Origin of the sequence: uncultured Tessaracoccus sp. (assembly GCF_947286155.1) — a bacterium.
Classification (GTDB): domain Bacteria; phylum Actinomycetota; class Actinomycetes; order Propionibacteriales; family Propionibacteriaceae; genus Arachnia.
Map to the genome: position 1 here is coordinate 1 of NZ_CAMYPD010000001.1, position 113,102 is coordinate 113,102.

General features: G+C 63.5%; 108 protein-coding genes and 2 pseudogenes (1 of these 110 running past the window's edge). 55 read left to right on the plus strand and 55 right to left on the minus strand.

Annotated elements, in window-relative coordinates; translation table 11 throughout:
* Positions 1-30 precede the first annotated feature (30 nt).
* Positions 31-762: an FGGY-family carbohydrate kinase gene (locus Q0X68_RS00005; protein ID WP_297745710.1), complete on the minus strand. Its 732-nt coding sequence runs from the start codon at positions 760-762 to the stop codon at positions 31-33.
* Positions 763-918: 156 nt separating this feature from the next.
* On the opposite strand from Q0X68_RS00005, the gene Q0X68_RS00010 reads away from it, so the two are divergent.
* The 8 genes from Q0X68_RS00010 (at position 919) to Q0X68_RS00045 (ending at position 8,950) form a co-directional block, all read left to right on the plus strand.
* Entirely contained in the window at positions 919-1,332 is a 414-nt protein-coding gene (locus tag Q0X68_RS00010; protein ID WP_297745712.1) for a hypothetical protein, read from the plus strand.
* A gap of 169 nt (positions 1,333-1,501) precedes the next feature.
* Positions 1,502-2,140 (plus strand): SAF domain-containing protein, encoded by a 639-nt coding sequence (locus Q0X68_RS00015; RefSeq protein WP_297745714.1) that lies wholly within the window; start codon positions 1,502-1,504, stop codon positions 2,138-2,140.
* A gap of 3 nt (positions 2,141-2,143) precedes the next feature.
* Positions 2,144-2,938, plus strand: coding sequence for a hypothetical protein (locus tag Q0X68_RS00020; protein ID WP_297745716.1), 795 nt, complete (start codon positions 2,144-2,146; stop codon positions 2,936-2,938).
* A gap of 40 nt (positions 2,939-2,978) precedes the next feature.
* On the plus strand, positions 2,979-4,343 hold the full coding sequence (locus tag Q0X68_RS00025; protein ID WP_297746024.1) for a CpaF family protein: 1,365 nt from the start codon (positions 2,979-2,981) through the stop codon (positions 4,341-4,343).
* Positions 4,340-5,185 (plus strand): type II secretion system F family protein, encoded by an 846-nt coding sequence (locus Q0X68_RS00030; protein ID WP_297745717.1) that lies wholly within the window; start codon positions 4,340-4,342, stop codon positions 5,183-5,185. Before Q0X68_RS00025 ends, Q0X68_RS00030 begins: the two co-directional genes overlap by 4 nt.
* Positions 5,186-5,250: 65 nt before the next feature.
* Positions 5,251-6,036: a type II secretion system F family protein gene (locus tag Q0X68_RS00035; RefSeq protein ID WP_297745720.1), complete on the plus strand. Its 786-nt coding sequence runs from the start codon at positions 5,251-5,253 to the stop codon at positions 6,034-6,036.
* Between the two features lie 98 nt (positions 6,037-6,134).
* Positions 6,135-6,308 (plus strand): hypothetical protein, encoded by a 174-nt coding sequence (locus Q0X68_RS00040; protein WP_297746046.1) that lies wholly within the window; start codon positions 6,135-6,137, stop codon positions 6,306-6,308.
* 11 nt (positions 6,309-6,319) lie between these two features.
* On the plus strand, positions 6,320-8,950 hold the full coding sequence (locus tag Q0X68_RS00045; protein WP_297745722.1) for a LysM peptidoglycan-binding domain-containing protein: 2,631 nt from the start codon (positions 6,320-6,322) through the stop codon (positions 8,948-8,950).
* Here the strand turns inward: Q0X68_RS00045 and Q0X68_RS00050 are convergent.
* The 6 genes from Q0X68_RS00050 to dnaA all read right to left on the minus strand — a co-directional run bounded on the left by Q0X68_RS00050 (position 8,947) and on the right by dnaA (position 17,068).
* Entirely contained in the window at positions 8,947-9,492 is a 546-nt protein-coding gene (locus Q0X68_RS00050; protein WP_297745724.1) for a DUF721 domain-containing protein, read from the minus strand. The genes Q0X68_RS00045 and Q0X68_RS00050 overlap by 4 nt on opposite strands.
* A complete protein-coding gene (gene recF / locus Q0X68_RS00055) occupies positions 9,489-10,640 on the minus strand; it encodes a DNA replication/repair protein RecF (RefSeq protein WP_297745726.1) in 1,152 nt (383 codons plus the stop codon). The genes Q0X68_RS00050 and recF overlap by 4 nt, the downstream gene beginning before the upstream one ends.
* Before the next feature lie 156 nt (positions 10,641-10,796).
* Positions 10,797-11,957, minus strand: a complete 1,161-nt coding sequence (dnaN, locus tag Q0X68_RS00060; protein ID WP_297745729.1) for a DNA polymerase III subunit beta — start codon at positions 11,955-11,957, stop codon at positions 10,797-10,799.
* Positions 11,958-12,048: 91 nt separating this feature from the next.
* Positions 12,049-14,601: an ABC transporter permease gene (locus Q0X68_RS00065; protein WP_297745732.1), complete on the minus strand. Its 2,553-nt coding sequence runs from the start codon at positions 14,599-14,601 to the stop codon at positions 12,049-12,051.
* Positions 14,602-14,607: 6 nt separating this feature from the next.
* Positions 14,608-15,396, minus strand: coding sequence for an ABC transporter ATP-binding protein (locus Q0X68_RS00070; RefSeq protein WP_297745735.1), 789 nt, complete (start codon positions 15,394-15,396; stop codon positions 14,608-14,610).
* A gap of 337 nt (positions 15,397-15,733) precedes the next feature.
* Positions 15,734-17,068, minus strand: a complete 1,335-nt coding sequence (gene dnaA, locus Q0X68_RS00075; RefSeq protein WP_297746027.1) for a chromosomal replication initiator protein DnaA — start codon at positions 17,066-17,068, stop codon at positions 15,734-15,736.
* Between the two features lie 319 nt (positions 17,069-17,387).
* Between dnaA and rpmH the strand changes: the two genes are divergently transcribed.
* The 10 genes and pseudogenes from rpmH to Q0X68_RS00125 all read left to right on the plus strand — a co-directional run bounded on the left by rpmH (position 17,388) and on the right by Q0X68_RS00125 (position 24,697).
* Positions 17,388-17,525 carry a 50S ribosomal protein L34 gene (gene rpmH, locus Q0X68_RS00080; RefSeq protein ID WP_108870930.1) on the plus strand — a complete coding sequence of 46 codons (138 nt, stop codon included), beginning with the start codon at positions 17,388-17,390 and terminating at the stop codon, positions 17,523-17,525.
* Positions 17,526-17,534: 9 nt separating this feature from the next.
* Positions 17,535-17,885 carry a ribonuclease P protein component gene (gene rnpA / locus Q0X68_RS00085; protein ID WP_297745738.1) on the plus strand — a complete coding sequence of 117 codons (351 nt, stop codon included), beginning with the start codon at positions 17,535-17,537 and terminating at the stop codon, positions 17,883-17,885.
* Positions 17,879-18,100 (plus strand): annotated as a pseudogene (gene yidD, locus Q0X68_RS00090) (membrane protein insertion efficiency factor YidD); the annotation flags it as partial. The gene rnpA and the pseudogene yidD, both read left to right, overlap by 7 nt.
* Positions 18,101-18,153: 53 nt before the next feature.
* Entirely contained in the window at positions 18,154-19,281 is a 1,128-nt protein-coding gene (gene yidC, locus Q0X68_RS00095; RefSeq protein ID WP_297746029.1) for a membrane protein insertase YidC, read from the plus strand.
* 10 nt (positions 19,282-19,291) lie between these two features.
* Positions 19,292-19,756 (plus strand): R3H domain-containing nucleic acid-binding protein, encoded by a 465-nt coding sequence (locus tag Q0X68_RS00100; RefSeq protein WP_297745741.1) that lies wholly within the window; start codon positions 19,292-19,294, stop codon positions 19,754-19,756.
* Between the two features lie 20 nt (positions 19,757-19,776).
* Positions 19,777-20,418 (plus strand): 16S rRNA (guanine(527)-N(7))-methyltransferase RsmG, encoded by a 642-nt coding sequence (rsmG, locus tag Q0X68_RS00105; protein WP_297746032.1) that lies wholly within the window; start codon positions 19,777-19,779, stop codon positions 20,416-20,418.
* A gap of 243 nt (positions 20,419-20,661) precedes the next feature.
* A complete protein-coding gene (locus Q0X68_RS00110) occupies positions 20,662-21,519 on the plus strand; it encodes a ParA family protein (RefSeq protein WP_297746035.1) in 858 nt (285 codons plus the stop codon).
* A 3-nt stretch (positions 21,520-21,522) separates the two neighbouring features.
* Positions 21,523-22,392 (plus strand): ParB/RepB/Spo0J family partition protein, encoded by an 870-nt coding sequence (locus tag Q0X68_RS00115; RefSeq protein ID WP_297745744.1) that lies wholly within the window; start codon positions 21,523-21,525, stop codon positions 22,390-22,392.
* Positions 22,393-22,438: 46 nt separating this feature from the next.
* Positions 22,439-22,837, plus strand: a complete 399-nt coding sequence (locus tag Q0X68_RS00120) for a DUF3817 domain-containing protein (protein ID WP_297745747.1) — start codon at positions 22,439-22,441, stop codon at positions 22,835-22,837.
* A gap of 87 nt (positions 22,838-22,924) precedes the next feature.
* Entirely contained in the window at positions 22,925-24,697 is a 1,773-nt protein-coding gene (locus Q0X68_RS00125) for a dihydroxyacetone kinase family protein (RefSeq protein ID WP_297745749.1), read from the plus strand.
* Between the two features lie 3 nt (positions 24,698-24,700).
* Here the strand turns inward: Q0X68_RS00125 and Q0X68_RS00130 are convergent, their stop codons facing one another.
* The 6 genes from Q0X68_RS00130 to trxB all read right to left on the minus strand — a co-directional run bounded on the left by Q0X68_RS00130 (position 24,701) and on the right by trxB (position 29,635).
* On the minus strand, positions 24,701-25,405 hold the full coding sequence (locus Q0X68_RS00130) for an SURF1 family protein (protein WP_297745752.1): 705 nt from the start codon (positions 25,403-25,405) through the stop codon (positions 24,701-24,703).
* Positions 25,402-26,331, minus strand: a complete 930-nt coding sequence (locus Q0X68_RS00135) for a D-alanine--D-alanine ligase (RefSeq protein ID WP_297745754.1) — start codon at positions 26,329-26,331, stop codon at positions 25,402-25,404. Before Q0X68_RS00135 ends, Q0X68_RS00130 begins: the two co-directional genes overlap by 4 nt.
* A 14-nt stretch (positions 26,332-26,345) precedes the next feature.
* Positions 26,346-27,647 carry a PLP-dependent aminotransferase family protein gene (locus Q0X68_RS00140; protein WP_297745756.1) on the minus strand — a complete coding sequence of 434 codons (1,302 nt, stop codon included), beginning with the start codon at positions 27,645-27,647 and terminating at the stop codon, positions 26,346-26,348.
* 64 nt (positions 27,648-27,711) lie between these two features.
* Positions 27,712-28,359 carry a hypothetical protein gene (locus Q0X68_RS00145; protein ID WP_297745759.1) on the minus strand — a complete coding sequence of 216 codons (648 nt, stop codon included), beginning with the start codon at positions 28,357-28,359 and terminating at the stop codon, positions 27,712-27,714.
* Between the two features lies 1 nt (position 28,360).
* Positions 28,361-28,678, minus strand: a complete 318-nt coding sequence (gene trxA, locus Q0X68_RS00150; protein WP_297745762.1) for a thioredoxin — start codon at positions 28,676-28,678, stop codon at positions 28,361-28,363.
* 21 nt (positions 28,679-28,699) lie between these two features.
* On the minus strand, positions 28,700-29,635 hold the full coding sequence (gene trxB, locus Q0X68_RS00155) for a thioredoxin-disulfide reductase (protein ID WP_297745765.1): 936 nt from the start codon (positions 29,633-29,635) through the stop codon (positions 28,700-28,702).
* A gap of 98 nt (positions 29,636-29,733) precedes the next feature.
* Between trxB and Q0X68_RS00160 the strand changes: the two genes are divergently transcribed.
* Complete coding sequence (locus Q0X68_RS00160; protein ID WP_297745768.1) at positions 29,734-30,072, plus strand: hypothetical protein; 339 nt, start codon at positions 29,734-29,736, stop codon at positions 30,070-30,072.
* Between the two features lie 36 nt (positions 30,073-30,108).
* Here Q0X68_RS00160 and Q0X68_RS00165 read toward each other — a convergent pair whose 3' ends face one another.
* From Q0X68_RS00165 to ptsP, 3 genes are all read right to left on the minus strand, one after another.
* Positions 30,109-30,825 (minus strand): trimeric intracellular cation channel family protein, encoded by a 717-nt coding sequence (locus Q0X68_RS00165; protein WP_297745771.1) that lies wholly within the window; start codon positions 30,823-30,825, stop codon positions 30,109-30,111.
* A gap of 71 nt (positions 30,826-30,896) precedes the next feature.
* Complete coding sequence (locus tag Q0X68_RS00170) at positions 30,897-31,817, minus strand: enoyl-CoA hydratase/isomerase family protein (protein WP_297745774.1); 921 nt, start codon at positions 31,815-31,817, stop codon at positions 30,897-30,899.
* 500 nt (positions 31,818-32,317) lie between these two features.
* The gene (ptsP, locus tag Q0X68_RS00175; protein WP_297745777.1) at positions 32,318-33,991 is read right to left on the minus strand and encodes a phosphoenolpyruvate--protein phosphotransferase; all 1,674 of its coding nucleotides are present in this window, start codon (positions 33,989-33,991) and stop codon (positions 32,318-32,320) included.
* A 206-nt stretch (positions 33,992-34,197) separates the two neighbouring features.
* Here ptsP and Q0X68_RS00180 point away from each other — a divergent pair, with 206 nt between their 5' ends.
* Positions 34,198-34,605, plus strand: a complete 408-nt coding sequence (locus Q0X68_RS00180; RefSeq protein WP_297745780.1) for a hypothetical protein — start codon at positions 34,198-34,200, stop codon at positions 34,603-34,605.
* Between the two features lie 42 nt (positions 34,606-34,647).
* Here the strand turns inward: Q0X68_RS00180 and yaaA are convergent, their stop codons facing one another.
* The 4 genes from yaaA to Q0X68_RS00200 all read right to left on the minus strand — a co-directional run bounded on the left by yaaA (position 34,648) and on the right by Q0X68_RS00200 (position 38,184).
* Complete coding sequence (gene yaaA / locus Q0X68_RS00185; RefSeq protein ID WP_297745783.1) at positions 34,648-35,418, minus strand: peroxide stress protein YaaA; 771 nt, start codon at positions 35,416-35,418, stop codon at positions 34,648-34,650.
* A gap of 9 nt (positions 35,419-35,427) precedes the next feature.
* Entirely contained in the window at positions 35,428-36,117 is a 690-nt protein-coding gene (locus Q0X68_RS00190; RefSeq protein WP_297745785.1) for a hypothetical protein, read from the minus strand.
* Positions 36,114-37,235, minus strand: coding sequence for a hypothetical protein (locus Q0X68_RS00195; protein ID WP_297745788.1), 1,122 nt, complete (start codon positions 37,233-37,235; stop codon positions 36,114-36,116). The genes Q0X68_RS00190 and Q0X68_RS00195 overlap by 4 nt, the downstream gene beginning before the upstream one ends.
* 196 nt (positions 37,236-37,431) lie before the next feature.
* Complete coding sequence (locus tag Q0X68_RS00200; protein ID WP_297745791.1) at positions 37,432-38,184, minus strand: ABC transporter ATP-binding protein; 753 nt, start codon at positions 38,182-38,184, stop codon at positions 37,432-37,434.
* A gap of 196 nt (positions 38,185-38,380) precedes the next feature.
* On the opposite strand from Q0X68_RS00200, the gene Q0X68_RS00205 reads away from it, so the two are divergent.
* Positions 38,381-38,704, plus strand: a complete 324-nt coding sequence (locus tag Q0X68_RS00205) for a hypothetical protein (protein WP_297745793.1) — start codon at positions 38,381-38,383, stop codon at positions 38,702-38,704.
* Between the two features lie 122 nt (positions 38,705-38,826).
* Here the strand turns inward: Q0X68_RS00205 and Q0X68_RS00210 are convergent, their stop codons facing one another.
* The 12 genes from Q0X68_RS00210 to Q0X68_RS00265 all read right to left on the minus strand — a co-directional run bounded on the left by Q0X68_RS00210 (position 38,827) and on the right by Q0X68_RS00265 (position 52,307).
* Positions 38,827-40,533, minus strand: coding sequence for an FAD-binding oxidoreductase (locus Q0X68_RS00210; protein ID WP_297745795.1), 1,707 nt, complete (start codon positions 40,531-40,533; stop codon positions 38,827-38,829).
* Positions 40,530-41,345 carry a lysophospholipid acyltransferase family protein gene (locus Q0X68_RS00215; protein WP_297745797.1) on the minus strand — a complete coding sequence of 272 codons (816 nt, stop codon included), beginning with the start codon at positions 41,343-41,345 and terminating at the stop codon, positions 40,530-40,532. The genes Q0X68_RS00210 and Q0X68_RS00215 overlap by 4 nt, the downstream gene beginning before the upstream one ends.
* A 3-nt stretch (positions 41,346-41,348) precedes the next feature.
* Positions 41,349-42,122 carry an SDR family oxidoreductase gene (locus tag Q0X68_RS00220; protein WP_297745800.1) on the minus strand — a complete coding sequence of 258 codons (774 nt, stop codon included), beginning with the start codon at positions 42,120-42,122 and terminating at the stop codon, positions 41,349-41,351.
* A gap of 92 nt (positions 42,123-42,214) precedes the next feature.
* Entirely contained in the window at positions 42,215-42,886 is a 672-nt protein-coding gene (locus tag Q0X68_RS00225; RefSeq protein WP_297745803.1) for a hypothetical protein, read from the minus strand.
* Between the two features lie 163 nt (positions 42,887-43,049).
* On the minus strand, positions 43,050-45,098 hold the full coding sequence (gene pta / locus Q0X68_RS00230) for a phosphate acetyltransferase (protein WP_297745806.1): 2,049 nt from the start codon (positions 45,096-45,098) through the stop codon (positions 43,050-43,052).
* A gap of 130 nt (positions 45,099-45,228) precedes the next feature.
* Positions 45,229-45,579: a monovalent cation/H(+) antiporter subunit G gene (mnhG, locus tag Q0X68_RS00235; RefSeq protein WP_108870953.1), complete on the minus strand. Its 351-nt coding sequence runs from the start codon at positions 45,577-45,579 to the stop codon at positions 45,229-45,231.
* On the minus strand, positions 45,576-45,884 hold the full coding sequence (locus Q0X68_RS00240; protein ID WP_297745811.1) for a monovalent cation/H+ antiporter complex subunit F: 309 nt from the start codon (positions 45,882-45,884) through the stop codon (positions 45,576-45,578). The genes mnhG and Q0X68_RS00240 overlap by 4 nt, the downstream gene beginning before the upstream one ends.
* Entirely contained in the window at positions 45,881-46,603 is a 723-nt protein-coding gene (locus tag Q0X68_RS00245; RefSeq protein WP_297745815.1) for a Na+/H+ antiporter subunit E, read from the minus strand. Before Q0X68_RS00245 ends, Q0X68_RS00240 begins: the two co-directional genes overlap by 4 nt.
* The gene (locus tag Q0X68_RS00250; protein WP_297745818.1) at positions 46,600-48,129 is read right to left on the minus strand and encodes a Na+/H+ antiporter subunit D; all 1,530 of its coding nucleotides are present in this window, start codon (positions 48,127-48,129) and stop codon (positions 46,600-46,602) included. Before Q0X68_RS00250 ends, Q0X68_RS00245 begins: the two co-directional genes overlap by 4 nt.
* Positions 48,126-48,554 carry a Na(+)/H(+) antiporter subunit C gene (locus Q0X68_RS00255; RefSeq protein ID WP_297745821.1) on the minus strand — a complete coding sequence of 143 codons (429 nt, stop codon included), beginning with the start codon at positions 48,552-48,554 and terminating at the stop codon, positions 48,126-48,128. The genes Q0X68_RS00250 and Q0X68_RS00255 overlap by 4 nt, the downstream gene beginning before the upstream one ends.
* Positions 48,551-51,484: a Na+/H+ antiporter subunit A gene (locus Q0X68_RS00260; protein ID WP_297745824.1), complete on the minus strand. Its 2,934-nt coding sequence runs from the start codon at positions 51,482-51,484 to the stop codon at positions 48,551-48,553. The genes Q0X68_RS00255 and Q0X68_RS00260 overlap by 4 nt, the downstream gene beginning before the upstream one ends.
* Before the next feature lie 241 nt (positions 51,485-51,725).
* Positions 51,726-52,307 carry a class I SAM-dependent methyltransferase gene (locus tag Q0X68_RS00265; RefSeq protein ID WP_297745827.1) on the minus strand — a complete coding sequence of 194 codons (582 nt, stop codon included), beginning with the start codon at positions 52,305-52,307 and terminating at the stop codon, positions 51,726-51,728.
* A gap of 63 nt (positions 52,308-52,370) precedes the next feature.
* Here Q0X68_RS00265 and Q0X68_RS00270 point away from each other — a divergent pair, with 63 nt between their 5' ends.
* The 5 genes from Q0X68_RS00270 to Q0X68_RS00290 all read left to right on the plus strand — a co-directional run bounded on the left by Q0X68_RS00270 (position 52,371) and on the right by Q0X68_RS00290 (position 56,609).
* A complete protein-coding gene (locus tag Q0X68_RS00270) occupies positions 52,371-53,153 on the plus strand; it encodes a deoxyribonuclease IV (RefSeq protein ID WP_297745830.1) in 783 nt (260 codons plus the stop codon).
* Positions 53,140-53,952: an HAD family hydrolase gene (locus Q0X68_RS00275; RefSeq protein WP_297745832.1), complete on the plus strand. Its 813-nt coding sequence runs from the start codon at positions 53,140-53,142 to the stop codon at positions 53,950-53,952. Before Q0X68_RS00270 ends, Q0X68_RS00275 begins: the two co-directional genes overlap by 14 nt.
* A gap of 79 nt (positions 53,953-54,031) precedes the next feature.
* Complete coding sequence (locus Q0X68_RS00280) at positions 54,032-55,867, plus strand: long-chain fatty acid--CoA ligase (RefSeq protein ID WP_297745835.1); 1,836 nt, start codon at positions 54,032-54,034, stop codon at positions 55,865-55,867.
* Complete coding sequence (locus Q0X68_RS00285; RefSeq protein ID WP_297745838.1) at positions 55,827-56,198, plus strand: hypothetical protein; 372 nt, start codon at positions 55,827-55,829, stop codon at positions 56,196-56,198. The genes Q0X68_RS00280 and Q0X68_RS00285 overlap by 41 nt, the downstream gene beginning before the upstream one ends.
* 30 nt (positions 56,199-56,228) lie before the next feature.
* The gene (locus tag Q0X68_RS00290) at positions 56,229-56,609 is read left to right on the plus strand and encodes a rhodanese-like domain-containing protein (protein ID WP_297745841.1); all 381 of its coding nucleotides are present in this window, start codon (positions 56,229-56,231) and stop codon (positions 56,607-56,609) included.
* A gap of 58 nt (positions 56,610-56,667) precedes the next feature.
* Here Q0X68_RS00290 and Q0X68_RS00295 read toward each other — a convergent pair whose 3' ends face one another.
* From Q0X68_RS00295 to Q0X68_RS00305, 3 genes are all read right to left on the minus strand, one after another.
* Entirely contained in the window at positions 56,668-56,988 is a 321-nt protein-coding gene (locus Q0X68_RS00295; RefSeq protein ID WP_297745844.1) for a type II toxin-antitoxin system RelE/ParE family toxin, read from the minus strand.
* Positions 56,985-57,218: an addiction module protein gene (locus Q0X68_RS00300; RefSeq protein WP_297745848.1), complete on the minus strand. Its 234-nt coding sequence runs from the start codon at positions 57,216-57,218 to the stop codon at positions 56,985-56,987. Before Q0X68_RS00300 ends, Q0X68_RS00295 begins: the two co-directional genes overlap by 4 nt.
* A 135-nt stretch (positions 57,219-57,353) precedes the next feature.
* A complete protein-coding gene (locus tag Q0X68_RS00305) occupies positions 57,354-58,616 on the minus strand; it encodes a GNAT family N-acetyltransferase (RefSeq protein ID WP_297745851.1) in 1,263 nt (420 codons plus the stop codon).
* Between the two features lie 141 nt (positions 58,617-58,757).
* Between Q0X68_RS00305 and rpsF the strand changes: the two genes are divergently transcribed.
* The 4 genes from rpsF to rplI all read left to right on the plus strand — a co-directional run bounded on the left by rpsF (position 58,758) and on the right by rplI (position 60,531).
* Positions 58,758-59,045, plus strand: coding sequence for a 30S ribosomal protein S6 (rpsF, locus tag Q0X68_RS00310; protein WP_108870967.1), 288 nt, complete (start codon positions 58,758-58,760; stop codon positions 59,043-59,045).
* 92 nt (positions 59,046-59,137) lie between these two features.
* Entirely contained in the window at positions 59,138-59,650 is a 513-nt protein-coding gene (locus Q0X68_RS00315) for a single-stranded DNA-binding protein (RefSeq protein WP_297745855.1), read from the plus strand.
* A gap of 180 nt (positions 59,651-59,830) precedes the next feature.
* Positions 59,831-60,070: a 30S ribosomal protein S18 gene (rpsR, locus tag Q0X68_RS00320; protein ID WP_108870969.1), complete on the plus strand. Its 240-nt coding sequence runs from the start codon at positions 59,831-59,833 to the stop codon at positions 60,068-60,070.
* 14 nt (positions 60,071-60,084) lie between these two features.
* A complete protein-coding gene (rplI, locus tag Q0X68_RS00325; RefSeq protein ID WP_108870970.1) occupies positions 60,085-60,531 on the plus strand; it encodes a 50S ribosomal protein L9 in 447 nt (148 codons plus the stop codon).
* Positions 60,532-60,601: 70 nt separating this feature from the next.
* On the opposite strand, the gene Q0X68_RS00330 is transcribed toward rplI, so the two are convergent.
* Positions 60,602-64,522 carry a phosphodiester glycosidase family protein gene (locus Q0X68_RS00330; protein ID WP_297745859.1) on the minus strand — a complete coding sequence of 1,307 codons (3,921 nt, stop codon included), beginning with the start codon at positions 64,520-64,522 and terminating at the stop codon, positions 60,602-60,604.
* Positions 64,523-64,799: 277 nt separating this feature from the next.
* Between Q0X68_RS00330 and Q0X68_RS00335 the strand changes: the two genes are divergently transcribed.
* Positions 64,800-65,636 carry an alpha/beta hydrolase gene (locus tag Q0X68_RS00335; RefSeq protein WP_297745862.1) on the plus strand — a complete coding sequence of 279 codons (837 nt, stop codon included), beginning with the start codon at positions 64,800-64,802 and terminating at the stop codon, positions 65,634-65,636.
* Positions 65,637-65,638: 2 nt separating this feature from the next.
* Here the strand turns inward: Q0X68_RS00335 and Q0X68_RS00340 are convergent, their stop codons facing one another.
* On the minus strand, positions 65,639-66,583 hold the full coding sequence (locus Q0X68_RS00340; RefSeq protein WP_297745865.1) for a DUF808 domain-containing protein: 945 nt from the start codon (positions 66,581-66,583) through the stop codon (positions 65,639-65,641).
* A gap of 123 nt (positions 66,584-66,706) precedes the next feature.
* Here Q0X68_RS00340 and Q0X68_RS00345 point away from each other — a divergent pair, with 123 nt between their 5' ends.
* The 6 genes from Q0X68_RS00345 to Q0X68_RS00370 all read left to right on the plus strand — a co-directional run bounded on the left by Q0X68_RS00345 (position 66,707) and on the right by Q0X68_RS00370 (position 77,269).
* Complete coding sequence (locus tag Q0X68_RS00345) at positions 66,707-67,075, plus strand: hypothetical protein (RefSeq protein ID WP_297745868.1); 369 nt, start codon at positions 66,707-66,709, stop codon at positions 67,073-67,075.
* A gap of 384 nt (positions 67,076-67,459) precedes the next feature.
* Positions 67,460-68,791 (plus strand): sugar ABC transporter substrate-binding protein, encoded by a 1,332-nt coding sequence (locus Q0X68_RS00350; protein ID WP_297745870.1) that lies wholly within the window; start codon positions 67,460-67,462, stop codon positions 68,789-68,791.
* Positions 68,792-68,800: 9 nt separating this feature from the next.
* Entirely contained in the window at positions 68,801-69,730 is a 930-nt protein-coding gene (locus tag Q0X68_RS00355) for a carbohydrate ABC transporter permease (protein WP_297745872.1), read from the plus strand.
* Positions 69,727-70,575 carry a carbohydrate ABC transporter permease gene (locus Q0X68_RS00360; RefSeq protein WP_297745875.1) on the plus strand — a complete coding sequence of 283 codons (849 nt, stop codon included), beginning with the start codon at positions 69,727-69,729 and terminating at the stop codon, positions 70,573-70,575. Before Q0X68_RS00355 ends, Q0X68_RS00360 begins: the two co-directional genes overlap by 4 nt.
* Positions 70,576-71,216: 641 nt before the next feature.
* Positions 71,217-73,712, plus strand: coding sequence for a GH116 family glycosyl-hydrolase (locus tag Q0X68_RS00365; RefSeq protein WP_297745878.1), 2,496 nt, complete (start codon positions 71,217-71,219; stop codon positions 73,710-73,712).
* Complete coding sequence (locus tag Q0X68_RS00370) at positions 73,709-77,269, plus strand: hypothetical protein (RefSeq protein ID WP_297745881.1); 3,561 nt, start codon at positions 73,709-73,711, stop codon at positions 77,267-77,269. The genes Q0X68_RS00365 and Q0X68_RS00370 overlap by 4 nt, the downstream gene beginning before the upstream one ends.
* Positions 77,270-77,635: 366 nt before the next feature.
* On the opposite strand, the gene Q0X68_RS00375 is transcribed toward Q0X68_RS00370, so the two are convergent.
* A complete protein-coding gene (locus tag Q0X68_RS00375) occupies positions 77,636-78,439 on the minus strand; it encodes a TIM barrel protein (RefSeq protein ID WP_297745883.1) in 804 nt (267 codons plus the stop codon).
* A 184-nt stretch (positions 78,440-78,623) separates the two neighbouring features.
* On the opposite strand from Q0X68_RS00375, the gene Q0X68_RS00380 reads away from it, so the two are divergent.
* The gene (locus Q0X68_RS00380) at positions 78,624-78,995 is read left to right on the plus strand and encodes a hypothetical protein (protein WP_297745887.1); all 372 of its coding nucleotides are present in this window, start codon (positions 78,624-78,626) and stop codon (positions 78,993-78,995) included.
* 543 nt (positions 78,996-79,538) lie between these two features.
* Here Q0X68_RS00380 and Q0X68_RS00385 read toward each other — a convergent pair.
* Both Q0X68_RS00385 and Q0X68_RS00390 read right to left on the minus strand, forming a co-directional pair.
* Positions 79,539-80,360, minus strand: a complete 822-nt coding sequence (locus tag Q0X68_RS00385) for a hypothetical protein (RefSeq protein WP_297745889.1) — start codon at positions 80,358-80,360, stop codon at positions 79,539-79,541.
* A complete protein-coding gene (locus tag Q0X68_RS00390; RefSeq protein WP_297745892.1) occupies positions 80,357-81,079 on the minus strand; it encodes an ABC transporter ATP-binding protein in 723 nt (240 codons plus the stop codon). The genes Q0X68_RS00385 and Q0X68_RS00390 overlap by 4 nt, the downstream gene beginning before the upstream one ends.
* A gap of 130 nt (positions 81,080-81,209) precedes the next feature.
* On the opposite strand from Q0X68_RS00390, the gene Q0X68_RS00395 reads away from it, so the two are divergent.
* The 6 genes from Q0X68_RS00395 (at position 81,210) to Q0X68_RS00420 (ending at position 88,763) form a co-directional block, all read left to right on the plus strand.
* Complete coding sequence (locus tag Q0X68_RS00395; RefSeq protein WP_297745895.1) at positions 81,210-82,370, plus strand: sensor histidine kinase; 1,161 nt, start codon at positions 81,210-81,212, stop codon at positions 82,368-82,370.
* Positions 82,364-83,026 carry a response regulator transcription factor gene (locus Q0X68_RS00400; RefSeq protein ID WP_297745898.1) on the plus strand — a complete coding sequence of 221 codons (663 nt, stop codon included), beginning with the start codon at positions 82,364-82,366 and terminating at the stop codon, positions 83,024-83,026. The genes Q0X68_RS00395 and Q0X68_RS00400 overlap by 7 nt, the downstream gene beginning before the upstream one ends.
* A gap of 277 nt (positions 83,027-83,303) precedes the next feature.
* On the plus strand, positions 83,304-84,596 hold the full coding sequence (locus Q0X68_RS00405) for an ABC transporter substrate-binding protein (RefSeq protein ID WP_297745901.1): 1,293 nt from the start codon (positions 83,304-83,306) through the stop codon (positions 84,594-84,596).
* On the plus strand, positions 84,586-85,509 hold the full coding sequence (locus Q0X68_RS00410; protein ID WP_108870990.1) for a carbohydrate ABC transporter permease: 924 nt from the start codon (positions 84,586-84,588) through the stop codon (positions 85,507-85,509). The genes Q0X68_RS00405 and Q0X68_RS00410 overlap by 11 nt, the downstream gene beginning before the upstream one ends.
* Before the next feature lies 1 nt (position 85,510).
* Positions 85,511-86,401, plus strand: a complete 891-nt coding sequence (locus Q0X68_RS00415) for a carbohydrate ABC transporter permease (protein WP_297745905.1) — start codon at positions 85,511-85,513, stop codon at positions 86,399-86,401.
* 7 nt (positions 86,402-86,408) lie between these two features.
* Positions 86,409-88,763, plus strand: coding sequence for a TIM-barrel domain-containing protein (locus Q0X68_RS00420; protein ID WP_297745908.1), 2,355 nt, complete (start codon positions 86,409-86,411; stop codon positions 88,761-88,763).
* 87 nt (positions 88,764-88,850) lie between these two features.
* Here the strand turns inward: Q0X68_RS00420 and Q0X68_RS00425 are convergent, their stop codons facing one another.
* The 5 genes from Q0X68_RS00425 to Q0X68_RS00445 form a co-directional block, all read right to left on the minus strand.
* Positions 88,851-89,945, minus strand: coding sequence for an FUSC family protein (locus Q0X68_RS00425; RefSeq protein ID WP_297745911.1), 1,095 nt, complete (start codon positions 89,943-89,945; stop codon positions 88,851-88,853).
* Positions 89,946-90,017: 72 nt separating this feature from the next.
* Positions 90,018-90,554 carry a nucleosidase gene (locus Q0X68_RS00430; protein WP_297745913.1) on the minus strand — a complete coding sequence of 179 codons (537 nt, stop codon included), beginning with the start codon at positions 90,552-90,554 and terminating at the stop codon, positions 90,018-90,020.
* 82 nt (positions 90,555-90,636) lie between these two features.
* On the minus strand, positions 90,637-90,882 hold the full coding sequence (locus tag Q0X68_RS00435) for a hypothetical protein (RefSeq protein ID WP_297745916.1): 246 nt from the start codon (positions 90,880-90,882) through the stop codon (positions 90,637-90,639).
* Positions 90,866-91,177: a metalloregulator ArsR/SmtB family transcription factor gene (locus tag Q0X68_RS00440; protein ID WP_297745918.1), complete on the minus strand. Its 312-nt coding sequence runs from the start codon at positions 91,175-91,177 to the stop codon at positions 90,866-90,868. The genes Q0X68_RS00435 and Q0X68_RS00440 overlap by 17 nt, the downstream gene beginning before the upstream one ends.
* A gap of 65 nt (positions 91,178-91,242) precedes the next feature.
* On the minus strand, positions 91,243-91,782 hold the full coding sequence (locus tag Q0X68_RS00445; protein ID WP_297745921.1) for a YetF domain-containing protein: 540 nt from the start codon (positions 91,780-91,782) through the stop codon (positions 91,243-91,245).
* Positions 91,783-91,904: 122 nt separating this feature from the next.
* Between Q0X68_RS00445 and Q0X68_RS00450 the strand changes: the two genes are divergently transcribed.
* From Q0X68_RS00450 to Q0X68_RS00460, 3 genes are read left to right on the plus strand one after another with little or no spacing between them, the layout of a single operon-like run.
* Positions 91,905-92,291 carry a hypothetical protein gene (locus Q0X68_RS00450; protein WP_297745922.1) on the plus strand — a complete coding sequence of 129 codons (387 nt, stop codon included), beginning with the start codon at positions 91,905-91,907 and terminating at the stop codon, positions 92,289-92,291.
* A 43-nt stretch (positions 92,292-92,334) separates the two neighbouring features.
* A complete protein-coding gene (locus tag Q0X68_RS00455; protein WP_297745925.1) occupies positions 92,335-93,519 on the plus strand; it encodes an alpha-amylase family glycosyl hydrolase in 1,185 nt (394 codons plus the stop codon).
* Positions 93,516-94,448, plus strand: a complete 933-nt coding sequence (locus tag Q0X68_RS00460; protein ID WP_297745928.1) for an alpha/beta hydrolase fold domain-containing protein — start codon at positions 93,516-93,518, stop codon at positions 94,446-94,448. Before Q0X68_RS00455 ends, Q0X68_RS00460 begins: the two co-directional genes overlap by 4 nt.
* A 123-nt stretch (positions 94,449-94,571) precedes the next feature.
* Here Q0X68_RS00460 and Q0X68_RS00465 read toward each other — a convergent pair whose 3' ends face one another.
* Positions 94,572-95,249, minus strand: coding sequence for a response regulator transcription factor (locus tag Q0X68_RS00465; RefSeq protein ID WP_297745930.1), 678 nt, complete (start codon positions 95,247-95,249; stop codon positions 94,572-94,574).
* A complete protein-coding gene (locus Q0X68_RS00470) occupies positions 95,246-96,004 on the minus strand; it encodes a sensor histidine kinase (RefSeq protein WP_297745933.1) in 759 nt (252 codons plus the stop codon). Before Q0X68_RS00470 ends, Q0X68_RS00465 begins: the two co-directional genes overlap by 4 nt.
* A gap of 109 nt (positions 96,005-96,113) precedes the next feature.
* On the opposite strand from Q0X68_RS00470, the gene Q0X68_RS00475 reads away from it, so the two are divergent.
* From Q0X68_RS00475 to Q0X68_RS00490, 4 genes are all read left to right on the plus strand, one after another.
* A complete protein-coding gene (locus Q0X68_RS00475; RefSeq protein ID WP_297745936.1) occupies positions 96,114-96,812 on the plus strand; it encodes an ABC transporter ATP-binding protein in 699 nt (232 codons plus the stop codon).
* Complete coding sequence (locus tag Q0X68_RS00480) at positions 96,812-98,278, plus strand: FtsX-like permease family protein (protein WP_297745940.1); 1,467 nt, start codon at positions 96,812-96,814, stop codon at positions 98,276-98,278. The genes Q0X68_RS00475 and Q0X68_RS00480 overlap by 1 nt, the downstream gene beginning before the upstream one ends.
* 525 nt (positions 98,279-98,803) lie before the next feature.
* Positions 98,804-99,661, plus strand: coding sequence for a hypothetical protein (locus Q0X68_RS00485; RefSeq protein ID WP_297745943.1), 858 nt, complete (start codon positions 98,804-98,806; stop codon positions 99,659-99,661).
* A gap of 1 nt (position 99,662) precedes the next feature.
* Positions 99,663-100,454 carry a ferritin-like domain-containing protein gene (locus Q0X68_RS00490; RefSeq protein ID WP_297745946.1) on the plus strand — a complete coding sequence of 264 codons (792 nt, stop codon included), beginning with the start codon at positions 99,663-99,665 and terminating at the stop codon, positions 100,452-100,454.
* Between the two features lie 237 nt (positions 100,455-100,691).
* Here the strand turns inward: Q0X68_RS00490 and Q0X68_RS00495 are convergent, their stop codons facing one another.
* The 5 genes and pseudogenes from Q0X68_RS00495 to Q0X68_RS00510 all read right to left on the minus strand — a co-directional run bounded on the left by Q0X68_RS00495 (position 100,692) and on the right by Q0X68_RS00510 (position 103,826).
* Positions 100,692-101,066, minus strand: coding sequence for a DUF86 domain-containing protein (locus tag Q0X68_RS00495; protein WP_297745949.1), 375 nt, complete (start codon positions 101,064-101,066; stop codon positions 100,692-100,694).
* Positions 101,063-101,335 carry a nucleotidyltransferase family protein gene (locus tag Q0X68_RS00500; protein WP_297745952.1) on the minus strand — a complete coding sequence of 91 codons (273 nt, stop codon included), beginning with the start codon at positions 101,333-101,335 and terminating at the stop codon, positions 101,063-101,065. The genes Q0X68_RS00495 and Q0X68_RS00500 overlap by 4 nt, the downstream gene beginning before the upstream one ends.
* A gap of 21 nt (positions 101,336-101,356) precedes the next feature.
* A pseudogene (locus Q0X68_RS13075) lies at positions 101,357-101,515 on the minus strand (helix-turn-helix transcriptional regulator); the annotation flags it as partial.
* Positions 101,516-101,691: 176 nt separating this feature from the next.
* Entirely contained in the window at positions 101,692-103,143 is a 1,452-nt protein-coding gene (locus Q0X68_RS00505; RefSeq protein WP_366127403.1) for a HAMP domain-containing sensor histidine kinase, read from the minus strand.
* A complete protein-coding gene (locus tag Q0X68_RS00510; RefSeq protein WP_297745955.1) occupies positions 103,140-103,826 on the minus strand; it encodes a response regulator transcription factor in 687 nt (228 codons plus the stop codon). Before Q0X68_RS00510 ends, Q0X68_RS00505 begins: the two co-directional genes overlap by 4 nt.
* A gap of 48 nt (positions 103,827-103,874) precedes the next feature.
* On the opposite strand from Q0X68_RS00510, the gene argF reads away from it, so the two are divergent.
* The gene (argF, locus tag Q0X68_RS00515) at positions 103,875-104,873 is read left to right on the plus strand and encodes an ornithine carbamoyltransferase (RefSeq protein WP_297745958.1); all 999 of its coding nucleotides are present in this window, start codon (positions 103,875-103,877) and stop codon (positions 104,871-104,873) included.
* Between the two features lie 170 nt (positions 104,874-105,043).
* Here the strand turns inward: argF and Q0X68_RS00520 are convergent, their stop codons facing one another.
* The gene (locus Q0X68_RS00520) at positions 105,044-107,569 is read right to left on the minus strand and encodes a bifunctional UDP-sugar hydrolase/5'-nucleotidase (RefSeq protein ID WP_297745961.1); all 2,526 of its coding nucleotides are present in this window, start codon (positions 107,567-107,569) and stop codon (positions 105,044-105,046) included.
* Positions 107,570-107,829: 260 nt separating this feature from the next.
* Here Q0X68_RS00520 and Q0X68_RS00525 point away from each other — a divergent pair, with 260 nt between their 5' ends.
* Genes Q0X68_RS00525 through Q0X68_RS00535 form a run of 3 tightly spaced genes read left to right on the plus strand, consistent with a single transcriptional unit; the run spans position 107,830 to position 111,140 of the window.
* On the plus strand, positions 107,830-108,915 hold the full coding sequence (locus Q0X68_RS00525; RefSeq protein ID WP_366127406.1) for a thiamine pyrophosphate-dependent dehydrogenase E1 component subunit alpha: 1,086 nt from the start codon (positions 107,830-107,832) through the stop codon (positions 108,913-108,915).
* Positions 108,915-109,889, plus strand: a complete 975-nt coding sequence (locus Q0X68_RS00530; RefSeq protein WP_297745964.1) for an alpha-ketoacid dehydrogenase subunit beta — start codon at positions 108,915-108,917, stop codon at positions 109,887-109,889. Before Q0X68_RS00525 ends, Q0X68_RS00530 begins: the two co-directional genes overlap by 1 nt.
* Before the next feature lie 12 nt (positions 109,890-109,901).
* Positions 109,902-111,140 (plus strand): dihydrolipoamide acetyltransferase family protein, encoded by a 1,239-nt coding sequence (locus Q0X68_RS00535; RefSeq protein WP_297746043.1) that lies wholly within the window; start codon positions 109,902-109,904, stop codon positions 111,138-111,140.
* 272 nt (positions 111,141-111,412) lie between these two features.
* On the opposite strand, the gene nhaA is transcribed toward Q0X68_RS00535, so the two are convergent.
* Positions 111,413-112,750, minus strand: a complete 1,338-nt coding sequence (gene nhaA / locus Q0X68_RS00540) for a Na+/H+ antiporter NhaA (RefSeq protein ID WP_297745969.1) — start codon at positions 112,748-112,750, stop codon at positions 111,413-111,415.
* 180 nt (positions 112,751-112,930) lie between these two features.
* Positions 112,931-113,102: the end of a DUF4282 domain-containing protein gene (locus tag Q0X68_RS00545; protein WP_297745972.1), read on the minus strand. Its footprint extends 623 nt past the window's final position; only the last 172 of its 795 coding nucleotides appear in the window; its start codon lies off the right edge, out of view; its stop codon occupies positions 112,931-112,933.

The window sequence follows — 113,102 nt, forward strand, 5'->3', positions numbered from 1 at the left end:
TTCCACCAGCCGCCACGCCGCTACCACCATCTACACCCTCAAACGCGAAGAGCCGGGAATCGGACCGGATAACCCCAGAGATGAGGCAACATCGGGAAGCATGGTACCGACGACGCTGGCCGCAGCTGCGAGATCAGGAAGCTGCTGGCGCCGTAGACCGCACAACTCGAGGAGCTCGTCAGACCATTCCAGCCGGGCGAGATCACAGATGCCCAGGCTGTCAGCTGTTGCCACGGAGTCAACCCACTGACCTGTGAGCTCGTGCACCAGCCACGAATGCACTCCAACAACGCGTTGCGCGCTGCGCAGGGTTTCGCTTTCGTGATGGGCGAGCCAGGCGATTTTGTAGATCGACGGAGTAACGTCGGGCTCGAACCCGGAAATCTGGTGGACGCGCTCTGACCCGATGCGACGGACTTCATCCGACGCTCGCCCATCCAGCCACAAAATGGCGTTGCGACGCGGGGTTCCATCATCGTCACATAACACGAACGTTTGACGCTGCGGAGTGATGCAGCACGCAGCTAGGCGGCGCCGGTCCTGCGGCTCAAGCTGCGCAACAGCATCAGCGATGGCTGAGAAAGCCGCGCGTCCCCAATCTCGCGCGTCTTGTTCGTAGTGGTCTGGCGCGGGCTGGAGAATGTCGTATGTTGCCTTGCCGAGTGCGAATACATTCCCCTCCATGTCCGTGATGAGCGCTTTTGAGCCCGTCGTCGAAGAATCCAGACCAAGTACGAGCGGAGAATCAGGTTGTGGCGTCATGTGCCTACTATGCCAGCGTCGCCTGGCCCACCAGACAGAGGGTATCCGGAGGAGCTAACCCAATATTCACTTGCGTTTGCCACAAACGTCCGAAATAAGGCTTTCAGGCAAACGCAAGTGAATATTGGGTTGGTCATGGCCCGGTAGGGTGGCCGTATGGCAGGTGGCGATCGCGCGGAAGCGGCACGAATCCGGCTTCAGTTGGCGGAACAGCAGGCCCGGTCGGAGGCGCTGGAGGCACAGGTGCTCATTGATGAGTTCGTGCTGCAGGCAAAGCAACAGGGCCTTGCCTCCGTTCCTCTGAAGGCCACCACCTACAGCGGGCACAAAGTGAAGACTGACAAGCGCGGATGGTACCTGCGCCAGAACCACTCTGTGGCCATCGACGAAGACGGTGGATTTCATCACCTGGTGGTGGGCGGCGGGCTCAAGGAACGCCTGCGCGGGGTGAAGCTTCCTGGCACGCAACCCACCCTCGTCGTCGGGCGCGGAGGCCGCGATGGCGAGACCGGATATCTCAGAGAATTCCTCCAGTGGGTGCTTGAGGGCAAGGTCAACCAGGCTGACTAGGCCCATCGCCCCAACGCACGCGTTTCCCACATTTCCCCACCATTATCCACACAACCTGTGGATAACTAGGCCTGAATCTGTGAAATCTCGGAAAGTTTTCCACAGTTGTCACAAAAACCGCTGAAGTGACCCCGTCGACCACATAGTTTTCGTCACGGAGGTGCCAGCTATGGGTGCAACTGAAGCTGACGCGGGGGCAACGAAGCTCCCCCGCCCCGAGGCAGTGCAAATGCGAGCCCGGCGGAGCCCGAAACTGATCGCCGGTGGAGTGCTCGCCGTGGTGCTCGGCGCGCTCGGATTCGCGTACATCTACGAGTCTTCGACGAACTACGCCTCGGTGGTCGCCGTCGCTCAACCCATCGCGCGCGGTTCCGTCGTCACGCAAGAACAGTTGCGCGTCGTGCAGGTGCCGGAGGGATTCTCGACGCAAACCCTCGCCGCAGATGCGCTGGACGATCTCGTCGGGCACACCGCGCTCACTGATCTCCCGATGGGGTCGTTCCCGCTCGCCTCCCACGTGGGCGACAACCCACTGCCAGGCGGCGAGGCGCTCGTCGGGCTACGGCTCACCCATGGACAACTTCCCACCGCTGCGTTGCCGGCGGGCACCGCGGTGGAACTCGTCGGCGTCGGAGATGACGCAGATGCCTCGAAGGTGGTCCCGGCCGTCGTCGCAACTGCTCCGTTGCTGCTCGACGACGGCGCCTCGTTCGTGGTCGACGTGCGCGTGGCCCACGGCGAAGCCGGTGCAGTGGCCCGCTTGGCCGCACGCAATGAGTTGGCGCTGTTCGCCGTCGGGGAGCGGTGAGCAATGGCAGTGATCGTGTTCACATCGGGGCCGGGCTCGCCTGGAGTTACGACGACATCCCTCGCCCTCGCGCTGGCTTGGCCCCGCGGCGTACTCCTGGCCGACTGCGACCGTGACCCATCGCAGGCCGTGCTCGCCGGCTACCTGCGCGGCCTCGACACCGGCGGCAGAGGGTTGGCGTCGGTGGCCCAGGCACACCGCGAAAACCGGCGCGTCCACGACGAGCTATGGATGCACACTTGCCCGCTGACTTCGGAGGATGCACCGAAACGGCGGTTTCTCCCCGGTTTCAGCCAGCCAGCGGCGGTGCGGCTGTTCGATGGCGTTTGGGCTGGGCTCGGTGAGGCGTTCGAGGAGCTCGACGCGCTGGGCGTCGACGTGCTCGTCGACGCAGGGAGAATCAGCGTGGGTGGGCTGCCCATGGGATTGCTGGCGGCGGCGGACCTCGTCGTCGCGGTCACGCGCAGCCACCTGCGGTCGCTTGCGGCGCTGCGCCTCCATCTCCCCACCTTGCGCGACCAGCTCACCTCGCTGCCGGTCGAGGTGCCGCTGGGGCTGGGCATCGTCGGGACGAATCAGCCGTACTCCACGAAGGAGATTGCACAGCAGTTCGCCGTGCCCGCGTGGTTCGAGCTGCCACACGACGCCCAGGCTGCGGGCGTGCTGCTCGACGCCCAGCCCGAGCCGAGGCGGTTCATGGAGCAGAGCTTCATGGGCAAGGCACGCTCAGTGGCGAAACAGCTGGGCGAACGGGTGCATGGCATCAAGGCGAGCAGAGAGGCGTTGATGCATGTCTGACTTGGCAAGCAGCCTCGGCCTCCTCGGCCCGGCTCCGGAGATGCTTCGCGACGGCGACGTCACCGTCGCGGATCCCCCTCGGCGCGCCGAGCTGACGGAGGCTGAGCTCGATTGGCCCCTCGTCGTGCAGCTGCGTCGCGAGGCCGCTGAGCAGGTGTCGGCGGCCGACGCCCAGTGGCACGACGAGCGTGGCAGTGCCATGCCCGACGAGGACCGCCGCGTGCACGCCCGCGCCATCATTCGAGGCGTGGTGCACGCCACGGCGCAGCGGTTGAGCGACGACGGCGAGGCGCTGTGGAGCCTCGCGCTCGAAAACCGATATGCGGATGCGGTGGAGTCGGCAATGTTCGGCTACGGGCGCCTGCAACCGCTGTTCGAGATTCCCGACGCCGAGAACATCGAGATTCACGGCCACGACTGCGTCATGGTGCAGTACGGCGACGGTCACCGCGTCGAGCATCCACCCGTCGCGGATTCCGACGACGAACTCGTCGAGGCCATCCGCTTCCTCGGCGAGACAGCCAAGCCCCCGCGGCCGTTCGACGATGCCCACCCGACGATGACCCTCGCGCTCGGCTCGAAGTTCCGGCTGCACGCCATTGGGTTCGGGTTGTCGTACCGCCCATCCGTGGTCATCCGGCAGCACCGTTTGACGGACGTCACGCTGGACGACCTCGCCCAAACGGGCATGTTCCCCCGCGAGCTTGGAGGGTTGCTGCGCGCAGCCGTGCTCGGGCGGGAGTCCATCGTGATCGCTGGTGACCAGGGCGCCGGTAAAACCACCTTGCTGCGCGCGCTCATCGACGCGATCCCCGCGAGCGAGCGGTTCGGCACCCTGGAAACCGACTACGAGCTGCTCACTCACCTGCACGAGCATCGTCGCAACATGCTGGCGTTGCAGGCTCGCATCGGGTTGGGTGAATCGGCCGCTGGCAAGGCTGTTGGCGCGTACACCGTCGCGGATCTCATCCCGGAGGCACTGCGCCAGAACCTGTCGCGCCTGGTGGTCGGCGAGGTGCGTGGTGAAGAGGCCGGGGCGATGTTCGAGGCGATGCAGTCGGGCGCGGGTTCGCTGTCGACGACGCACTCGCACTCGGCATCGTCGACGATCGACCGCCTCGCCTCCCGCGTCGCGCAGGGCGGCGTGTTGGGCGTCGATGAGGCGATGCGTCAGATCGCGCACCACATCGGGTTGATCGTGCACGTGGTGCTCCGCGACGACACGTGGCGCGGGGGCACGCGCCGGCGTTTCGTGAGCGAGGTGCGGCAGCTGACGGGCTCGATGGAGGCCGGGCGTCCCACCACGCACCTGTTGTATAAGGCGTCTGCCGATGGCTCCCCCGAACTGTTCGACCCCAGCGCGGAATTGCTCACCGAGCTGGCCGAATTTTGGGAGCGACGATGACCCTCGCGGCCGCTGCACTGGGCGGTCTCGTCGCATTTGGCCTTGTCCTCGTCGTGTTGGGGTGGACTTCCCCACCGCCTCCACCACAATCCACAAGCCTGTGGAAAACTCTGTGGACACGGTGGGAAAGTATCCCGCTCCGGCGCCGCTGGTGGGTGGTCGGGTCGGTCGTCGCGGGGTTCGCTGTGGCGGCGATCACGCAGTTTCTGCCGGCCATCGTGCTCATACCCGCGCTCGCCATCGCGGTGCCGTGGTTGTTGGGCGAGCCGCCCACCCGCGAACTCGATCTGCTCGCGGCCTTGGATCGTTGGGTGCGGCTGCTCTCCACCTCCATCGGCACCGGCAAGTCCATCCGCGACGCCATCTTCGCCACCCGCACCCAGGCGCCCGAGGCGATCCGCGATGCCGTCGACCGACTCTGCGCCCGCCTCGACCAGCGCACCACCACGAAAGACGCACTGCTGCGCTTCGCCGACGAGCTCGATTCCGCAGATGCCGACGCGGTAGCCGCCGCGCTCGCCATCGCCTCGACGCGCGGCGGGGTAGGCACGCGGGCTACGCTCATGGGCTTGTCAGACACCATTCAAGACCGCCTTCGAGCGTTGCGGGAGGTGGCGACGGAACGCGCCAAGCCGCGCGCGGTGGTGCGGCAAGTCACGACGATCACCCTCACTGTAATCGTCGCAGCGGTCGTGCTGAACGGGCCGTTCTTCGAGCCGTACCTCACGCCGATCGGCGGGGTGATCGCCCTCACGCTTGCCGCCTGCTACGCGGGCTGTCTGCTCATGCTTCGCCGCATGTCGACGCCCCCACCCGCCCCACGATTCTTGCGGGGGCAATGATGGGGTTCGCGATTGGCTTCGGAATGCTCGTTGGCTTGGGTGTTTGCGTGATTGTGGCGGGGGCCGTGCCGGCACCGGTTCGGCTCGGTGACGCCCTTGCCGTGCTCGACCGCCGCCCCTCGCAACCGGCCGCAGGTGCGTCGTCGACGACGAATCCGAGGCGTTGGCGTCTGCCGCTCACGCAGGAACAGCAGCGTCTGCTGGCCATGCAGGACCGCGACGCCGCCGATTTCTTCACCGAGAAACTCATCCTCGGTGTGGCCGGGCTGCTGCTGCCTGGGCTGTGGGTGGCGCTGCAGTTCTTGCTGGGCAACTCCCCAACGCTGCTTCCGCTGTTCGTCGCTCCGCTGGGGGCGCTCGTCGGATATTTGGTGCCTGACTTGCGCCTTCGACGCGGTCAGCGTCAGCAACAGCGGGCGATGCACGACGCACTCCACACGTTTTTTGATCTCGTCGCGCTCGAGCGTCTCGCCAACGCCTCGGCTACCCAGGCGACGCTGTCGGCCGCGGAAATCTCGGACGCCCCGCTGTTTCGTCGCATCACTGCCGGCCTCCAGCGGGCCCGCATGGAGCAGGTGCCGCCGTGGGATGAGCTGCGTTCGGTGGCCGATGAGTGGCGCGTGCCGGAGCTCGCAGACTTCGCCGACGTCATGCAACTCGAAGAGCAGGGCGCGGGCCTGGCCGAGGTGCTCCAGGCCCGCGTGAAGGAGCTGCGCGACGCGCATCTCACCCAGGTCAAGATCGAGGCCAACGTCGCTAGCGAGCGAATGACCTTGTGGATGACCATTCCCGCCATGTTGTTGGGGCTGGCGTTCCTCGCGCCGGCCCTGCTGAGGATCACAGGGACGTGATCGCCCCTTGTGGATAACTTTCCACAGTTGTCCACAGCCTTGAGGAAATGTGGGAATTACCCACACCGAACTGCCACAGTGAAGATCAGGAGAACACCATGAAAGCCATTCACACACTCATCGGCCTCACCGTGCAGGCCCGCGCACCGCGCGACGAGCGTGGCCTGTCTCAGTCGACGGAGAACGCCATCCTGCTCGCCGGTGCGGCGGCCATCGCGCTCATCATCATCACCGTCATTACCGAGTACGTCCGCAACAACCTTCCAAGCTAAAGGAGCCCGGCATGAAGTGGCTGCGCGCCGCCGCATCACTCGCCCTCCTGGTGGGCGTGCTCGTCGGCGTGCCTATGCTCCTCTTTGCGAGCACCAACCCCTCGGGGTTGCTGGAAGTGGATTGGGCACGCGCGCTGATGCGCCCCGACGACGGGCGCATCGTGCTCGAACTCCTCGGGCTCATCGGCTGGCTCGCGTGGGGTGTGTTGGCGGCGACGATCATCGTTGAGGTGGTCGCCGTCGTCACCAGGCGCCGCATCGACGTACGACTGCCGGGCACGCAGTGGCTCCGCCCTGCCGTCACCGCGCTGGTCGCCGCCGTGCTGCTGGCACCGGTGGGTGCCGCATCGGCAGCCCCACCCGACACCCCCGCACCACACGCGACGGCACACGTCCCGCAAGGCGATCCGTCGGCAGCATCCTCCCGCGACACCTCGCCCGACGATGCGCCACCCGCCGCCACGACGCGCACTGGGCGCGAGTATGTGGTGCAGCCCGGTGACGAGCTGTGGACGCTCGCCAAGCAGCAGCTCGGGTCCGGGGAGCGCTGGCGTGACATCCTCGCGGTGAACCCGGGGCTCACCGCCGAGGCACGCCTCCGGCCCGGAACCACACTGCAGGTGCCACCCGACGTGCAGGTGGCGCGCGGCGATTCGCTGTGGAAGCTCGCCGCCAGGCATCTGGGAGACGGCGAACGGTGGCCGGAAATCCACGAGCTCAACGCCGATCTCATTCTTAACCCTGACGAGATCGACATCGGATGGCGTCTGTTGCTCCCCACCACCACACCCGCGAGGGAGGTTCAGGAGGAGCCGACGATTCCCGAGGCGGAGAGCGCGCAGGCTGCACCAGTTTCGCCCGAGTCATCCAGCCCAGTCACAACGACCCCGGCCACGTCCGCGCCCACCACGTCCGCGTCGCCTCCGCCGGCACCGGTTGCAACTCAGCCAGCTCCATCCGCTCCGACATCAGCCGCGCCCAGTTCGGAGGCGCAGCCCGCTGCGGGCACCACGGCTGACGACGCGTCTCAAGGCACCGAATCAGTGTCCGAACTCGACGAGGAATCGCACGGCCTGGTGGGTGCCATCGGCGGCATGTTGGCCAGCACCATCGTCGTGGGCGTCGCGGCGCGGCGTAGGCTGCAACTGGTGGGTCGGGCGCTGGGCAGAAGGCTCGTGCCGCTCAGCCCTGAGGCCACGAAGTTCTGGACGGCCCTCGCCCGCAAAGCGGAAACCTCCACCGAGGCGCCCACCGACGTCGAGCCCACGAGCGTGGTGCTCGGTTGGCGCAGCGACGAGTCGGAGGTCACCCTGGATCTGGAACAAGCCGGGGCGACGGGCCTCATCGGAGCTGCCGAACCACAGGCGGTTATCGGCGCCATGGCAACGAGCTTGCTGTGCGCACCGTGGTCGAGCGACGTCGAGGTGGTGCTCGTCGGCGCCGATCAGCCCTGGGCGAAGGCCGTCGACGACCCGCGCCTGCGGGAGCTCTCCGTCGACGAGGCATGCGAGTACCTCACGACGGTGTGCGCGACGCGTCGCCTCGAACTCGGCGCGCGCCTCCTCGACGATGTGCGCGCCTGCCCAGACCTGGCGCCTGCGTGGCACCCGGTGGTGGCGCTGTTCGCCGAATCCGTCACCGCATCGCAGGCGCGCACCATCGAGGACGCCCTCGGGCTTGGCCGGACGGGCGTCTCGGCGGTGATCCCTGATTGGCAAGGGACGACGCAGGTGCAGTTTGACGACGACATGGCCTCGCTCGACGGTGAACGCTTCCGCCCGCAGCTGCTCACCACGCCCGCCCGACGCGCCCTGGTGGAGCTCTTCGCCGGCACGCTCGAGGACGCCACCGAGCCCGCCGGATGGTGGTCGCCCGCTGCTCCACGACGCTCGTTGACCGGCCACTTCCTGGGCCCGGAACCAGAACCGTCGCTGCCACCTGCTCCGTCGCTCGTGTTGCTGGGCGAGCCTGCGCTGGAGGGCGCCACCGGCCAGGAGCCCCGTCGAGCCCAGCAGCAGTGCATCGAGTATGCCGCGTGGCTGCTGCTGCACCCCGGCTCCACCGCCACCACCATGTCCCGCGCCCTGTGCGTCGCGGAAGGCACACGCCGCTCGAACCTCTCCCGGTTGCGCACCTGGCTCGGATGCGACGAGGCCGGTCACCGCTTCCTGCCCGAGGCCTACCAGGGGCGCATCTCGCTCGATGAGCGCGTCACCTCCGACTGGCACCGTGTGCGCGCACTCATTCCCGGCACTATCAACGAGGCTTCAGACCGCGCGCTGCGCTACGCACTCACCTTGGTGTCTGGGCCGCCGCTGGGCACCGCCGTCGTGCGGTGGCCGTGGGCACGCACCATCCATGACGACATGGTGGCGTTCCTCGTCGACGTGGCATGCGAGCTCACCGACCGCTGCCTGGCGGGCGGCTACTTCGACGAAGCACTCTGGGCGCTTGAGCAGGGCCGAAACGTGGGCCCGAACCACGACGAGCTGCGCATCCGCGCGGTGCGAGCCCGGCACCTGATGGGCGACGCCGCCGCCACCCGAGCGGAAGTTGCCAGCCTGATCCAGACCATCCGCGACGAGAACCGCCAGATGCAGCCCGAGCATGCCGCCGAGCTCGCGCGCATCGGTGCCGCTTAGCCGTAGGTGTCTCTCGGGCCACGCCCGTCGCGCACCGACCTCGGCCCGTGCTTCCAGCTGTGTTGCGGCGGGCCGACGATGTCCACCCGCTTCACCGTGCGGTCACCGAGCTCACGGTTGAGCTTCGCCAGCAACTGCGAGGCGGAGTACTTCATGCCGGTGGCCCAGGCCGTCGAGTCGCACTGCACCTTGAGCACACCGTCGCGGAAATCCACGGGCTGTGAGTGTTCGGCATTCGCGTCGCCGACGAGGTCGGCCCAGTTGCGCAGCACCGTCGACAGCGAGAGGCGTTTCGTCCAACCCCGCCGCTCCACCACCGTCTCGAACACGGAACCGATGAGCTGGGGGTCGCGGTCATCGGGATGTGCGCCCGAGCGCTGCTGCTCGCCGGTGAACCGTCGGCGCTTCACCGGTTTGCGTGGCTCGGGAAGCGCCGGCGCATAGGGTTTGCCCAACACGGTGGCGCGGGCGATCTGGGCGGCGAGGTCGAGCCCGGTCGGGTCGTGGGGCACGGGCTCCTCGGTTATGGGCTCGTCGGTCACGACGCCTCCTCGGCCACACTGCCAGCCTCGACGCGAAATCTGCGCTCACTAGGGAACTCGGGAACATCCGAGCCCACCGCCGCGGTGATGAGCACCTGCTCCGCATGCCCGATGGCATCAGCCAAGCGAGCACGCCGCGACGAGTCTAGCTCGGCGAACACGTCGTCGAGCACGAGCACGGGCTCGGTGCCGTCGTCGCGCACGAGTTCAAAACCTCCGAGGCGCAGTGCCAGCGCCAGCGACCACGACTCCCCGTGCGACGCGTACCCCTTCGCGGGCAGCGCTCCGATGAACAATTCGATGTCGTCGCGTTGTGGCCCGACGAGCGTCACTCCCCGTCGAAGCTCCTCGTCGCGCACCCCCTTCAACGCATCGAGAATGCGCTGCTGCAACTCCGCCTGCACATCGTCAGCCTCGGAAGCCCCAGCGAGATCGACCGCCGACTTGTAGTGCGCCTCGATCTCATTGTTCACCGGGGCGATCGCGGCATACGCGCCCTGCGCGAACGGGCGGACGTCGGCGAGCGTGTCGAGCCTGGCATGCAGCAGCTCCGCACCCATCCGGGCGAGCTGCTCATCCCAGATCTGCAGCGTGATGGCATCGTCGCCCATGCCGGCGTCGAACCGCTTGCCTGCCATGCCCTTCAGCAACGCGTTGCGCTGCTTGAGCACCTTGTCGAAATCGTGTTTCACCCCGGCCATGCGTGGCCACCGGGTGACGATCAGCGAATCGATCCAGCGTCGCCGATCCGACGGGTCACCCCGCACGATTGCCAGGTCCATCGGGGAGAACACCACCGTGCGCAGCATCCCGACGAGATCCCTCGCCCTGGGCAGCGGCCCACGGTTGAGCCGGGCCTGATGCTGCCTGCCCTTCGCGATCTCGAGTTCGAGCAGCAGTTCGCGCTCATCGTCGACGCCCGCTTGCACCCTCGCCCTCACTAGCGCCGACTCCTCCCCCGCCCGGATCAGCGGCACTACGCTCGCGACCCGGTGCGAGGACGCCGTCGACAGATACTCGACTGCCTCAACCAGATTCGTCTTCCCCTGCCCATTCGAGCCGACGAACACATTGACACCCGAAGTCAGCGCGATGTTGGCTTCGGGGTAATTGCGAAAATTCGTGAGTTCGAGAGCAGTGACAAACATGTGCAGCCAAGCCTAGCTGGCGTGCCCACGTCGCGAGCCGACCAGCCCGGCCCCTCGATGACCGAAATCCTCCACACGTGCAAGAATCCGCGAAAATCCGCCCCTCAATCGCTTCTCGTGGAGGATAACGGTCAACTTGCAGCCCGCACCCAGCAACTAGCTGGGCAGGCGCATCAGCATGATGACGTGGCGGTAGTCGAGCAGCTGCTCGCCATCCATGCTTGCCAGGCCCGTAATCAGGCAGGGTTTGCCCGGCGCCGTGAACGAGAAGTGCGCGTACGGGGCGTCGAGCGCACCCAGCGCGTCGAGGAGGTACTGCGGGTTGAAGCCCGCGGCCTCGATCGTCTGCTCATCGCCGACGATCTCCACGCCCGCAGGGATTGCTTCCGTGCCCTGCGCCTGGTCTCCCGTGGCAGCCTCGAGGGTGACGTGATCGTCGTTGATGACCATGCGCAGCGGAGTGTTGCGCTCTGCGACGAGCTTCACGCGCTTCACCGCGCCGAGCAGCTCGTCGCGGGAGACGCGGACGTTCACGGTGCCGTCAACATCCATAAGGTGCCGCACCTTCGGGAACGACTGCGACAGCAACCGCGTCGTGGCCTCGCGCTTGCCGTAGCTGCCCTCGCCGACGAAGCCCGCCAGGCCCTCGCCTTCGGCCTCGGTGGTGGACAGCGAGATGGTGACCTCGTCGCCGCCCGACATCGCCTTCGCCGTGTCGGAGAGCACCTTGCCCGGGATGAGCACCGCGCCCTCGGCGTCGGGCGTCGACGGATTCCAGGTAATTTCCTTCAGCGCCATGCGGTAGCGGTCGGTGGCCAGCAGCGACAGCGTCTCGCCGTCGATTTCCACCCGCACGCCAGTGAACACCGACAGCAACTCGTCGCGCCCGGCCGCCACAAACACCTGCGCGACGGCGCGCTCGAACGTGGAAGCGTCGACGGTGCCCGCCTGCGTGGGCATGTCGGGCAGGGTGGGGTACTCGTCGACCGGCAGTGTCTGCAACGTGAAGTGTGCCGAACCGCAGGTGAGCTCGACCTTCGAGTGGTCCGCATCCAGTTCGACAGGCTTGTTCGGCAGCGAACGCGCGATCTCAGCGAGCAGACGCCCCGACACGAGGACGGTGCCCTCGTCGTGCACCTGCGCGGGCAGCGCTACCTTCGCCGAGGTGGTGGAATCAAAACTGGACAGCGTCACCGCATCACCGTCGGCGCTCAGCAGCATGCCTGAGAGGATCGGTGCGGTGGGACGGTTCGGCAGGCTGCGGGCAACCCAGGCAACGGCGTCGGCCAGCGCGTCGCGCTCCACACGGATTTTCACTTGCTTCTCCTCGTTCTTCCACAGGTGTAGCCCACGGCGGTCACACTCCGACGATCATATCGGCCACACCTTCTCTGCGGTAGCGCTACCGCTACAGCGTCGCAATTGAATCCAGCACCGGCAGCTTCGCGGCGCGCCGCGCGGGCGAAATCGCGGCGAGCATGCCGAACACCGCAGCCACCACGAGCATGAGCACAAGCTGCAGCCACGGCACATCCAGCGTGTCGATCCCCGCATCGACGTTCGCACGCTGCAGCACCACGCCAAACAGCAGCCCGAGCAGCACACCCAACACGGATCCCATCACCGTGACGAGCACGGATTCGAGAGTGATCATGCGACGAATCTGCCGCCTCGTCACCCCCACCGCACGCAGCAGTCCGATCTCGCGCGTGCGCTCGATCACGCTCAGCGACAGCGTGTTGACAATGCCGAGTACCGAAATCACCAACGCCAGCCCGAGCAGCCCGTAGAGCAACCCGACCACCTGCTGGAACTGATCGACGCGATCCTGCACATACTCGTGCACGTCCGACACAGCGACGGTCTTCACCTCGCTCGTCGCGTTCAGCAACCCCTGCCGAACCTGCTCGGCGTCGGCGCCGTCGTCGGTGAACACCACGAGCTTCCTCACCACCCGCGAGTCGGCGATCTTATCCAGCGTTGCCTTGTTGACGATGACCTGCGCCGGAGCATCGTCATCGGCGATACCTGTCACCAGTAGCTGCTGCGTGCCCACCGAGCCCGCGAGCTCGAACGTCATGCCAAGCGACAGCTGCTGATCGCTGGCGAACTTCGCGGAAATCACCGCGGAATCTGGCTCGTCGGTCATGGTGCCCGCGACGATCTCCGTCGCGGTGCCTTCGTGGAGGCCCCGCGGCGTGGTGCCGGCCATCGTGACCGGTTTCTGCTCACCGGGGAGCTGCGCCTGCGCTGGCCACAGCGCCGCAACCCAATCGACGCCATCGACGCCCTCCACCTGCTCGGCCAGCTTCCCGTCGAAGGGGGTCATGGTGAGGGGCGCGACGACGAAGTCACCGCGCTGATCTGCCGACAGCTGAGTCTTGAGCGACGTGCTGATGCTCGCGGCAAGCACCGCGACCGTCGTGACGAGGGCCAACCCGATCGTGAGCGTGGCCGCCGTGGCCGCCGTACGGCCAGGCTGCCGCGTGGAATTGCGCCCAGCGAGCGTGCCGACGGTGCCGAATACGCGTCGAAACACCCAGCTCGCGCACGCGATGACAGGCGCGCCGAGCCACGGCATGGCAAGCACGGCGCCGACGAGCATCGTCGCGCATCCGATACCGATCCACCACAGTGGGCCAGGCACGTCGATCCACAATCCGCACACGATGAGCGCGATGGCGATCTCCACCATCATCACTCCGACGAGCGCGAGCGCACCGCCGTCGGGTTTCGCGCTCGAGTGGCTGGCCTCGGCGAGCGCTTCGACGGGGCGGGTGCGCGACGCCCGAACCGCCGGCACCAACGCCGCGATAGCCGTAATCACGATGCCGACGGCATACGATGCGACGATCGACTGCCACGTGAGCTGCGGCTGGGCCGCGCCCAAATCGATGCCGGCTGAGCCCATGAGCGCCATGAGGCCCCACACCAGCAGGTACCCGACGCCGATACCCAGCGTCGCTCCAATCACCCCCATGACGATGGCTTCGAGCAGCACCGACGTGCGCACCTGCGCCCTCGTGGCGCCGATGGCGCGCAGCACCGCGAGCTCGCGGGAGCGCTGGGCGACGAGGATCGAGAACGTGTTGACGATGAGCATGGTTGCGACGAGCAGCGCGATGGCGGCGAAGATCAGCAGCACCGTGTTGACGAAGCCCATGCCTGCACCCAGTGCGTCGCGGATCTCGTCAGCGAGCTTCGCGCCCGTCTCGGCCTTCCAACCCTCGGGAAGCACCTCGGACACCGCCTTGGCTACGTCATTTGCGTCTTTCGACTGGTCGGTGCTGATCCATACCGCCTGGTAGACATCCTTGCCCCCCACAAAGAGCTGCTGCGCTTCGTCGAGCGTGAAGAACAGATACGCCGCGCCCGCCGTCGAGCCGGAGCCGTACGTGCCGGTGCCGACGAGCGTGAACTCCTGCACTCCGTCGAAAGGCGTGGCGACGCGGACCGTATCCCCGATACTGCGCCCAGCGCGTTCGGCGGTGCCCGGATCAATGACAACCTCGTTGTTGGCCTTCGGGGGGCGCCCGTCGACGATGCGCGCGCTCTCTATCCCGCCGACGGCAGGGGTGTCGTGCCAGTTAGCTCCGATGCCTGGTGCGCCGGGGATGCCGACGACGCGGTCATTCGCGTCAAGCACGAATACCTGGGTGTTGAGCACCGAGCCGACCGCCTTGCTCACACCGTCGACGGCCTGGATCTTCTCAATGTCGGCGGGCGTCAAGGCCCGGCTGGGCTGCGCAAGGTCAGCAGGAGAAGAATCGATCCCGAGGTTCCCGTCGCTCACGTTGACGTCCGCCACTGTGGACTGCACGATCTCGTCGAACCCACGCGACAGCAGATTGGTGAACATCAACGAGCCGGCAATGAATGCGATGCCGAGCACAATGGACAGTGCGCTCAGCACCAGGCGGAATTTGCGTGCAAGCAGCGACTTGAACGTGGCCTTCCACATGGGCGATCACAACGCCCGTCGCGGCTTGGCAGACGGCTCGCTCGGCTGCGGGTCATCGTCAGTAACCACCGGATTCCCGTGCTCGTCGAGGCGTGGGTAGAGGCGTGCCATCGTCTGCAGCAGATCGTCTTGCGTGGGGCTATGCACCTCGTCGACGATGCGCCCGTCGGAGAGGAACACGGCACGGTCGGCGTAGCTCGCCGCGGTGGCGTCGTGGGTGACCATGACGACGGTTTGGCCGAAGTCATCCACGCTGGCCCGCAAGAATGACAACACTTCTGCGGCGGCGACGGAGTCGAGGTTGCCGGTGGGCTCGTCGCCGAACACAATCTCGGGGCGATTCATGAGCGCTCGGGCGCACGCGACGCGCTGCTGCTGGCCGCCGGAGAGTTCCGACGGGGTGTGCCCCAGTCGGTCACGCAGATCAAGCATGTTGACGACCTTGTCAAACCAGGCTCGATCAACCTTGCCGCCGGCGATGGACACCGGCAACACGATGTTTTCTTCCGCAGACAGCGTGGGGATGAGATTGAAGGCCTGAAAAATGAAGCCAATACGCTCGCGTCGAAGTTTCGTGAGCGTGGTGTCGTCGAGTGCTGCGACGTCGGTGTCGCCGATGAAGACTTGCCCCGAGGTGGGCGCATCGAGGGCAGCAAGCAGGTGCATCAGCGTGGATTTGCCGGAGCCCGACGGGCCCATGATCGCCGTGAACTTCCCCTGCTCGATTTCGAAGTCGACGCTCTCCAGGGCAACCACCGTGGTGTCGCCGCTGCCGTATTGCTTGGTAAGGGACACTGCCCTGGCTGCTACCGTCACGCCTCAACCGTACCTGGCGAATTTCTTGTGTTTCCACGCTGGAGAGTTTGAAGACTCTTGGTTGTATATCTACTCACAGTAGTAGTAGGTGCTGTGGACACTGTGGATAACTGGCATCGATCCTTGTCCTACTCGTAATGAAGGCTGTGGATAAGTACAACGAAGTTGTCGAATTACACGCTGAGGATTTGTGGATAGCCATCCTCGAAAAGTTTTCCACAGGAGAATCCACACCGGAACAACAGCACTTATCCACAGGCGGGAGTGGGAACGCGAGAGCGCCGCGTCGAGGCGCGGGAATTCGCAAGATGGGCGCTCAGCGCTGTTTGATCTTGTTGGTGAGCTCGGTCACCTGCGTGAACAACGACCGATCTTCACTGATGCGATCGGTGACGCGACGCACGGAGTTCAGCACCGTCGAGTGATCGCGGCCCCCGAATTTGGCGCCGATCTTGGGCAGAGATAGCTCCGTCAGTTCCCGGCACAAGTAGATGGCGATGTGGCGGGGCATGGCAATCCCCGCGACGCGGCTCGTCCCGGTGAGATCGTCCATCGAAATATTGAAGTACTCGCTGGTGGCTTCCATGATCGTCTGCGCATCCACCTGCACCTCGCCCTCTGGGATGAGGCTGTCGAGCACCTCGGTGGCGAGCTCCGTCGTGATCTCCTGCTGATCCAGCGACGCGAGCGCTGCAATGCGGGTGAGCGCACCCTCGAGCTCGCGGATGTTCGTCGTAATCCGAGCCGCGATGAGTTCCAGCACCTGCGTACCCGCGGTCAGGCGCTGCGAGGCCACCTTCTTACGCAAAATAGCGATGCGAGTTTCGAGGTCGGGGGGCTGAATGTCGGTCATGAGCCCCCACTCGAAGCGCGAACGCAGCCGAGGTTCCAGCGCCTCCAGCAACTTCGGCGGGCGGTCGGATGTCATCACGATCTGCTTCTGCGCATTGTGCAGCGTGTTGAACGTGTGGAAGAACTCTTCCTGGGTCTGGATCTTCTGCGCCAGGAATTGAATGTCGTCGACGAGCAACACGTCGATGTCGCGATACGCGCTCCGAAACTCCGCAGTGCGGTTGCTCGAGATGGCGTTGATGAAGTCGTTGGTGAGCTCCTCCGTCGATACGTACTTCACGCGGAGATTCTCGTAGTAGCTCATCACGTAGTGCCCGATGGCGTGCAGCAGATGCGTCTTACCCAACCCCGACGCGCCGTAAATGAGCAGTGGGTTGTACGCCTTGCCGGGGGTTTCCGCGACAGCGGCGGCCGCGGCGTGTGCGAAACGGTTCGACGATCCAGCGACGAAACTCTCGAAGGTGTAGCGGGGATTGAGGCGAACGTCGGACTGGGGTCGAGGCTTCGCCAAAATGGGTTCGGGAAGCTGCGACGCCACCTCCTCGTCGACTTCCGCAGCGGCCGGGCGCTGCTCGGGCACCTGATCTGGATCAATCATCACCGCGAGGTGTGTCGGGGTATTGAAATGATCGGACAGCTGCTCCTCGAGGGCGACGCGCAGGCGGGTCTCGATGCGTTCGCGGGTGGGTTCGTCGCTCACGGCCAGCATCATCGTCGAACCGTGCATCGCGATGGGTTTGGTGCGACGCAGCCACGCACGGGTTGGCGCGTCGGCGGAATCAATGACGCTGTCCCACATGACGTCGAGGTCAATAGCGTCAGTCACAAAGACCCCTTGTTACTCTCGTGAGCGCATGCTCATTGTCCACATTTCCACAGAGTTTCCCACAGACGCGGGTGACACCTGAACCTAGTACCCTCGCGGATGTTCTGCAACCTGTTTGAGTGAATACATCGGCGTGTCGGCTGGACTACATTGATGTAATTTGCATCGGCGGGGTTTGGGTTTGGAGAAACGCCCCTCAAGCGCGTATCGTTACATAGCCGCTGTCTCGGACAGCCCACGTCCTCAGGCCTTCGGGCTTGTGATTACCAGCATCGTTACGGAGAATTCTCGCATGAGCAAGCGTACCTTCCAGCCGAGCAATCGTCGTCGCAGCCGCACCCACGGCTTCCGCAGCCGCATGCGCACTCGGGCCGGCCGCCGGATTCTGGCCGCTCGTCGTCGCAAGGGCCGCGCCGAGCTGTCGGCCTGATCCTGCTCCGTGCTGCCTACCTCGCGCCGTCTGAAAGCTCCCGCAGACTTCACTGCCTGCTTTCGTAATGGCGTGAGAGCGGCAGGAGCGTCGGTCGTCGTGCACGTAGGCCGACCACCCCACACGAATCCACCCGAGGTGACCCGGGTGGGTTTTGTTGTGTCCAAGAAAGTGGGCAATGCCGTCACCAGGAACCGCGTGAAGCGTCGGCTGCGGCATATCGTCGCGGATCTGCCCACACCCATGCACACGGACGTCGTCGTGCGCGCCCTGCCTTCGATTGCGGACGCAGGCGCCGAGCTGCGCGACGACGTGGTTTCCGCGTGGCGCAAAGCCTTCCAGAAGGCGTGCCAATGCTGAAGTATCCGCTCATCTGGTTCGTCAAGGGTTGGCGACGCTGGATCTCGCCGCTGTACGGGGATGTGTGCAAGTTTCATCCGACGTGCTCCGAGTACGGGCTGAGGGCGCTGGAGGTGCACGGGGCGGTGCGCGGGTGCGGTCTGATTGTGTGGCGGCTAGTGCGCTGCCATCCGTGGTCGATGGGCGGCGTGGATTATGTTCCTGGCACCAAGGAATACGACACCTGGGAGGCAGAGATGACCTCGCAGAAGACACTTGAGGTGAGTATCTGATGGAGTTTGTTGTCCCCCTGGGCATCGGCGACGCCTTCATGGGCTTGTTGTCGACGATGATGCAGCCGCTGTACTGGGCGGTCTCCGGGCTGCTGGTGATGTTCCACTGGGTTTGGGGTGTATGGCTGAATCTGCCGAAGGGTGCTGCGTGGGCGCTGGCGATTGTTTCGCTCACCGTCGTTGTGCGTACGGCGATGATTCCGCTGTTCGTGAAGCAGATCAACAGTTCGCGCAACATGCAGCTGCTCCAACCCAAGATGCAGGAGTTGCAGAAGAAGTACGGCAGCGACCGTGAGCGTCTCGGCCAAGAAACGATGAAGCTGTACAAGGAAGAAGGCGTCAACCCCATGGCGTCATGCTTCCCCCTGCTCATTCAGATGCCCATCTTCCTCGCGTTGTTCCGTGTGCTGCAGGGAGCATCCGACGGTCCCGTGCGTGGCCAGTGGTTGAAGGACCGCCCGGAGCTGGTTGAGTCGCTGCAGAGTGCGAAGCTGTTCGGCGCCGAGCTCGCGTCGCGGATTTTCCCGCTCACGCCCTTTGGCATGACGCAGATTCTCGGCATCATCCTGGTGATTTTGATGGTGGGGGCGCTGTTCATCACGCAGCTGCAGCTCATGCGCAAGAACATGCCGCCGGAGGCGCTCACGGGGCCGATGGCGCAGCAGCAAAAGATTATGCTGTACGTGTTCCCGGTCATCTACGCCATGTCGTCGGTGGTGATCCCCATTGGCGTCTTGCTGTACTGGTTTGCCTCGAATGTGTGGACGATGGCGCAGCAGGGCATCCTCATTCGCAACAACCCTGCCCCCAATACCCCTGCCTACATCGACTGGGAAGAGCGGATGCGCGCGAAGGGTCAAGACCCGGATCAGATCATGCGCGAGCGCCGCGAGAAGGCTCGTCGTAAGCGTAGGGGCGCGACGAACGCTCCCACCACCCGCAAGGTGCGCGGGCAGGGTGTGACACCCACCGACGACGTCGACGAGACGACGACCCCCACTCCCCCCAGGGTGCAGCGGCAGCAGGTGACCCGCTCTACCGTCCGCGTGGATGCGGATGGCAAGCGCGTGGTGACCAGGCAGCAGCCCCGCCAGCAATCGCGTGCTCAGCGCAAGAAGAAGTGAAAGGACGCTCATGAGTGATAGCGAATCCAGCCTCCTGGCTGAAGGCGACCTCGTCGCGGATTACCTCGAAGAATTGCTCGACATCGCCGATCTCGACGGTGACATCGAGAACTCTGTCTCTGAGGGGCGAGCGTTCGTCGCCATCGACACTGACTCCGACTTGCTCGTGGGCAAGGACGGCAAGGTGCTCGACGCCCTCCAGGAACTCTCTCGTCTTGTTGTGATGACGGAGACGGGTCATCGCTCTCGGCTGATGGTCGACGTGGCTGGTTTCCGCGAGCGTCGCCGCGCGGAACTCGTCGCCATGGCTCGCGACGCGATCGCCGAGGTGCAGGAAACCGGCGACCCGGTACGCATGATGCCGCTCAACGCGTACGAACGAAAGATCGTCCACGACGAGGTTGCCGGCGCCGGTTTGATGAGCGAATCGGAGGGCGAGCCCCCGAACCGCCGAGTCGTGGTGCAGAAGCCATGACCGATCTCGGCCCAGTGTCGATGGATGAAAGCGCGGCTCGGGCCGCGCTTTCATCTTTATATCCACAAGCAGCTAAGCAGGTAAATAGATATGTCGACATATTGCTTGACGAGGGGCTTACGTGGGGCCTGCTCGGCCCGCGAGAAGGTGAACGCGTGTGGACACGCCACATCGCCAACTCCATTGCGCTGGTTGACGCGATTCCGGAAGGCCTCCACGTGGCGGACATCGGCAGTGGTGCTGGCCTGCCCGGTATTCCGGTAGCCCTCGTGCGCCCGGATCTCCGGGTTACCTTGGTGGAGCCCCTACAGCGACGGGCGGAGTTCCTGCAGCGCGTCGTGGGGCGGCTGCAGATTCAGGATCAGGTGAGCGTTGTGCGAGCACGTGCGGAAGAGCTCGCCACTGAGGCGAGGCACTCCGCCCTGTTCGACCTCGTGACCTGCCGTGCCGTCGCTCCACTCTCCAAACTGCTGGGGTGGACGGCGGATCTATTCCTGCCCGACGGGCAGCTCGTCGCGCTCAAAGGGCAGTCGGCGGACCAAGAGGTGACGAAGGCCAGCAAGGTTCTCGCTCAACGCCGCTGCTCAGCCGAGATACTTGAGCTGACACTCCCCCAGGGCCTCGAGGGCACAAGAGCAGTGCGAGTCCGTCGCACCTCCTGACCCGAGAGTTGCGTTCCACGTGGAACGCAATCGACATGTGATTGTCGAGTAGAACAGGTAGACTCGCATCGCACGAGCGATTGGAGCACTGTGGCGATCTTTTTCCGCAAACGTAAGTCGACGTCGGACGACGCCCCGTCGAACAGTTCCCCAGAGGGCGGTGCGGACGTTCCACGTGGAACGGAAGACACTGCAGCTCAGCCGCGGCGCGCCAAATTCGACGGGGATCTCGATGAGTACGGGATGGAACCTGAGTCGGAGTATGGCGACGAGCTCCACCCAGACGAGATCGCCACGAGCCGGCTGCCCAAACCGCAGGCACCGCGGGTGATCGTCGTCGCAAACCAGAAGGGTGGCGTGGGTAAGACGACAACGACGGTCAACGTCGCGATGGCACTCGCCATGGGAGGGCTCAACGTGCTGGTGATCGACAACGACCCACAGGGCAACGCCTCGACCGCTCTCGGCATCGAACACTCGCAGGGCACACTAGGCACCTACGAAGTGTTGATCGAAGGTGATCCCATCATCGCCCACGCACAGCAGACCCCTCACTCCCCCAATCTCCACGTACTCCCTGCGACGATCGACCTCGCCGCTGCGGAGATGGAGCTCGCTACGGCAGCGGGACGGGAATCTCGAATGAGTAACGCCATCGACGACTATCTGGAAACGAGTGGCGTCGACTATATTTTCATCGACTGTCCACCGTCACTGGGTCTTTTGACACTCAATGCACTGGTGGCTGCGAAGGAAATCATGGTGCCCATTCAGACCGAGTACTACGCACTCGAAGGCGTGACCGCACTGATGAACACCATCAACCGAGTCAAGGGGTCGATGAACGATGACCTTCGACTGACGAACATCCTGCTCACGATGTATGACCGACGCACTAACCTGTCGAAGGATGTGGCGGAAGAAGTGCGGGCGCACTTCCCCGACGAGTTGCTCGATGTGGAGATTCCCCGTTCCGTACGCATCGCCGAAGCGCCCAGTTTCGGGCAGACAGTCCTTACCTATCAGCCGCGATCAGAAGGAGCCGTCGCCTACCACACCGCTGCGGAGCTCATCGCGAACCAAGTGAAACCAAAGGAGTAACACATGGCGACGACGAAGCCGTCGCGTCTTGGCAAGGGCCTGGACGCACTCATGACGAAGACGGATGACGACGACCGCGTCTCGTTCAAAGAGATCTCACTAGGAACGATTCAGCCGAACCCGAAGCAGCCGCGTCGGGACTTCGACGAAGATGAACTCGACGAGCTCGCGGAGTCGATCAAGGCCTTCGGCGTTCTGCAGCCGGTGGTGGTGCGCCCACTCAAGGCGGGTTCGTATGAACTCATCATGGGAGAGCGGCGCCTACGCGCGAGTGAACGGGCTGGGCAGAAGACGATTCCGGCAGTCATCCGCAACACCGACGACGACTCGATGCTCCGCGATGCGCTCATCGAGAACGTACACCGATCAGACTTGAATCCCATTGAGGAGGCGCTCGCATACGAGCAGCTCCTAGAAGAGTTCGGCTGCACAAAGGAAGAGCTTTCGACAAGAATTCATCGCTCTCGTCCACAGATCTCCAACACACTGCGCCTGCTAGGGTTGCCAACGTCCGTGCAGACCAAGGTGGCGGCCGGAGTGCTCACGGCTGGCCATGCGAAGGCCCTGCTCGGGCTCGACACCCCAGCGGCGATGGAGGCGCTCGCTACGCGCATCATCGCGGAGGGCCTCTCGGTGCGTGCGACGGAGGAACTCGTTGTACTCGACAAGCACAACAGCGAACGCCGCGTGGTGGAGCGCGCCCCGCGCCTTCCGTCGGATCAAGAACGCAGCCTCTCGGCGTCGCTCAGCGATCACTTCGATACTCGGGTAAAGGTGAACATCGGGCGCAACAAGGGCAAGATCACCATCGAGTTTGCGACGGGGGAGGACCTCGAGCGCATCGTGGCGATCATCAACGGCAAAACGATATAAAGACAAGCCATCAAATCACTAAATAGATATAGAGGTATGTCGACAAATGGATGATTTCGAGGAAGTCGAGGTAGAAGCCGACGATCTACGCGAGGTGGATGTGGAAGACTTGCCGGCCATCCGTAGCAGCTTGCGCGTGTACCAGGTGCTCGCCTGGGTGGTGGGCGTGCTGCTGGTCGTGCTCACCCTCATCGCGATGCCCATCAAGTACCTCGCCAACGACGGGCGCCTCGTCCAGTACGTCGGAGTCACGCACGGCTGGCTGTACGCCATCTTGTTGATTAGCGTCGTGAACCTCGGCATGAGGATCAAGTGGTCCTGGAAGTGGCTCCTCGGCATCGCGCTGGCAGGAACGGTGCCGTTCCTCAGCTTCTTCGCGGAACGCAAGGCAACCAAGTACGTGCAGCAGCGCATCGACGAGATCGAAGCGGAACCCACGAACTGAGTCCGTCGCGGCGTGAGACCATGAGGGTGAGGGCCCAGACACGTAGACGTCTGCTACTGTCGAACACCCAAGGAAGGGAATGACGCCATGACCACCATCTTCAACGATCCCGCACAGTTCTCCGAAGAATCCCTGAAGGGGTACGTGAAGCTGTATTCCGATCGCTTGCGAGCAGTGACTGGAGGGGTGGTGCAACGGGCGTCGGGCCCGAAAGTTGCCGTCATCCTGGGCGGCGGCTCGGGGCACTATCCGGCGTTCGCCGGGTTAGTGGGCCCAGGATTTGGGGCGGGCGCCGTCGTCGGGAATCTCTTCACTTCGCCGTCGGCCGCCCATGCATACTCCGTCGGTAAGGCCGCAAACCAGGGTGCGGGAGTGATCTTCACCTACGGCAATTACGCCGGCGACGTGATGAACTTCGGGCTCGCGGGTAGCAGGCTCGAGTCTCAGGGCGTTCCCGCCCGACAGGTGATTGTGACTGACGACATCGCCAGTGCGCCGGCGGATCGTATGAGTGATCGTCGCGGTATTGCTGGTGATTTCTTCGTGTTCAAGATTATGGGCGCCGCAGCAGAGCGGGGAGCGTCGCTGGATGAGGTGGTCAGAGTTGGAGAGTTGGCCAACCGCAACACGTTCTCGCTGGGGCTTGCCTTCTCAGGATGCACCTTCCCTGGGGCATCGGAACCACACTTCACGGTGCCCGACGGCAAGATGGGCCTTGGCCTCGGGATTCACGGTGAGCCGGGGCTTCGTGACATCGACTGGGTTCCAGCGACGGAACTTGGCGAGCTTCTGGTTGACGAGCTGTTGAAGGAACGCCCGGCGGGAAGCTCTGGGCGTGTCGCCGTGATGCTCAATGGGCTGGGTTCCACGAAATACGAAGAGCTCTTTCTGTTGTGGGACATCGTCTCGCGAAGGCTGGAGGCCAACGACCTCGAGATCGTTCTTCCCGAAGTGGGGGAGCTCGTGACGAGCCTCGATATGGGCGGAGTTTCGCTGACCCTTGGATGGCTCGACGACGAGTTGGAAGAGCTGTGGCGTGCGCCGGCCTCCACGCCAGCATGGAGCAGAGGCAGCGTTGAATGGGCATCCGGCGCTGAGGCCACTGACGATGAAGAGCAGTTAGACGCATCGGAAGAGGTCATTGGTTCTCCCAGCTCTCAGCAATCGGCGAGGGCCATCGTCGACGGTCTTGACGAGGCGAATCGAGCGATTCGGGACTGCGAGGAGGCCTTGGGCAGGATTGACGCCGTCGCCGCTGATGGCGATCACGGCCGTGGCATGGTTCGAGGTCTGCACGCTGCTACGAGCGCGGCTCGTGGCGCACTGCAGCAAGGTTGGGGAGCGAACACCGTGCTTCGTAAGGCAGGCGACGCCTGGGCTGAAGAGGCAGGTGGCACTTCCGGCGTGCTGTGGGGAGCGGGACTCGACGCCTGGGCAGGCGCCTTCACGGATACTGCCGAGGCGAGCCCCGAGCAGGTAATCCAAGGGGCCAAGGCCTTCAGCGAATCCATCCAGCACCTTGGGGGAGCGGCCCTCGGGGATAAGACCATGGTGGATGCCATCATTCCCTTCGTCAGCGAGCTGCGCAGGGCCGCAGATGACGGTAATGCCTTGGCGACGGCCTGGGCATTAGCCGCCACCGAGGCGTTGCGCGCGGCTGAGGCAACGGCCCCGCTGACTCCCCTCAAGGGCAGAGCCAGGCCGCTTGCCGAGCGTAGTACCGGACACCCGGATCCCGGTGCCTTGTCCTTTGCGCTCATCGTCGAAGCCATCGGGCGAACGATCTTCGACATCGAAGTGAACGCTGCCGAGGCTTCGATTCATGCAGCCGTAGGCGCGCTGCCGCACCAGGCGTCGTAAAGGTCAGTCCTTCTTTGCCTTGGCACCCGCCTGGCTGCGTGCGAGGCGTTTGCGCTCCTCAACCTGGAATTGCCGGCTTAAGAACACGCCGAACGCGATGGATGCGACGGCAAACACCCACCACTGCAACGCGTACCCCTTGTGCATGGCGGTGCCCTTCTGGTCGGGCAGTTGCACGCGCGCGGGAGCAAGCCCCTGCTGAGCGGAGGCCTGCTCGTCGAGCGTGACGTAGCCCGAAATCAGCGGACCAGGCCAAGTTTGTGCCAGGGTCTGCAGTCGGACGGAGCCGTTTGGACGTTCGGCCGCACTGTCGCTCGCCAGAAACACACCTCGGATGTGCTGTGGGCCCTCCGGTGGGGGAGCCGGCCGCTCACCTGGCCCCACACCTCCACGCACGACCGCCAGCACACGCCCGTCGTCGAGCTGCAACGCGGTGACGACGCGGGCCTCCGTCGTGCCCACCACCTGTTCCGCATCCGGCAGATAGCTTCCCGACGCGGTGACCGTGCGCCCGTAGATATCGTCGACGGAGCCGTCCTCGTGTACCGCCGGTGCAAGTTCGACGGGTGCCTGGGCAGCACGGTCTGCCGCGATCTGTTCGACGGACAACTGGAAGCGGTGCATTTGCCACAGCCCAAGGACGACCATCACGATGGCCACCAGCACACTCACCGTGATGGCCGTCGCCTGCTTCGCGCGCAGGGTCATCTGGCTCGCTCCACGAGCGCGCAGAACACGTCGCCAATGGAGCGCCCCGCGGCTTCAAAGGCGAGGGGGGCCAGTGAAGTCTCCGTCATTCCAGGGGCGACATTGCCCTCAATGAACACGGGTTCCCCGTCGGGGCGCACGATCATGTCCATGCGCGACAGCTGCTCGAGCCCCAGTGCCTGATGCGCCACCACGGCAGCCTCGGCCACCCGGGCGGCCACGTCGTCGGGAAACTCTGGCGGGGTCACGAAGCGCGTCTGTCCGGCGGTGTACCTGGCCTCGTAGTCGTACATGCCCGATGCCGGGCGCACTTCGACGATGGGCAGCGCGACGGGGCCCGCGCCCTCGTCGACGATGGTAACGGCCACCTCGGTACCGTCGACGAATTCTTCGATGACTACGGTGTTGCCGTAGGCGAAGGCGCCGACGAGCGCCGTCGGGAGCTCCTCGATCGATCCGACCATGGCGACCCCCAGCGCGGAGCCGGATGCCGCCGGCTTCACCACGAGGGGGAAACCCAGCCGCGCAGTCAGCGAATCCATGATGCGTTCAGCGCCGAGCTCTTTGAATACGTCTTGTGGCAGCGCTACCTGCTTGGGCGTCGCGACGCCGGCTGCGGCCACGATCGGTGTAGCGATAGCCTTGTCGAATGTTCGACGCGCGGCGCGCCCGTTCGAGCCGACGAACCGCACTCCGAGCGTTTCGAACACCTCCCGCAGTGCCCCATCCTCACCCAGGCCGCCGTGCAGCATTGGCACGACGACGGCGTCGGGGTGCTCGTCGAGGAGGGGCAACAGGCGGGCGTCGACGTCGGCCTGCAACACGTCGTGTCCGGCAGCCCTGAGCTGTGCGGAGACACGTCGCCCCGAACGCAAAGAAATGTCGCGCTCGTGGGAGAGCCCCCCGGCAATGACGATCACGCTCATAGCAACACTCCTTGTCAGCTCAAATCTGGCATGGGTCCGAGGCCGTTGAATCGGTGGGGGTGCGTAGTGGTTGTGCCGAACACCTGCTGCATATCCACCTCGCTGCGAATCACCTTCGCAAGCCGACGTACCCCCTCGCGGATGCGTTCTGCCGTGGGGAAGCAGTACGACAACCGAATGTTGTTGGTGCCCTGGCCGTCGACGTAGAAGGCGGCGCCGGGTACGTATGCGACGCGCGCGTTGACGCCACGGGGTAGCATGGCCTGCGCGTCGATGCCATCGGGCAGGGTGAGCCACACGAAGAAGCCGCCCTTGGGTTCGGTCCACGTGACACCATCGGGCATCTGGCGGGCGAGCTCTTCGAGCATCGCGTCGCGGCGCCCGCGGTACATGTCTCGGTACGACACGATCTGCTGCCGCCAGGGGTAGTGCTCGAGGTAGTCGGCGATCGCGAACTGCGAGAACACCGGCGGACACAGCGTCGCCGACTCCTGCGCCAGGGTGAGCTTCTCGCGCACAGCGTGCGGGGCGAGCACCCAACCAACCCGAAATCCGGGGGCGAAGATCTTCGAAAACGAGCCGAGGTAGATCACCTCGGGGTCCATGGACCGCATCGCTGGCAGCGGCTCTGATTCCAGCGTGAGCAGGCCATATGGGTTATCTTCGACGACCATCACTTGCTCGGCGCTGCACACGTCGAGGATCTCCCGACGACGCTCCACCGGCTGCAGCAAACCCGAAGGGTTGTTGAAGTTTGGAATGGTGTAGAGGAACTTCACGTTCTTCCTCGCGCTGCGCACGCGACGGATCGTCTCCCGCAGCGCGGCCGCGTCGATGCCGTCGCCGTCGGACGGCACGTGCACCACTTCCGCCTGGTAGGAGTGGAAGGTGCCGAGGGCGCCCACATAGCTCGGCGACTCGGCGAGAACTACGTCGCCGGGGTCGCAGAACACGCGCGTCACGAGGTCGAGACCCTGCTGGGAACCCGCCGTGACGACGACATCGTCGGGGTGCGCTTCGATGGACTCGAGCGCCATGACGTCGCAGATGCGCTCGCGAATCTCGGGCTCACCTTGACCGGAACCATACTGCATCACCTGCGCACCGCGCTCGCGGATCAGTCGAGCGACGTTGCCGGCGATGGCGTCGAGGCCCAGATCCTTGATGTTCGGCATGCCACCGGCCAGCGAGACGATCTCGGGGCGATTCGCGACGGCGAACAGCGCCCGCACAGCAGACACCCGCATCCCTTGCGTGCGCACGGCGTAGTTGTCGACGAACCTGTCGAGCCGGGTCTCATGTCTGGGGGTGCTCACCCCGAGCAGTCTACGCCGTGCAGCACCGAACTGGGCCGGAATGCCCAGCTATTCCACACACTGGTCAGCGAGGAATCTGCGCGAGCAACGCCCGCAACGTCTCGGGTGGAAGCTCGGTGGTGGCGACGATGAGCTGCCCCGTCGTCGGCAACCCCTCAGCGCTCACCAGACGCCCGCAGGCAGCGAACGTGGTGTCCGTCGAACGCCCGCACATCTCCGCCGCACCCGAGCCGCCAGATGAGTGGGGTGACGAAGAGCCACCGTCGGATGCATGGGGCGACGAGGGGGCACCGTCGCCCACCCCTTGCAGATCGGTGACACCGGCGTCGGTCATGAACTTCTCGACATCATCGACGGGCCTGGTGAGCACGACGATGAACTGGTTCGAGCCGTCGGTGTACTCACCGCGCAGAATCTGTTGCGACATGTCCGGCGCCGTCGACGGCTCGCCCGCCTTCGACAGCGTGTAGCCTTCGAGCTGTTGGGGCAGCGTCAACGCAGCTGGCGGCGGTGTGGCGCTAGGCGTGGGCGCGGTAGACGCGCCGAGATCGCGGCCGAGCAAGTAGGAGCCGCCGATGAGCGCCACCGCCACCAGCACGGCGGCGATGGTGAACAGGGTCGGAATCGGAGGCTTCGGCTGCTTGGCCTTGCGCTCTGGTTGCTCGCCCTCGACGGCTTGCGCGTTGCTCACTACGTTCTTCTCGTCAGCCACGTCAGCGCAGCTCGTCGATGACCTTCTGCAGCGCCTTCTTCGTCTTGCCGCCCGTGAGCGACTTCTCGACGCTGCCACCTTGGAAGAACTGGAGCGTGGGCAGGCTCATCACACCCTGCTGGGCGGCGAGGCCGGGCTCCGCGTTGGTATCGACCTTGACGAATTTCACGTCGGCGTATTCCCCGTCGAGCTCTTCGAGGATGGGTGCAATCTGTTTGCAGGGCGCGCACCAGTCGGCCCAGTAGTCAACGACGACGAGCCCTTCGTGGTTGAGCACCTCGTCGGCGAATGTGGTCTCAGTAACGGCAGTGATAGCCATGCGTGTCTCCAATCAGTCGAGTCAGTTGCCCAAGGAAGCGAGGAATTTTTCGGCGTCGAGCGCGGCCTTGCAACCGCTGCCGGCGGCGGTGATGGCCTGGCGGTAGCGGTGGTCGACGAGGTCGCCACACGCGAACACGCCAGGAACGTTGGTGATGGAGGTGGCGCCGTCGACGAGCACGTAGCCTTCGGCGTCGAGCTCCACCTGGCCCTGCACGAGTGCGGAGCGCGGGTCATGCCCAATCGCGACGAACACGCCGCCCACCTCAAGCTCGCGCGTCTCGCCCGTGACCGTGTCGGTGAGGATGAGCGCCTCGACGGAATTCTCACCCTTGATGCCGGTGACCTGCGAGTTCCAAGCGAACTCGATCTTCGGGTCGTTCATCGCGCGCTCGGCCATGATGTGCGACGCGCGCAGCTCGTCGCGACGGTGCACCACCGTGACCTTCGAACCGAAGCGTGACAGGAACGTCGCCTCCTCCATCGCGGAGTCGCCTCCGCCAATCACGGCGATGGGCTTGTCGCGGAAGAAGGCGCCGTCGCAGGTGGCGCACCAGCTCACGCCACGTCCGGAGAGGCGGTCTTCGTCGGGGAGCCCGAGGCGACGGTAGCCAGAGCCCATCGCGAGAATCACCGCACGCGCGCGGTACTCGGTGCCGTCGGAATCCTTCACCACCTTGATGTCGCCGGTGAGCTCGACGGCCTCGACGTCGTCGGTGATGATCTCGGCGCCGAAGCGCTCGGCCTGTGCGCGCATCTGCAGCATGAGGTCAGGGCCCTGGATGCCCTCGGGGAAGCCTGGGAAATTCTCCACATCGGTGGTGTTCATGAGCGCGCCACCGGAATCCAACGCGCCCTCAAACACCAGCGGCGCGAGGTTGGCGCGGGCAGCGTAGATCGCTGCGGTGTACCCGGCAGGGCCGGACCCGATGATGATGATCTCGCGAACGTCGGACATGCATCTCCTTGCGGCAAATCGTGCTAGCCCCACCATCCTAGACGCTTGCCAAGAGGTCCACGTCTCGAGTGCCCCCACCGTCGGTAGGCTGTATTGCTATGAGCGAAATTGGCCGCGACGATATCGAGGCGGCGCTGGAGGTCCGCAAGGAACGCGGTGCCGAGATCGAGCCCGCGCTGGTGGACGCGATGGCGCACAAAGTTGAGGCGACGGTGCGCCGGCGGTTCGAAGCCGAGGCTGCCGAGCGTCGACGTAGCGCGATTGCTGAGCAGTCGAGCAGGGGAGGGCGCATCGCCGTCGCCGTGGTGTCGCTCGTCATGGCCGTCCCCCTCACGGCCATCGTCCTGGATGCCGGGCTCCTCGCGCTCGCCGTCGTGTGGACGGGCATCGCGCTAGTCAACATCGCCCTCGGAATGCGGCGCCCGCCGAAGAAGTAGGGGATCGATCTTGGCGCTCAGCTGATGCCGGGGCCGTCAATGCTCCGACGGTGTGGCTGGCGACGTGGGCTCCTCGGGCGAGCGACCGGTGGTGCGGTCGCGCAGATTGCGCAGGGCACGTCGGATGGCTCGCCGGTTGTCGAAGTAGCTTTCGTCATAGTGGAATATGGGCAGGTTGATCCGGAAGCGGATCGCAAGGACGCGCAGTACGAATCCGACGGCCAGCGTGATACCGACGGCCCAGCTCGTTGATGCTCCAGCGGTCAAGAGCCCGACGTAGCCGAGTCCGCAGACGGCCGAGATCGAGCCGTAGAGCTCCTGCTGGAAGACTAGGGGGATGCGGTCGCAGAGCAGGTCGCGCATGATGCCGCCGGAAACGCCGGTGAGCACCGCGGCCATGACCGCGATGACGACGCCGAAGCCCATGTCGAGCGCAGCTTGGGCGCCAAGGATGGAGAAGACGACCAGCCCGAGGGCGTCGAGCAGCAGGAACCACTGTCGAAAGTACTTCATGAGGTGGGAGATCGACATCGCCACCACCGAGGCGCCGACGACCAGAAGGAGGTAGAGCGGCTCCCGGATCCAGATGAGGGGGTGGTTGTCGAGCAACACGTCGCGGATGGTGCCACCGCCGAGCGCCGTCACGAAGCCGACCATAATCACGCCGAACAGATCCATGCGGGCCTTGCCCGCCGCGAGTGCGCCGGTCATGGCTTCCGCAGTGATGCCGACGATCCACAACCAAGTGAGCATGCCGTCTCCCTTCAGAGCTGGACTCCAAGGTAGCCGGTGCTGGCGGTGTTGGGTGTCGTCGGTGATGGGAGTTAGGCGAACACCTCGTCGACGGCGGACTCCGGCACGTCTTCGAGACGCTGCCAGCGCCACTGCGGGCGGTTGTCTTTGTCGACGAGTAGCGCGCGCACGCCCTCGGCGAAGTCGATGGGAATCATGCGTTCGGCCAGGCGCAGATCTTGGCCGAATACCTCGGATAACCGCAGGTTGGTGGCACCACGCAGGCCGCGCAGCGCGACGTGCACCGCGAACGGGCTGTGCGCGCGGATGTCGGTAGCGGCAGCGTTCGCATCCGGGTGTTCATGCTCTTCGAGGCGACGCACGATCTCGACGGCGTCGTCGCCCTGGTAGCACTCCTCAATCCATTCAGCCTCGGGTGAGAATAGCGGAGCGGGGAGTTCGCCGTCGCGGGAATCGTCGGCGATGTTGAGACGCAGCGCGTCGCCGCCGGTGAAGGTGCGGCTGGTGAGCGCGAGGTGTGTGCCGACCGCGCCGGCGCGCGAGAGCTGGTACATGATGGCGCAGTCGGGGAAGAAACCGATCTTCGTTTCGGGCATGGCCAGCGTGGAGGATTGCCCGACGATGCGCCTCGCGGCATGTCCGGTGAGGCCCAGCCCACCGCCCATGGTGATGCCGTGCATCTGCGCGGTGACGGGCGCGGGGGAGGTGGCGAGCATCATGTCGACGGCGTACTCGAGTTCGAGGAATTGCAGCCAGGGGCCATCGTCGAGAAGGTTCTGGCGCAGTTCGCGCACGTCGGCGCCCGCGCAGAACCCGCGCTCGCCTTCTCCTCGCAGCTCGATGGCGGTGATGGTCTTCTTGTGTAGCCAGCGTTGCAGTGTCTCGTAGACGGCTTCGAGCATCTCGAGATTGAGCGCGTTGATGGCGCGTGGGCGACACAACGTGAGGTGGCCGACGCCGTCGATGATGTCGCTGCGAATGAGTTCCGTCATGGGCCATGAGTGTACCGAGCGTACTTCGCTCTCGTGCGACTGAGCGCACACCAGATGCCGAAAACCGGCCCGCGAACCCCATAATCGGCCTCTGGTGTGCGCTCAGTCGCGCTGCGGGGAGGAAACATAAGAGGAGGCCGGACGCATGGGGGGGGAGCGTCCGGCCTCGGCCACGCGTTTCCAGGTAGTTGATGGGGGGGAACTTACGTACCTTCAACTGCGTGGCGAATGAAACAATAGCTCGGAGGGGGGTCACTTCAAAGCCGAGATGGCAAATACACGCATTTTCATTCGTCGTAGGTTCGAGTGATCCTTTTCTTGCCCGGTTTGGTGTCCTGACTAGGCGACTTAATTGAAAAGTAGCGGATTATTCGAACCCGAAGTTGGCCTTGCTCTGGCCGAAGTGCATCGGTTTCTTGGCGCCGCACTCTTAACGCCGGGCACACCAAGCAGCTATCCACCAAAGCTTCGATCATCGACGATGAAGCCCAGCAGCTGGCTCAGAGCACCTGCTTGAGATCAGGGTGAGCGAGGGAGTGCACGGCTCGCCGCGCCGCCGTCGGTGAAGTGGCAGCGAGCACGGCCTCCAACATCTCCTCACAGTCTGCGACGGTGTGCCGCGCCAGTGACGCACGAACCAGCGGCACCCGGGGCAGCGCCATCGACAGCGACTGCACCCCAGCCCCTACGGCCAGTAGCGCCAGGAGCGGGTCGCCACATGCCTCACCACACATGCCGATGGGTTTGCCCGCAGCCGCCCCCGCGTCGGCGGCGAGCTTCGTGAGCTGCCACAAGGCGGGTTGCCAGGCGTCGAGGAGGTCGGCGAGCCCACCGTTCAGGCGATCGGCAGCGAAGAGATACTGCGAGAGGTCGTTCGTGCCGAGCGATGCGAAATCGCAAGCCTCCAGCACGTGGCTCGCCTGCAACGCGGCGCTAGGTACTTCGAGCATCGCCCCGACGTGCGGGATCTCGACGCTGTGCGCGAGCTCGTAGAACCAGGCCGCCTCGGACGCAGTGGAGACCATCGGCGCCATCACCCATACATCGGTGCGCGTGATGCGGGCGGCCTGCGCGATCGCCGTGAGTTGATCGGTGATGATGCGGGGCATCACCCCATAGAGCCGCATCCCCCGCATCCCGAGCGCAGGGTTCTCGTCGATGCTGGTGGGGACGAAGGGAAGTGGCTTGTCAGCGCCAGAATCGAGCGTACGGATGACGATCTTGCGCCCCTGGAGCGCCTGGAAAATACGACGGTAGGTGTCGGTTTGCTCCTCCACACTCGGCGCCGTCTGCCGCCCCAGATACAGGAACTCGCTGCGAAACAAGCCCGTGCCCTCAACGTCGGAGCGGCCGGCAGCCATCGCGTCGGCAACCGTTCCCAGGTTCGCCAACAGCGCTACCGGCCTACCGTCTTTTGTGTGGCCCGGCCCCCCGTCCTGCTGCTCGAGCGCAGCGCGACGCTCCCCTTTGCGAGCCCACTCGTCGGTGTCGTCGTGGTTGGGATTGACCGCCACCTGCCCGACGGTGCCATCCACCGCCAGGAACGTGGCATCCACGTCAAGGATGCCGGCGCACTGCACGACGGCGGGGATGCCGAGCTGCGAGGCCAGGATCGCCGTGTGCGACGTCGGTCCGCCCTGCTCGGTCACCACCGCCAGCACCATGTCGGAATCGAGGCCGACGGTGTCCGCCGGGGCGAGCTCCGTCGCGACGATCACCGCCGGCTCGGTGAGTTCCGGCAGGCCAGGCTCCGGGCGCCCGAGCAACCTGGCGTGTGCGCGACGATGCACGTCGCGCAGGTCGGCCACCCGTTCCGCCATGTAGCCGCCCAGGCTGCTGAGCATCTGCGCAAAGTGGTCGATGGCACCCGCCAGAGCGCGGAGTCTGCCCTTGCCAGCCCGCAATTGCCGGCCCACCTCGTCGCTGATCGCTGGATCGCGGGCGATCATGGCAGTGGCGCGCAGCACGTCGGCCGAATCCGGTTCCGCGACGGACTCCGCGCGTTGCTCCATGCCGCGCGCAACCTCTTCCAGCGTCGCGACGATCAGCCGTTGCACCTCGTCGGGATCCGCTTCGACGGGCTCCGTCGCCGGAAGCTCGACCGCGTCGTGGTGCACGACGACGACACGGCCCTGCGCCAACCCAGGGCTGACCCCGATGCCGCTCAATCTCATAGTCACAGACTATGGTGCCGAGGGGGCACAACGACTCCGGCGTACCCAATGAATCGCCGCCTCGCTTGGTGCCCACCTTGCGGGGAGATCGTCGGGATGCGCACGCCTCGATATGCGCTTGCCCCCGAGGTATTGGTATTTTTGACTCGGCTCAATGTTGACTGCTCTCGTGGTGCGTCACGAAGGCAAGCTGAGAAAGGAAACACATGTCCCAGTACGGTCAGGACCCACAGGGAGACTACAACCAGCCGAACTACGGTTCGCAGCCGTACGGCCAGTCGCAGCAGGGCGGCTACGGCAGCTACCAGCAGCCCACCGGCATGCAGCAGTACGCCGCGTACGGGCAGCAGGCGGAGCACCCCCAGGCTCAGACGGTGCTCATCCTCGGCATCCTCGGTTTCTTTACTAGTATCACCGCGTTCATCGGCTGGTACATGGGCGGTCAGGCCAAGAAGGAGATTGAGGCCGGCGCTCCATACTGTTGGGATGGCAACCTCAAGACCGGCTACCTCATCAGCAAGATCCTGTCGATCATCTCCATCGTCGCTTTGGCCTTCATCGTGCTCATGTTCATCCTCATGCTCGCAGGCCTGTTCGCGATGGGCAGCATGTAAGCACTAGGGCATCGTCGCCCAAGTCGAAGCGGTCGGCCAAAGCTACCGGATGAACACCGGTTGGTCTTTGGTCGACCGTTCTTCGTCATAGCGGTATCCGAGCCCGTCGAACTGGGTGATGGCGCTCGCCGTGCGCACTCTGTTGCGCACGAGCCAGCCCGCCATCGCGCCGCGCGCCCGTTTGGCGTGGAACGATACCACGCGGGGGGTGCCGTCGGGGGCGCGATCCTCGAAGCGTGGGCTGATGACCCGCCCGCCCAGGCGCTCGGGCTGGACTGCTTTGAAGTACTCGTTCGACGCCAGGTTGACCAGCATATTCGCGCCCGGTGAGGCGTCGAGATCGCGACGCAGCGCGTCGGTGATGCGGGTGCCCCACCACTCGTACAGATCGTCGCCGCGCATGGTGGAGAGCTTCGTGCCCATCTCGAGGCGGTAGGGCTGGATGAGGTCGAGCGGGCGCAGGATGCCGTACAGGCCCGAGAGGATGCGCAGTGTTTTCTGCGACTCGGTGAAGTCGCGCGCGTCGAAGCTGCAGGCCTCCAGCCCACGGTAGACGTCTCCGTCGAATGCGAGCACCGCGGGCTTCGCGTTGGAGCGGGTGTGCTCCGGCTCGTAGGCGCGGAAGCGCTCGACGTTGAGCGTCGCAATGTCTTCCGAGACGCTCATGAGCGCCTGGAGATCGTCGGCTGACTTCGCCCGCAGCACCTCGACGAGCCCGGACGTTTCACGAAGCATGCGCGGTTCGGAGTGCTTCTTCGTGCAGGATTTCGAATCGAAGTCGAGCGTCTTGGCGGGCGAGAGCACGGAAAGCATTCCCTCAGTCTATGCGTTGTGCTGTGGGCGTCGAAGCAAAGGGCGATTACGAAGCACATAGACCGCGATGCACACTGCAACGAAGGCACTGGTGCCCACGTAGTCGCTCCAATCGAGTGGTTCCACTCGATACCCGTGTTGGAGCAATGGGAAGTCATACTGGCCCTGAAGCAGGTACAGACCGAGCAGCCACAGCAGGGACGTTGCCGGCCCAACGCTGGGCCCGATGACGGCGGTGGTCGCATAGGTGATGGCAATGACGGCCGCAGTCGTGGTTGCGCTGGTGGCCACCAGCGCAACCGGGGAGAGGAAGTCACGGTTCGCCCAGACGTACTCGGCTGCGATGTCAGGGGAGATATGCACGAACCAGTTGGAGACCTCCCACGTCAGGCGAGCGATGATGCCCATTACCGATGCCGCGATGATCACGAAGGCAGCGCCCAAAGCCTCGCGCAGCCAAATGCGACGCGGTGACTGCATGTCGAGCCACGAGAGACGTGGTGTGAGCGCATAGATTCCCACCGTTCCCACTAAGACCGGCAGCGCATCGATGATGGCCATGGGCCGAGGCTGGTCGACTTTCGACCAAGGCTCTGGGCCCAGTACAGGGATGTACCATCCGACGATGAGGATCACGAGCGCTGCTAGCCAAGTGATCAGCAGCACTGAGGGGACTCGGCCGCGAGTCCATCCGTTCATGGGAGGTCCTTGGTAGTCAGCGAGCATGTCCGAGCAGCAGGTGAGGTGGAAACGACCCAGCGCGCGAAGGCCTCATCCGTAAGGCTCGTGAAACGCTCCGAATATGGGGAAGCCATCGTTTCGCTCATGGCTTGCGTGAAGATGGCTTGGACGCTGTTGTTTGCCCGCGGTTTGGCTCGGCGCAAGAGTTCGGAATGGGCCGCATCGAGCACCGCAAGATGCTCTTCGGAGCCCTCGGGGCACAGTGCGCTGGGCATCAAGGCCGCGGTGCTGTTCCAGATCACTTCGAGTTGGGCGGTGTGAACGCTGGTACGGCCCGGAGTGAGATGGATGGCTTGAGCCTGTCCAGGGCTGGGCGAGGCCTCAGTGAACAGCCAAGGGGAGGAAGGCCGCAGCACCTCGATGAAAGGAGTCAGTGCATCGATGAGAGCGGCCCGTTTGGGTTCCGAGACGGGATACAGACAGAGTTCGAAGCCATTGTGCCGGGTGCACCGTACTTCCTCGTTGGGATCATCCACGTACAGCAGCGGCATCTGGAAGGCGACCACGGCTGCGACGCTGACGGGCAGCAACCAAAGCAGGGCGGGCTTGAGCGTCTGCCACCGATGGGCTACTCGCCATCGCGCGCATGCAGCAGCAACAATGCAACCAACTAGCCACACCAGTGAATAGAAGAGGATACGCAATACCTCAGTCTGCCAGACTGGCATCTCGCCCAGACCCGCCCCCGCCAGTGACCAGAAGTAGCACAAGGACATGATCGACACCGGATGGTTGGTCAATAGCTGGTCGTTGATGACATACGGTGGAACGAATATCCAAGCCATCAGTGACGCGGGAGTAAGAAGTAGGCCCAGTCGCGGTCCGACACACGCTGCGATACCGCCTGCCACTGGGATCAAGGAGCACACTGCCACCAGCAGTGCCAGCAAAGCAAAGATGTCGCCGATCGTCCAGTGCTCCGCGGTGGCCAGCGCGATCGTCACAGGCAAAAGCATCGCAGCCAAGCCCACCCCGACCGCGGTGGAGATCTGCACCATCTGGCTGAACACGATGGATCCACGAGCGCGCGCCGGAGCTGCGCCCACGACCACGGAATCGGCGCGATGTGGCAGCATTGCCCACACCATCAGCCACCCCAGTGGAAGCGCCCACAAGGCGAGGCCACCTCTCACCGCGTCAGCCAGGTCCCGAAGGGTAGCAGGGTTGAGGGGATCGGTGAGCAGGGGCAACGTGAGTACCACTGTGATGGCAGCCGAACACAGTCCTACACTCGTGAGCTGCCAACGACGAAACGGAATCGTTGGGGACAAATCAGTCCCTCCTCGACGCCAAGACCGCATGGTAGCCAGCTTCCAACGAAGAGGCGTATGCAGCATCGGGGTCGGATCCAAGCTGCTCAAGACCTGCGATGGTGCCGTCGTATGTGATGCGGCCAGCATGCATGACGACAACCTGCGAGGCAGAACGAGTCAAGTCTTCGACCAGATGAGTCGAGATCAAGATGATTGAATCACGACCCAGTTCGGTGATCATGGTGCGTAACTCGAATCGCTGTTGTGGATCAAGCCCGACGGTGGGCTCGTCGAGCAGCAGTACCGCAGGCCGGTGGACCATGGCGCACGCGATACCGAGCCGTTGTCGCATTCCTCCCGACAGCGATCGGGCCAACGAGCGTGCGCGGCCAGCCAAGTCGACTCGCTCGAGGATGTCGTTGGCCGCATCATGTGCCTCGGACCTGTCCAGTCCATGGGCCCATGCCGCGTACTCGACGTTGTGCCGGACTGTGCTGAAGCCCATGACGTCGAAGCGTTGTGGCAGATATCCCAGCAGCGCGCGGGCCTGATCGGGCTCACGCGTGATGTCGAGGCCATCGAATGTGACGGACCCAGTCTGGGGAACAAGAACGGTCGAAAGGACCTTCATCAGCGTTGACTTGCCGGCACCATTGGGGCCGAGCAAGCCGACGACGCCGCTGTGCAGCTGCAACGAGACATCGGTGAGCGCAGAGCGCCTGCCGTAGCGATGGGAGACACCCTGCAACTCGACCGTGGTGACGCGAGTCAACTATTTGCTCCAAGGAATGGTGGTGCGAGAACGGGCAGTCTGACCAGCGGCGGTCTTCGCATATGAGTAGAGTCCCCAGCCTTTTGCCTGCCTCTTATCGCGAGTCCAGTCCAACTGACCACGCCAGTTGATCGCGGTCTTGGAGGAGTGGACGAGTTCGCCATCAAACCAATTGGGTTGATCATGGTAGATGTAGATGTCGATCCTGGTTGCGCGGCCGGAGCAACCTGTACGCCCCGCCTTAGCAACCAAGTTCATTTCGCCAGTCTTCCTCGGCGTCTCTGCGAACGCAGTACAGCCTGAGCTTGTTGCCCCCATGGCGGGCAACGCTATCGAGCCCAGCGACAAACAGAGCAACCCGATGACGGTTGCAGATAACTTCGTCGTGTATTTCATGGTTTCCCCTTCCGTAAAGTGTGACGTCGTTGCCACGAAGCCATCATGGCATCCAATTGAGGGGGGGCAACACTACATGGCTTCCTCCGCGCAGGCGTTGTTGCTCATTCGGTCCGCTCTGTGACCCGCGGGGACCGCGTGTGGCCAGGCGGGACAGTTTTCGACTTCCAGATTGTGTTTTAGCCTCCACCGAGGCGAGTTTCGCAGTCTGGAAGTCGAAAACTGTCGTTTCGTGTCCGAGTTTCGTCAGTGGAGCGAGTTACTGGAGACGCCGGGCTCGCCGTCGTGGACGATCTTGCCGGGGTTCAGATTCTTGCCCGGGTCGATGCCCTCGAACAGCACCCGCTGCACGTGCACGCCTGCCGGCGAAATGTCCTGCTCCATCCACGGGCTGTGCTCTTCGCCCACGCCGTGGTGGTGCGACACCGTGCCGTGGTGATCCATGAACGCCTGCTGCACGGCCTGCTTGCACACGTCGTAGCTGTGCTCGGCCGTCTCCGTGTTGTCGTTGATGACGAACGTGAAGTACTGACACGCACCTGCGTGGTACGAGTGCGATAGGTGGCAGAACACGGTGCCCTGACGCCCCGTCGTTTCCAGTGCCTTAAAGAAGGCCTTGCGGGTTTCGTCGTAGATTTCAACGGCCTTGCTCCACGGCGTGGTGGTCTCGGACACGTCGCAGATCAGGCCGCGGTCGAGCATGTAGTCGCGGATGTAGGGGGTGTCGTACTTCTTCTGGTCGTACATGCTGCCCGGGCCGGAGCCGACGCCGAAGCCGCCGTGCTTGCGCACGATCTTGCTGACGAGGCCCTTCTCATAGCGCACATGGTTGGGCGACCCCTCAAAGCCGACGAGACACATGGCGATCTGCTCCAGATCCCACTTCTTCACTTCCATGAACTTCTGCACGGCCTGGTTCGACCACTTGGAGATCTTGGAGCTCGATTCCTTGCCGTTGGCCATGATGTACTGCGTCTCGATCGCGTCGGAGACGCGCGCCATCATCACGTCGGCGTCGGACTCCACAATCTCCTGGCAAGCCTTGAGGCCGGCGTAGTAGTCGGGGAAGAAGTATGACTGAATCTCGCGTGCCTCGGGGATGCGGTGCACCTGCATCCACGCCTCGGTGATGATGCCGAGGCGCCCCTCGGAGCCCAGCACCATCTCGCGCACGCTCGGGCCCGACGACGTCGACGGCAGCGGGCGCAGTTCCAGCACCTCGCCCGGCATCACCATGCGCAGGCCGCGCGTGATGTCGGCGATGTCGCCGTACTTGTCGGACTGCATGCCGGTGGAGCGCGTCGCAATCCAGCCGCCGAGGGTCGACCACACGAACGAGTCAGGCTGGTGACCCATCGTCCACCCCCGCGCGCCCAGCTGCTCTTCCATGTCAGGGCCAAATACACCGGCCTGGATGCGCGCGAGGCCGGACTCCTCGTCGATCTCCAGCACCTTGTTCAAACGCCCCATGTTGACGCTCACGACGGCGCGTTGCTCGTCGGGCTGCGCCTCCAGGGCGCCGACGATGTTCGAGCCGCCGCCGAACGGAATCAGCACGGCGTCCGCCTCGACGACGGTGTCCATGATCTGAATGATCTCGTCCTCGTCGGCGGGGTAGAGCACGACATCGGGGATGCGCCCCAAGTCGCCGCGACGGATGCGCATGAGGTCGCGTACGCCCTTGCCGTAGCAGTGCACGACGCGGGTCTCATCGTCGTCGTGGAGGTACTTCTCGCCGACGATCTTCCGCAGCTTTTCGCGCAGCGTGTCGTCGATCTGCGGCGCTGGCACGTCGAGGCTGGAGAAGTCAGGCTTCGCCGGGGTGGCGTCGTAGATGTCGAGGCCCACCATCTTCTTCACGAAGGAGCGGAACTTGGGCCGCCCCTCGTCGGAGTAGCCGAGGTGCTCTTCACCCCAACCCCACCACTTTTGCTGCTTGACGTCGTCAATCATTCGTCCTCCTGACGGGTTGCCTGTTGTTTGGCCTGACGGGCCAGTCGATCAACTTCAGATTTCGCCGCCTCTTCGAGCGCGGCGTTACGTGCATATTCGACGAGGGTCTTGCGCCCGTAGGCCATGGCGGTGTTGTCATGGAGCTCGATCAGCTGCCTGCGCATGCGCTCACTGAACGAGTGCGCGATCTCGCCACGCTGCGGGAACATCGGCCGCCCAATCACGACGTGCACCTCCGGCCTACCGCGGGGCATCTGGCGCTGCTGGGCTGGCCAAGCCTCGTACGCGCCAACCAGCGCGATGGGCACAGCCGGGCAGCCATTCGAAATACACAGCGCCGCAGTGCCGTGGTGGAAGCGGCCCATCGCGCCGGTGCGCGAACGCGTGCCTTCGGGGAAAATCAGCAGCGGGACACCGTCGGAGAGCAGCGCCGCGGACATGCCACGCTGCCCCTTCTTGGAACCCTTGCCGCCCTTGCCGCGGTCGATGGGGTAGCCGTTCATGAACAGGCTCATAGGGGCGGACTTCCACCACTTGTCGTAGAAGTGATCCCCCGCGGCGCCGACGGCGACGTGCGAGCTGAGCTTGCTGGGCAGTGACGTCAGGATGAGCGGCGCGTCGAAGTGGGAGCTGTGGTTGCCGAACACCACGAAGGGCGCCTCGAGGTTGGCAATGTTCGCCCGCCCGTGCACGCGGATTGTCAGTAGGCGTTGCAGCGCGGGCCTGAGAAGCAGCATCTGCGCTGCCTGCCGCGTCGCCATGCTGGTACGTTTGGAGTAGCGCTTCCGTTGAACTTCGAGTTCCTTCGCCATGTGTTACTTCTTGCGGGAGTTAGTGAGTTTGCGGGAGAACCACCGCAGGAACGATTTCGGGGCAAACTTCGCGACGATGAGCGCAATCTTCCATTTCAGCGACGGGATGCTCACCGGCTTGCCCTTTTCCGCGTCGGCGAGGCACTGGCGGATGAGGGTGTCGATATTGATCCAGACGAGGTCAGGGAGGCTGTGGGCCTTGATGCCGGCGCGCTCGTGGAACTCCGTCTTGACCCATCCGGGGCAGAGCGCGGTGACGGTGACGCCCGTGCCGTGCAGTTCGACGCCCAGCGACTCCGAGTAGTTGTACGCCCAAGCCTTCACCGCCGAGTAGTTTCCGGTGAAAATGAATCCGGCCGACGACGCGACGTTGATGATGCGCCCCTTGCCGCGGGCGCGCATGGCTCGCCCGGCTGCGCCTCCCAGGATCAGTACTGCGAGGCACATCACGTCGAGGGCGCGCGCGTGCTCGACGATGTGCGCGGGGTCGAGCACCGTCGAGTGGAGCCCGAAGCCGGCGTTGTTGATGAACAGGTCGAGCGGTTTCGACGGGTCTTCAATGATCTCCGCGATGCGTTCGACGTCTTCTCGCACCGCCAGATCCGCTTGATGCGTCTCGACGGACACGCCGAACTTTTCTTCGAAATCCGACGCGATCGACGCGAGACGCTGCGCGTCGCGGGCCACGAGCACAAGGTCTGTGCCGCGGCCCGCGAGCTCACGTGCGAATGCCAGCCCAATGCCGGAAGTACCGCCGGTGATCATCGCTGTAGCCATGAATCCAACCGTAGCGCGTCAGCGTGGTAATCGGCTTCTGAATGTCGCCAATCTTGCAAGACGACGCTTGTGGGCTGCACCGCTGTGCGCGATCAGTCGAACGACCAGCGGGCGTGAGCGCCCAGCGAGTTGTCGTAGCTGACGAGGATGCCGTCGATCTCTTCATTCGTCATCTCAAAGCTCAGGAAGCCAGAGACGCACTCACCGGGTGCTAGTTCCGCGGTCTCCGGGTAGGCAGGCTTGTAGCCACCGGAGGTCTTGCGCTTCAACTCAGTACCGGAAGGCACCAGCTCGTGCTTCCAAGCCGACGCGTTGACGGGCATCTTGCCCTTGTCCTTGAACTCGTCCGGGAGCTTCGTTACGCAGGTCTCTGCGTAGATGCCGGAGAGTCCATCGATCTGTTTCGGCGGGTTGTCTGGTTGGGATACCTCGACAGTGACGTAGTTGAAGGTGAACTTCGCGTCACCGTGGGCCTGCTGTTCCTTCTGATCCTCGTGGTTCACATTGGAGCCGTCGCTAGTTTGCGGAGAATCACCAGTGGATTCAGGGGCGCTCTCGCTGGACTCTTCGTCCGTGCTGGGCGCGGGTTCCGTATTAGTGGAGGTTGAGGCATCCTCGGCTTCGTTCGGCGTCTCAGTCACCGTGACGGTGGGTTCACTCGTCGGGGTAGAGCCGCTCGCGTTGTCCTCGTCGGCGCCGCAGGCTGTAACACCAAGTGCCAGGGCTGCTGCAGAAGTGATGCTTGCGATGGTCTTGATGGTCATTTCGTCCTCCTCATATGCGGTTGGACTACTTCAACCCTTACACGCCGGAGGGCCACATTCGAGGGGGATATCGAAAAGATGACCGTTATCCTCCACTAGAAGCGGTAGCCACCCCCGATTCGAAAAATTTTTTCAGGCGTGGAGGATAACGGTCAGATTGGGGTCAGAGGTGCTGGGCCTGCACGGCGGTGATGGACACCGCGAGCACGATTTCCTCGACGCTCGCCCCAGACGACGTGTCGTTGATGGCCTTGCCCAACCCTTGCAGGATAGGCCCGACGGCAACCGCGCCGGAGTGACGCGCGACGGCCTTGTAGGTGTTGTTTCCGGTGCTGAGGTCGGGGAACACGAACACCGTCGCCTGCCCGGCTACCTCGGAGCCTGGCATCTTCCGCTCGGCGACCTTCGCGTCGACGGCGGCGTCGAACTGCATTGGCCCGTCGATCTTCAGCTCGGGGCGACGTTCGCGCACCAGGTCGATGGCCTCACTGATGCGCTCGCTTTCCGCATTCTCGCCGCGGCCCGTGGAGTACGACAGCATCGCGACACGCGGCTCGACGTCGAAGTAGCCGGCAGTCTCGGCGGAGCTCAACGCGATGTCCGCGAGCTCCTGCGCCGTCGGATGGGTGTTGACAGCGCAGTCGGCGTAGACGAGCACCCGGTCTGCCATGCACATCAGGAACGATCCAGACACGACGCTGACGTCGTCGCGCATCCCGACGGTGTCGAGCGCGGGACGAAGCGTGGCGTCGGTGTTGGTGTTGATGCCGGTGACCATGCCGTCGGCCATGCCGAGCTGCACCATCATTGAGCCGAATGTGTTCACGTCGGCGAGCGCCGCGCGCGCATCGTCGACGGGGGTCTCGGGGTGCAGCTTGCGGTAGCCGTCGGTCAAGCGATCGAGCACGGCGGCATCCGTGGGGCTCACCACGTCGGCGCCAGAGAGGTTCAGCCCCAGCTGCGACGCGCGCCGAGAGATAGCGCCCGACTCGCCGATGAGCACGATGTCTGCCACACCGCGGGTCATCACCACCGACGCGGCCTGCAGCACGCGATCGTCGTCGGTGTTGGTGAGGATGATGCGACGATGCTGCGTGCGCGCCATCTGCATGAGCTGGTGCTCGAACATCGTCGGGGTGCGGAGATCGGTGCGGGGCAGGTCGATGGCGGCGAGGAGCTGCTCGCGGTCGACGTAGGAGGCGAACAGGTTGCGGGCGGCCTCGATCTTCCTCGGCGACGAGGTGGAGAAGCTGTGCACCGACTGCAGCTTAGCGGCGGTGGAGAAGGTGTCTTGCTTCGTGATGCCGATCGGGAGATCGATGTTGGCGTCGGCGAAGAGCTTCTGCATCGACTCGGGAATCTCGAACCCGCCGGTGAGGATGAGCGAGGCGAGCGGCCCGTACTCCGGCGAGCGATGCGCCATGATGAGCGCGGGCACGAGCTCGAGGCGGTCCGCGGGGAACACCACCGTCGCTTCGCGCTGGAGGTGCGGCAGCAGGTTGGGCAGCGTCATCGCGCCGACGATGGTGTGCAGCGCCTCGCCCTTCAGCAGCGCCTCGTTGCCGCGCCAGAACTGGACGCCGGCGGCGTCGAACTGCTGCTGCACGGTGGGTGCGTTGAGCATGGCCGAGTAGGGGACGACGGCGACGGGCACGTCGCGGATGGCGCGCAGTGCGCTGGCGTACTCGTCGCGATCGGCGGGGTTGGCCTGCGTGCCGACGATGGAGATCACGGTGTTGTGGTGAGCCTCGAACGCTTCGACGGCGCCCTCCGTGCGGCGCTGCACCTCGTCGGGGGTGTACCCGGCGAGGGAGGTGACGAAGAGCACCGGCGCGTTGAGGTTTGCGGCGAGCAGGGAGTTGCGGTCGAGTTCCTGCGTCGACTCGATGTCGGTGTAGTCGGAGCCGACGATGACCATGGCGTCGCATTGCTCCGCCAGCGTGGTGTATTTGCGGACGATGGTCTCCATCGCCGCGAGGGGGTCGTCAGCGTACTGCTTGTAGGTGACGCCGAGCGCGGAGGCGAGCGTCTGCTTCGAGTTTCGGTGGCTGAGCAGGGCTTCGGCCACCTGGTCTTCGTCGAGAGAGTGCACCAGGGGACGGAACACGCCGACGGTTTTCACGCGGCTCGAGAACAACTCGAGCACGCCCAAGGCGATGGCCGACTTGGTTACCTGCCGCTCTGCAGCCGAGATGTACACGCTTTTCGTCACGCTGTCAGCCTAGCGAAAGACCCGCAAGTTCGAGGCGTGTATCCAGCGAAGTTCAAGATAGATCAAGTTGGTGGTGGGTAGACGAGCCACGAACTTGATCTATCTCACAAGGCGGCTGCGAGTGCGACGGTTACTTGGGCTGATTGACGTCCGCGAGGTCGTCGGCGAGGTCGTCGGTGATGAGGTTGCGACGGGGGATCAGCCCGGAGCGATACGCGCTGCGGGCCACCATGCTGGCCGACACCGGCGCGGTGAGCAGCTGGAACCCGATGGCGAGCACCGCGACGAACAACGCCCACCAGGTGCGTACCCCGAGCGCGACGCCGAGACAGATGCAGGTCATGCCCAGCACCTGCGGCTTCGTGATGGCGTGCAGCTTGGTGAGCACGTCGGGGAACCGGATCAGCGCCACGGCGGCGGCGAAGCACAGGAACGCGCCGAGCAGCACGAAGATGGCTGCGAGGAGATCGAGCACGATCATTTCTGGGCCTCCTTCTTGTCATCTGAGCGACGGTGCACGACGCGCTCGCCCACCATGCGCGCGACGGAGACGGCGCCGGTGAATCCGAGCATCGACAGCAGCAGGATCATGGCGATCTCGGTGTCTTGCCGCTTCGCGACGGCCCACACACCCACCGCGGCGATCACCACGGCGACGAGGAGGTCGGAGCTGATGGAGCGGTCGAGCTGGCTGGGGCCGGTGGCGAGGCGTTCGACGGCGATCAGCGCCGAGAGCGTGAGCAGCACGACGGCCGCGCCCAACACGATGGTGATGACGATGTTCATCGACGTCTGCCTCCCTCCGTGTCGGCGGCGGCGTCGGCCTCGCCAGAGCCAAGCCCGACGGCGACCTCATCGGTGGCGATGGATTCCTCGTCGCCCGAATCCTGTTCGACGGCGTCAGCTTCTTCGGCGTCCCAGTCGGTGGCGGGGGCCACCGTCGGAGTAGCCACCGCGTCCTCGAAGGCGGCGATCTCTTCCTTGGAACCGATGGCGCGCACCAGCCGGCGCTCCACGCCGATCACCATCTCGTAAATGTCGTCTTCGGTCTGCTCGTGCATGCCGACGCAGTGCAGATACAGGCGCCTAGGGTGTCGCACGACTTCCACGACGACGGTGCCCGGCACCAGCGAAATCAGTGAGGCGACGCCGGTTTGGTGGAGGTCATCGTCGGTGTGGAGATCGACGCTGAGCAGCGACGAGTGGAGGTTGACGTCGCGCTCGAAGATGTAGCGGATCAAGCGGATGGACGACACGGTGAGGTCGGCGAAGAGGTGGGTGACTAGGTGGATCAGCCCCAGGGGGTGCAGCCGGCCCTGCCAGTAGATGGGCGGGAGCGGGAAGATCATGCCGATAACCCAGCCCAGCAGCGCGCCAGAGATGAGGATGAACGGGCTGAAGCTCGCCCACAGGAATGCCCAGAACAGGGCACTGATCACCATCACCGCAGGCCGGAACCGGAACCTGCTGACGTGGTAGCGCTGGCGGAACTTCGACGGCTTCATCGCACCCCCTCCGGTAACACGGTGGACACGTACGCCTGGTTACGGATGGAGTCGGCGGCCCGCTCCGCGTAGCCGTACAGCGGGCCCGCCAGGAACGTCAGTGCCAGGGAGAACGCGACGAGCACCCCCGTCGCGAACACCATCATCGGGGGCATGTAGCGGGGATCGTCGTCGTGGTCGGCGGCTTCTTCGTCGACGACGGGTCGCTCGGGCGTGACACCCCAGAACGCGCGGTTCCACACCTTGGCCATGCACATCAAGGTGAGCAGCGACGTGACGACGCCGCCGATCATCGTCACCCACACGAGCGTGCCGCCGTATTCGGCGCCCGCTTGTAGGAGCCCCACCTTCCCGATGAAGCCCGAGAGCGGAGGAATGCCGCCCAGGTTCATGGCGGGCACGAAGAACAGCATCGCCAACACTGGCGAGACTTTGAGTAGGCCGCCCAACCCGTCGAGCGACGATGTGCCTCCCCGCCGCTCGATGAGGCCAGTCACGAGGAACAGCGCGGCCTGGATGGTGATGTGGTGGGCGGTGTAGAAGATGGTGGCCGCGAGCCCGGTGTGGCTTGCCAGCGAGATACCGAACACCATGTAGCCCAGGTGGGAGACGAGCGTGAACGACAGCATTCGCTTGATCTCCACCTGCGCCAACGCACCCAGGATGCCCAGCACCATCGTGAGCAGGGCCGCCACCATGAGCAGGTTGCTGAGTGGCGAGTTGGGGAACAGGAGGGTCTGCGTGCGGATGATGGCGTAGATGCCCACCTTGGTGAGCAAGCCGGCGAAGACGGCGGTGACGGGGGCGGGCGCCGTCGGGTAGGAGTCGGGCAGCCAGCTGAACAGCGGGAACACCGCCGCCTTGATGGAGAACGTCACCAGGAGCATGCTCTGCAGCAGGAGCTGCACGGGCTCGCTGAGTTGGCCGAGCCGGATGGACAGCTGTGCCATGTTCACCGTGCCGGTGGCGGCGTACACCGCGGCTAGGGAGGTGAGGAACAGCGTCGAGCTGAGCAGCGACACCACGACGTAGGTGGTGCCGGCGCGGATGCGCTCCTTCGTGCCGCCGAGCGTGAGCAGCACGTAGGAGGAGAACAGGAAGATCTCGAAACCGACGAAGAGGTTGAACAGGTCGCCGGCCAGGAATGCGTTCGAGATGCCCGCCATGAGCAGCAGGAACGTCGGGTGGAAGATCGACACGGGTGTCTCCCGCTTGATCTCGTCCTGGTCTTGCCCCGTCGAGAACAGCAACACCGACAGCGCGACGACGCTCGCGACGAGCAGCATGAGCGCGCTCAGTCGGTCGACGACCAGCGAGATACCGAGCGGCACCGGCCAGTCGCCGATCCACAGCGCGAGGGCGCCGTACCGGTCGGTGAGCACGATGAAGACGGCGGCGATGACCGCGACGCCCGTGAGCGAGCCAATCGAGATGATGCGCTGCACGATGGAACGCCTAGGGAACAGCAGGGTGATGGCCGCGCTGAAGAACGTGAGCAGTACGGGTACGGGGATGAGGTTCGTCATTCGCTCACCACATCCTCACCGGTGTCGGAGAAGTGTGTTTCCTCGTAGGAATCAGACTGTTCATCGGCCTCGGCGAGTTCGCGAATGCGGCGGTCTTCGACGTCGTCGGCCACCTCGTCGTGCCCGCTCAGCTGGAAGCTGCGGTAGGCGAGCGCGAGTAAGAACGCGGTGACGGCCATGGTGATGACGATGGCGGTGAGCACCATGGCCTGGGGGAGTGGATCGGCGGTGGTGTTCTCGTCGAAGAGCCCCGAGATGGGCGGAGTGCCCGGGCTGCCGGAGGCGACGAGGAACAGCAGGTTCACGCCGTTGCTGGCCAGAATCACACCGAGCAGGATGCGGGTCAGCGAGCGCTCCAGCATCAGGTACACACCGCAGGCGACGAGGATGCCGGCGGTGATGGCGAGGACGAGGTTTGCGCTCATCGGTACCTACTTCCCGGCAGCGCCTTCGTCGAATCTGCGAGTGGGGTGGGGGCGCGGTCTTGTAGCTGGTGGGTGTCGATGCCCGAACCTAGGCTGCGCGCCAGGTCGAGCAGGGTGCCCACGACGACGAGGTACACGCCGATGTCGAACACCGTCGACGTTACGAGGTGCAGCTCGCCCATGAAGAAGTACTCCTGGCCGAAGAGCGTGATGGTGTCGGGGCCCGGCAGGTTGAGGTACACGTCGTAGCTTTGGAAGATTGCGCCACCGAAGAAGACGGGTGCGATGGCGGTGCCGATCGCCAGGAGCAGGCCGGTGCCCAGGAGGCGGCCTGCGTCGAAGGGGACCGCGTCGTCGAGCTCGTGGCGGCCGGCGGACAGGTAGCGCATCATGAGCGCCATGCCCGCGACGAGGCCGCCCGCGAAACCGCCGCCGGGCTCGTTGTGACCGGCGATGAGCAGGTAGACGCTCATCAGCACCAGCAGCCAGAACAGGAACCGCGTGACCACCTCGAAGATCAGCGAACGGGCGAACGGCGACATCGTCTGACCGGCGCGCAGCCAGACCGCGGGCGACGTGTCCGCTTCGATCTTGCGTTCGTCGGATGCCAGCGACAACGTCGGCTTGACCTCGCCCGCGCGGGTTTGGAGGAAGATCAGCGACGCCACACCCGTCGCGGCGATGACGAGCACGGAGATCTCGCCGAAGGTGTCCCAGGCGCGGGTGTCGACGAGGGCGACGTTCACGATGTTGTGCCCGAAACCGATCTCGTAGGCGGCCGTGTACCAGGCTTTCGAGACGGGAGCATTGAGGCGCGCGCCGGCCGCAACGAGCGCGATCAGCGTGACTGTCGTCCCCACCGCCGCGGCGAGCAGCACCCGCCACCATCGCGACGAGCTGAGCGGGCGGTTGGTGAAATAGCGAGGAAGTTTGCGCACGACGAGCACGAACACCACCAGCGACACCGTCTCGACGAGCAGCTGGGTGAGGGCTAGGTCGGGTGCGCCCCACATCACGAACAGCAATGCCAGGCCGTACCCCGTCGCGCCGGTGAGCATGATGCCACGCACGCGCCCGCGGGATTTCGCGGCGCCAAACGCGGCTGCGACGATCACGCAGCACACCGCGAGCTGGGAGAGGGAATCGCCCCAGCGCACGTGCGGCCAGAAGCGGATGTCCATGAGCGCCACGACGCTCAGCACCACGAAGGTGACGAGGATGGTGCCCAGGTAGACCGGCAGCGAACCGCGCTGGATGCGGGCGGTCGTCTCCACCGCGAGGCGGTCGAGAAGACGCATCGAGGCGTGGTACATGTCTTCCATCGACGTCGACTTCGGGAACGTGGCCTGAATGCGCGCGATGTCGGAGCGGAATAGGAACAGCGCCACGCCGGAGATCAACGCGATCGCCGACATGATCAGCGGGGCGGTCACACCGTGCCATAAGGCGAAGCCATGCGGCTGTTCGCCCAGCTTGACCGTATCTGCGTGCATTGTCAGCGCCGTCGTGAGCGGGGCGCCGAGGAAACCGCCCGCCAGCGACGCCGCCGCGAGCAGGCCGGGAATGGCGGTCATCGTCACCGCGGGGGAGTGCCACTGGAGCTCAGGCGCGCCGTCCTTCGACGCGAACGCGCCCCACCACCAGCGCAGCGAGTACGCGACGGTGAGGGCCGAACCAAAGACGAGCGCGGTGGCCAGGAACATGCCTGCGAGCGGAGTGATGGCGTACTGGTCGCCGCGCACGAGGTACACGATGGACTCGAACGCCGACTCCTTGGTGACGAAGCCGATGAGTGGCGGCATGCCAGCCATGGAGAGGGCAGCGAGGCCACCCACCGTCGCGAGGATGGGAGCGCGACGTCCTACGCCGCTCAGCTGGGTGAGGTCGCGGGTGCCCGAGCTGTGGTCGATGATGCCGACCGTCATGAACAGCGTCGACTTGAACAGCGAGTGCGCCACCACCATGCCGAGCCCCGCCAGCATGCCGGCGCGCGTGCCCATGCCCACCAGCAGCACCATGAAGCCCAGCTGGGAGACGGTGCCGTAGGCGAGCAGCAGCTTGAGGTCGGTTTGCCGAAGCGCTCGCCAGCCGCCGACGACCATCGTCGCCGCACCGAGCACCAACACCGTCGGGCGCCAATATGGGACGTCGGAGAACGCCGGCGCGAGCACCGCGACGAGGTACACGCCGGCCTTCACCATGGCGGCGGCATGGAGGTATGCGGAGATGGGGGTGGGTGCAGCCATCGCGCCCGGCAACCAGAAGTGGAAAGGGATCAGCGCCGATTTGGTGAGCGCCCCGACGAGCATCATGAGCGCGCCAGCGCCGGCGAGGGGAGTGAGCGGAGGGTTGTCGACGATGGCGCTCAGCGAGTAGGTGCCCGCTTGGTGTCCGAGCGCGACGATGCCGAGCAGCATGGTGAGGCCACCCGCGGTGGTGACCACCATGGCGGTGTACGCGGCGCCGCGGTTTGCTCGTCGGGTGGGGTCGTGGCCGATGAGGAGATAAGAAAAGATGGTGGTGAGTTCCCAGAAGATGAACAACACCACGAGGTTATCGGCCGTGACAAGGCCAATCATCGCCCCAGCGAAGGCCAGGAGGACGCCGCCGGAGAGGTTCGGCATCCTGTCATCGAAGTACCAGCGGCAATAGAGCAGCACGAGCACGCCGATGACGGAGACGATCAGCCCCAGCAGCCACTGAACGAGCCCGATGCGGAAGTGGAGCTGGACGTCCAGGCTGGGTATCCATTGGTACGACTCGGTGAGTGCGCCGCCGGCGAGCGCCGTCGGGGCGTGGGCAATGAGGTAGGCCGCGGTGGCGAGTGGGGGAAGCGCGAGGATGAAGAACGTGCGGGTACGGAGAATTCGGGATAGGGCAGGCGTCGCCATCGCCAGGATCGCGTGAGCGGTGAGCAGGGCGATCAGCACACGATTCCTCTCTCCCGTCGCGCCGAGGACGTTGCCAGCCTAGCGGTCGGATAGCGGGCGTTCAATGAAGTTTCATCCCTTGGATCAGGTAGGCGGGTGCTGCTGGTGGTCGTTGATGCCGTCGACTGCCGGGCTGGGTTCGCCGAGTGAAACTGCAAAACTCGCCAACAGTTGAGGTGCTCACGCGTGATTGCCACGGGAGACGATCGACTGTTGGCGAGTTTTGCAGTTTTCATTGACGCTACGTCTGCTGCCAGGTGGCGAGGTAACGGAAGGTGCCGACGCGCTCCCATGTTGAGCCCTCGAGGTACTCGCTGAAGAGCTGACGGGTCTCGTCCCAGCTCAGTTGGGGCTCCGCCTCCGGCACGTCGGGGTGCCAGAGTTCCTTGCCGCGCTGCCGCCATTTCGCCTTCGCGGCGTCTGTTGCGGCGGCGGCAAAGTCGGCCGCCGACTTGTCCGCGGCCAGCCCCACCACGACGATGCGCCCGCCCGGCCGCAATACGCGGCGCATCTCACTGAGCACCAGGCCCTGCTCGCGGTTGTGGTGCAGTGCCGCCACCGCAACCGCCGCGTCGAAGGAGTCGTAGCCGTAGGGGAGGTTATTGGCGTCGGCGAGTTCGAAGTGCGCGCCGGGCACATCGTCGGGAAGTGTTCCGGGGCTACGGTCGATACCCACTACCTGGTGGCCCTGCTCCGCGAGGTAGCGGGCGAGGGTGCCGTCGCCGCAGCCCACGTCGAGCACCACCTTGCAGTCTGAGATCAGCTCGGCCACCTGCGGGTACAGCTCGGAGTTGTGGTTCCACTGCGACGCGAAAGGATGCATGGCCTGATCCTAGATGCCCGCCGGCGCCAGCCCCGACGAGCGACGTCGCCCTAGACTGGCGGCATGTCGTTCCCCGTCGGTGCCCATGTCAATTCCCCGAACCCGCTCGACGAAGCCCGCGAGCTGGGCGTCGAGGTGGTCCAGCTCGTGCTAGGCGACCCGCAGAGCTGGAAGAAACCCACCTTCCACCAGCCCGGCCTGAAGGAAGAAGCCGCGGCCGCTGGCGTGCAGCTGTTCGTGCACTCGCCGTTCATCATCAACGTCGCATCCACCAACAACCGCATCCGCGTGCCCAGCCGCCGGGTACTGCAGCAGCATGTCGACGCGGCGGCGGAGATCGGCGCGCAGGGGGTCGTAGTGCACGGCGGGCACGTGACCGCCGACGACGACCCCGCCGTCGGCGTGGAGAATTGGCGCAAGTGCGTCGACGGGTTGGAGCTGCCGGTGCCGATCCTCATCGAGAACACCGCAGGGGGCAAGCACGCGATGACACGCTACCTGGAGTCGCTCGCCGCCTTGTGGGACGGGCTCCGCGACAGCGAGAACTTCGCGCAAGTCGGGTTCTGCTTCGACACCTGCCACGCATTCGCGGCGGGCCTCGACACGTCCAGCGTCGTCGACGATATCCGCGCCATCACCGGGCGCATCGACCTGGTGCACCTCAACGACTCTGAGCGCCCTGCCGGCTCGGGCGCCGACCGCCACGCCAACCTGGGCGAGGGGCTGATTCCGGCCGACGAACTCGTCGCCATGGTGCGGGCCGCTGAGGCGCCGGCCGTGCTGGAAACCCCCGGCGGTGTGGCGGAGCACGCCCGCGATCTGGAGTGGATCCATGCCCGCCTGTGAGCGCCCAGCCTTGGTGGCCACCGACCTCGATGGCACGCTGCTGCGCGACGATAAGTCGGTGAGCCAGTACACCCGCGACGTGCTGCGTCGGGTGGCTGACAAGGGCATTCGCATTGTCCCCGTCACGGCGCGGCAGCGCTACGGCCTCATCCCGATCGCGGAGGCGGCCGGGCTCAGCGGCCTCGGCATCTGCGCAAACGGGGCGGCGGTGGTGGACATCGCCACCGGCGACGCGCAGCTCATTCGCCCCATCCCCGCCGACGAGGTGGCCCGCCTGGTGAGCGCCATCAAGCGGGCGGACCCTCGGGTGCTGTTCGCGACGATCGGGCCGGAGGGTGAGTGGTTCCGTGCGGAGGCCGAATACATCGAGGGCTCGCAGTTTTCCGACCACAACCTGGCGCCGTCGGAGATGACGATCGTCAGTCAGGAACACCTGGCGGCGGAGTGCTCCAAGGTGGTGCTGCGTTGCCCGGGCGAGCCCGCGACGGTGACCCTCGAGCGTCTGCGTGCCGAGATGGGCGATTGCATGGCGACGACGTCGGGGGCGCCGATGGTGGAGGTGATGGCGCCGGGGGTGTCGAAGTCGAGCACGCTCGAGGTGCTGTGCGCGAGGCTGGGAGTGGCGCGCGAGGAGGTGTGGGCGTTCGGTGATGCCGCCAACGACGTCGACATGTTGCGCTGGGCGGGCACGGCCTTCGCGGTGGAGCACGCCTGCGACGAGGTGCGCGCGGTGGCTGCGCACGTCGTCGGGTCGAATGAGCACGACGGGGTGGCCCGCCAGCTGGCGACGTTGCTGTAGTGACCGGAAATCGCCCCGGACTTGGAGGAACCCAGTAGCGTTACGGTTGCGTAGGTTTCGGTACCGGAGGAGGAACAGGGTGACCCAAGACAGCCCCCACATCCTGAAGCAGCACGGCAAGGCCGGCTCTACCCGGCACGTTATTGCGCGCTTCCGCGAGGTGGCCGACGAGCTGCCGCAGCGCATCGCCACGCGCATTCGCCGCGATGATCAGTGGGACGACCAGACCTATGCCCAGCTGCTCGACAAGGTGAACCGGGTCGGCCAGGGGCTGCTCGACGCCGGCGTCGAGGTGGGTGACCGCGTCGGGCTGTTCGCGCCGAACTGTCCGGAGTGGACGGAGGTCGACTTCGGCATCAACACCATCCGCGGTGTCACCGTGCCGCTGTACTCCACGTCGACGCCCGAGCAGATCGCGCACATCGTCTCGGATTCGCAGATGCGCATCATCATCGTCGGTGGCGAGAGTGAAGCCCGGCGTGTGATCGCGGCCCGGGAGATCGCCTCGATGCCGCCCATCGTGACGCTCACCGACTACGCATCGCGCCCCGATGATGTGCAGCTCTACTCCGACCTCCTCAGGGCACCGACGGCCACCCTCGAGGAACGCTTTGCGTCGGCCGAGCCGGCCGACTTGTCCGCGCTGGTGTACACGTCGGGGACGACGGGCTCCCCCAAGGGCGTCATGCTGTCGCACTTCGCCTTGTGTGCAGAAAATGATGCGCTGGAGGAATTCTTCGAGATTGGATCGGGCGAGTCGTCGCTGTGTTTCCTCCCGCTCAGCCACGCGCTGGAACGCGCATGGACGTGTGTGGTGCTGATGCACGGCTGCATGAACGTCTACGTGGCGAATCCGCGCGAGATTGCGCAGCAGATGGTGCTCGCGAAGACCACGATGATGGTGTCAGTGCCCAAGTTGTACGAGCAGGTGTTCGCCACCGCGCACCAGAAGGTGCAGTCGTCGCCGGTGAAGCGGGCGATCTTCAGCTGGGCGCTGCGGGTGGGCCGCCACAACCAGTACGCGTTCCGTGCCGGACGCAAGCCTGGCGCGTGGCTGCGGTTGCAGCGGGCGCTGGCCGACAAGCTCGTGTACCGCTCGGTGCGGGATGCGCTGGGTGGGCCGAAGTCGGTGCTTGCGTGCGGAGGGGCGCCGTTGCGTCCGGAGATCGAGGAGTTTTTCTCGACGATCGGGCTGCCGTTGCGCGTTGGTTACGGGCTCACTGAGGCCGCGCCGCTGGCTTCGTTCAACTCGCCTACCGACTTCAAGATCGGCACCGTCGGTAAGGTGATGCCGGGCGGCGAGATGCGCGTCGGGGAGCTCGGCGAGCTGCTGTACCGCGGGCCGAACCTCATGGACGGCTACTGGAATCAGCCCGAGGCGACGGCGGAGGCCATCGACGAGGACGGCTGGCTGCATACCGGCGACGTCGGGTACATCGACAACCAGGGGTTCATCACGATCACCGATCGGTTGAAGGACATCATCGTCACGCTTGGCGGCAAGAACGTCGCGCCGCAGCCTATCGAGGGGCTCATTTTGGCCGATCCGCTGTTCGAACACGCGGTGCTGATTGGCGACACTCGCCCGTTTGTGACGCTGCTGGTGAAGCCGTCGCTGGCGGGTGTCGAGGAGCTTGGAAAGAGGCTCCAATGGCCGGGCGAGGTGAAGGATTGGCTGCAGAGCAGCGAGCTGCTCGCGGAGCTGCGTCGACGGGTGAGCGAGCTCACCGCGATGCTGCCTTCCCAAGACCAGCCGAAGGACACCGAGGTGCTCCAAGACGAGTTCACGATGGATAACGGCCTCCTCACGCCGACGCTGAAGGTGCGCCGTCGGGAAGTGGAGAAGCGGTTCAAGGAGCGCATCGACTCCATGTATGAGCGCTTGGAAGCGCTGCGGCGTGGCCAAAGCAAGTAGCCCGCCCGCGCGGGTGTGGTGGTCGACGTGGCTGGCCGTGGTGTGCTGGGCGCTGCTGGTGCTCGTCGCGGTCGTGCCTGCCGTGCTGGGGTTTGCCGTAACGGCGTTCTACACCGTCGATACCGTCTCGGGCACCGATTTGTCGGTGGAACAGGGGCAGCCGCCTGCTTGGCTGCGGGTGCTGTGCGCGGTGGGGCTCGTCGGGGCGCTCGCGCTGCCGGTGTTTGTCGCGCGGTGGGCGCGCAAGCAGTGGCTCGGATGGTTTCTCGTCGGCTGGATGATCACCGGCGTGGTGCTGATCATCGGGCTGGCAATGTTCGGCATCGTCTAACGCGCGGGTCCGGTATGGAAAGATGACCGTATGGGTTTGTTGGACTTCCTGAGCAAGCGCTCCTCATCAGGGCTCACGATCGAGGAGACGCTCATCGCGCTCTCGAAGGGTGCGGTGCTCATCGACGTGCGTACCCCGCACGAGTACGAGGCCGGGCACGCGCCCGGTGCGCGGCCGGTAGACCCCAAGGAGCTCAAGGAGAACCCACTCGACGCGATTCACGGCGACGACCCCCTGGCCGAGCGCGACGCCGCCATCGTCGTGATTTGTGACAATGGGCTGCGCTCATCGATGGTCGCCGCGCAGCTTCGCCAGGCCGGGCTGCTGGCCGAATCCGTCGCCGGCGGGCTGATCGCCTGGGGCAAAGACGGCAACCCCATCCTGCCCGGGAAATATCGACGGCGACGGTAACCGCCGAAGCCTCAAGATAGATCAAGTTCGTGGTGCGTCTACCCGCCACGAACTTGATCTATGTTGCAGCGTGGCGTTGGAGCCAGTAGCCAGGCTTTCGACGTTGGTGTGCATAGGCGAGAATCAGAATGGAATCGCTGTCAACGGTGTAGATGATCCGATAAGGAAAGCGCCGAATACGTTTGCTGCGAATCAACGTCCCGTCGGCGGTGGTGGTGAATAGCGGACCGGCATGTGGCCACGCCGCGAGTTCGAGCCGCGCAGACTGGGCACATTCCATAAACGCTAGACCGATACCGGGCTCCTGGTCCTCGTACCAGCGCACAGCATCGTCGAATTCAGCTACTGCGGCTGGATGTTCTCGCTGCGGCAGGTTCATTGGCGCAACGATGCGCGTAGGCGAGCGTAATGCTCGTCGGCGTCTTCCAGCTCTACTTCGCCACGACGAATATCGTCCAGGCGGCGGGAAGCCTCATGTTGCCAGGCGGCATCGGAAGCGGTGCCAGCTTCGCCGTCGAGGCTTTCAAAGAGGGCATTCGCTACCACCGCGCGCTGATCAGCGTCGAGAGTGAGGGCATCGCGTAGTAGAGTCTCGGCGGTGGTCGTCATGTGTTGGAGTGTACCTGCCGGGTGGACGAGGCGCTGAGAGTGTGGGTTGCCGGCGACGGTAACCGTCGAAGCCTCAAGATAGATCAAGTTCGTGGTGCGTCTACCCGCCACGAACTTGATCTATCTTTGTCCCGATCAGAACGGGGTGATGCACCAGGGTTCGCGACGACGGCGCAGCAGCATGCCGAACACGTCGATGGCTTGCTGGTTGCCCTTGACCCATCCGACGGTGGTGAGCGCGTGGATGTTCACGCCGCCCAGCAGCGTCGAGCCGAGGGCGGCGACGTTGATGTCCAGCTCGGGTTCGTCGTCAGTGGGGACGCAGGTGGCCTTGCCCTTTTCGACGGTGAGGCGCCACACGCCGTCGGCGATGCCCATCTTGTCGATGACGCGGAAGCACACCTCACCCTCGGTGTAGTAGTTGCGGGCGGTGAGCACCGCGGCCGGGTCAAGCACACGCAGCCACAGCAGGTCGTCGTGTTCCTTGACGATGTAGCGGCGGCGGTCGGTGAGCGCCCAGGGGAGGTGTTCGTCGTTGCGGGCGCGGTTGAAGCGCACGCGACGGACGAGGTCGAGTGAGCCGAGGAAGGCCCACATGGCGACGCTGGCGTCTGTGTTCGTCGGAACGAAGTCGATGACGTTGATGGCGTCGTCGCGGTCGGCAGACTTCCAGGTGGCGTAGCCGTCGAGGTTGCCCTGCTCATCCCAGTGTCCGACGGCGCGGATCTTGTCGTCGTGCTTGCGGGTGGATTTCTCGACGGAGCCGTTCAGCACCTCCATCACGGGTGCGCAGCGGCCGATCGAGCCGGTTTGGGTGGCGTGGAACTTGTCGAAGACGACGCGGGATGCTTCGGCGAGCTGCTGCACGTCGAGGTATTCGCAGGTGCCGGTGATGGGGGCGTGGATGTCGAAGCCGCTGCCGACGCGGAGTTCGATCTGGTCTTTGAAGATGGCGGCGCCGAAGCCGAAGCGGCCGTAGATGGTGGCCTCGGTGGCGGTGAGCGCTGCGACGGCCAGGCCGCGTTCCTTGGCTGCGGTCAGCGAGGCGGTCATGAGGTTGCGGGCGATGCCCTGGCGACGATGTGAGGCCCGGACGGTGACGTCGCTGATCTGGTGGCAGTCGATCACCGAGCCGCCGACGTTGAGGGAGCCGTTCCATTCCATGAAGGTGGCGACGGGGATGTCGGTGCCCAGCGCGTACTCGCGCGGCTCCAGATCCCACACGCCGCGCATGACGGTGCCGTGTTCGGCTTCGATGGAAAGTTGGTGTTCGAGGAATTCCTCGGTGGGGTGGGGGTCGTGGAACCCTTGCTGCACGGCGGTGAGCCATGCGCGGTACCACGGGTTCTCAGAAAGCTTCGCGCTCGTAACTTCGTGTGTTCTGTACTCGTGCTTCACCCACTTGAGGCTAGCAAATGGGGTGTTTGGCCGAAGGCCTTCGCAGAAGGTAATGTTGCTCTTCGGTTCGATTTTTCGAGCCATGCCCTCCTGCCACGGGACAGACTCGTGGCCGTTAGTCCGAAGGAGGTGGGGCAAAGCATGCGCAAGTACGAAGTTATGGTCCTCATCGACTCCGACGTCGACGAGCGTCAGGTGCCTGCTCTCATCGAGAAGCACCTCGAAACCGTCACGAAGGAAGGCGGCACCGTCGACAACACCGATATCTGGGGCCGTCGCACCCTCGCCTACGACATCAACAAGAAGTCTGAGGCTATCTACGTGGTGCTCCAGCTCACCTGTGAGCCCGCCACGGTGTCCGAACTCGATCGCCTCCTGGCAATCGACGAGAAGATCGTGCGCACCAAGGTTCTCCGTCTCGAGGACTGAAGTTTTCCACAGATTCAATACAACATGGGCGTGACTGTCAGTCCGCGCCCATAGTGTGGGTACTAGAACACGTCTAACTCGGAGGCATCTCAATGGCAGGCGAAACCCAGATCACGATCATTGGCAATCTCACGAGCGCACCAGAACTGCGCTTCACCGCGAACGGTTCGGCGGTCGCGAACTTCCGCGTGGCCAGCACGCCGCGCACATTCGACCCGCAGTCGAACCAATTTCGCGACGGCGATCCGCTGTTCCTGAACTGCTCCGTGTGGCGTCAGCACGCCGAGAACGTGGCCGAATCGCTCGACAAGGGCATGCGCGTCATCGTTCACGGCAAGTTGAAGTCGCGCAGCTACCAAGATCGCGAGGGCCAACAGCGCACGGTCTTTGAAATCGATGTCGACGAGGTTGGGCCCGCCCTTCGCTACGCAACCGCACAGGTCACCAAGACGACCGGTGGCGGCGGTGGCGGCCAGTGGCAGGGTGGCCAGAACTCCGGGGGCGACGGTGGTGATTCCTGGTCGAGCTCCAACAACTCGAGCCAGAACCGCGGCGCCAACGACCCGTGGGGCCCGGCGTCGCAGTCCGACGAACCGCCGTTCTGATCCCGCACCCGCCGCGTCTCGATACCGGCGCAATCGATGGTCGAGTGACGTTGTTCCCGACGGTCGAGTAGCGGCGAAGCAGCGTATCGAGACCATCCACCAACACAACAACAAACCACAAGGCACATTCCGTCGAGAGACGGGCTTGCTCGGGAAACCCGAGAGAAAAGGAGCACCATAATGGCCGGTCCACAGCGCAAGTCTGTGAACAAGAAGAAGATCATGCCGGTGAAGACCACCCGCGTGGCCAACATCGACTACAAAGACATCAACACGCTCAAGCGGTTCATTTCTGAGCGTGGCAAGATCCGCGCCCGCCGCGTCACTGGCCTGTCGGTTCAGGACCAGCGCAAGGTTGCCATCGCCGTCAAGAACGCTCGTGAGGTAGCGCTGCTGCCCTACGCGTCCACGGCCCGCTGATCGGAGGAAGACTCATGAAGCTCATTCTCACCAGCACCATTGACAAGCTCGGCGTTGCCGGCGACATCGTTGAGGTTCGCGACGGCTACGGCCGCAACTACCTCATCCCTCAGGGCAAGGCCATCCTGTGGAGCAAGGGCGCCGAAACCCAGATCGAGGGCATCAAGCGCGCACGTGACGCTCGCGAGATCCGCGGAGTGGAGCACGCTCAGGAGATCCGCTCGCAGCTCGAGGAGCTCACCATCAAGGTGGCTGCTCGCGCGTCGGAGGAAGGCAGCCTCTTCGGTTCGGTGACGTCGAACGATTTCGCCGTCGCCGTGAAGAAGGCCGGCGGCCCGACTATCGACAAGCGTGCCGTCTCGTTCCCGAAGCACGTGAAGACCCTCGGCCAGCATGCCGCTGAACTCAAGCTGCATCCCGCCGTCGTCGCACACGTCAACTTCGAGGTGGTCAGCGCCTGATCTAGGCAGCCTCAACAGTTGGGCCCCGCACTTCTTGATCGGAGTGCGGGGCCCAACTGTTATTCAGCCACTACCGAGTGCGGGTGAGCGTGACTACATTCGAGTACACCGTTCCCACGCCGTCAATGCTGGCGCCGACGCGCCAACGGTACGTGCCTGGAGTGGCCCAACCGTAGGTGAGCGGTACCGCGTAGAAGCCGTGGGCGTCGGCGGTGCGCACCTGCGAGCGCGACCACTTGTTACCGATACGCACCTCGGTCCACACCTTCGCGTTGGCTCCGGCGTTGACGGTGCCCCACACATTGGAGACGAGCCCGATGCGTTTCGTTCCGGCGGTCTTCGCGGTAACACCGACACGGCGCTGCGTCCGTTCGGGCGTCACCTCGACGGAACCGTCGCTGTGCTTCACAACGACGCGCCAGCGCAAGGTTCCGGCTGAGTTCCTGCCGTAGGTGAGCGGAATCTTCCAGAACCCAGCCTGAGAGGTGATGCTCTGCGACGTCGACCACCCCTTGCCAGGAATGTACACCTGGGTGGAGATACGGGCGTTGTCAGCAACGTTGCCCCAGGCATACGAGGCGCGGCCCACCGCAGTGATGTGAGCGGCGGAGAACGAGGTGGCGGCGCGCTGCCGCTTGAACGTGTGCGACGTCGTCACACCGTTGACGGTCAGCGTCAGCGTCACCTCCTCGCCGGCAGCGTCGAGAAACGTGAGCATGCGCGTCTCAGGGTTGAACGCTGCCACAGCAGTGCTGGGTGCCTTGGTGGCGTTTGTGCCGACGTAGATGTCCTTGCCGCCCCACTTGGCGGACACAGGCCAGCGCACCGGAGTGTCGATGCCCTCCTGCTGGAAGCCTGCGTCCACTTCGACGACCTCGCCGCGCTTCACTTCGGCGGGGGCCTTGATAGCGAGCGTCCCTTCGTCGACCCACGGACGTGTCTCGACTTCCATCCAGTCGGTCACCTTGGGGCCACCACCCGGGTTGATGCCGAGCATCGTCCAGCCCCGGAAACCACCCCAGTCGACGCTGGATGTGGCCGCCTTGCCGGAGTTGCCGTTCGTGACGTGCAGCACGTTGTCTTGCTGGCGGGCGTGGAACGCGCCGACGCCCGCACCGATCAGCGCAACCTGCTTGCCCGAGGTCCGGTTGAAGCGAGACAGCCAGTCCTCAACCATTGCGGCCTCCTTTGGGTCGCGCAGGCCGGAGCCACCGTCGGGCAGGAAATCACGCGTCGGGTGGTGGAACATCACCACGACGCCGGTGATGTTCTTGTCCTTCGCAGCACGGTCGAGTTCGTTGCGGAACATTTTGATCTGATCGAAATTGTGGCCGATGCCGTACGGCGACGAGTCAAGCGTGATGATGCGCGTGCTGCCGATAGTGCGCAGGGTCTGGGCGTCGCCGAAGTACTTCTGGAAGTTCTCAATCGACTTTCCCATCACCTCGTGGTTACCTGGCACGTACACCCACGGGATACCCGACGGTTTCACTTCCTCGTCGAGGATCTTCTTCGCGAGCTCGAAGTCCTCGTCGTTCGCCTCGTCGGTAAAGTCGCCGACGATGTAGATGGCGTCTGGCTTGGCAGCCACCATCTCACGCAAAGAGCGACGAGCACCCGCCACCATTGCGCTGTTGGGCTCGCGGCCGACGAACTGGGCGTCCGACATCACGGCGATGCGGGTGGGGTTGTCGTCGGTGGAACCGGATTCGACGATTGCTGCGCGATCACGCGGCTTCACGAACTCGGGAGCTTCACCCTTCGGCGCAACCACCAACTCGACAGAGTCGATGAGCACGGTGGTCTTGTACTTCTGGTCAGCGGCCGTCTCATAGAAGGCGAAGTTGCTCCAGAAGAACGGCCCCTTGTAGCCCTGCGGAAGTTTGATGATGGCCTGCTGCCACTCGTCGGTGTTGTTGACGCGAGGCGCGTACGTCACGGGGACTTCGAGGGGCTCGTTGTCGACGGTGGCGTACATCATCGGCGCGACTTTGCCGTCGGCTTTCAGCCAGACGCGCAGCTCCACAGCAGTGCCGTCGATGAAGCGCCGGGCGTTTGTGTCCTTATTCGGCTTGAGGTTCGCCGTGCGGGTGGCGGTGGACTGGGAGAAATCGACGGTGAATGCGACGGCGTCGCTACCGTCTCGGCCTTCACCGGGGCGCTTCTCGATGGCTTGCGTCGAGCGGGCACCATTCACGGTGAAGTCCGAGATATCTTCGGAGAAGTCCGTCACCAGAACCGTTTCACGGCCGACAAGGTAGCTCATCTGCGCAGACGCGTTGAGTACCTTGAGCGTCGCCAGGCCGGAAGCCTTCTCCATCTGACTGCTCACGACGAAGGTGGCCTTCTCCGAACGATCCCACGTGAGCTTGTCCCCGCCGGTGACCTTGATGTCGGAAGGATCGATGGGCGACGTGAAGCCCTGCGGGTCGTGGCCCACCACGTTCACCGGCTTGGACTCGTCGGGGCCAGAAATCTGCGTCACGTTCGGGGAAACGGTGATCCGCTGCAGGTTCCCCAGCACATGGATGGGGGTGCGCGCGGCAACCTTGCCGGAGGTGGCGATCACCTCGGCCTTGCCCGGTGCGACGGCGGTCACCACACCCTTGCTGTCGACGGTCAGCACGTCCTTGTTGGAGCTCGACCAGGTGATGTCAGCCTCGACGGGGCGTCCGCCGCGGTCGTGCCCCTTACCAATCAGGCGGCGGGTGGTCTTGGGGAAGATGCGGTTCGCGTTCTTGTCGACGCCCTGGAAGTCGACGTTGATGCCGGACAGCACACCGTCGGAGCCGCGGCTGACCACGCCGAGGCCGTTCCCGTCGTTGCGTTCGTGGCCGTCGGAAGGAGTGTTTTCGACGGAGGTGCCCTCGTCGCCTGGGTCACGAACGACCATCGTGGTGGAGCCGCCGCCGTCGAGGTTCATGGCCTCAGTGGCGCCGAGCTCACGCATGAGGCGTCCGAGCTCTTCCAGGTCCATGCCGCGGCTGTTGTCCGAGCGGCCGTCGACGGTGACGAGGTACATGGTCTTGCCGCCGTTACCGAAGCCGATGGCGGTACGCGGGTGCAGGCCCTTCACGAAGGCGTCTTTGTTGTCACCGGCGTCGAGCGGCTTGCCGTCCTTGACGAGCGTGGACCAGTTGCCGCCGATCGCGACGGCGATGTTGTCGACGTTGTCGGTGATGCCGACGGAGACTTCAACCTTGTCGCCGACCTTCAACGTCGAAAGCTTCGCGACGCCGTCGTTGCCGCGACCGAGGAGGATCTTGTCGCCCTCGGGGATGTCGATCTTTTCGGGGGAGATGGCCTCGTCGACGGAGAACACCTTGCCGTCGCGGATGCGGACGATTTTCGCGTTCTTATCCGCGTCGATGGGGCGCTGCAGCGTGAAGCTGCCCCACCGGTGGTCGTACACGGCGACGCGGTCGGGGCGCACCTTGGTCATGTTGAGGCCGGCGATCTGGATAGTGTCGCCCCCGTTCACCGTCGCCTCGCCCTGCAGCAGCAGCTGCGTGATGGCGCCGAGACCGTCGGTGGATACGGTTGCCACGTCGCGGTGATCTTCGTTGGGCGACTTGATGACGGTGCCGAGCTCAACGCCGGCGCCGAGCACCGCGCCCGTGTTGTTGATGTCGAAGAAGTCACCGTTGACGGCGGCATCGACGTCGGAGGACTCGGCCATCTCGGTCAGCGTCTGCACGCCGGCGACCTTGCCGGAGTCGAGGTACTTCACGTCCGTCTTCGCGAGATTGACTTCGAGGACGTTGATGACGTTGCGTCCGCGCGAGTCCATGCGTTCGTAGGTGGACTGCACGATGCCTTCCGCCACCTCGCGAGTGTTGGAGGACAGGATGATGGCGCGGCCACCGTCGGTGGGGCCAGAAAGATCTGCCCGCGCTGGCGAGCTCAGTGGGATGAGGAGGGCTGTGGAGAGGATCAGCGCGACGAGGAGTTTCGTCCGCTGCTTCGCTGCTCGAGCGAGGTCTGTGAACACGGGGGATTCCCTTCTTCAACGATTGTCCGGAAGGAAGGGTAGGGAGCGAGTTTGACGCACAGCGGGCACTTGAGGTGACGTCTGGTTGAACGTTCGGAAACGTCCGCATGTACGGGCATGTTGCTCCGGGCGTCTGGGTTGGAGAGCACAATTGCGACCGAGGTGCCCGGGAACGCGTGAATTCAGGCGTTATTCGTGAGGTATTCACGCCACGGCGTGCTTGAAGTAATGGCCCATTCCTGACCACCGCCGGCCTAGGCGCAGCTAGTCTCTGGATATGCAGAACTACACCGTCTCCATGAACCCCGAGCGCGACGTCACGCTGGAGGTGTGCGCATTCTCCGTGGGTGACCCGGACGGGCCCGCGGCGATGATGGAACAGGCGCGCCCTGCCATCATCATCTGCCCGGGTGGAGGCTACGAGTTCCTCTCCGACCGGGAAGCCGACCCCGTCGCCATCGCCTTCCAGCGCTTCGGGTTCCAGTGCTTCGTGCTGCGCTACTCCATCCGCGAGCATGCGCAATATCCGCAACCCCTCGTCGACGCGGCCCGCGCCGTGCGGTGGGTGCGCGGCCACGCTGTCGAGCTGGGCGTCGACCCGAACCGGGTGGCCGTGTTGGGGTTTTCCGCCGGCGGGCATGTCACGGCGATGCTCGGCACCATGCACGCCCGCGAAGATGTGCTCGAGGCGGAGCGCGACGAGTACGCGCGGCTGGCTGCGGAGGGCGTCGAAGCGAACGAGGGGTTGCTGGAACATTCGTCGCGCCCGGACGCCATCGTGCCGTGTTACGCGGTGATGGCGGCGGACTGGATGGATATGCCGTTCCCGAAGGAAACCATCATGGCCACCGATTGCATCCAGGCAGCCGGGCCTCACGTGCCGCCGGCGTTCGTGTGGACAACGGGCGAGGACGATCTCGTGCCCGCGACACAGTCGCTCCGGTTCGTCAATGCGCTCTCCGAGCACGGGGTGCCGTTCGAGTACCACCACTACGCTCACGGCCCGCATGGGCTCTCGCTTGCGGATTCGCTCACGAGCTTCTACGACGAGGTGCCTGAGAATGCGTACACGTGGGTGAAGCTCTGCGCTCGCTGGCTGCGCGCCACGATGTGATGTCAGTGCTCGTCGGTGCGCTTGGTGAGTGACCCGACGAGGTGCACGACGCCGACGACGATCGCACCGACAGCTACCCCGAGGAGCATCGAGAAGAAGGTTTCGACGATCCATCCGAGCGCGCCGCCTACCCCAGGCACCGCGCCTGCCACGAGCTCGGAGAGGTGATGGACGAAGCCGTACGGTGGGTGGAAGCCGAGTTCGTCCAGGCCGACGAGGAGAATGTGCCCGCCTACCCACACCATGGCGAACGTGCCCACCACCGACAAGATGCGCAGAATCACGGGCATGGCCTGCACGAGACGCTCCCCGAGACGCTGCGTCGCTGGGCGGCTCTTTTTCGTGAGGGCGAGGCCGACGTCGTCGAGCTTCACGATGACGGCAACCACCCCGTAGACGAGGAGCGTGATGAAAATGGCCACGACGACGAGCGTCGCCGCCCGTAGCCACAGGGTTTCGGTGGCCACCTCCTTGAGTGCGATCACCATGATCTCGGCGGAGAGGATGAAGTCGGTGCGGATGGCGCTGCTGACGATGGCCTTCTCTTCTTCCGGGCCTCGTTCGACCGCGACCTGTTCAGGTTCCGCTTGGTGGCCGCTGGCCCACTCCCACAATTTTTCCGCGCCCTCGAACGCCAGGTAGGTGCCGCCGCACATCAGCAGCGGTGTGAGTAACCAGGGAATGAATTGGCTGAGCAACAGGGCGAGGACGATGATGATCGCCTTGTTGACCAGTGATCCCTTGGCGATCTTCCAGATGACAGGCAACTCGCGCTGCGGTGTGAAGCCCTGGATGTATTTCGGCGTGACCGCAGCATCGTCGACGACCACCGCCGCCGCCTTGGCCCCCGCGCGGCCCGCCGCTGCACCGATGTCGTCTACAGATGCGGCCGCGAGTTTCGCCATGGTTGCGATGTCGTCGAGAAGTGCTGCCAGTCCACCGGCCATGGGTACCACCTTGCGTTCAGTCGTCGGATTACAGGGTAGGGCTTCGGTGAGTCGACGGTGAAACCGCGCGGTTCAGCTGGACTGACCGCCGCGTACACTGTTGCGATCAGAGAGGAGACACGCATGAGTCAGCAACCCTACGACTTCGGGCAGTCGAGCCCTGATCGCTCGGAGACAGCGCCTGAGTCTCCCCAGTACGGGTACGAATCGCGACGTTCGTACTCCGACTTTGCGGCCATTCAACCTGGAACCAAGGGGCACAAGAAGCGGGCGAGCTTCCGCCGTGTTGTTGGCATGGTGTTGCGTGTTGTAGGCGGCTGCCTCTTCGCGCTGCCTTTTCTCCACATGTTCGGGGTGCTTGAGCTCCTCGGCTTGGGGCCGGAGAGAATGACGCCCGAACACATGGACAGGACCTTCTCGTTCATGACGGCTGGGTTCATCGGCTTCGCACTCATGACCCTCAGCGTGTTTATCCAGGGGAAAGAGAAGTAGGGGCTCTCGCATGAGGTGGATGACTTGAGAATGGAGTGCGGGGTTTCTCGGCAGCGGGACTGATAGATGCTGGCCATCCGTATGGTGGCAACGCTATGCGGAGACGCTGCCACCCACGGACGTTGATCAGTTGAAGGGCGGGCAGACTATCTTCAGCTGAGCATGCATTGGGACGAGAAGCACAACCGTGAGAGCCTTTGCCCATGTCAGGTGGCTATTCCGGGTGGGTATAGAGAAGGTGTTGCGGAAGGGGTGGTGACTTCAGATGGCTTAGGCGAGACATCACGAACGCCGACTTCGCGTTCAGTGTGGATTCAGACTTGCGCTTAGACGCGTCACTTGCGTACGATCACTGTAATCGATTACGGCACGAAGGAGTGCAACATGAAGAAACAACTCAACATGAGCATGTCACGGCGTTCTCTACTCGGGGCTGCGTCGGCTCTCCCGGTCGCAGCGGCTCTGACTGGGTGTGGGGGAGATTCCTCTACCACAGCAGCAAGCAATGCCAGTGGAGGCAAAGCCACTGGCGAAGTCAACTTTGTTTACATGGGTGACGCGTCTCAGCAGAAGCAGTGGCAAGCACTCTTTGATGAGTTCGGGAAGACAAACCCTTCAATCAAGCTCAAGGCACAGGGGCTATCGACCAACAACTGGGCAGACTTCTTCAACCAGGTATCCTCGCGCCTGGCCGGTGGGCAGCCTACAGACATGATTCAAGTTGCCACAGAGGGACAACGAATGTTCGCATCTAAGGGACTCCTCAGCCCTCTCGATGACTTCATAGCTAAAGACAAAGACATCATCGATGAGTACTACAGCGACATGGATCCCAATCTCATCGAGTGGAATTCGAAGTATGGGTCTCCTGATGGTAAGACCTACTACCTGCCGGGCGAGTTCAATACGATGTGCATGTGGTGTAACACGACTCTGTTTGAGAAAGCAGGAGTTGAGCTACCAGGAAAAGAGGATACATTCACATGGGACGACTTCTATAGTGCCGCTAAGGCAATTAAAGAAAACACTGGCGCCTTCGCGTATAGAGCACATGGCGAGTACTTCATCGCAATTATGCCATGGCTCCTGACCAATGGCACAAGCAGCTTTAATGATGATTGGTCTGCCCCAACCATCAATTCCCCTGAAGCTATTGAGGCCATGGAATTCCAACGCAAACTGGTGGTGGATGGGCTCTCGCCACAGCCCGGAGGTACTTTCGATGAAGCATCTATGTTCGCACAAGATAAGCTAGCGACGATTGGCCGAGGCCGGTGGGGTGTCGTTGATTTGAAGCCTCTCGACGCCATCGAGAAGACTCATATCATCGGGTGGCCTACGAAGAAGCAACAAGGATCACCTGTCGGGTGGAATGGGTACCCAATCCTCAAAGAGTCAAAGAACAAAGAAGCGGCATGGGAATTTCAGAAGTTCTTGATCTCGAAGGAGGGATCGAGCTTCTTCGCCCAGCAAGGAGGGACCATCGTCCCTGCGCGCCGTTCTGTGGCGGACAGTGAAGCGTTCACGAAGGGCGCTCCCGAAGGGACACCGCTTCTCTACGATGCCCTAAGTTATGCCACACCAATCCCATCCCCAGATAAGGGTGCCCAGATCCAAAAGGCGATAGAGAATGGATGGATCCAGATTCTCTCTGGTATTAAGGATCCAGAGAAGGGCCTTAATGAGCTTCAAGAAGAACTCACTAAACTGGTGTAACGGAGACTCATGAGTCAGGTACTCGTTCGGAAAGGCCCCTCTGTCTCGGGAATTAGGAAAAGGAAATCTCGAGACGGAGAGGGTCTTACCGGCTGGTTATTCGTCAGTCCAGCCGTAATCCTATTTTTTGTATTCATCCTCGCTCCATTTATAGCGGCGTTAGCCTTAAGTTTTTTCCAGTGGGATTTGCTGACTCCCGCGGAGTTCGCGGGTCTCTCGAACTTCCAACTCTTCCTGACGGATCCAGCCGCTCACCAGGCGCTATCTAACACATTCATTTTCGCGTTTGCCTCGGTGGTTACACACATCGGCATGGGGATGCTGCTAGCACTTGCCGTGAATCGTAAGATGAGTAAAGTGGTGCAGTATATTGTTCGAAGCTCGGTGTTCTTCCCATTTTTGATATCATGGGCGGCAGTATCGCTACTGTGGAAATATGTCCTGGACCCTAACTTTGGGATACTTAATTACTACCTGGACAAGATCGGCATTCAAGCTCCTTTATGGTTGATTGACGAGAACTGGGCCCTGCCGGCCATCATTGGAATCGACTGGTGGCACACCATCGGATACACATTTGTTATTCTCTTAGCTGGGCTTCAAACAGTTCCACAGACCTTGTACGAGGCAGCAAAAGTCGACGGAGCGAATGTGTGGAGAAGGTTCTGGAATGTGACCGTGCCTGGCATGGCGCCCACGCTAGTGTTTGCAACCATTATTACATTCATTGGTGCATTCCAGATTTTCGAGCCAATGCGAATTATTACGCAAGGCGGACCTGCCGGATCTACACGTAGTATCGTGTTGTATCTTTATGAACAGGCTTTCGAACAGTTCCAGATTGGTTATGCGTCAACGATTGCGATGGTGGTCTTCTTCATCATTATGGCTGTGACGCTCTTGCAGCTACGTCTGACTCGAAAGTGGGTTGAAGCATGATCAGCAAAAAAGGAACCTCCGCTGCAAAGCGTCTCCCGGGGTGGATCCTAGATGCGTTCTTGATCGTTTTGAGTCTGCTGATGATTGCCCCTATCGTCTGGCTCATTGCGACATCACTTTCAGATAGGTCGCAGGCATTTGCTCTTCCCCCAAAGTGGATTCCTGTACCCATTACGTTCGATAACTTCATCGAGATCGAATCACTTATCCCCTTTGGGAGAATGGCTCTCAATAGTCTTCTTGTGGCGACTCTTGCAACATTAGGAGCGCTAACTACCAGCATCCTTGCGGCATACGCTTTTTCTCGACTTCGATTTGCTGGGAAGGGCCCTGTCTTCTCTATTCTATTGTCTGCGCTCATGGTGCCCGTTCAGTTGACTGTTATTCCACTCTTTTTACTTATGCGATACTTGGGTATGGTTGACCATCTCGCGTCAGTATGGCTCCCAGCATGCGTGAATGTTTTTGGCATCTTTTTTCTGCGACAATACTTCACGTCAATACCTAGGGAACTAGATGAAGCAGCCAAAATTGATGGCGCTGGTCACCTACGAATAGTTTTCAGTGTGATTGTTCCTCTCGCTACCCCGGCGCTGTCAGCCTTATCTATCTTCCTCTTTGAGGCGAGTTGGAATAACTATTTTTGGCCGTCGGTGTTTCTTCAGAGCCCAGAAAAAATGACCTTGCCCGTGGGGCTGGTGCAGCTCCAATCATCTCAAGGGGGTGGGCCAGCGGTCGTGGTGTTTGCCGCAATAACTGCTGTTGTTGTTCCAATTCTTATTCTATTCCTAATATTTCAGAGAACGTTTGTTGCGAGCATTGCCAGTACGGGTCTTAAATCATGATTGAAGCCAACCTGTACTCCATACGTCACGCCATGGTGCAGGATCTTCATCTGATTTTATTATCAAGTATTTGTGCTGCGGCATCTATATTCACCAGCGCGATACTGGCGCCTACGGTTCCCGCTGTGATCGTTCCTTTCGTAACGAGCCTACTCACGATTCCGCCATTTGCTGCCCTGACTCGCCTCGCAGTTGGGTGGGTGTCTGATGTCGATCGCTCGGTGCGAACATGGATTATTCAGTGTTTTAGGGATATTCCACGCCAGATCGTGCGATGTATCCCACTTCCGACTAGCATCGCGTTGCTCATTCTTGCTCTTTCGGATAGAAGTCTCGTTTCGCAATTCGCACTTGGGCCCGCCATTGGATTTACTGTCCTCTCTGCAGTATTTGCCTGCACCGACCTTGTGTTGAGTTGCCTACCTCCGAGTATTCGTCCTGGGACGTGGGCAGTTGCGTCTCGACGAGCTCCGGCTGTTCTGGGAAGCTTGGCCCTTGGGGTCATGGTAGCTATGTTTTCGTTGGCCACTTGGCCCGCGCTCATTCTTTTTACGACTCCGATCGTGGCCATCGTCCTCAGCTTTGGGATCTTGAAAGGCCTTCCTCTCGTCTTAACTAATGAATCAGTATAAGGAGCCCGTATGTCTATGCCTTTTGATCGTTCATGCATTGATCACTCTGGCCATCCCTTCGTCGCCATGCCAGTGGGGGGTCTTGGGACTGGGAACATGGCTATTTGCTCAGATGGCGCACTTCGCCAGTGGCAACTTCACAATATCGGAAATCACATTGGAGACCTTCCTCTTTCATTGTTCGCTCTCCGAGTAAGCTGTGTTGAGCCGCCGCTCGACGAGGTGCGTGTACTCCAAACGAAGGTTCTAGAGCATCCACAAACATCTCTTACGAATGATGACTTCATTCCGCCATGGCAAAAGAATATTGCGCTGACTAGAGGTGTTCAATCGGTATCATTTCGGTCTATCTACCCCGAGGCCTGGCTAGATTTCCACGATGATGATTTGCCGCTCGACGTCTCTCTAAATGCCTTCAATCCATTAGTGCCCCTAGAAACTGATGATAGTTCTATCCCCGCAGCTATGTTTAGCTTTCAATTGACTAATCGATCGCCACATGCGGTTTTTGGATGGCTCGGTGCATCCATGCTCAATGCCGTCGGTTGGGACGGAGTTACTCCTTTTGAAGGAACTAAGAATCCGCTCATGGGTGGCAATACGAACCGTGTGTCTCGTCATGACGGTTGGACTTCTTTGATCCTTGAGAATCACAATCTTGACGAGTATCACCCGGGTCAGGGCGATATGGTAGTTGCCTGTGACCAGGCGACTGCTCCAGTCCTAAGGCAATATTCCTCTGAAGCAGAGCTGTTTAGGTTCCTTGAGACACGCGCCATGGGCGTTCCTATCGATCGACCATCAGCGTCTATGTTAATCCCACAACCGCACGGGCCAGCGGAGGTGTCTGGATCTTCTCGATCTGGAAGTACATGGGCAGGAATGGTGGCACCCCGCTTCGACCTGGAGCCAGGGGAGTCCATTCAGATTCGCTTTGCGATCACATGGTCATTTCCGAATAGGTATGTGAACTTTGGCCAGTTCGGGCCTGAACGTCCAGAGTTCGGTCCCACTAAGTTTTGGCTGGGTAACCACTACGCGACGACTTATCCCTCTGCGACGGACGCCTTCGCGGACGTTGCCCGTAGATGGGACGTACTTCATGAACGTACCCGTCTCTGGACAGGCTGCCTTGCAGACAGCAGCCTGGATCCAGTGTCGGTTGAGAGATTCGCCGCCCAGCCTTCGTATCTCAGATCTCCTTCAGTCTTCCAGTCGGCTGACGGTCGGTGGCTGGGATTTGAAGGAGTTCTCGGTGCCTCTACGCGTATGTGGAATGCTGACGTTGGAGGGTCTTGCCCGTTGAACTGTACGCACGTTTGGAACTATGTGCAGGCTGCGGCCGCAATCTTCCCACAGATCGAACGGGACATGAGGGAAACAGAGTTCCAGGTTATGCAGCACCCGACGGGGTACATCCCTCATCGCGTTGTCGTTCCCACGTATTTGCCACAACTTTGGGATGAACCCATTGGTGGCCCTATAGATCCGGCGCTCGATGGCATGCTAGGAGCGGTTGTGAAAACGTTGAGGGAAGTACAGCGTGGAGCAGGATTGGACTGGCTAACGAAAATTTGGCCTGGCCTCTGCAAACTCATGGAGTACATTCAGGAGAAATGGGATAACCAAGGCGACGGATTCCTGCATGGCATTCAGCCCAGCACGCATGATATTGATCTTGCAGGATCAAACACCTTCATGGGAACGCTGTATCTGGCTGCGCTCAGAGCTAGCGAGGAACTCGCCAAGCTAATGGACGATGAAGAGGTCGCTGACAAAGCTCGTATCGCCTTCGAGCGATCCAGAGACGCCTATGAGTCTCTGTTTAATGGAGAGTACTTTGAGCAGCGGCTTGATCCTAGCGACAATCCCAACTATCAGTGGGTCACTGGATGCCTCTCAGATCAGCTTATTGGACAATGGTGGGCTCACGTCTTAGGGCTCGGTTATATTCTGGATCCTGAACATGTCAAGACTGCGTTGAAATCTATCGTAAAATATAACTTGCGAGATGACTTCACGGGATTTGAACATGGCTATCGAGTGTATGCAGAAGGCTCTGAAGCGGGATTATTGACGTGCACCTGGCCGCTTGGTGAGAGACCAGGCGTTCCCACTCGATATGCGGATGAGGTTTGGACTGGCGTCGAGTACCAAGTGGCGTCCCATTGTGCCTTCGAAGGTCTGCATGACCTGTCGTCACGGATCACGGATGCGGTCTGGGCTCGCTACGACGGAAGACGCCGCAATCCATTCAATGAGATCGAATGTGGCGATCACTATGTTCGGGCCATGGCAGGTTGGTCGATTCTTGAGGCACGAGCAGGTGTCGTTCCGACGTCAGAGGGAGACTTGAGAGTCAGGAAAGGCCTACCCGGAGCATGGCCCGTTGTTCACAGAAATGGATTTGGGTTGTTGCATCGCCTCGATGGACAGTGCAGCTTTGAGGATCGGCTGGGAGAGTTTACAGGAAAACTAATCGTTGAGGGTGATGAAAAGCCATGAGAAGAAAAGTAGTTGCAGGGGTGTCGGCGCTCGCTCTTTTGGTTGCCGGATTCTCGTCCTTGGGTTTGAGCCTAGCAGATGCGTCACCTTCATCTATATCGTCCTACTTCGACGAAATATTTCCTGGTGACTTAGAGGGGCCTTATCGAGAGAAGTATCTTTACGAAGATCATGGTTCTCAAGTAGAAAAGGAAGTTCCACGTATTGGAAGCTACGCACCCACCACCATCCACTTCCCACGTCCCTGGGCAACCAAGCGTTGGGCAGATGGGAATGACTGGTTCTCCTATCGAATACCGGTGGCCAAAAAGGAACCTGGACCTTTGATTCTCACTATGGTGACCAAGGGCGAGCTTGTGGTGACGGTAAACAAGGATACGCAGATCCTTAACACGGGAAATTCAGGAGAAGGTGACTACACAGCCCGGGAATTCCTTCTGGATGATCCTTCTATGTGGAGCACTGGTTATGTCACGGTGACATTCAGGGACGCAGATCCGAGCGACGGCTGGGGTCCCAACCTCTACGACCTGGAACTTGGAACCTCCTCCACTCTGCGTAAGAGGATCGAAGCTCTCTGGTGGAATTCACGCCTTGAATGGAACGTAGGGCTACCAGATGGATTTGGGAATGAGTTTCAAGGGGAGAGAAAAGTCCTGAAAGTGGGCGAAAATTACACCGCACTCACAGAAAATGGCAAAATAACTCTCTCCTGGGATCAGCGTATCGACCCTAGTCGCCGATATATTCTCCTCGCAGGAGCTCAGGCGCGAACTATAGGGGGTTGGAACCATGGCCGTGGGAATATTATCCTCGATGTGGGGGATAGTGGAACTCCCGAAGTTGATAGAGCTGTTAAAGCCCACAGAGTCGTCGATATCGATGTTACCAGCCAGCTCAGAGCGTCTGGTAACAAAGTGTCGATAACCGTGACTGATGATGCTGTGCGAGACTTTGTAGCTCTGGTGTCCGTGCCATCAGATACATCTATGGATCCCGAGGGCTTACGTGTCAAATTTGGGGGCAATGCGCAAGCCGACGCCTTCACGAGGCTCGCCAACACTTCAATGTTCTTCACATTGAACATGTTGAACGATAAGAACTCTGGATTTGTCGACTCTTCCATGACGAATGGAATGTTTGCCAACACTCTCTTTATCGCAGATGTTGGTCCGGCCGCGCTTGAACTGCTGCATTACGGAGAGCTTGATAGGGTCAGAGAAATTATTAACTACACCCAGCCGGACTCAAGCGGTCACTATGATCAGGACATTGCAGCAGGTAATCAATTGTTTGCCGCAATGCTGGGTTTGCTGCGAGCTGATAACTATTCCCAGGGGAGCATGGAGAAGTACTGGCCTGTCATCCGCTCTGGCATGAATCGACTCGTTAACATGGTCGAAGAAAGTCCCCAGAATCTCGTGGAGGGACTGAACTGGGAGACATCAGGTATGTCTCAGAGTATCTATGCGAGTGCAACATCATATTATGTCTTGCTGTCAGCAGCTGAATCTGCAAAGGTAAGAGGATATAATCACGATGGGAAACGGTGGGAAGAGTCGGCCGTAAAACTTCGTGAGGGGATGCTAAAGAATCTTGTGTGGCGTTCTGGTGATAGTTGGGACGGGCGTCAAATGAGGGCGGGTACCTGGAAGTATGGTGTCCGAAAAGATGGAACCATGCCCAAGAGCCCATTCGCTGCCTGGCACTCTGTGGGAGCTGCTAAAGATCTCTATTATGGTCTTGAAGGTGACGATCCGGTGATGCGACGGATCAGCGATCTCACTTTGGATTTCCATCAGCGAACTTTCTGGCCAGACTGGTCACGCTCAGGACATGTCTGTGGATTCGGAACCTCATACGGCGTCCTCTCGGAGCGCGGTGGATGGCCGTTGAACTCCATGCTGCAAGGTGACCGTATTGGAGATGCGACGCGTAACATTAATCATGTAACGTTTAACTCTTACGACCTCAATTTTCTCCCTTATGGGAAGAATCCTTCGATTGGTTGGGACAATGAAGCCGACTATGCTGAATGGTCACCAAATCTGATTGTGCGTGAGGTAAACGCCGATGACCGCGGGTCTGATCCGAAGTTGGGTTGCCCTCCTGGTGACGGCAATGGAGTCGGTTCTGAGGATCTCAATCTCGTTGAGTACATCCTGTTCCTCAAGAACTCAAGAATCATCGTTGGGCTTGATGATCAGCTCGAGGCGGGGTCACAGGTCACTGTGGCACCTCGTCTCCCACTCGGTTGGAAGACAGCTCAGATTCGCGAATGGCCGGTCACTGTTCGCGGTGAAGGGGCCATGAAGAGGGCAAAAATGAGCTACAGATATGAGCTCTCTTCATTAAGAGCGCGAATGACTGCCAGTGCCGATACATCTGTGAATGATGTCAAAGTTCGGCTAGGCCCCTTTGCCTCGACTTCCGTAGTTCAAGGAGCGAAAGTCAATGGGCAGTCTGTTCATACAGACGAAGAAACGCGCGGAGATAGCCGCTGGGTTTGGGTCACTGTGCCAAGAATCGACACGCAGGAGTCAACAATTGAAGTCGACATGTCGGACAGCAATCTTCAAGCGTCTCCATCAATGTCCAGTGTTAATGACTGGGCCATCACAGGCGGTTCTTGGGATGCCGCTGATGAGCGGAGCGGGATCGTGCACACAGCAGGCGATGCGTGGGCGACTGCTCCCGGGGGCTCTGGGGCGGACGTTCGGGTAAGCGCCGAGGCGTCCTTAGACTCCGGCAACGCTGTGGGGCTCTTCGCGAGATCGAACGGCGCTGGGACCACGGGCTACGAATTTATTATTGACCGTGTCGATAGCAAAGCAAAGCTCGTTAAGCGACCCTACAAAGTTCTAGCTAGCCAGGCAATGACAGTAAACCTGGAACGCCCGTACCTCTTGGAACTCATGGTGCAGGGTGATGAAGTCATCGGACGCATTGATGGTGTCGAAATACTGAGAACTATTGACACAACGTACGCTTCTGGAGAATCCGGGCTGTTTGCCTACTCCTCGACAGCACGATTCACTAATCCCACTATCCATAAACTACCTACACCGCTGCTAGTCAAGGATGTGCAGGAGCAACAAGTTGGTTCATGGTCGGCCAATGCAGGCAAGTGGACGGGCGCTTCCCAGCGGATCACAGTGACAGCATCTGGAGATGCGTGGGCACTTATTCCCTCATCGGAAGCATCCGAGTCCCGCCTCGTCGCAGACGTGACTCTGGTATCTGGCAATGCGGTCGGTCTTTCCTCTCGCGTTCGCGATTTTGGGAGCAGCGGATATGACTTGATTCTTGATGATGCGGATGGTCTGGTGAAACTGTCCAAACGTCCGTACAAGGTTTTGGACGCTGAACCCTTTAATGTCGTACCGGGCAGAAAGTACCGTTTGGAGCTCGTGAGCGAAGGGGGCACTCTCAAGGGATTTGTCGATGGTGTCGAACGGGTTCGCGCTGTCGACAGTACCTACAGCTCGGGCTCTATGGCTCTTTTCGCGTACAAGTCCGCCGCCAAGTTTGAAAAGGTAGAGATCAGAGAGAAGTGACTGCTCAACGGAGGCGGGTGGTTCGCAGTTCGACGCCACGAGCCACCCGCCTCCGGAGGTATCTGCTCATTCAGAGCCCTCGCAGAGTAAGCCAGAGCATTTCGTCACCACATGAGCGTCGACTACCTGGAGTTGCGTCTCAAGTGCCGTCTAGCCTGAGCTGTACTTTCTCAGTTACTTTGAAATTGGTGTGTAGTTTGATGCACCTGTTTCATGGCTCTCAGCTCTGAAACACAGGTGGCGATGGCCACCGCCGCGTTGATGCTGTCGTTGTCTATGTTGGCGTGGCCAATCCGAATGGCGTGTCTATGGGTCCCCGAGGAAGATCCATGCTTCGGGACTACCTACTCTTTCCCGCGCTGGGCACTACTCCTCGTCGTCGAGATTTGAGAAGGTTTCGATGAAGGTCTCGATGGCAGTTGCGGAATCGTGTTTTGCCCACGCCTCCATGCACACGGTGCCGGTGTACCCCATGGCATGGAGGTGCTTCGCTACGTTGCGGTAGTTGATTTCACCGGTTCCAGGCTCACACCGTCCAGGAACATCCGCCACCTGCACCTCTCCGAGATATGGCAGGGCCGCCTCGCAGGTTGCGATGAGGTTCCCGTCGCCAATTTGTGCGTGATACAGGTCGAGGTTCATCCTGATCCGTGGTGAATCGACAGCCTTAATCAGTGCCAACACATCATCCGGATGGGAGAACGGCGTGCCCGCGTGATCCACGGGAAGATTGAGGTTTTCCATTTGGTAGACGACGTCATGCCACTCGGCGATGTCAGCAAGTCGCAGCAGCGTTGTCGTAGCCTTCGCCCACATGGCGCCCGTTACCACTTGTACCGGCTTCACCGGGAAGCCTCCCTCACCGAGGCCAGTGCCGTGGAAGTTGAGTCGAGGCTTGCCCAGAATCTTGGACTTGATCGCCCCCTGCTCCGCAGTATCGAGGAAACGCTCAATCTCTTCATCATCGGTGAGGTTGCCTGAGATGTATGCGTTCATGTTGAGCACCGGCACTCCGGTGGCAGCGATAGCCTCGAGGTCGACGTGCTCCTCATGCCAGTTCCAGAGTTCGGCGGCGATGCCGAACTCGCCGATGCGTTTCACCCGCTCAGTGAGTGGAAGATCGAGAAACTGCATCTCTGCGCAAACTGCTAGTTCAAATGGTGTGTTCATGCCACCCTCCTTGTGATGTGCCAGGCGCTCTCGAAGGGAACGCTGCCAGTCCACCGGCCATGGGGGACCGCCTTGCGTTCAGTCGTCGGGTTCAGGGTAGGGCTTCGATGAGCCGACGGTGAAACTGCACGCCCCAGCCGGACCGGCCGACACTTACACTGATGCGACCAGAGGGGAGACACACATGGAACAGCAGCCTTACGACTTCGACCAGCCGGAACCTGGGCGTTCGGAGGCGGCACCTGAGTCTGCTCAGTACGGGTACGAATCGCGACGTTCGTACTCCGATTTCGCAGACGTCCAGCCCGGGAGCAAGGCGCCCCAGAAGCGTATGAGTGTCCGAGGCACTGTTGGCATCGTGTTGCTTGTGGTGGGCGTCGGCTTGTTTGCGCTGCCGTTCCTCCGCAACTTCGGCATCCTCCAAGCCCTGGGCATCGATCTCCATCACATGGCGCCGGGGTTCCCGTCTCGAGGTTTTGGGTTCTTTGAGCTTGCGTTCGTCGGGTTCGTGCTCATCGTCATATCGGGATGGCTTCGTAGAAGTTCAAAGTGGTAGCACGTCTCGCCAGATGCGATATCCGGCGCTGAAGGACCGGAGCGGGTCATCCAGGTATCAAACTGATATCGATTACAAAAACTGCCTCAAAGTGACACCGCCGTGTGCATGGCACTTCCTGACAGATACTGGGTGTCACCGCGGCGAAACTTCAGAGGGCCAGCGATCACGAGAACCTTTCGGGTGAGCTCCCACGATAAGTAGCTTGGATCGTTCGATGATTATCACGCCGACGGACTCATGACCTCGTAGTCGGAACAACACACCGAGTGGGGGCTCGTTCGGGGAAGCCTGAACGAGCCCCCACCCATGTTTGGGTGCTCCCACTCGGTGCTGCTTAGTTACATTCGGGACGAGCACTACTCGTATCGACGCTGGCCGCGGGTGCGACGAAGAAAGGTGATTGGTCAGCCCTCGTCGAAGGAAGCGAGCTACCGGATATTCACAAACTGACGACTGATCGATTCACAAACTGACGACTAAAAGACTCACAAATTGACGACTGGGTCTCTGCCAGTGCGGATTTCGCTCGTCGCGAGACGCTCAAGCCGCCTCACGACGCAACGTGCGGAGAATGCCAAAGACTAGAGGGAGTACCACCCAGAAGGCGGTGGCGACGACGAGTTTCCAGACGCCGGCGGCATCGTCGCTTTGGAACGCGAGGGCGGCGCTGGTTTGCAGATTCAGCCACTCGGTCGCCTTCATGAGGCTCTCACCAAGTTGGGAAATGATCTGGAGCACCATGGGAGCCCCGATCACAATCGCGATGCTGAGAGCGCTGATGTGCACTACCAGAGCCAGGGCGAACGCGCTTGCCATCGTGAGGAACCAGACGGTGAACTCACAACCCACTTCGCCCCAATCCGCCCACATACCGGTGAGCGAGATGCTGTTGGCGAGCCGAGTCGCCCAGGTGGTGAGCAGTGCCGTACCAGCGATGAGCCCATAGCCGACGACCGTCACCACCGTGGCGACGATCGCCTTCGCCCCAACCACCATTCCTCGCTGGGGAACGAGGGTGAACGTCGTCATCGCCGACCGGGTGGTCCACTCTGAGGCCACCGGCACAATGATGAGCGCCGGGAACACCAACTGCACCAGGAGCCGAATCGCGGTGGCGGAAGTCAGCCAAGGCACATAGACGGGCTGGCCGGTCTCGACGTCGAGGAACATCGTCGTGTATCCGAGCCCGAGACCAATCGCCATGGCCCCTATCAGCGCGAGGCATGCGCACATGAGCATCCGCAATGACTCGGTGTGAAAGAACTTACGAAACTCGACGGCCACCACGCGGCCGAGTGTGACCGGCTTCGGTCGCGCATCGACGAGGGGAACGTCGGTGTAGGTGGCTGTTGCGATGCTCATCGGAGTGCTCCTTCGCGAGAGGTGTCGGCGGTCAGGGTGAGAAACATGTCTTCAAGGTCTTCGCTGGAGGCGAGCAGCTCGGCCATGGGGCCGTCGTGGACAACGCGGCCGTGGCCGATCATCACCAGCTGATCGGCAATCTGCTGCACCTCATGGAGCAGATGGGAAGACAACAGCACGGTGCCGCCATGCCGCGCGAAGTCTCGCAGCAGGTTGCGCATCCAGCGGATACCAGCAGGGTCCAGGCCATTCGCTGGCTCGTCGAGCACCAGCACCGACGGAGCCCCGAGCAGCGCGTGCCCGATCCCGAGGCGTTGCCGCATACCGAGCGAGTACGTCTTCACCTTCCGCTTAGCTTCCTTGGGCGTCAGACCGACGAGCGCGAGGATCTCGTCGACCCTGGAATGGGGGAGCCCCAAGAGCATTGCCCCCTCGACGAGCACCTCGCGCCCGCTGCGTCCGGGATGCAGCGCCGATGCGTCGAGCATGATTCCTACTTGCGCGGCAGGGTTGACCAGCTCCCGGTAGGGCTGCCCGAGGACCAGCGCCTGACCCCTCGTGGGGGTAGCGAGACCGACGAGGCAACGCATCGAGGTCGACTTGCCGGCGCCGTTGGGGCCGAGGAAACCGCAGACCGTGCCGGGTTGCACGGCGAAAGAGATGTCGTCGACGGCGGTGACGTCGCCGTAGCGTTTCGTGAGGTGCTTGAACTCGATCATGAATCCAGCACACCGCAGCCAGCTGGGCTACAGCCAGGGGCGAAGGGCTGCACTTCTCGGTCCGAACGATGCCTCGTCGGTAGCCCAAAGATGCTGCCGCTGGGAGGACTCTCACCCGTAGGCTGAGGATATGGATGAGTACAGGCCGGGTAGATGGGGCAAGGTCTGGCGCTACACAATCGCATCGCTGTGCGCCTTGTTGTTCTTCACCGTTCCGACGGACGGGAGCACGCCGCAGGCCGTCGCCGTGCACTTGGCCGCTCTGGGTGCGGCGCTGTACGTGATCCGCTTTCGGTTTGCTCGTCCTGTGGTGGTCGCCGTCGGGCTCGTGCTCGCGTGCCTTGTCGTCCCCCCAGTGCTCCCGTTCGCAGCGTGGGCCTACCTCAGCTTGTGTACCCGTCGCCGCTGGTGGGCGACGGTGCTCGTCGGTGTGTTGCAGATCGTGGTGATGGCGAGAGCAGCCGTCACGACCAATGCCATCAGCGTCGACGCAGCGCCCCTAGCGTCAGGCGTGAGCGAGGTGGTGTTGCGAGGCCTGTTTGCCGTCACACTCTCGACGCTCTTCACCGTCGCGCTCGCAGCCATCGGCTCCTATCTCGGCTCCCGTCGCGCCGAAGCGGCCGCCTTGCAAGCACGGCTCGACATGGCCGAACGCGAAGCGCTGCTGGTAGAACGTGAGTCGCGGGCCGAAGAACGCAACCGCATCGCGCGCGAGATGCACGACGTCGTCGCCCACAAGATCTCGCTCATCTCCATGCACGCCGGCGCGCTCGCCTACCGCGACGATCTCTCGCCCGACGAGATCAAACAAGCGGCGCACACCATCCAAGAGAGCTCCCACCAGGCGCTCAGCGAACTGCGGGTGATCCTCGGCCAGCTACGCCAGAAAGAGGGCGACGACGTGCTCCCGCCCCAGCCGTCGCTCGCCGTCGTCGGGGAGCTTATCGACGCACAGCGCGCCGCAGGACGCCGCGTCACCTACACGAATAGCTTGGAGGGAGAACCTCCCACGACGGTCAGCCGACAGGGATATCGGATTGTGCAGGAGGCCCTCACGAACGCAGCGAAGCACGCGCCCGGCACGCCGGTCACGCTCGATCTGGCCGGAAGCCCGGATGCGGGGGTCGCCATCCGCGTCGTGAATCCGCTCAGCCTGGCCGCGCCTCGAGCCGACGGGGCACGCGTCGGCCTCATTGGTCTCGACGAGCGCGTCGGTACCGTCGGCGGCCGTTTCCACGCTGGTGTAGACGGTGCGGGACAATTCGTCGTGGAGGTGTGGATGCCATGGTGAGAACGAAACTGGCGGTGGTGGACGACGACGCCCTGGTGCGGGCTGGGCTACGCATGATGCTCGGGGGCAGCTCGTCGCCGTTCGAGATCGTCGGAGAAGCCTCCGACGGCAACGGCGCCGTGGCGCTGGTGGAGGAGCAACAGCCCGACATCGTGCTCATGGACATCCGCATGCCCGGCCTCGACGGGATCGAAGCCACCAGGCGGGTGCTGGCGCTGCCGAGCCCGCCCAAGGTGGTCATGCTCACCACGTTCAACTCCGACGACCTCGTACTGGAAGCGCTGCGCGCTGGTGCCCACGGGTTCCTGTTGAAAGACACCCCGCCGCCACAGATAGTAGAGCTGCTGCAGCATGTTGCGGCAGGGGAGCGGGCGCTGTCACCGCAGGTGCTGGGAGCAGTGATTACCGCGGCGACGTCGAATCCCGGCGACCAGCGTGAGCGCGACGCCCGCACTGCGCTCGAAGCCTTGTCGAAGCGGGAGCTCGAAGTGGCCGTTGAGGTGGGCCGTGGCCTGTCGAATGCCGAGATCGCGGCCAAGCTGTACCAGTCGATGGCGACCGTGAAAGCGGCGATCACGCGTGTACTCGCGAAGCTCAATTGCACGAATCGCACCCAAGTGGCGATCATCGTCCACGACGCACGGTTGCTTGACTGAGGGGCAGGCGGTGGGCCAGAACCCCGTAGTGGTGAGTGGTGTGTGGATGGTGTTTCGCGTGTCGTCTTCCGTCTCTGTCGAGAGCCAACGTGGTGATGTCACCGCTTGACAACAAAAGGTTGCCATTTGTTGCACTGAGACCATGATGCCTGTTTGAAGACTGCAGGTTCCCCGAGTGCAAGTGATAACGTCCGAGTTAACCGAACAATGCGCTCCCAATGCGGCGGAGCACGAAGGTCGCATGTCCCGTGCGATTTCAATGACGAAAGGTAGCAACGTGGCTCTCCACACCAAAGGTATTTTGAAAGGCATCGCTGCGGCTGCAGCAAGCCTCGCTCTGCTCGCCGGTTGCGCACCGGGCCAGTCCGACGATCAAGAGGCGGCGACAGAAGACAAGGACAAGAACCTCTCCTACGTCTACTTCACCGATGGTCCTGACGAGCAGGCCACCCGGGATCTCATCAAGAAGTTTGAAGAGAAGTCCGGAGCCAAGGTCGACCTCCAGATCGTCCCATTCTCGGATTTGGAGCAGACCCTTCAGCAGCGCATCGCGGGCGACAACGCCCCCGATGTCGCCCGAATCGACAAGCTGGCATCCTTCACCGACGATCTGTTGGATCTGAACCAGTACCAGAAGGAAGCCTTCGACGGCACCTTCAACCCCGGCATGGACCTGGCTGCGATGAACGGCGACGCGCGCATCGCAGCTCCGAACGACCTGACGCTCAACGGGCCCATCGTGAACGTCGACCTGTTCAAGAAGGCCGGCGTCGAAGTTCCCACCGCAGACAAGCCATGGAAGTCCTGGGACGAGATGATGGAGGCGGCCAAGAAGGTGCAGCAGGCTGCCGGCACAGAGAATGCCGTCGCAGTCGACGTCTCCGGTAACCGTTTCTCGACGGTGTTCTCACAGTTCGGCACCTCGGCGATTGATAAGGACGGCAAGAACGGGTGGGACGAGACCAAGCTCACCAAGGCTCTCACCAAGCTGAACGAATGGCATCAGGACGGCACGATGCCGAAGGACCTGTTCCTGCAGGCCGGCTCCAAGTACAAGGCTGCAAACGAGATCTTCCTCGCTGGGCAGGTGCCCGTGTACTTGTCGGGTAACTGGCAGGTTGCGGCGTTCTCGTCGGATGCAGAATTCGATTGGGCCGTCGTGCCGAACCCCTGTGAAGAGCGTTGCGGCGGCTTCCCTGGTGGTAAGTTCCTCGTCTCCTTCAAAGGGGCCAAGAACCCCAACCTGGCTGCGGAATTCATCGCGTTCATGAGCGAAGCCGACCAGCAGAAGTACATGGCTGAGAAGGCGAACTTCATGCCTACCCGTCAGGATCTCCTCGAAGGCGACGTGACCTACGCTCAGCGTCAGGAAGACATGGAGGTGTTCCAGAAGGGCGTCACCGAAACCCCCGAGGACGCGTTTTCCTCGGCCTTCTCGCCCGCCTTCCCGAACACGACGAAGGTGATCATCGACGAGATGGCCAAGATGATCGACGGTCAGGCCAGCCCTGAGGACACGGCGAAGGCCATCATCAAGGGCACCGACGAGAGCATCGAGAATGTCTCCTAGCAGCAATGCGGAGGCGCCGGGGCGGCGTCCTCGACGTCGGCACAAGCTGACGTCGAAGGCCGTCGCCCCGTACCTCTTTATCCTCCCGAACATGGTCGTGTTCGGCCTCTTCACGATCATCCCCACGTTCAACCTGTTCAACATGGCGCTCTACGACTCCAAGAACGGGCGCAAGTTCACGTGGGTCGGGACAAAGAACTTCGAGCGGATCGTCAGCAACGAAGAGTTCGCCCAAGTGGCGCTCAACACACTCATCTACACCGTGGCATTCGTCGCGCTCACGATCGTGCTCGCCACGATCGGCGCGATCATGCTCAACGATTCGTTCAAAGGCAGAGGCTTCTTCCGGGCTGTCGCGTTCTTGCCGAGCCTGCTGTCTGCCGTGGTGATCGGCCTGCTCTGGGGCTGGATCTTCGACGGAAGCAACGGCTTGGTCAACGTTGCGCTCGGGGCCTTCGACATCCCTGCGGTCGGGTGGCTCGTCAATGGCAGACTCGCGATGGGCGTGATCATCTTCGTCGGACTGTGGTTCCACACCGGCTTTTACACACTCATCATGCTGTCGGGGCTGCAGGGAATCGACGGCAACGTCTACGAGGCCGCGAGGGTGGACGGAGCAACTGGCCTTCAGACGTTCTTCCAGATCACCTGGCCGCTGCTCAGGCCGACGACGTTCGTCGTGCTCATCTTGTCCACCATCTCGGGCTTCCAGTCATTCGACTTCATCTGGACACTCACCGGTGGTGGCCCCGTCGGGTCGACGACGCTCATGGTCCAATACATCTTCGATAAAGCATTCAGCACTCCAGCGAGCTACGGCATGGCATCCGCCGGCGCTGTGGTGTTGTTCGTCGCGGTCTTCTTGGTGACCGTCGTGAACTACCTCAATGGACGCAGGAAGGACGCCGCCTGATATGTCTGCTTCCGCTGAGACCAAAGCCCCATCTACCTGGACGTCTATTCCCGAACCTAGCGGCCGCAAAATCCAGCACAGCCCGGCGTGGAAAATTCTGCGCACGGTGCTGCTCACCTTGATGTCGCTCGTCGTCCTCATTCCGCTGGCTTGGACGTTCATCTCCAGCTTCAAGACGCCATCGGAGCTGGCTGCGCGCCCACCGAAACTGTTTCCGTCGAGTTGGAACTTCGACAACTACACCAACGCGCTCGCGCAGTTCGACTTCGGTACCTACATCGCCAACTCTGTCTTCGTGACGCTGACCGCCACCGTCTTGACCGTGATCATCAACGTCATGTGCGCATATGGCCTTGCGAAGTACAACTTCCGTGGCCGCAACCTGCTGTTCCTCGTGGTGCTCGCCACGATCATGGTGCCGCTCCAGGTGATCTTCATCCCCGTGTATCAGATGGCTGCGAGCCTTGGGCTGGTCAACAGCCTATGGGGCATGATCATCCCGCCTGCTGCCACGCCGACGGGTGTGTTCCTCATTCGCCAATACATGCTCAGCATTCCCGACGAGCTCATCGAGGCTGCACGGGTTGACGGCTCGGGCGAATTCAACACGTTCCTGAGGGTTGTGGTGCCGCTGTGTGGGCCGCCGATCGCCGTCGTCACCATCTTCTCCATCATGTGGCGCTGGAACGACTTCCTCTGGCCGAAGATCATCGCCCAAGACAGCAACCTGTACACGCTGCCCGTCGCGCTGGCGCAGTTCAACAGCCAGCTGACAGTGCCGTTTAACTACCTGCTTGCTATGTCGGTGGTGTCGATGGTGCCGGTGATTATCGTGTTCCTTTTCCTGCAGAAGTACATCGTCGCGGGTATCGCCAATACCGGTATTAAGTGAGGACATCGTGGAGGACCTGAACGAGATCACGGGCGCGTCGGTTGTGGATGGTCACGCCGAGTTCACCGTCGAGGGCGGGTTCACGCTGCGCGTAGAGGCGTACGGGTCGAGGCTGATGCGGGCGTGGGTGACCGATGGGGAGCCGACGGTGCCTCGTACCTGGTCGATTGGCCCGGCCACACGCCCCGACGGCACCCGCCCTGACGCGCCGTTCGAGGGGTATCCGCGCTCGAACCCCGGCGGGCGCGACACCGTGCCGGTGGCGCTCGAGGAGCGCGACGGTGAGTGGATCGTCGACGCGGGCGACCTGCGCGCGGTGGTGCGCGGCGAGCCGCTGCGCATCGAGTGGCAGCAGCGCATGGCCGACGCGTGGGTCACCGTGCTGGCGGATCGCGACACGGGTGCCTACACCGTCGGATCTGTGTCGGGGCGGGTATCGCACTACCAGCAGCATCGCGCGGGCGACCGCTGTTTCGGGCTTGGGGAGAAGGCCGGCAGCTTCGAGCGCACCGGACAGAAGTACGAGTTCCGGTGCCTGGACGCGCTCGGTTACGACGCGCTCGAGACCGACCCGCTGTACAAGCACTGGCCCTTCCTCATTGTGCGCACGGCCGCCGGGCCGTTCGTCGGAGTGTTTTGGGACAACACCGCGACGACGACGATGAACGTCGGTCAGGAGAAAGACAACTATCACCTGCCGTACCGCTCGTGGAGCGCTGAGATGGGCGACATCGACTACTGGGTGCTCGCCGAAGGCACGCCGCAGGCGCTCACCGCGGCATTCACCGACCTCATCGGCGGCACGTCGTACCCGCCCACCTGGAGCCTCGGATACTCCGGCTCGACGATGCACTACACGGATGCCCCCAACGCCGCCGAGCAGGTGCTCGGCTTCCTCGACGAGTGCCGCGAGCACGACATCCCCGTCGACCTCTTCCAACTCTCCAGCGGATACACCACCATCGACGGCAAGCGCTACGTCTTCAACTGGAACCGCGACAAGTTCCCCGACCCCAAGGCATTCTCCGACGCGTTCCGCGCCGGCGGCGCGCACTTGGCCGCGAACATCAAGCCCGCGCTGCTGCGCGACCACCCGCGCTACGCCGAGGTGCGCGACCTCGTGGTGCAGGGCCCCGACGGCCCCGACATGCAGATGTTCTGGGACGACTACGGCTCCAACCTCGATTTCACCAACCCCGCGACGATCGACTGGTGGCGACGGGGTGTGCGCGAACAGCTGCTGGAAATGGGGATTGAATCCACCTGGAACGACAACAACGAATTCGAGGTATGGGACGAGCGCGCCACCTGCTTCGGGTTCGGGCAGGCGATACCGATGCGTGCGATCCGCCCCGTGCACACCTTGCTGATGGTGCAATCCTCCGCTGCGGAGCAGCAGGAATTCTCCCCTGACGAGCGCCAATACCTCATCACCCGATCGGGGCTGCCGGGCGTGCAGCGGTACGCGGAGACGTGGTCGGGCGACAACTACTCGTCGTGGCGAACCCTGCGCTACAACACGCTCATGGGGCTCGGGATGTCCGTCTCCGGAATGCTGCGCGTCGGCCACGACGTCGGCGGATTCGCCGGCAACAAGCCGTCGCCGGAGCTCTTCACTCGGTGGGTGCAAAACGGGGCACTCCACCCGCGGTTCACCATCCACTCTTGGCACGACGACGGCACCGTCAACGAGCCGTGGATGTACCCCGAGCAACTCCCTGCCATCCGCCAGGCGATGCAGCTGCGCTACCGGCTCCTGCCCTACTTCGAGCATCTCTCGTGGCGGGCGCACGTCGCCAACGAACCGATCATCAAGCCGCTGGCTTGGGGTTTCCCCGGTGACGACGAGGCGTGGGGCGAGCACACCGACTTCCTGCTGGGCGACGAGTTGCTGGTGGCGAGCGTCGTCGACGAGGGCGAGACGCGGCACCGCGTATACCTCCCCGACGGTGGGCTCGGCTGGTACGAGTTCGACCGCCCCGGCGAGTTCTTCGAGCCCGGGCAGTGGGTGGAACTCGACGCCCCGCTCGACCGCCTGCCCGTGCTGGTGCGCGCCGGCGGGGCGGTGCCCGTCGGGGAACGCATGGGATATGTGTCGACGACGGCGGATACCTCGCGCGAGCTACTGCTGTTCCCGGCGCCGGGCTCGGCCACGACGCGCGGGCAGGTGTACGCCGACGACAGCCACACCCACGCCTGGCGCGAGGGTGAGTATTGCCTTGTCGATTGGGAGATGACCTCGGACGCTACCACCGTGCGGGTGGTGCTGCGCACGTCGGGCAGCTGGAAGCCCGCCTGGGGTGAGATCCAGCCGGTGCTGCCGGCGTGGGAAACGCGCGAGCTCGTCATCGAGCGGGTGTGAGCACCAGCGAAAAGTGACCGTTATCCTCCACGTCCGCAAAATTTCCCCCTCAAATGGGGCAAAAATGCCGCGTGTGGAGGATAACGGTCACTTTCTGGTGAGTCCCGGCAGTTGCAGCAGGAGACGATCCTCGCGAGTGAGGTTGCGCACCTGCCGCACGATGCGGGGCTGGTACTCAGACGGGTATCCCCACGCCACCACGCCCAGTGCAACGATTGCGCCGATCGCCGTCTCCACCGCTCGAGCGATGAGCATCTCCCCGACGGGGTATGACGACGCGAGATGGGTCATCATCAACGCCATGGGTGTGATGAATAGCATGCCCATGCTGTAGTTGCGGGTGACGTACATCTCGCCCAGGAACTGCAGCACGATGATCCACACGATGAGCTGCCATGGCTCAGTCGGAAACGAGAGCAGAAATGCCGCGATGAGGATGCCGCCCAGCGTGCCGACGATGCGGTGCACTGCGCGCATGAATCGGATGCGCCGGTACGGAGAAATGAGCGGCGCCACCGACGCCACCATCGCCCAGTAGGGATGCGACAGCACGGGCAACGCGTCGATGGAAAGGATGCCGATGGTGCCCGCCAGGAACGGCGCGACGAAGAATCGCACGCCGTGCCCGACGAGGTGGCTCGGCGTGTAATGCCTTGTCACCATGGGTGCCGAGTCGGGGAGCGACCCCTCACCGATGAGGTGCGCGAAGGCCCCGAAGACGACGGAGACGCCGGCGGAGAGGAACGCCACGAGCATCGCCAGCAGCGGCGGGGCGCCGTCGTGCACACCGCCGACGGCGGCCGTCGCGAAGATGAAAAAGACGGATCCGGCAGGGCGAAGGTTGAACCGGGCAGCGATCATGGCCGTCACGGCTGAGACGACGGAGCTCACGAGCATGATCGTCCACGAGTTCACCTGGAGTGAGCCCATCGTGGCGCCGATACCGATACAGACGGTGATCATGGCGCCCGCGAACGACTGGCGTAGGAACCGGGATCGACGCGATTCGTGGCGGGCGTAGATGCCGGTGAAGGAGCCGAACGTGGCGTAAATCGCTAAGTCAAGGCGGCCTAGGAGGAGCAAGGTGAGTAGGGGGAGCGCCACACCGACGGCGATACGGAACGCTGGAATGTGGTCGCGGCGCGACGGCGCCATCGTGAAGAACTCTTGTACCTTGCTCATCAATCGCATCACCCGCCGGTGCAGTGTACTCGCGTGTGAGGCAGAGCCTGAACCGCGAGCGGGATGGCTGTGCTACGACGACAGCTCGGCGTACGCGTCCGCGAGTGCCCGGGCGGAGCGGTCGACGACGTCTTTCCAGGCCACGGCAGCCTCGTCGGCGGCATCGGAGACGTGCTTGATCATGAGCAGCTCGACGCCCAACGCGCGGCAGGCGTGGGCGACGGCGAACCCCTCCATGTCCACGATCTGGCATCGACGCAGCAGCTCGTCGCGAGCCGGGCCGCCTGCGACGAACGAGTCGCCGGAGCCGAGCACGGGACCGTCGCCGCCCAGCTCGATGCGGTCGTCGATGTGCAGCCCGGCGGCGCGCAGCTCGTCGGTGTTGATGTCGCGATTAATCACGGCTGACGGGCGACAGATGCCAGAGATCGACGGGTCGAGGGCGCCCACCGACCCCAGGTTCACCACCCGCGACGGTCGATGCTCGAGGATGGCGCGGGTCGTCGCAACCGCTGCGGGGACCATGCCGATGCCGATGAGCTCGACGTGGACGCTGCTCGGCAGGTGCGCGGCCTCTTGAGGTGCTGCGATGAGGACGAGGTCAGTCATGGCCGCTACTTTGCCAGACGAACAACGCCGCGCGGCACCCTCCTTGTGCATGGCAAGGAGAGCGTCGCGCGGGCGGGCAGGCTCAGGCCTGGTGGGTGCAGTTGCTGCAGGTGCACTCGTCGCACTTGCAGCCGGCGCAGGTGGTGCAGGTGCAGTTCGTGCAGCCGCAGGTGTTGCATTCGTCGTAGTGCCCATCGTGCTCGCGGTGCGCGTGGCCGTCGTGAATGTAGTCGACGTGGCCGTCGTGCTCGCGGGTGGGGTGGCCGCAGTCGGCGGCGTGGCGGTGGGTGTGCTCGTCGTGGGTGCGGTGCTCAGTGGTCGCAGTCATTGTTGTGCTCCTTCATGTGGTTGTGGGCGTCGAGGAAGATGTGAGCCACGTGCTCGTCGATGAGCCGGTACACCGTCCGTCGGCCATCCTTCGTCCCTTCCACCAGGTGGGCATCCCGGAGGGTGCGGAGGTGGTGGGAAGCGAGCGGCTGAGAAACGTCCAGCAGCTCGGTGAGCTCTGTGACGTCGGTGGGGCCTTGGGTGAGTCGATGAACGATGGTGGCTCGAGCGGGGTGGGCCAAGGCACGAAACAGCGTGATCACGCCGTCCGTGTCGTGGAATACCCCGTTGCTCATAAGCAGTAGTTTATATAAAGGATTATTTGTGTCAAGCGGTGTGGGATTGTGTGCCGACGGTGCACCTAGCGCAGGAGCTTCTCGGCGCCGCGCACGTTGGTGAGCAGGCGCGAGTCGAGCTCGACGCCGTGGCGCAGGACGGTGATGGAGCCGTCGGTTTCCAAAATGAGCGCGCGCACGTGCCCCAGGTTGGTGATGCCGGATTGGCGCAGGCGCGCCCACAGCGTGCGCTGGTTGACGTGGTAGCGACGGATGGCGCGCTCGTCGAGCTCCTGGTTGGCGTAGATCACGATGGCGCGACGGTATCCGAACAGCCCGGCGCGGCGGCCGGCCCCGAAGAACGACTCAAGGAGCACGAGCATGGCGAGCGCGATCAGCCCGCCGAGCACCGTCACGTTGGGGCCGAGCATCGAACGACCCACCACCGCACCCAGCACGAGCACCACCGCGAGCCCGGTGCCGGTGCGGTTGGCGTACAGCCGCTGCCCCCACACCCGCAGCACAGCGGTGAACGTGAGGTACATCACCGTCGCAGAAATGATGACGCCGAGCGCCTGCGCTGGCGTGATACCCACTTCAAACCACAAGTCACGCAGGAAATCCATGCGCCTATCGTTCCACTGATGCGCTGCATGGTGCGGGAAGGCAGAAATTTGTCCTGTGGAAAACGGGCGTGGAGGGGTGCGAGTTGCCTATAACCCTGGTACACCACTTCGAAAGGACCACCGTGCAGCAATTCATCGACATGTTCCTCATGCTCCGCCGCGCCTCGCTGTTAGCTTCGGCCGACGAGCACCTCCACCCCGTCGTGCGTCACCACTTGTCCATCACAGAGCTCAATAGCTACGCCATGCTGCTGCCTTGCCCTGATGAACCGTATGCCACACCCGACGACGCCCACCTCACCTATCCGCTCACGGCGACGGGGTGCGTCGGGGAGGCGTATCGCATCGCGCTGGCGGAGGCGGCGAACGATCCGGGGGTCATCCCGGCAGACATGCTGTGGGCGCTGGCGTCGTTGCATGAGGAGCTGATGGATCACGACGCATCTCGGGGCGACGAGCTCGCTCAGCATGCGCTCGCGGAGCACGGCTGGCCCATCCAAGACGAGTAACACCCTCATCGCTAGGATGGTTGGCAATTCTGAAGGGAACGTGATGACCGACCTCAGCCATGCCATCTGGTGGCACGTGTATCCGCTCGGCGCACTGGGCGCGCCCACGCACGCCGCACCCGACGTGCCGGCGCGTGAGCACGCGAAGTTTGAGCCCTGGCTCGACTACGCCCTGGAGCTGGGCTGTAACGGCCTGCTGCTCGGGCCCATCTTCGACTCCGTCAGCCACGGCTACGACACTCTCGACCACTTTCGTATCGACGCCCGCCTGGGCACGGAAGCCGACTTCGACCGGCTCGTCGCGGCGTGCAAGGAACGGGGCGTCCAGCTCATCCTTGATGGTGTGTTCAACCACGTGGCCTACAGCCACAAGTTCATCACCGAGCGCCCCGACATGGTGCGATGGGTGGACGGGCACCCGCTCGGCTGGGAAGGCAACTTCGATCTCGTCGAACTGCAGCACACCAACGCCGACGTGCAGCAGTTCGTCGGCGATGTGATGCTGCACTGGCTGCGCAAGGGTATTACCGGCTGGCGGCTCGACGTCGCCTACTCGGTGTCGCCGCAGTTCTGGTCGAGCGTGATTGGGCGCGTGCGCGAGGAGTTCCCCGACGCGGTCTTCCTGGGCGAGGTCATCCACGGCGACTACCCGAAATTTGTGGAGGCATCCGGCGTCGACACCGTCACCCAGTACGAGCTGTGGAAGGCCATCTGGAGCTCTATCAACGACAGCAACCCGTGGGAACTCGCTCACGCGCTGGAGCGCCACGTCGAGTTCTGCCGCCACTTCCTGCCGCAGACGTTCGTCGGCAACCACGACGTCACCCGCGTCGCATCCTCCGTCGGGGCCGACGGCGCGGCGCTGGCAGCGGGCGTGCTGCTCACCGTGCCCGGGCTGCCATCCATCTACTACGGCGACGAGCAAGGCTTCACCGGCATCAAGCGTGAGGCCGAGGGCGGCGACACCGACATCCGCCAGCCGCTGCCCGAGTCACCGTCGGAGCTCTCGACGCTGGGGGCCCAGCTGCACCGCTGGTACCAGCTGCTCATCGGCTTCCGCCGTCGGCACGCCTGGCTTTCGACTGGGCAGCTCGCCGTTACCTACAAGGCCGACGGCGTGCTCGACTACTCCATCTCCACCGCCGATCAGCGGGTCGACGTCCACGTCGACTACGCCGCGAGGAAGATGTCCATCGTCGCCCCCGACGAGGAGCTCCACACGCCGTGAGCGACGTCCCGTCGCGGTGGAGCGCCCAGCAGGATGCCGTGCTGCGGAAGATCGCCGAGCTGGAGGTGCGCTCGTCGGATACCTCCATGGCTGCGGTGCGCGCGCGGTACGAGGCGGAGGCTCAGTGGTGGAACGAGGGCGGGCCGGCGCTGCCGGTCGGAGAGCGCCGAGTGCCGACGCGGTGGGGTGCTGTGCGCGCGACGGTGGCCCGCGGCGGTGACCCCGGAGCGCCGGTCATCGTGTGGATCCACGGGGGTGGGTACATCGTCGGGTCTCCCGAGACGCACGAGCGCCTCACCCGCACCCTCGCCCACCTTGCCCGGGCGACGGTGGTGTCCGTCGACTACACGCTCGCGCCCGAGGCGCGCTTCCCGCAGCCGTTGGAGGAATGCGTGGCCGTGGTGCAGCACATCCGTGCCCACCCCGACGAGTGGGGCGTCGACGGGGCAGACATCACCCTCGCCGGCGACTCCGCGGGGGCGACGCTCGCCGTCGCCACCTGGCTATGGCTGCGCGACGAGGTGGGGGACGCGTCGGGAATCCGCTGCCTGCTGCTGGCCTACGGGGGCTACGGGCTGCGCGACTCGGTGTCGCGGCGCACGCTCGGCGGCTGGTGGGACGGCATGACCCCCGACGCGATGGCCTCCTGGCAGGCGCACTACATCGACGCCGACGATCTCCGCAGCCCCTACTACGACGTGCTCGCCGCCAACCTGACGGGCATTCCCCCTTGTCACATCCTCGCGACGTCGCTTGACCCCCTCCTCGACGACTCCCGTGCCCTCGCCCAGCTCCTGCCCGGTGAGAGGCATGAGCTGGTGGTGGTCGACGGGGTGATTCACACGTTCCTGCAGTACACCCGGATGCTCGACCAGGCGGAGCAGTCGCTGCGTGCCATGGCGGAGTTCTTCGCCCGGTGCGGGCAGTGACCGCTTCGGTTAGCCGGCACGAAACTGCAAAACTCGCCAACAGTTGAAGGCCTCACGCGTGATTGAGCGGGGAGGGGTCGCGCTGGTGGCGAGTTTTGCAGTTTCTCAGCTGGCACCCCGGCGTCAGGGCTGCGCGCGATCGCCGAGGTAGGCGAGGATGGCTCGCACGCGGCGGTTTTCCTCCGACGGGCTGAGGCCGAGTTTCAGGAAAATCGACGACACGTGCTTGGCGACGGCGGCACCGGAGATGACGAGCCGTTCCGCGATCTCACTGTTCGCAAGCCCGCGCGCCATGAGCTCCAGCACCTCGAGCTCACGCGACGTGAGCGTACCGAGCCCGGACTTCGTCGCGCGCATCATCGCTCTAGCCACCTCGGGGTCGATGGCGACACCGCCTGCGAGCACCACCTTCAGCTGCCCCAGGAAATCCGCCACCTCGGAGATGCGGTCCTTCAGCAGGTACCCCGTGCCGCCCCCGTCGGCTGGCCCGTCGAGGGCGAACAGCTGCTGGGCATAGGCGGGCGACACGTACTGGCTCAGCACCATCACCGAGAGCCCAGGGTGACGCTGCTTCAGTTCCAGAGCTGCGGTGAGCCCGTCGTTGGTCATCGTGGGCGGCATGCGCACGTCGGTGATGATGCCGTCGGGCAACTGATCGGCTTCGGCGAGCGCGTCGACGCGTGCGACGAGGCCCTCGGCGTCGGACTCGTGCGCGACAATCTCGAACCCCTGGCGTTCCAGGAGGCCAGCGAGTCCTTCGCGCAGCAGGGCGGAATCGTCGGCGAGCACGAGTTTCGTCATGGGAGGTCCTTTTCGGGGTGGGCGGCGACGTGGGCGACGAGTCCGCCCTCGCCGCGCTGGAGGAGCAAGGGGATGGAGGCGGCCACCTGGGTGGGGCCGCCGTCGGGGCTCGAGAGGGTGAGCGAGCCGCCGAACGCGGCGAGGCGCTCGCGCATGCCGGCCAAGCCGTGCCCGTCGACGAATGTGGCGCCGCCTGGGCCTTGGTCGACGACGGAGATTCGCAGCGTCGATCCTGCCGTGAGGAGTACGTTCATGGGCTTGTCGGGTGCGTATTTCCGCGCGTTGGTGATGGCTTCGACGGCGAAGAAGTACGCGGCGGCGAGCACGCCTTCGGACAGCTCCGGCAGGGGATTGGGGCAGATGATGCGCACGTCGTCGTTGGTGGCATTCGCGACGTCGGTGAGCGCCGCCTCTAACCCGAGCTCGACGAGCGCCTGCGGGTGGATACCGCGCACCGTAGCGCGCAGCGAGTCGAGGCCCTGCTGCAGCGTGTGCTGCGCGTCGCGGAGCAGTGCGGCGAGGGCAGGGTCATCGGCGAGGGTGGGGGAGAGCTGCGCCTCGCCCAGCTGCATCTTGGCAGCGACAAGGTACTGCTGGGCGCCGTCATGGAGGTCGCGCTCGATCCGCCGACGCTCCACCTCATAGGCGTCGACGATAACCCGCCGCGACTCCGTGAGCTCCCGGATGGTGCGCGCGGCGCGTTCCTCGTGCGACTGGGCGCGACGCGTCCCTCGCGCCCGAAATGGCCAAACCACGCCCCCAATCTATCCGCTGCTTCGGGGGATGGGGGTAGTGCCAGCACTACCTCAAAGACGGAATCCCAGGCCATGGTGCGTGGGGCTTTGGCACGATGAACTGGTGAACATGAATCAACCACTGCTCACAACCACCGACATCGTCAAGCGTTTTGGCCAGGTGCAGGCGCTCGCCGGCATCAGCCTCACCATCGGCGCGGGAGAAACCGTCGCCATCATGGGCCCGTCGGGTTCCGGAAAATCCACCCTGCTGCACTGCCTCTCCGGCGTGCTCGCCCCCGACGCGGGCGAGGTGCAGTTCGCGGGGAAGCCGCTGTCAGCGCTGCCTGACAAGGAACGTTCCCACATCCGCCTGCACGACTTCGGCTTCGTCTTCCAAGACGGCCAGCTCATCCCCGAGCTGCCGGCCCGCGAGAACGTCGCGCTGCCGCTCATGCTCACCGGCACCCGCGCCGGCAAGGCCCTGCAAGCCGCCGACGAGGTGCTCAACCAGCTCGGCTTGGGCGAGCTGCGCAACCGCCGACCGGCAGAAATGTCGGGCGGCCAGGCTCAGCGCGTCGCGATTGCCCGCGCCCTCGTCGGAAAACCAGCCGTGGTGTTCGCCGACGAGCCCTCCGGTGCCCTCGACCAGGCCACCGGGCACGAGATGATGCAGCTGCTCACCACGTCGGTATCGATGAGTGGGGCCGCGTTGGTGCTTGTCACGCACGATCTCGGCGTCGCTCGCTGGTGCTCCAGGCTCGTTGAGATCCGCGACGGCTTGGTTCACGCCGACAGCCCGCTCAACGCCCGAAAGGAGACCGTGTGATGTCTGTCGCTACCGCTCAACCCACCGCCGCTCGGAGCGCGCACAAGCCAGCCACGGGGTTGGCGTCGCTCACCATCCAGCTCACCGCGGCTCGATTCCGCACGCGCGAAGGCGAGGGCCTGCTCTACCTTGCCGGCATCCTGGCCTACACCATCGCCGCGGCGCTGGCGCTCACCGTCGCGGGTGGCACGTGGGCGTTTTGGAACCGCTCGAAGCACCCGACGGGGCTCCACGCCCAGGTGCTGGCGGAGGACGCAACCTTCGGTACCGTGCTCGGGTTCTACGTCGTGCTTGCCTGCATCGCCTGCGCCCTCCTGATTCCCGCGACGGTCAACCTCGCCGCCGGCGCGGCCGTGCTGGGCGCGCGTGGCCGGGAGCGTCGTCTCGCCGTGCTGCGCCTCATGGGGCTGAGCAGCGGTGAGGTGGTGAAAATGTCGCTGCTGGACGCCACCATCCAGGCCATCATCGGCGGCGTGCTGGGCTCCGTGATCTACGTCGCGACCCTGCCGCTGTGGGGCAACCTGACGATGCAGGCCGTGCCGCTGTCCTTCGACGAGATGCTGCTGCCGGCTTGGCTGTTCGCGACGGTGCTCCTCGCCCTCCTGCTCGTAGGCCTGTTCGCCGCTTGGCGAGGACTGCGACAGGTGCGGATCTCCCCGCTGGGGGTGTCCCGTCGGGCCAATAAACCTGCGCTGTCGTGGATTCGAGCCATCGTGTTCGTGGTGCTGCTGGGCGTCGGCGGCGCGGTGACGAGCACTTTCACCCCGAGCGGCCAGGTGGGGCCGGCAATGATGTTCGCAGCGGCCATCCTCGCCGTCGTGCTGGGCATCAACCTCGTGGCACCTTGGATTCTGCAGGTGGAAGCCAAGCTGTGGGCGAAGCTGCCGTGGCCGTCATCGAAGTGGGCGGCTCGCCGCATCGCCGCAGACCCTGGCGCCACGTGGCGTCGCGTCTCTGGGGTGGCGCTGCTGTCGTTCATCGGTGGGTTCATGGCTCTGATGCCATTCCAGCTTGACCCCGAGGGAGAGAAAGGCTCCGCAACCCGCACCTTCGTCGAGGAGTCGCAGCTCGACTTCACCAAGGGTGTCATCATCACGCTGGCCGTGGGGTTTGTGCTGACTGCCACATCGATGCTCATCACGCAGGCCTCCGCGACGATCGAGCGCGCCGAGCAGTCGCAGGCGCTGCAGCGGATGGGCGCCCCGTCGGCGTTCAGCCTCAAGACGATGTGGCTGGAGACGTTCGCGCCGCTGGCGCTCGGTGTGGTGCTGGGTGCTGGGCTCGGCATGGCGATGGCGTTGCCGATGTACAACTTCGCGACGAAGATGGGCGTGAACAACGACTCCGGCATGCTCCTCATCGGCACCGTGTTGCTCGTCGGTCTGTTGCTGGCGGCGGCTTCGCTGCTGGCGAGCCACCCGCTGTACCACCGTCTGCTCGCGACGAGTGAGCGTCGCAACGACTGATCCATCGCTAGTACCCCTGGGCACAGCTGAGGGCCGCACATCCACGTCGGTGTGCGGCCCTCGTGTGTGGGTGGTGGTTAGCAGGGGCGCCGCTGGTCGGCAGTGAACTGTTGCAGGACGTCCCAGCGCTCACCGACGCTCCACTGCGCGATGCCGCGGCCGGGGCCAGGCGGCTGGGTGGTGCGGGGGCAGGGCCCCAAATTCTGTCGTCCGGACGCATGATCGATCCTAAGGAGCCAGTTGGGCCACGAACCTCGCGCGCGAGGAGGAGCGGGGCGATTTTTCGGGGTTTCTGGCCAGCGATCGCCGTCTGACTAGGGCATTCAATCCCTTGTCTGGTTTCGGGCAACATTGCTCCCGACGGATCCTCGGCCAAATTACATCTGTGTGAGTTGTGCACAACACGTGGAAAACTCTGTGGAAAACTTGGGGTCAGGTGTGGGCGCTGCGTGAATGCAACCTCGCGGGGTGCTACGCTGCCACTACGGCTAGTCAGCCAGACTTCGCGCAAGGAGTGGTCAGACGATGCAGCCCACCGTAACCCATCCCCCGGGGTACAGAAGCGGACGCTTGTACTTCGACGCGTCGATGCGCGTTGTAACCACGGATTTCGACGTCGCCGCATACACCAAGCGCGCTCGACCGAAGATCAATGTCGACGTCGGCGAGCTGCGCCTGGATCCCGTCTTGCATCAAGACCTCGAGTACCTGTGGCGCGTCGAAGCCTCGGCAATCGGTGACATGCGCGCCATGCTCTCGTCGTGGACGGGGCGTGAAGCCCGGATCACCGCGTTCCTCGCCACCTGGGCATATGAGCGCTACTGGATTGCCAAGGCTCTGTCCGATGTACTCCAAGCGGACGGCTGCCCCGGCCCGGCCATGCCGGGATTCCAGCTGGTAGGCGCCGCCCACAGCCTCTACGTCGACTACCTGCTCCCCACCGTCGCCAGCCTCTCGACATTGCTCGTCCGCGAACCGATGTCCGCCGGTCACATGGCCCGCATGGCCGTCCACGAAGGAGCCATGGCGGCGGCCTATCGTGCGCTCACCCCCCGCGTCGAGGAACCCGTCGCCGCCATCTTCCGCCAGATATTGCTGCGCCGCGCGGACTTCGTCGACTTCTTCCAACAAGAAGCCGCGGCCCGCATCCGCCGTTCCACCCCGGAGCTGCGCAGCGCCCAGCTGCACCTATGGCGCTGGGTGCCCATGCGCCCCGACGGCGTGCCCGACCCCGACGAGCGCCGCGCCATCCGAAGCATCTTCCGCACCCCGGAATCCAGGCTCGACGTGCGGTCCTCCGACGAGGCCATCGGTCAACTGCTGCCGGGCAATCCGCTCCCCATGACCCGCGCCCTTCGTCTAGTCCAACATCGAGGCAAGTGACATGGCATTCGACTTCGACAAGTTCACCGAGACATCCGTCGCCGTCCAGTTCGACGACCTCGACTTCACGACGTTCAAGCGCCAACCCCTCGACGCATCGATGCTGCGCGTCATCCGCTACATGTGCGACGTGGAGTACCACACGTCGTGCTACCTGAGAGATCTGCTGGTGTCACCGTCGAGGAAGAAGCCTGAAGCCGCAGGGTTTATGACGATGTGGAACCGGGAAGAATTCTGGCACGGCGAAGCGCTGGCCGCGGTGTTACGCGAGCACGGCATCATCGTCGACTACGACGAGGTGAAGGCCAAGCGTGTGAAGCTTGGGTGGCAAGATGCGTTAGGCCCGCTGAAGCAGTCGTGGCCAACGAATTTCATCGGCGACGACTTCGTCGCGGTGCACATGTCGTGGGGCGCGACGAACGAGCTCTCCGCCGTCGCAGCGTACCGTCGGATGGCCGACATGACCGATCACCCGACGCTCAGCCCGCTGCTCATGCGCATCGCGCAGCAGGAAACTCGCCACGTCGCCTTCTACACCACGCAGGCGATCAAGAAGATGGAGGAATCGGACCGGGCGAAGCAGCTCGTCAAACTGACCCTCACGAAGGCGTGGAAGCCAGTGGGCACGAGCATCATGGGCGACGACGAAGTGCGCGCGGTGATGGGGACGCTGTTCGAAGGGCAGCGTAAGATCATCGAGAACCTGGACCACCGCGTCGCGAAATTCCCGGGCCTGGAAGGCGTGACCGTGTTTCAGGACGCCTTCGAGCGCCTGGGCGTCAACCTGGACTGACTCTGCGCCACCCGATGGTTCGAGCGAGAGCGGGCCGAAGCCCCTCCGAGCCGGGAGCTAACCCAATACCCACACGCGTTTGCTGAAATGGGCGTTTTCGGGCGATTTGGAGCAACGCGTGTGGATATTGGGTTAGCTGTGGCCTCTACCTACTCGATGGTCGGGATACGCGCAGTGCAATCTCTCCGGTGGTTGAGTAGCCGCCGGAGGCGGCGTATCGAAACCCACCGCGGTCGGCTACTCCATCGCTGAGCGCGGACTGTCGGGTAAGGCGAGCTTGGCGCCTAGATCTGGAATTTCTCGTTGGAGTGTTACGAACATGAGGTCGTGGTTGACTTTGTCGTAATGATGCGCGACGAGATTGCGCATTCTCCCAATCTGTCGCCAAGCAATGTCGGGGTACTCATTTTTGAACTCATCCGGGAGGCGCTCCACAACCGTCGCTACCTTGATCAGCAGGCGCTCGCCTGCGTTTCGCAATAGACGACCCTGGGGAGTGTCAGCCAGGTAGGCGTCGCGTCCAAGCGTGACTAGGTAGGCGGCGTCGGCAATGAAGCCTGACAAATCGTCCAGCCAGAGTTGAACTCGCGGATCGTCGCTCGTTGAGTTCACAGCCGCATACCTTCAGCAAGTGCGTGTTCGACAACACGCCCGCCGGATCCTGAGGAGACGAGGTCAACGGGTACGGTCAGGATTTCGGTGAGGGTCTCTTCCAGCTCCAGGAGGTCGGTGATCCCCACCTCGTCGGGGAATGTGACGAGGATGTCGACGTCGGAGTGCGGACTGTCCGTTCCCTGGGCAACGGATCCGAAAAGGATAGGTGAGGTGCACCCATGACGTTCGAGGGCAGCGAGCACTGCATCACGGTGCGTTGCCAACATACGTGATGGTCTGACTTCTAGAGCGGCTTCCAGCGCATCGCGAGTGCTGCGGCTGCCGACTCGACGACCGGACTCGATCGCTGAGATGAGAGGTTGCAGAACCCCAGATTCCTTGGCCAAACGGCGCTGTGACCATCCGAGCGCTGTGCGTCGGGTCTTGATCTTGTCACCGTATTCCATGACTGCATGGTAACGCGGCTGTGATCATCTTCAGGATGATGAGATGACGAGCAGGGCAGTATCGACTGGGAGTGTCAGAAGTTGGTTCGTCTGTGAACGAAATTCTGACACTGAAACCCTCACTGCATCTCGATACGCGCCTGCGGCGCTACTCGATGGTCGGGGGATGGGCGGCCCTACTCGCCGACGGACGGCGCGGAGGTGTCGTCGGGTTCTTCGAGGAGTGGGAGCTTCAGTGTGAACTCGGCGCCGCCGCCAGGGTGGTTGTCGGCCTTGATGCTGCCGCCGTGTGCCTCGACGGTGTGCACGACGATGGAGAGTCCGAGCCCGGTGCCGGGGGTGTTGCGCGAGCGGTCGGAGCGGTAGAAGCGGTCGAAGATGTGCGGGAGGTCCTCTTCCGCAATGCCCGGGCCCTGGTCGACAACAGTGAGCACACCGTCGTTGAGCCGCACATGGATGGTGCCGCCGTTCGGCGAGAATTTGACGGCGTTGTCGAGCAGGTTGGTGATGGCGCGCTCGAGGGTGGACGGGTCGCCCATGACCTCCGAGTGGTCGGTGTTCACGTCGAACACCATGCCGGGGCCCCGACGCTGGGCGCGCTGCACGGAGGCGTGCACCACGTCGGCGAGCACGATGGGTTCGTGCGGGCGCTGGTTGCCGTCGTCGCGAGTGAGCGCGACGAGATCGCCCACCAGCGCGCTGAACTCGCCGAGCTGCGCGGCGACATCGTTCAAAATCTGCCCCCTCGCTCCCGGCGGCAGCATGCCGGAATGCTCATCTGCGACGAGCAACTCCACGTTAGTGCGCATGGACGTGAGCGGCGTACGAAGTTCATGCCCAGCGTCGGCGATGAGCTGGCGCTGCTGCTCGCGTGATTGCTGCAACGACTTCAGCATCGTGTTGAACGACTGCGTGAGTTCGCCGAGGTCGTCGCGGCCGTAGATGCGGATGGGGTTCAGCTGGTCGGTTTGGGTGACGTTCTTCACTGCGTTGGACAACCGTCTGACCGGAGCCAACACTGCGCGCGCCGCCCAGAACGCGGTTCCCGTCGTGGCGAGGATGCCGAGCGAACCGGTGACGACCATCACGAGCCACAGCGACTGGAGCGTGTCGCGCACGGTCTCCGTCGGGCGTGCATAGGTGACGGAGTAATACTCGACGGTGCGCTCCGTCGTGACCGAAAACGGCACGGTCACGGCCCGGTACTCGGTGCCTTCGGCGAGCACCGTGCGTTCGTGGGTGTCTGCCTGGAGGCGGGCTATCGCGATGGCGGCGTTGTCTCGCGGAATCTCGACGGTCTGCGACCCCGGCTGGTTCTGCCGGCCATCGGCGGACACCACTGACAGCAGCGACCCGCCGGACGTGCCGAGCGCCTCCGGGGTGAGGGCGTCGAGGTTGTCCATGTCGGAGGCGAGCACGCTTGCCGCCTGCTGCGCTGTGCGGGTGAGGTCGCGGTCGACCTGATCGAACAGCGACCAACGGGTAATCATGAAGCCGGTAACACTCACGAGTATCACCGACACCGCCACCGACGCCCCGGTGAGCGCCGCGAGCCGCCACTGCAACGACTGGCCCGAGACGAGCCGGCCGATCTCACGGCGAGCCTGAACCCACCAGCTTCCGATCACGGGGCAGTTTCACGCAGGACGTACCCGATCCCGCGGACGGTGTGGATGAGTCGGGGCAAGCCGTTGATCTCCGTCTTGCGGCGCAGGTAGCCGATGTAGACCTCGAGGGAGTTGGCGGTGGTGGGGAACTCAAACCCCCATACCTCGTTGAGGAGGGTGTTGCGTTCGAGCACTTTGCGCGGGTTCTCCATGAACACGTTCAGCAGCGCGAACTCGGTGCGGGTGAGCGAGATGTGCTGGCCTGCGCGGGTGACCTCACGGTGCTGCGGGTCGAGCACCAGGTCTTGGAACTGCAGCGTGCTCGATTCCGTCTCCGAGTGGGGCTTCGCGCGACGGGTCAGCGCGCGTAGTCGGGCCAGGAGCTCGTCGAGCGCGAACGGCTTGACCATGTAGTCGTCGGCGCCGGCGTCGAGGCCGTCGACGCGGTCACCCACGGCGTCGCGGGCGGTGAGGATGAGGATGGGGACATCGTTGCCGGAATCGCGCAGCATCTTCGTCGCCTCGAGCCCGTCGAGGCGGGGCATCATCACGTCCATAATGATGGCGTCGGGAGTGTATGAGGCAAGCTTCGCGAGCGCCTCGATGCCGTCCGATGCGGTCTGCACTTCGCTGCCCGTGTACGAAAGTGAGCGCGCCAAGGAATCGCGGACGGCCTGATCGTCATCCACCACCAAGATCTGCATGGCGGAAGTCTACCTCGTCGGCCTCCCGGGTCTGGAAGACTGGCGAACATGACGCTACAAGGCCGATCATTTCTGAAAGAACTCGACTTCACGCCCGACGAGTGGCTCCATCTGCTGCAGCTCGCCGCCGAGCTGAAAGCTTCCCGCCGCGACGGGCGCGAGCGGCAGCGACTCGTCGGCAAGTCCGTCGCGCTGCTGTTCGAGAAAACCTCGACGCGCACCCGCTGCGCCTTCGAGGTTGCCATGGCCGAGCAGGGTGGGCACACCACCTACTTGGACCCGGCGGGCTCGCAGATTGGGCACAAAGAATCGGCCGCCGACACCGCGCGCGTGCTCGGCAGATGGTACGACGGCATCGAGTTCCGCGGCTCCGCGCAGCGCGACGTCGAGACGCTCGCCGCCCACGCCGGAGTGCCCGTCTACAACGGCCTCACCGACGATTGGCACCCCACACAGATGCTCGCCGACCAACTCACCATGCGCGAGCACTCACCCAAACCCCTGAGCGACATCGCCTTCGCGTTCCTCGGCGACGCCCGCAACAACGTCGGTAATTCCCTGCTCATCTCTGGCGCGATGATGGGCATGGATGTGCGGATGGTGGCCCCAGCGTCGCAGCAGAACACACCCGACGTGGTCACTCGCGCCCGCGAGATCGCGGCGCAGACCGGCGGTCGGATCACCATTACCGACGACGTCACCGCCGGCGTGCAGGGTGCCGATTTCCTCTACACCGACGTGTGGGTCTCGCTCGGCGAACCCAAGGAGGTGTGGGCGGAGCGGATCGACCTGCTGCGCCCCTACCAGGTTAACCGCGAGGTGCTGGAGGCCACCGGCAATCCGGATGTGAAGTTCATGCATTGCCTGCCGGCATTCCACGACCTCGAGACCGCCGTCGGGCGCTCCATACACGAGCAGTTTGGCCTCGAAGGGCTCGAGGTCACGCACGACGTGTTCGAGTCCGCCACGAGCATCGTGTTCGATCAGGCCGAGAACCGCATGCACACCATCAAGGCCGTGCTGGTCGCGACGTTGGCTGGCGAGTAGCCGGGGTCTTGATACGCCGCTTGCAGCGGCTACTCGACCACCGGGATGTGTAGCTAGATGGTCGAGTAGCCCGCGAAGCGGGCGTATCGAGACCACGACGGATGACATGAAGCGACGGTGGGCCAGGCATGTGCCCAGCCCACCGTCGGGGTTCAGAAGAAGTCAGCGAGTCAGCGACGCGTCAGCGTGACAGGCTTGCTGAACGAGTACCCGAACTGGGGATCGTAGGTGCCCACACGGAACGTGTAGGTGCCACGGGTGTTGCGACCGTAGGTCAGCTCGATGGTGTAGCCGCCGTCGGCCTTGGTGGTGCGAACCTGCGAGGTGGACCACTTGCCGTTGGGCAGCTTGACCTGGGTGAACACCTTCTGCGGGCCCTTGGCGAGGGAGACCTTGCCCCACGCGTAAGTGGTGGCATCGAGGGCCTTCGTGCCGGCGGTGGCTGCCGTCGGGAGCGCGACGCGCACCTGCGTCACCGGCTTGGTGAACTCCATGGTGCCATCGGGGCGGACGACGCGCAGACGCCACTGGTAGGTGCCAGCGGTGTTGCGGCCGTAGGTGAGCGGTACAGCATAGAAGCCCTTGGCGTCGCGGGTCTGCGAGGTGGACCACTTGCCGTTCGGCAGCTTCACCTGCGTGCTGACGGTGGCCTTACCGTCGACGGTTCCCCACATGTTGGCTTCACGGCCGACAGGAGTTCGGGTAGCAACCTTTGCGCTGGTCGCCTTGTAGTCGGGTTTGGTGTCAGCCTTGGCGACGTTCACGTCGTAGCGCACCTCGGTGCCCGACGGATCGACGACGAAGCGCACGGTCTGCTTGCCTGCCTTGGTGCCCTCGGGGAACGTGAGCGAGACCTCGGCAACACCGTCGGCGACGGTACCCTCACCGATCTGCGTCTCGCCGAGGAAGGCCTTCACGGTCTTGTTCGCGAGCTGCGGGGAGACCTTGGGGTTGTCCGCGTCGAGGAGCATGTCGAGGTTGCCCTTGTACACCTCACCAGCGGCGCCCAGTTTCACGGTGCCGGCCTTGCCGGGGGTGAAGCTCTCCGGCACGTCGGTGACGGATACGCCGCGCTTGGTGTAGTCAGGAGACACTTCCCTCTTCTCCTTCAGCCAGTCCACCCAGGTGGTGAGGTCGACGAGGCCCGCGTCCCTGGTGTTCTGGCCACCCTGGAAGGCACGGAAGTTGTCGCCGCCAGAGATGAGGAACGAGCCGGAGCCGACGGTGTACATCTTGTCCTCGTCGATTGGTTTGCCGTTGATCCACACGCCGGTGATGCGCTGGCCCTCGGGCAGCGACTCGTCGTAGGTGTAGGTCACGTTCTTGGACAGACCGAGCGCAAGGTAGGGGCGGCTCGGCACCTCGCCCTTGTCGTCGCGTTGCCACTGCTGGTTCAGCACCTGGATGAACTGGGCGCCGGTGATCTCCGTGGTGTTCAGCGAGTTCGCGAATGGGAGGACGAGCGCAGCCTCTTCGTAGGTGATGTCGCCCTTGTCGAAGGAATCGCGGGTGCCGCCCGGGTTCTGGATGCCGATGAACTCGTCGTTGCCGTTGCTCATCTGGTCGTAGAACATCTGGGCAACCATGTTGGTCATCGGCGACTCCTGGTCGCGGGTGCCGGAACCGCCGGCGCCAGGGGTGGAGATGGCCTCGGTGGCCTTGCCCACAACCTCGCTGCCCTTTTCCTTGGCAGTTTCCTTCGCCGCTTCGACGATCGTATTGATCTCCTGGATGCGCGGCAGCGAAGCGTCAGCTTCCTTAGCCGGCTCGACCTTCTTGGACTCAAGCGAGCAGAGCGTACCGCTGGCGTCGACGTTGAGGTCGAGCTGCACCAGGTTCTTGGCGTACGCGTCGGCCTGCACGATGGGCTGGCCCTTCGCGGTCGTCGACAGGTACGGCGTGTGGGTGTGGCCGTTAATCACAGCGTCGACGGAGGCGTCGAGGCCGTTGTACATCTTGCTGAAGTTTGGCGAGGACTTCGCGGTGTCCGCGTCGGCCTTCGTGTCGGGGCTGCCCTCATGGATATTCGCGATGACGATGTCAGCCTCGCCGTTGGACTCGTCGCCGTCCTTGAGCTGCTTGGCGATGGCGTTGACGCTCTCGACGGGGTCCTTGACATCCACCTGGGAGATGCCCGACGGCGACACCAGCGACGGAAGGTCGCCGGTCACCGCACCGACGACGGCGATCTTCGCGCCGCCCTTCTCGAACACCTCGTACGCCTTGACGGGCGCGGCCACCTCATTGGTGCCTTTCTTCACGACGTTCGCGCCCAGGTAGGGGAACTGCGACGCGGAGGCGACGCGGCCAGCGAGGTCGTCGAAGCCCTTGTCGAACTCGTGGTTGCCGGTGGCGGAGGCCTCGAGGCCGGCTGCGTTCAGCACGTCGAGGGTGGGCTGGTCGTTGGAGACTGCCGACACGAAGGTGGAGCCGCCGATGCTGTCGCCGTTCGACACCAGGAGCACCTTGCCTTCACCGGCGCTCGCACGCAGCTGCTCGACGGGGGTGAACAGCTGAGCGGCACCCTCGATGCGGCCGTGGAAGTCGTTGAACGAGAGCAGGTGAACAGTATTGGCCGGGGTGCATTCAGCCGGGGTGGCGGAGGCAACCTGCTGCACACCACCGGTGACGATCGCACCGGTCATGCCAATCGCGGCAGCCGCCAGCCCAGCAATCGGGCGGGACAACTTGGACATACAACTATCTCCTGGGGGATGGTTCGGGCACCCGCGCGCTCGCGGGCTACGTACCGAGCGAACTATAAATCGCGCATCGAAATCAAGCAGTTTGCCAAGAATTCATCTTGTGGAAGGCACGCGGTTGGTTGCCGTCGCCCAGGAACCGAGCATCCAAGGTCTGCGGCGTTGCTTTGTGCGTTTCCTCCATCCCGGTGTGACCCCGTCGCTGCCTACGCTTGCGTAAGCTACGTTTCCGTAACTTCAGAAAGAGGATCCGCGTGCACGACCCTATGGTGCAACTGCTGACCCCCGACGGTGCCCGGCGAGAGCATCCCGATTTCAGCTGGGAGGGCACCGCCGACGATCTACGCGCCAGCCTGCGCGACATGTGGTTGGGGCGCCGTTTCGACGCGGAAGCCACGGCCTTGCAGCGCCACGGTGAGCTCGGGCTGTGGCCTCCGCAGCTCGGTCAGGAGGCCGCTCAAATCGGCGCGGCAAGGGCACTTGCGCCGGGCGACCACGTCTTTCCGTCATACCGCGAGCACGCGATGGCTCTCGCGCTCGGCTTCCCTATGGAGCAGATGCTCGCGTTCTTCCGAGGCTGTGACGCGGGCTACTGGGACATGCAGCACCGCTTTCGCACCTACGCGCTCGTGATCGGCGCGCAGACGCTGCACGCCGTCGGATATGCCATGGGGCTGCGCTTCGATGGCGCGGTAGGCAACGCTGATCCCAGCGCTAACGAGGCCGTCATGGTGTTCCACGGCGACGGTGCCTCGTCGCAGGGAGACGTGAACGAGGCCTACGTGTTTGCCGCGAGCTACAACGCGCCCGTGGTGTTCTTCTGCCAGAACAATCAGTGGGCGATCTCGGAGCCGACGTCGTTGCAGTCCCGCGTTCCGTTGTTCGAGCGTGCGAGCGGCTTCGGGTTTCCCGGTGTGCGCGTCGACGGGAATGACGTGCTTGCCGTCGAGGCTGTGTCCCGGTGGGCGCTGGAGCGCGCGAGGCGCGGTGAGGGGCCGACGCTCGTCGAGGCGTACACGTACCGCATGGGCGCCCACACGACGGCGGACGACCCGACGAAGTACCGCGGCCGCGACGAAGACGCGGCCTGGCGGGAGCGAGACCCGATTGACAGGGTCGTCGCGTATTTGCGCAGCGTCGACGAGATCGACGACGCCTACCTCGCCGAATTGGAGCGGGAGGCCGAAGACTTGGGCGTCCAGACGCGCGCGACTATCGCCCAGCTGCGCGACGTCACGATGGAGGAGCTTTTCGAGCGCTGCTACGCCGAGCCCACGGCCGAACTCGCTGAGCAGCAGCGCGAGTTTGCCCGCTTCGCAGCGGAATATGAGGTGGCCTGATGTCGAAGCTGAGTATGGTCAAAGCCCTCAACGCGGGGCTTCGTCGCGCACTCGAATCTGACCCGAAAGTGCTGCTGGCAGGCGAAGACATCGGGAAACTCGGTGGGGTGTTCCGCGTCACCGAGCACCTGCAGCGCGACTTCGGCGAGCATCGCGTCCTCGACTCACCGCTGGCGGAATCGGGCATCGTCGGCACGGCGATCGGGCTCGCCATGCGCGGGTATCGACCGGTGGTGGAGATGCAATTCGACGGGTTCACCTACCCCGCGTTTTCGCAGATCGTCTCGCAGCTGGCACGCCTGCACGGCCGAACCGGCGGGCGGGTGCCGATGCCCGTCGTGATCCGCATTCCTTTCGGCGGCGGTATCGGCTCGGTGGAGCACCACTCGGAGTCGCCCGAGGCGTACTTCGCGCACACTCCCGGGCTCAAGGTGGTGGCGCCGTCGACCCCGAATGACGCGTACTGGATGATCCAGCAGGCCATCCGCTCCGACGACCCCGTCATCTTCCTCGAACCCAAACGCCGCTACCAGGTGAAAGGCGAGGTGGAGCTCGACGCCCCGCCGGCCGAGCTGCACGCCGCGAACATCGTGCGCGACGGGGCAGACGCCACCCTCATCGGTTATGGGCCGACGGTGTCAACCTGCCTCGACGCGGCCACCGTCGCCGCTGACGAGGGCCGAAACCTGGAGGTCCTCGACCTGCGCACCATCAGCCCGGTGGACTGGGACGCCGTCATGGAATCTGTGGAGCGCACGAAGCGGGCGATCGTCGTGCACGAAGCGCACCTGAACCTTGGGCTCGGCGCCGAGATCGCCGCGCGCCTGCACGAGGCGCTGTTCTACGTCATGGAGTCGCCCGTGCTGCGCGTCGCGGGCTACGACATCCCGTACCCACCCGCCCGCGTCGAGAGCCAGTTCTTGCCGGGCGTCGACCGCATTCTCGCCGCCGTCGACCAATCACTGGCCTACTAAGGAGCACCCATGCTGAAGACATATAAATTGCCCGACGCCGGAGAAGGCCTCACGGATGCCGAGATCGTGCAGTGGCGGGTCGCCGTGGGCGACAAGGTGCAGGTAAACACGGTGCTCGTCGAGATCGAGACCGCGAAATCCATCGTCGAGCTCCCCTCGCCGTATGCGGGGCGCATCACGGCGCTGCTCGTCGACGAAGGCGCGGAAGTGGAGGTGGGCACCGACATCGTCGAGATCGACGACGGCGTCGAAGCTGAGCCGAGCGAAGTGGCCGAACCGAGCGGAGAGGCCGAGCTGAACGAGGAAGCCGACGATTCCGACGACACACCCACCCTCGTGGGCTACGGCGCGGTAGAGCAGGCGCCGCGCAGGCGCCGTCGGAGTTCTTCGGTTGCAACCACCGACGTGCTGGCCAAGCCCCCGGTGCGTAAGTACGCGCGTGACTTGGGTGTCGACCTCAACACCGCCGACGCCTCCGGCCCACAGGGCAGCGTCACGCGGGCCGACGTCGACGCCACGCTGGCGCAGGTGAGCGCGGGGGCAGGGGAGCGTCGCGAACCCATCAAGGGAGTGCGCAAAGCGACGGCGGAGAACCTGGTTCGTTCGGTGGAGCGACGCGTGCACGTCACCGAGTGGCTCACGATCGACGTCACCCAGACGATGGAGTTCGTCGAACGCTTGAAGAAGCGGCGGGAGTTTGCCGACGTGCGCGTTTCGCCGACGCTGTTGTTCGCGAAGGCGATCTGCTTGGCGCTCGGGCGCAACCCCAGCTTGAACGCGTCGGTGGATGAGGAGCGCGAGGAAATCGTCTACCACCGCGACGTGCACCTCGGCATCGCCGCCGCCACCCCGCGCGGGCTGCTAGTGCCGAACATCAAGTCGGCGAACCAGATGACGCTGCTGGAACTCGCGCGAGCCATCAACGAGCTTGTCGGGGTGGCGAGGGAAGGGAAACTGCAGCCGGCCAGCCAGCAGGGTGGCACGTTCACGCTCACGAATGTTGGGGTGTTCGGCGTCGACACCGGGACGCCGATCATGCACGGCGACGAGTCGGGCATCCTCTGCATGGGTGCCATCAAGCGCCGCCCGTGGGTGGTGGGCGAGGGCGCCGACGAGCGCGTCGAACCCCGGTGGGTGACCACCCTGGCGCTCGCGTTCGACCACCGCATCATCGACGGCGCCGAGGGCTCGAAGTTCCTCACCGACGTCGGCGACCTCCTCAGCGACCCGAGCACCGCCCTGCTGTACTAGCGGCCGGCGACCCCGGAACCCGGTGGTTGAGCCGCTGCTGCTCTCCGGTGGTTGAGTAGCCCGCGCAGCGGGCGTATTGAAACCACCGCCACAGTGACGGGTATCTTCGATAAGGAATGAGGGATTCCACCGAAAACGGTGGAATCCCTCATTCCTTATGTGTCTGGGCAGGTCTGGTGAAGAGCGAGACATCTCGATACGGCCCTTCGGACCTACTCGATGGTCGGGTGAGGGCAGGGGGCCGCCTGCTCGACGGTCGAGGTGGGGTGGGGCTACTGCTTCGAGCTGTCGTCGGGGAACACGTCGGGGATGCCGTCGTGGTTGGCGTCGACGTGTTCCTTCTCGTCGATGCGCTTGTAGCGGCTGTTTCGCGGCACGAGCACGCACGACCCCACCACCGTCGCGAGCACCGACGCAGTCAGCACGCCCACCTTCGCGTCGTCTTGCAGCGCGCCGCCGCCTGGGAAGCTCAGCTCGCTGATGAGCAGCGACACCGTGAACCCAATTCCGGCAACCGCCGCGATGCCGATGAGGTCGATCCACTTGATGTCCGGGTCGAGGTTGGCGTGCCGAAGCCTGGTGATGAGCCACGTCGTGCCAGTGATGCCGATGATCTTGCCGACGACGAGCCCCACGACCACGCCGAGGGTCACCGTCGAGCTCCAGGCCTCGACGAGGCCAGACCAGCCACCCACATTCACACCCGCGGAGAAAAACGCGAACACCGGCACCGCGAGAATCACGGAGATGGGGTTGAAGCGGTGCTCGAACGTCTCGGACAGCGAATACTGAGGGCCGTACTCTGACTTCGCGTGGACGGGCACCAGGAACGCGAGCACGACGCCCGCGATCGTCGCGTGGATACCCGAGTTGTAGAACAGCGCCCAGGTGATGACGCCCAGCGGGAACAGCAGAATCCAGGCGGGAATGTACGACTTCTTAAACCAGTGCTCGAAGCGGTTGGCGAGCACCGCGTAGATGGCCGCGGGGATGATGGCGATGGCCAGGTAGTGCAGCTTGAGGTTCGTGGAGTAGAACACCGCGATGATGGTGATGGCGATGAGGTCGTCGACGACGGCGAGCGTCAGCAGGAACGTGCGCAACGCCGCAGGCAGATGCCGCCCGACGATCGCCAGCACCGCGACTGCGAACGCAATGTCGGTAGCAGCGGGGATGGCCCAACCGTGCAGCTCACCGCCGGTGCCACCAAGGTTGATGAGCACGAACAGCAGCGCGGGCACAGCGACGCCACCGAACGCGGCGGCGACGGGGACGAGCGCGCGGCCAGGATCGCGCAGATCACCGAGCACGAACTGGCGCTTCAGCTCCAGCCCCACCATGAAGAAGAAGATGGCGAGGAGCCCGTCGGCAGCCCAGTGCCCGACGGACAGCCTGAGGTTCAGCCAGCCGAGATCCCAGCCGATGTAGGCATCGCGCAGCCCGAAGTACGCGTCGGAGGCACCGCTGTTCGCGAAAATGAGCGCCGCCACCGTCGCAGCAAGCAGCAGCACACCCGCCATGCGGTTGGAGGTGAGCATCTTCTCAATGCGTGAATACTCGCGGTAGGTGCCTCGCGAAAGCACAAATTCTTCACGGGACTGCTGGGCCATAGGGGCACTCCTGAACGTTCGACGTTGTTGTCGACCAGACTTCCCGACGCACCGAGTTCTAGTTTTTCACAGATCTCCAGCTGGCTGAAACCACGCCCGCCGTGCGGCATGGTTTCGCGCGGGCATGCAAAGAGGGAGCCCCTCGTCGGGACTCCCTCTCCTTGAGAACAAACGTGAGGATTAGTCGTCGGACTTGCCGTTCTCGGCGATCTTCACCAGGGCAATCACGCCCTCGATGGCGACGCGAAGCAGCACGATCTTGAGCGCTGCCATAGCGAGGCCGGACACCAGCCCGCGGACGATGTCCATCGCCTTCGGTTCGCCAGCGGAGGTCGAGATGCCACCGATCTCG

Excerpts from the sequence above, each read along its gene's own strand:
- Q0X68_RS00005 (WP_297745710.1), bottom strand. The coding sequence starts at position 762 with ATGACGCCACAACCTGATTCTCCGCTCGTACTTGGTCTGGATTCTTCG.
- Q0X68_RS00010 (WP_297745712.1), top strand. The coding sequence starts at position 919 with ATGGCAGGTGGCGATCGCGCGGAAGCGGCACGAATCCGGCTTCAGTTG.
- Q0X68_RS00015 (WP_297745714.1), top strand. The coding sequence starts at position 1,502 with ATGGGTGCAACTGAAGCTGACGCGGGGGCAACGAAGCTCCCCCGCCCC.
- Q0X68_RS00020 (WP_297745716.1), top strand. The coding sequence starts at position 2,144 with ATGGCAGTGATCGTGTTCACATCGGGGCCGGGCTCGCCTGGAGTTACG.
- Q0X68_RS00025 (WP_297746024.1), top strand. The coding sequence starts at position 2,979 with ATGCTTCGCGACGGCGACGTCACCGTCGCGGATCCCCCTCGGCGCGCC.
- Q0X68_RS00030 (WP_297745717.1), top strand. The coding sequence starts at position 4,340 with ATGACCCTCGCGGCCGCTGCACTGGGCGGTCTCGTCGCATTTGGCCTT.
- Q0X68_RS00040 (WP_297746046.1), top strand. The coding sequence starts at position 6,135 with ATGAAAGCCATTCACACACTCATCGGCCTCACCGTGCAGGCCCGCGCA.
- Q0X68_RS00045 (WP_297745722.1), top strand. The coding sequence starts at position 6,320 with ATGAAGTGGCTGCGCGCCGCCGCATCACTCGCCCTCCTGGTGGGCGTG.
- recF (WP_297745726.1), bottom strand. The coding sequence starts at position 10,640 with ATGTTTGTCACTGCTCTCGAACTCACGAATTTTCGCAATTACCCCGAA.
- Q0X68_RS00065 (WP_297745732.1), bottom strand. The coding sequence starts at position 14,601 with ATGTGGAAGGCCACGTTCAAGTCGCTGCTTGCACGCAAATTCCGCCTG.
- dnaA (WP_297746027.1), bottom strand. The coding sequence starts at position 17,068 with ATGTGGGACAGCGTCATTGATTCCGCCGACGCGCCAACCCGTGCGTGG.
- rpmH (WP_108870930.1), top strand. The coding sequence starts at position 17,388 with ATGAGCAAGCGTACCTTCCAGCCGAGCAATCGTCGTCGCAGCCGCACC.
- Q0X68_RS00100 (WP_297745741.1), top strand. The coding sequence starts at position 19,292 with ATGAGTGATAGCGAATCCAGCCTCCTGGCTGAAGGCGACCTCGTCGCG.
- rsmG (WP_297746032.1), top strand. The coding sequence starts at position 19,777 with ATGGATGAAAGCGCGGCTCGGGCCGCGCTTTCATCTTTATATCCACAA.
- Q0X68_RS00110 (WP_297746035.1), top strand. The coding sequence starts at position 20,662 with ATGGAACCTGAGTCGGAGTATGGCGACGAGCTCCACCCAGACGAGATC.
- Q0X68_RS00115 (WP_297745744.1), top strand. The coding sequence starts at position 21,523 with ATGGCGACGACGAAGCCGTCGCGTCTTGGCAAGGGCCTGGACGCACTC.
- Q0X68_RS00120 (WP_297745747.1), top strand. The coding sequence starts at position 22,439 with ATGGATGATTTCGAGGAAGTCGAGGTAGAAGCCGACGATCTACGCGAG.
- Q0X68_RS00125 (WP_297745749.1), top strand. The coding sequence starts at position 22,925 with ATGACCACCATCTTCAACGATCCCGCACAGTTCTCCGAAGAATCCCTG.
- Q0X68_RS00130 (WP_297745752.1), bottom strand. The coding sequence starts at position 25,405 with ATGACCCTGCGCGCGAAGCAGGCGACGGCCATCACGGTGAGTGTGCTG.
- Q0X68_RS00135 (WP_297745754.1), bottom strand. The coding sequence starts at position 26,331 with ATGAGCGTGATCGTCATTGCCGGGGGGCTCTCCCACGAGCGCGACATT.
- trxA (WP_297745762.1), bottom strand. The coding sequence starts at position 28,678 with ATGGCTATCACTGCCGTTACTGAGACCACATTCGCCGACGAGGTGCTC.
- trxB (WP_297745765.1), bottom strand. The coding sequence starts at position 29,635 with ATGTCCGACGTTCGCGAGATCATCATCATCGGGTCCGGCCCTGCCGGG.
- Q0X68_RS00160 (WP_297745768.1), top strand. The coding sequence starts at position 29,734 with ATGAGCGAAATTGGCCGCGACGATATCGAGGCGGCGCTGGAGGTCCGC.
- Q0X68_RS00165 (WP_297745771.1), bottom strand. The coding sequence starts at position 30,825 with ATGCTCACTTGGTTGTGGATCGTCGGCATCACTGCGGAAGCCATGACC.
- Q0X68_RS00170 (WP_297745774.1), bottom strand. The coding sequence starts at position 31,817 with ATGACGGAACTCATTCGCAGCGACATCATCGACGGCGTCGGCCACCTC.
- ptsP (WP_297745777.1), bottom strand. The coding sequence starts at position 33,991 with ATGAGATTGAGCGGCATCGGGGTCAGCCCTGGGTTGGCGCAGGGCCGT.
- Q0X68_RS00180 (WP_297745780.1), top strand. The coding sequence starts at position 34,198 with ATGTCCCAGTACGGTCAGGACCCACAGGGAGACTACAACCAGCCGAAC.
- yaaA (WP_297745783.1), bottom strand. The coding sequence starts at position 35,418 with ATGCTTTCCGTGCTCTCGCCCGCCAAGACGCTCGACTTCGATTCGAAA.
- Q0X68_RS00190 (WP_297745785.1), bottom strand. The coding sequence starts at position 36,117 with ATGAACGGATGGACTCGCGGCCGAGTCCCCTCAGTGCTGCTGATCACT.
- Q0X68_RS00195 (WP_297745788.1), bottom strand. The coding sequence starts at position 37,235 with ATGCTGCCACATCGCGCCGATTCCGTGGTCGTGGGCGCAGCTCCGGCG.
- Q0X68_RS00205 (WP_297745793.1), top strand. The coding sequence starts at position 38,381 with ATGTCGATCCTGGTTGCGCGGCCGGAGCAACCTGTACGCCCCGCCTTA.
- Q0X68_RS00210 (WP_297745795.1), bottom strand. The coding sequence starts at position 40,533 with ATGATTGACGACGTCAAGCAGCAAAAGTGGTGGGGTTGGGGTGAAGAG.
- Q0X68_RS00215 (WP_297745797.1), bottom strand. The coding sequence starts at position 41,345 with ATGGCGAAGGAACTCGAAGTTCAACGGAAGCGCTACTCCAAACGTACC.
- Q0X68_RS00220 (WP_297745800.1), bottom strand. The coding sequence starts at position 42,122 with ATGGCTACAGCGATGATCACCGGCGGTACTTCCGGCATTGGGCTGGCA.
- Q0X68_RS00225 (WP_297745803.1), bottom strand. The coding sequence starts at position 42,886 with ATGACCATCAAGACCATCGCAAGCATCACTTCTGCAGCAGCCCTGGCA.
- mnhG (WP_108870953.1), bottom strand. The coding sequence starts at position 45,579 with ATGATCGTGCTCGATCTCCTCGCAGCCATCTTCGTGCTGCTCGGCGCG.
- Q0X68_RS00240 (WP_297745811.1), bottom strand. The coding sequence starts at position 45,884 with ATGAACATCGTCATCACCATCGTGTTGGGCGCGGCCGTCGTGCTGCTC.
- Q0X68_RS00245 (WP_297745815.1), bottom strand. The coding sequence starts at position 46,603 with ATGAAGCCGTCGAAGTTCCGCCAGCGCTACCACGTCAGCAGGTTCCGG.
- Q0X68_RS00250 (WP_297745818.1), bottom strand. The coding sequence starts at position 48,129 with ATGACGAACCTCATCCCCGTACCCGTACTGCTCACGTTCTTCAGCGCG.
- Q0X68_RS00255 (WP_297745821.1), bottom strand. The coding sequence starts at position 48,554 with ATGAGCGCAAACCTCGTCCTCGCCATCACCGCCGGCATCCTCGTCGCC.
- Q0X68_RS00265 (WP_297745827.1), bottom strand. The coding sequence starts at position 52,307 with ATGCATCCTTTCGCGTCGCAGTGGAACCACAACTCCGAGCTGTACCCG.
- Q0X68_RS00270 (WP_297745830.1), top strand. The coding sequence starts at position 52,371 with ATGTCGTTCCCCGTCGGTGCCCATGTCAATTCCCCGAACCCGCTCGAC.
- Q0X68_RS00275 (WP_297745832.1), top strand. The coding sequence starts at position 53,140 with ATGCCCGCCTGTGAGCGCCCAGCCTTGGTGGCCACCGACCTCGATGGC.
- Q0X68_RS00285 (WP_297745838.1), top strand. The coding sequence starts at position 55,827 with ATGAGCGCTTGGAAGCGCTGCGGCGTGGCCAAAGCAAGTAGCCCGCCC.
- Q0X68_RS00290 (WP_297745841.1), top strand. The coding sequence starts at position 56,229 with ATGGGTTTGTTGGACTTCCTGAGCAAGCGCTCCTCATCAGGGCTCACG.
- Q0X68_RS00295 (WP_297745844.1), bottom strand. The coding sequence starts at position 56,988 with ATGAACCTGCCGCAGCGAGAACATCCAGCCGCAGTAGCTGAATTCGAC.
- Q0X68_RS00300 (WP_297745848.1), bottom strand. The coding sequence starts at position 57,218 with ATGACGACCACCGCCGAGACTCTACTACGCGATGCCCTCACTCTCGAC.
- rpsF (WP_108870967.1), top strand. The coding sequence starts at position 58,758 with ATGCGCAAGTACGAAGTTATGGTCCTCATCGACTCCGACGTCGACGAG.
- Q0X68_RS00315 (WP_297745855.1), top strand. The coding sequence starts at position 59,138 with ATGGCAGGCGAAACCCAGATCACGATCATTGGCAATCTCACGAGCGCA.
- rpsR (WP_108870969.1), top strand. The coding sequence starts at position 59,831 with ATGGCCGGTCCACAGCGCAAGTCTGTGAACAAGAAGAAGATCATGCCG.
- rplI (WP_108870970.1), top strand. The coding sequence starts at position 60,085 with ATGAAGCTCATTCTCACCAGCACCATTGACAAGCTCGGCGTTGCCGGC.
- Q0X68_RS00335 (WP_297745862.1), top strand. The coding sequence starts at position 64,800 with ATGCAGAACTACACCGTCTCCATGAACCCCGAGCGCGACGTCACGCTG.
- Q0X68_RS00340 (WP_297745865.1), bottom strand. The coding sequence starts at position 66,583 with ATGGCCGGTGGACTGGCAGCACTTCTCGACGACATCGCAACCATGGCG.
- Q0X68_RS00345 (WP_297745868.1), top strand. The coding sequence starts at position 66,707 with ATGAGTCAGCAACCCTACGACTTCGGGCAGTCGAGCCCTGATCGCTCG.
- Q0X68_RS00350 (WP_297745870.1), top strand. The coding sequence starts at position 67,460 with ATGAAGAAACAACTCAACATGAGCATGTCACGGCGTTCTCTACTCGGG.
- Q0X68_RS00355 (WP_297745872.1), top strand. The coding sequence starts at position 68,801 with ATGAGTCAGGTACTCGTTCGGAAAGGCCCCTCTGTCTCGGGAATTAGG.
- Q0X68_RS00360 (WP_297745875.1), top strand. The coding sequence starts at position 69,727 with ATGATCAGCAAAAAAGGAACCTCCGCTGCAAAGCGTCTCCCGGGGTGG.
- Q0X68_RS00365 (WP_297745878.1), top strand. The coding sequence starts at position 71,217 with ATGTCTATGCCTTTTGATCGTTCATGCATTGATCACTCTGGCCATCCC.
- Q0X68_RS00370 (WP_297745881.1), top strand. The coding sequence starts at position 73,709 with ATGAGAAGAAAAGTAGTTGCAGGGGTGTCGGCGCTCGCTCTTTTGGTT.
- Q0X68_RS00375 (WP_297745883.1), bottom strand. The coding sequence starts at position 78,439 with ATGAACACACCATTTGAACTAGCAGTTTGCGCAGAGATGCAGTTTCTC.
- Q0X68_RS00380 (WP_297745887.1), top strand. The coding sequence starts at position 78,624 with ATGGAACAGCAGCCTTACGACTTCGACCAGCCGGAACCTGGGCGTTCG.
- Q0X68_RS00385 (WP_297745889.1), bottom strand. The coding sequence starts at position 80,360 with ATGAGCATCGCAACAGCCACCTACACCGACGTTCCCCTCGTCGATGCG.
- Q0X68_RS00390 (WP_297745892.1), bottom strand. The coding sequence starts at position 81,079 with ATGATCGAGTTCAAGCACCTCACGAAACGCTACGGCGACGTCACCGCC.
- Q0X68_RS00395 (WP_297745895.1), top strand. The coding sequence starts at position 81,210 with ATGGATGAGTACAGGCCGGGTAGATGGGGCAAGGTCTGGCGCTACACA.
- Q0X68_RS00400 (WP_297745898.1), top strand. The coding sequence starts at position 82,364 with ATGGTGAGAACGAAACTGGCGGTGGTGGACGACGACGCCCTGGTGCGG.
- Q0X68_RS00410 (WP_108870990.1), top strand. The coding sequence starts at position 84,586 with ATGTCTCCTAGCAGCAATGCGGAGGCGCCGGGGCGGCGTCCTCGACGT.
- Q0X68_RS00415 (WP_297745905.1), top strand. The coding sequence starts at position 85,511 with ATGTCTGCTTCCGCTGAGACCAAAGCCCCATCTACCTGGACGTCTATT.
- Q0X68_RS00425 (WP_297745911.1), bottom strand. The coding sequence starts at position 89,945 with ATGAGCAAGGTACAAGAGTTCTTCACGATGGCGCCGTCGCGCCGCGAC.
- Q0X68_RS00430 (WP_297745913.1), bottom strand. The coding sequence starts at position 90,554 with ATGACTGACCTCGTCCTCATCGCAGCACCTCAAGAGGCCGCGCACCTG.
- Q0X68_RS00435 (WP_297745916.1), bottom strand. The coding sequence starts at position 90,882 with ATGACTGCGACCACTGAGCACCGCACCCACGACGAGCACACCCACCGC.
- Q0X68_RS00440 (WP_297745918.1), bottom strand. The coding sequence starts at position 91,177 with ATGAGCAACGGGGTATTCCACGACACGGACGGCGTGATCACGCTGTTT.
- Q0X68_RS00445 (WP_297745921.1), bottom strand. The coding sequence starts at position 91,782 with ATGGATTTCCTGCGTGACTTGTGGTTTGAAGTGGGTATCACGCCAGCG.
- Q0X68_RS00455 (WP_297745925.1), top strand. The coding sequence starts at position 92,335 with ATGACCGACCTCAGCCATGCCATCTGGTGGCACGTGTATCCGCTCGGC.
- Q0X68_RS00465 (WP_297745930.1), bottom strand. The coding sequence starts at position 95,249 with ATGACGAAACTCGTGCTCGCCGACGATTCCGCCCTGCTGCGCGAAGGA.
- Q0X68_RS00475 (WP_297745936.1), top strand. The coding sequence starts at position 96,114 with ATGAATCAACCACTGCTCACAACCACCGACATCGTCAAGCGTTTTGGC.
- Q0X68_RS00480 (WP_297745940.1), top strand. The coding sequence starts at position 96,812 with ATGTCTGTCGCTACCGCTCAACCCACCGCCGCTCGGAGCGCGCACAAG.
- Q0X68_RS00485 (WP_297745943.1), top strand. The coding sequence starts at position 98,804 with ATGCAGCCCACCGTAACCCATCCCCCGGGGTACAGAAGCGGACGCTTG.
- Q0X68_RS00490 (WP_297745946.1), top strand. The coding sequence starts at position 99,663 with ATGGCATTCGACTTCGACAAGTTCACCGAGACATCCGTCGCCGTCCAG.
- Q0X68_RS00500 (WP_297745952.1), bottom strand. The coding sequence starts at position 101,335 with ATGTTGGCAACGCACCGTGATGCAGTGCTCGCTGCCCTCGAACGTCAT.
- Q0X68_RS00510 (WP_297745955.1), bottom strand. The coding sequence starts at position 103,826 with ATGCAGATCTTGGTGGTGGATGACGATCAGGCCGTCCGCGATTCCTTG.
- argF (WP_297745958.1), top strand. The coding sequence starts at position 103,875 with ATGACGCTACAAGGCCGATCATTTCTGAAAGAACTCGACTTCACGCCC.
- Q0X68_RS00520 (WP_297745961.1), bottom strand. The coding sequence starts at position 107,569 with ATGTCCAAGTTGTCCCGCCCGATTGCTGGGCTGGCGGCTGCCGCGATT.
- Q0X68_RS00530 (WP_297745964.1), top strand. The coding sequence starts at position 108,915 with ATGTCGAAGCTGAGTATGGTCAAAGCCCTCAACGCGGGGCTTCGTCGC.
- nhaA (WP_297745969.1), bottom strand. The coding sequence starts at position 112,750 with ATGGCCCAGCAGTCCCGTGAAGAATTTGTGCTTTCGCGAGGCACCTAC.